This is a genomic window from Rhodocaloribacter sp., assembly GCF_056451265.1.
In genome coordinates this window covers 172,421-287,763 of sequence record NZ_JBWOPL010000035.1, presented here as the reverse complement: position 1 = coordinate 287,763, position 115,343 = coordinate 172,421, and the positions used below count along the sequence as shown (strand labels likewise).

The 115,343-nt window shown below is 66.0% G+C and carries 94 protein-coding genes and 2 tRNA genes (2 of these 96 running past the window's edge); 53 read left to right on the top strand and 43 right to left on the bottom strand.

Annotated features, from left to right (window positions below; translation table 11 throughout):
• A protein-coding gene (locus tag AC1HIY_RS06090) for a thiolase family protein (protein ID WP_479575822.1) crosses the window boundary here: on the top strand, positions 1-629 show its 3' portion. 562 nt of this gene lie to the left of the window's left edge; only the last 629 of its 1,191 coding nucleotides appear in the window; the start codon falls outside the window, past its left edge; it ends in the stop codon at positions 627-629.
• Positions 630-714: 85 nt separating this feature from the next.
• Here AC1HIY_RS06090 and AC1HIY_RS06085 read toward each other — a convergent pair whose 3' ends face one another.
• Positions 715-2,220 (bottom strand): helix-turn-helix domain-containing protein, encoded by a 1,506-nt coding sequence (locus AC1HIY_RS06085; RefSeq protein ID WP_479575821.1) that lies wholly within the window; start codon positions 2,218-2,220, stop codon positions 715-717.
• A gap of 209 nt (positions 2,221-2,429) precedes the next feature.
• Here AC1HIY_RS06085 and AC1HIY_RS06080 point away from each other — a divergent pair, with 209 nt between their 5' ends.
• Together AC1HIY_RS06080 and aceA are read left to right on the top strand one after the other, a co-directional pair.
• Entirely contained in the window at positions 2,430-4,172 is a 1,743-nt protein-coding gene (locus AC1HIY_RS06080) for a malate synthase (protein WP_479575820.1), read from the top strand.
• Positions 4,173-4,241: 69 nt separating this feature from the next.
• On the top strand, positions 4,242-5,552 hold the full coding sequence (aceA, locus tag AC1HIY_RS06075) for an isocitrate lyase (protein WP_479575819.1): 1,311 nt from the start codon (positions 4,242-4,244) through the stop codon (positions 5,550-5,552).
• Positions 5,553-5,676: 124 nt separating this feature from the next.
• Here the strand turns inward: aceA and AC1HIY_RS06070 are convergent, their stop codons facing one another.
• Positions 5,677-6,258 carry a peroxiredoxin family protein gene (locus AC1HIY_RS06070; protein ID WP_479575818.1) on the bottom strand — a complete coding sequence of 194 codons (582 nt, stop codon included), beginning with the start codon at positions 6,256-6,258 and terminating at the stop codon, positions 5,677-5,679.
• Positions 6,255-6,677, bottom strand: coding sequence for a bacillithiol system redox-active protein YtxJ (gene ytxJ, locus AC1HIY_RS06065; RefSeq protein ID WP_479575817.1), 423 nt, complete (start codon positions 6,675-6,677; stop codon positions 6,255-6,257). The genes AC1HIY_RS06070 and ytxJ overlap by 4 nt, the downstream gene beginning before the upstream one ends.
• Before the next feature lie 202 nt (positions 6,678-6,879).
• On the opposite strand from ytxJ, the gene AC1HIY_RS06060 reads away from it, so the two are divergent.
• A complete protein-coding gene (locus AC1HIY_RS06060; RefSeq protein ID WP_479575816.1) occupies positions 6,880-8,664 on the top strand; it encodes a M3 family oligoendopeptidase in 1,785 nt (594 codons plus the stop codon).
• 9 nt (positions 8,665-8,673) lie between these two features.
• Here the strand turns inward: AC1HIY_RS06060 and AC1HIY_RS06055 are convergent, their stop codons facing one another.
• The gene (locus tag AC1HIY_RS06055) at positions 8,674-9,897 is read right to left on the bottom strand and encodes a DUF819 family protein (protein WP_479575815.1); all 1,224 of its coding nucleotides are present in this window, start codon (positions 9,895-9,897) and stop codon (positions 8,674-8,676) included.
• Between the two features lie 152 nt (positions 9,898-10,049).
• Between AC1HIY_RS06055 and AC1HIY_RS06050 the strand changes: the two genes are divergently transcribed.
• Positions 10,050-10,832: a hypothetical protein gene (locus tag AC1HIY_RS06050; protein WP_479575814.1), complete on the top strand. Its 783-nt coding sequence runs from the start codon at positions 10,050-10,052 to the stop codon at positions 10,830-10,832.
• Positions 10,833-10,842: 10 nt separating this feature from the next.
• Here AC1HIY_RS06050 and AC1HIY_RS06045 read toward each other — a convergent pair whose 3' ends face one another.
• Entirely contained in the window at positions 10,843-11,973 is a 1,131-nt protein-coding gene (locus AC1HIY_RS06045; RefSeq protein WP_479575813.1) for a M24 family metallopeptidase, read from the bottom strand.
• Positions 11,974-12,195: 222 nt separating this feature from the next.
• On the opposite strand from AC1HIY_RS06045, the gene AC1HIY_RS06040 reads away from it, so the two are divergent.
• On the top strand, positions 12,196-13,284 hold the full coding sequence (locus tag AC1HIY_RS06040; RefSeq protein WP_479575812.1) for a glycosylasparaginase: 1,089 nt from the start codon (positions 12,196-12,198) through the stop codon (positions 13,282-13,284).
• Here the strand turns inward: AC1HIY_RS06040 and AC1HIY_RS06035 are convergent, their stop codons facing one another.
• On the bottom strand, positions 13,285-15,054 hold the full coding sequence (locus AC1HIY_RS06035; protein ID WP_479575811.1) for a hypothetical protein: 1,770 nt from the start codon (positions 15,052-15,054) through the stop codon (positions 13,285-13,287).
• A gap of 13 nt (positions 15,055-15,067) precedes the next feature.
• On the opposite strand from AC1HIY_RS06035, the gene AC1HIY_RS06030 reads away from it, so the two are divergent.
• Both AC1HIY_RS06030 and AC1HIY_RS06025 read left to right on the top strand, forming a co-directional pair.
• Positions 15,068-16,393 carry a glycerate kinase type-2 family protein gene (locus AC1HIY_RS06030; RefSeq protein ID WP_479575810.1) on the top strand — a complete coding sequence of 442 codons (1,326 nt, stop codon included), beginning with the start codon at positions 15,068-15,070 and terminating at the stop codon, positions 16,391-16,393.
• A 100-nt stretch (positions 16,394-16,493) separates the two neighbouring features.
• Positions 16,494-19,067: a M14 family zinc carboxypeptidase gene (locus tag AC1HIY_RS06025; RefSeq protein ID WP_479575809.1), complete on the top strand. Its 2,574-nt coding sequence runs from the start codon at positions 16,494-16,496 to the stop codon at positions 19,065-19,067.
• A 29-nt stretch (positions 19,068-19,096) separates the two neighbouring features.
• On the opposite strand, the gene AC1HIY_RS06020 is transcribed toward AC1HIY_RS06025, so the two are convergent.
• Entirely contained in the window at positions 19,097-20,029 is a 933-nt protein-coding gene (locus AC1HIY_RS06020; RefSeq protein ID WP_479575808.1) for a hypothetical protein, read from the bottom strand.
• A gap of 120 nt (positions 20,030-20,149) precedes the next feature.
• Positions 20,150-21,055 (bottom strand): PIG-L family deacetylase, encoded by a 906-nt coding sequence (locus AC1HIY_RS06015; protein ID WP_479575807.1) that lies wholly within the window; start codon positions 21,053-21,055, stop codon positions 20,150-20,152.
• A 371-nt stretch (positions 21,056-21,426) separates the two neighbouring features.
• On the opposite strand from AC1HIY_RS06015, the gene AC1HIY_RS06010 reads away from it, so the two are divergent.
• The 4 genes from AC1HIY_RS06010 (at position 21,427) to AC1HIY_RS05995 (ending at position 28,943) form a co-directional block, all read left to right on the top strand.
• The gene (locus AC1HIY_RS06010) at positions 21,427-22,563 is read left to right on the top strand and encodes a helix-turn-helix domain-containing protein (protein ID WP_479575806.1); all 1,137 of its coding nucleotides are present in this window, start codon (positions 21,427-21,429) and stop codon (positions 22,561-22,563) included.
• Positions 22,560-24,668, top strand: coding sequence for an NAD-dependent DNA ligase LigA (gene ligA / locus AC1HIY_RS06005; protein ID WP_479575805.1), 2,109 nt, complete (start codon positions 22,560-22,562; stop codon positions 24,666-24,668). The genes AC1HIY_RS06010 and ligA overlap by 4 nt, the downstream gene beginning before the upstream one ends.
• Positions 24,669-24,744: 76 nt before the next feature.
• Positions 24,745-26,289, top strand: a complete 1,545-nt coding sequence (locus AC1HIY_RS06000; RefSeq protein WP_479575804.1) for a sodium:solute symporter — start codon at positions 24,745-24,747, stop codon at positions 26,287-26,289.
• An 80-nt stretch (positions 26,290-26,369) separates the two neighbouring features.
• The gene (locus tag AC1HIY_RS05995) at positions 26,370-28,943 is read left to right on the top strand and encodes an HD family phosphohydrolase (RefSeq protein ID WP_479575803.1); all 2,574 of its coding nucleotides are present in this window, start codon (positions 26,370-26,372) and stop codon (positions 28,941-28,943) included.
• Here the strand turns inward: AC1HIY_RS05995 and AC1HIY_RS05990 are convergent.
• The 5 genes from AC1HIY_RS05990 to pruA all read right to left on the bottom strand — a co-directional run bounded on the left by AC1HIY_RS05990 (position 28,938) and on the right by pruA (position 33,222).
• Complete coding sequence (locus tag AC1HIY_RS05990; RefSeq protein WP_479575802.1) at positions 28,938-29,858, bottom strand: GntR family transcriptional regulator; 921 nt, start codon at positions 29,856-29,858, stop codon at positions 28,938-28,940. The two genes, AC1HIY_RS05995 and AC1HIY_RS05990, sit on opposite strands and share 6 nt — an antisense overlap.
• Positions 29,859-29,870: 12 nt before the next feature.
• Positions 29,871-30,080 carry a hypothetical protein gene (locus AC1HIY_RS05985; RefSeq protein ID WP_479575801.1) on the bottom strand — a complete coding sequence of 70 codons (210 nt, stop codon included), beginning with the start codon at positions 30,078-30,080 and terminating at the stop codon, positions 29,871-29,873.
• A gap of 11 nt (positions 30,081-30,091) precedes the next feature.
• Positions 30,092-30,559 (bottom strand): hypothetical protein, encoded by a 468-nt coding sequence (locus AC1HIY_RS05980; protein WP_479575800.1) that lies wholly within the window; start codon positions 30,557-30,559, stop codon positions 30,092-30,094.
• Positions 30,560-30,619: 60 nt separating this feature from the next.
• Entirely contained in the window at positions 30,620-31,471 is an 852-nt protein-coding gene (locus tag AC1HIY_RS05975; RefSeq protein WP_479575799.1) for a transglutaminase family protein, read from the bottom strand.
• 86 nt (positions 31,472-31,557) lie between these two features.
• Entirely contained in the window at positions 31,558-33,222 is a 1,665-nt protein-coding gene (gene pruA, locus AC1HIY_RS05970) for an L-glutamate gamma-semialdehyde dehydrogenase (RefSeq protein WP_479575798.1), read from the bottom strand.
• 555 nt (positions 33,223-33,777) lie between these two features.
• Here pruA and AC1HIY_RS05965 point away from each other — a divergent pair.
• The 8 genes from AC1HIY_RS05965 to AC1HIY_RS05930 all read left to right on the top strand — a co-directional run bounded on the left by AC1HIY_RS05965 (position 33,778) and on the right by AC1HIY_RS05930 (position 43,837).
• Complete coding sequence (locus tag AC1HIY_RS05965) at positions 33,778-36,837, top strand: GvpL/GvpF family gas vesicle protein (protein WP_479575797.1); 3,060 nt, start codon at positions 33,778-33,780, stop codon at positions 36,835-36,837.
• A gap of 203 nt (positions 36,838-37,040) precedes the next feature.
• Positions 37,041-38,285: an ABC transporter permease gene (locus AC1HIY_RS05960; protein ID WP_479575796.1), complete on the top strand. Its 1,245-nt coding sequence runs from the start codon at positions 37,041-37,043 to the stop codon at positions 38,283-38,285.
• Between the two features lie 139 nt (positions 38,286-38,424).
• The gene (locus AC1HIY_RS05955) at positions 38,425-38,898 is read left to right on the top strand and encodes a redoxin domain-containing protein (RefSeq protein WP_479575795.1); all 474 of its coding nucleotides are present in this window, start codon (positions 38,425-38,427) and stop codon (positions 38,896-38,898) included.
• A 2-nt stretch (positions 38,899-38,900) separates the two neighbouring features.
• Complete coding sequence (gene moaD / locus AC1HIY_RS05950) at positions 38,901-39,173, top strand: molybdopterin converting factor subunit 1 (protein ID WP_479575794.1); 273 nt, start codon at positions 38,901-38,903, stop codon at positions 39,171-39,173.
• Between the two features lie 15 nt (positions 39,174-39,188).
• Positions 39,189-39,674 (top strand): molybdenum cofactor biosynthesis protein MoaE, encoded by a 486-nt coding sequence (locus AC1HIY_RS05945; RefSeq protein WP_479575793.1) that lies wholly within the window; start codon positions 39,189-39,191, stop codon positions 39,672-39,674.
• 59 nt (positions 39,675-39,733) lie between these two features.
• Positions 39,734-40,360 (top strand): glycoside hydrolase family 19 protein, encoded by a 627-nt coding sequence (locus AC1HIY_RS05940; RefSeq protein ID WP_479575792.1) that lies wholly within the window; start codon positions 39,734-39,736, stop codon positions 40,358-40,360.
• Between the two features lie 124 nt (positions 40,361-40,484).
• On the top strand, positions 40,485-41,360 hold the full coding sequence (locus AC1HIY_RS05935; RefSeq protein WP_479575791.1) for a phosphohydrolase: 876 nt from the start codon (positions 40,485-40,487) through the stop codon (positions 41,358-41,360).
• Positions 41,361-41,458: 98 nt separating this feature from the next.
• Positions 41,459-43,837 carry a DUF5686 and carboxypeptidase-like regulatory domain-containing protein gene (locus AC1HIY_RS05930; protein WP_479575790.1) on the top strand — a complete coding sequence of 793 codons (2,379 nt, stop codon included), beginning with the start codon at positions 41,459-41,461 and terminating at the stop codon, positions 43,835-43,837.
• Between the two features lie 5 nt (positions 43,838-43,842).
• Here AC1HIY_RS05930 and AC1HIY_RS05925 read toward each other — a convergent pair whose 3' ends face one another.
• Positions 43,843-44,694: a sulfurtransferase gene (locus AC1HIY_RS05925; RefSeq protein ID WP_479575789.1), complete on the bottom strand. Its 852-nt coding sequence runs from the start codon at positions 44,692-44,694 to the stop codon at positions 43,843-43,845.
• A gap of 126 nt (positions 44,695-44,820) precedes the next feature.
• Here AC1HIY_RS05925 and AC1HIY_RS05920 point away from each other — a divergent pair, with 126 nt between their 5' ends.
• From AC1HIY_RS05920 to mutS, 3 genes are all read left to right on the top strand, one after another.
• Positions 44,821-47,229, top strand: a complete 2,409-nt coding sequence (locus tag AC1HIY_RS05920) for a DUF5686 and carboxypeptidase-like regulatory domain-containing protein (protein ID WP_479575788.1) — start codon at positions 44,821-44,823, stop codon at positions 47,227-47,229.
• Positions 47,230-47,360: 131 nt separating this feature from the next.
• Positions 47,361-48,884 carry a bifunctional metallophosphatase/5'-nucleotidase gene (locus AC1HIY_RS05915; protein WP_479575787.1) on the top strand — a complete coding sequence of 508 codons (1,524 nt, stop codon included), beginning with the start codon at positions 47,361-47,363 and terminating at the stop codon, positions 48,882-48,884.
• A gap of 103 nt (positions 48,885-48,987) precedes the next feature.
• Positions 48,988-51,681 (top strand): DNA mismatch repair protein MutS, encoded by a 2,694-nt coding sequence (gene mutS, locus AC1HIY_RS05910; protein ID WP_479575786.1) that lies wholly within the window; start codon positions 48,988-48,990, stop codon positions 51,679-51,681.
• Between the two features lie 18 nt (positions 51,682-51,699).
• On the opposite strand, the gene AC1HIY_RS05905 is transcribed toward mutS, so the two are convergent.
• A complete protein-coding gene (locus tag AC1HIY_RS05905; protein WP_479575785.1) occupies positions 51,700-52,911 on the bottom strand; it encodes a hypothetical protein in 1,212 nt (403 codons plus the stop codon).
• 150 nt (positions 52,912-53,061) lie between these two features.
• Between AC1HIY_RS05905 and AC1HIY_RS05900 the strand changes: the two genes are divergently transcribed.
• From AC1HIY_RS05900 to AC1HIY_RS05885, 4 genes are all read left to right on the top strand, one after another.
• Positions 53,062-53,598 (top strand): gamma carbonic anhydrase family protein, encoded by a 537-nt coding sequence (locus tag AC1HIY_RS05900; protein WP_479575784.1) that lies wholly within the window; start codon positions 53,062-53,064, stop codon positions 53,596-53,598.
• 111 nt (positions 53,599-53,709) lie between these two features.
• Complete coding sequence (purD, locus tag AC1HIY_RS05895; protein WP_479575783.1) at positions 53,710-55,014, top strand: phosphoribosylamine--glycine ligase; 1,305 nt, start codon at positions 53,710-53,712, stop codon at positions 55,012-55,014.
• A gap of 86 nt (positions 55,015-55,100) precedes the next feature.
• Positions 55,101-56,012 carry an NHL repeat-containing protein gene (locus AC1HIY_RS05890; RefSeq protein WP_479575782.1) on the top strand — a complete coding sequence of 304 codons (912 nt, stop codon included), beginning with the start codon at positions 55,101-55,103 and terminating at the stop codon, positions 56,010-56,012.
• 25 nt (positions 56,013-56,037) lie between these two features.
• Positions 56,038-56,520: a hypothetical protein gene (locus tag AC1HIY_RS05885; protein ID WP_479575781.1), complete on the top strand. Its 483-nt coding sequence runs from the start codon at positions 56,038-56,040 to the stop codon at positions 56,518-56,520.
• Between the two features lie 4 nt (positions 56,521-56,524).
• Here the strand turns inward: AC1HIY_RS05885 and recQ are convergent, their stop codons facing one another.
• A complete protein-coding gene (gene recQ / locus AC1HIY_RS05880) occupies positions 56,525-58,390 on the bottom strand; it encodes a DNA helicase RecQ (protein ID WP_479575780.1) in 1,866 nt (621 codons plus the stop codon).
• Between the two features lie 62 nt (positions 58,391-58,452).
• The gene (locus AC1HIY_RS05875) at positions 58,453-59,514 is read right to left on the bottom strand and encodes an AI-2E family transporter (protein ID WP_479575779.1); all 1,062 of its coding nucleotides are present in this window, start codon (positions 59,512-59,514) and stop codon (positions 58,453-58,455) included.
• 208 nt (positions 59,515-59,722) lie between these two features.
• Between AC1HIY_RS05875 and AC1HIY_RS05870 the strand changes: the two genes are divergently transcribed.
• From AC1HIY_RS05870 to AC1HIY_RS05860, 3 genes are all read left to right on the top strand, one after another.
• Positions 59,723-61,474 carry a M23 family metallopeptidase gene (locus AC1HIY_RS05870; RefSeq protein WP_479575778.1) on the top strand — a complete coding sequence of 584 codons (1,752 nt, stop codon included), beginning with the start codon at positions 59,723-59,725 and terminating at the stop codon, positions 61,472-61,474.
• A gap of 198 nt (positions 61,475-61,672) precedes the next feature.
• Positions 61,673-63,652, top strand: coding sequence for a RecQ family ATP-dependent DNA helicase (locus tag AC1HIY_RS05865; protein WP_479575777.1), 1,980 nt, complete (start codon positions 61,673-61,675; stop codon positions 63,650-63,652).
• 140 nt (positions 63,653-63,792) lie between these two features.
• Positions 63,793-64,206, top strand: coding sequence for a hypothetical protein (locus AC1HIY_RS05860; protein WP_479575776.1), 414 nt, complete (start codon positions 63,793-63,795; stop codon positions 64,204-64,206).
• A gap of 15 nt (positions 64,207-64,221) precedes the next feature.
• Here AC1HIY_RS05860 and AC1HIY_RS05855 read toward each other — a convergent pair whose 3' ends face one another.
• The 14 genes from AC1HIY_RS05855 to AC1HIY_RS05790 all read right to left on the bottom strand — a co-directional run bounded on the left by AC1HIY_RS05855 (position 64,222) and on the right by AC1HIY_RS05790 (position 78,547).
• Positions 64,222-64,575: a DUF4296 domain-containing protein gene (locus AC1HIY_RS05855; protein WP_479575775.1), complete on the bottom strand. Its 354-nt coding sequence runs from the start codon at positions 64,573-64,575 to the stop codon at positions 64,222-64,224.
• A 2-nt stretch (positions 64,576-64,577) separates the two neighbouring features.
• On the bottom strand, positions 64,578-65,723 hold the full coding sequence (locus tag AC1HIY_RS05850; protein WP_479575774.1) for a DUF4837 family protein: 1,146 nt from the start codon (positions 65,721-65,723) through the stop codon (positions 64,578-64,580).
• A 148-nt stretch (positions 65,724-65,871) separates the two neighbouring features.
• Positions 65,872-66,708, bottom strand: coding sequence for a tryptophan synthase subunit alpha (trpA, locus tag AC1HIY_RS05845; RefSeq protein ID WP_479575773.1), 837 nt, complete (start codon positions 66,706-66,708; stop codon positions 65,872-65,874).
• Positions 66,696-67,952 (bottom strand): tryptophan synthase subunit beta, encoded by a 1,257-nt coding sequence (trpB, locus tag AC1HIY_RS05840; protein ID WP_479575772.1) that lies wholly within the window; start codon positions 67,950-67,952, stop codon positions 66,696-66,698. Before trpB ends, trpA begins: the two co-directional genes overlap by 13 nt.
• Before the next feature lie 20 nt (positions 67,953-67,972).
• Positions 67,973-68,623 carry a phosphoribosylanthranilate isomerase gene (locus AC1HIY_RS05835; RefSeq protein ID WP_479575771.1) on the bottom strand — a complete coding sequence of 217 codons (651 nt, stop codon included), beginning with the start codon at positions 68,621-68,623 and terminating at the stop codon, positions 67,973-67,975.
• 80 nt (positions 68,624-68,703) lie between these two features.
• The gene (gene trpC, locus AC1HIY_RS05830; RefSeq protein WP_479575770.1) at positions 68,704-69,531 is read right to left on the bottom strand and encodes an indole-3-glycerol phosphate synthase TrpC; all 828 of its coding nucleotides are present in this window, start codon (positions 69,529-69,531) and stop codon (positions 68,704-68,706) included.
• 202 nt (positions 69,532-69,733) lie between these two features.
• A complete protein-coding gene (gene trpD / locus AC1HIY_RS05825; RefSeq protein ID WP_479575769.1) occupies positions 69,734-70,774 on the bottom strand; it encodes an anthranilate phosphoribosyltransferase in 1,041 nt (346 codons plus the stop codon).
• Positions 70,775-70,819: 45 nt separating this feature from the next.
• Positions 70,820-71,413 (bottom strand): anthranilate synthase component II, encoded by a 594-nt coding sequence (locus AC1HIY_RS05820; protein WP_479575768.1) that lies wholly within the window; start codon positions 71,411-71,413, stop codon positions 70,820-70,822.
• A gap of 31 nt (positions 71,414-71,444) precedes the next feature.
• The gene (trpS, locus tag AC1HIY_RS05815) at positions 71,445-72,503 is read right to left on the bottom strand and encodes a tryptophan--tRNA ligase (RefSeq protein ID WP_479575767.1); all 1,059 of its coding nucleotides are present in this window, start codon (positions 72,501-72,503) and stop codon (positions 71,445-71,447) included.
• Positions 72,500-72,997 carry a hypothetical protein gene (locus tag AC1HIY_RS05810; RefSeq protein WP_479575766.1) on the bottom strand — a complete coding sequence of 166 codons (498 nt, stop codon included), beginning with the start codon at positions 72,995-72,997 and terminating at the stop codon, positions 72,500-72,502. The genes trpS and AC1HIY_RS05810 overlap by 4 nt, the downstream gene beginning before the upstream one ends.
• Before the next feature lie 104 nt (positions 72,998-73,101).
• A complete protein-coding gene (gene trpE / locus AC1HIY_RS05805; protein WP_479575830.1) occupies positions 73,102-74,586 on the bottom strand; it encodes an anthranilate synthase component I in 1,485 nt (494 codons plus the stop codon).
• Positions 74,587-74,827: 241 nt separating this feature from the next.
• Positions 74,828-75,736: a mechanosensitive ion channel family protein gene (locus AC1HIY_RS05800; RefSeq protein WP_479575765.1), complete on the bottom strand. Its 909-nt coding sequence runs from the start codon at positions 75,734-75,736 to the stop codon at positions 74,828-74,830.
• Positions 75,737-75,767: 31 nt separating this feature from the next.
• Entirely contained in the window at positions 75,768-77,645 is a 1,878-nt protein-coding gene (locus AC1HIY_RS05795) for a chloride channel protein (RefSeq protein ID WP_479575764.1), read from the bottom strand.
• Positions 77,646-77,866: 221 nt separating this feature from the next.
• The gene (locus AC1HIY_RS05790; RefSeq protein ID WP_479575763.1) at positions 77,867-78,547 is read right to left on the bottom strand and encodes a class I SAM-dependent methyltransferase; all 681 of its coding nucleotides are present in this window, start codon (positions 78,545-78,547) and stop codon (positions 77,867-77,869) included.
• A 166-nt stretch (positions 78,548-78,713) separates the two neighbouring features.
• On the opposite strand from AC1HIY_RS05790, the gene AC1HIY_RS05785 reads away from it, so the two are divergent.
• From AC1HIY_RS05785 to AC1HIY_RS05735, 11 genes are all read left to right on the top strand, one after another.
• Complete coding sequence (locus tag AC1HIY_RS05785; RefSeq protein WP_479575762.1) at positions 78,714-80,003, top strand: thioredoxin domain-containing protein; 1,290 nt, start codon at positions 78,714-78,716, stop codon at positions 80,001-80,003.
• Between the two features lie 165 nt (positions 80,004-80,168).
• A complete protein-coding gene (tkt, locus tag AC1HIY_RS05780) occupies positions 80,169-82,196 on the top strand; it encodes a transketolase (protein WP_479575761.1) in 2,028 nt (675 codons plus the stop codon).
• A 185-nt stretch (positions 82,197-82,381) separates the two neighbouring features.
• The gene (locus tag AC1HIY_RS05775; protein ID WP_479575760.1) at positions 82,382-82,822 is read left to right on the top strand and encodes a methyltransferase family protein; all 441 of its coding nucleotides are present in this window, start codon (positions 82,382-82,384) and stop codon (positions 82,820-82,822) included.
• A gap of 37 nt (positions 82,823-82,859) precedes the next feature.
• Positions 82,860-84,227, top strand: coding sequence for a 16S rRNA (cytosine(967)-C(5))-methyltransferase RsmB (rsmB, locus tag AC1HIY_RS05770; protein ID WP_479575759.1), 1,368 nt, complete (start codon positions 82,860-82,862; stop codon positions 84,225-84,227).
• A gap of 301 nt (positions 84,228-84,528) precedes the next feature.
• Positions 84,529-85,653, top strand: coding sequence for a PorV/PorQ family protein (locus AC1HIY_RS05765; RefSeq protein WP_479575758.1), 1,125 nt, complete (start codon positions 84,529-84,531; stop codon positions 85,651-85,653).
• Positions 85,654-85,788: 135 nt separating this feature from the next.
• Positions 85,789-86,028 carry a hypothetical protein gene (locus AC1HIY_RS05760; RefSeq protein WP_479575757.1) on the top strand — a complete coding sequence of 80 codons (240 nt, stop codon included), beginning with the start codon at positions 85,789-85,791 and terminating at the stop codon, positions 86,026-86,028.
• On the top strand, positions 86,025-86,231 hold the full coding sequence (locus AC1HIY_RS05755) for a DUF2283 domain-containing protein (RefSeq protein ID WP_479575756.1): 207 nt from the start codon (positions 86,025-86,027) through the stop codon (positions 86,229-86,231). Before AC1HIY_RS05760 ends, AC1HIY_RS05755 begins: the two co-directional genes overlap by 4 nt.
• A gap of 143 nt (positions 86,232-86,374) precedes the next feature.
• Positions 86,375-86,734: an antibiotic biosynthesis monooxygenase family protein gene (locus AC1HIY_RS05750; protein WP_479575755.1), complete on the top strand. Its 360-nt coding sequence runs from the start codon at positions 86,375-86,377 to the stop codon at positions 86,732-86,734.
• A 92-nt stretch (positions 86,735-86,826) separates the two neighbouring features.
• A complete protein-coding gene (locus AC1HIY_RS05745; RefSeq protein WP_479575754.1) occupies positions 86,827-87,843 on the top strand; it encodes a glycosyltransferase family 2 protein in 1,017 nt (338 codons plus the stop codon).
• A gap of 69 nt (positions 87,844-87,912) precedes the next feature.
• Positions 87,913-88,971 (top strand): S-methyl-5-thioribose-1-phosphate isomerase, encoded by a 1,059-nt coding sequence (gene mtnA / locus AC1HIY_RS05740; RefSeq protein WP_479575829.1) that lies wholly within the window; start codon positions 87,913-87,915, stop codon positions 88,969-88,971.
• 220 nt (positions 88,972-89,191) lie between these two features.
• A complete protein-coding gene (locus AC1HIY_RS05735; RefSeq protein ID WP_479575753.1) occupies positions 89,192-89,965 on the top strand; it encodes an energy transducer TonB family protein in 774 nt (257 codons plus the stop codon).
• Here the strand turns inward: AC1HIY_RS05735 and AC1HIY_RS05730 are convergent.
• From AC1HIY_RS05730 to AC1HIY_RS05715, 4 genes are read right to left on the bottom strand one after another with little or no spacing between them, the layout of a single operon-like run.
• The gene (locus tag AC1HIY_RS05730) at positions 89,940-91,391 is read right to left on the bottom strand and encodes an RsmB/NOP family class I SAM-dependent RNA methyltransferase (RefSeq protein ID WP_479575752.1); all 1,452 of its coding nucleotides are present in this window, start codon (positions 91,389-91,391) and stop codon (positions 89,940-89,942) included. The two genes, AC1HIY_RS05735 and AC1HIY_RS05730, sit on opposite strands and share 26 nt — an antisense overlap.
• A 35-nt stretch (positions 91,392-91,426) precedes the next feature.
• A complete protein-coding gene (locus tag AC1HIY_RS05725) occupies positions 91,427-93,394 on the bottom strand; it encodes a TonB-dependent receptor (protein ID WP_479575751.1) in 1,968 nt (655 codons plus the stop codon).
• Positions 93,391-93,996: a hypothetical protein gene (locus tag AC1HIY_RS05720; protein ID WP_479575750.1), complete on the bottom strand. Its 606-nt coding sequence runs from the start codon at positions 93,994-93,996 to the stop codon at positions 93,391-93,393. The genes AC1HIY_RS05725 and AC1HIY_RS05720 overlap by 4 nt, the downstream gene beginning before the upstream one ends.
• On the bottom strand, positions 93,996-95,549 hold the full coding sequence (locus AC1HIY_RS05715) for a hypothetical protein (RefSeq protein ID WP_479575749.1): 1,554 nt from the start codon (positions 95,547-95,549) through the stop codon (positions 93,996-93,998). Before AC1HIY_RS05715 ends, AC1HIY_RS05720 begins: the two co-directional genes overlap by 1 nt.
• A 220-nt stretch (positions 95,550-95,769) precedes the next feature.
• On the opposite strand from AC1HIY_RS05715, the gene AC1HIY_RS05710 reads away from it, so the two are divergent.
• The 3 genes from AC1HIY_RS05710 to AC1HIY_RS05700 all read left to right on the top strand — a co-directional run bounded on the left by AC1HIY_RS05710 (position 95,770) and on the right by AC1HIY_RS05700 (position 100,122).
• Complete coding sequence (locus AC1HIY_RS05710; RefSeq protein ID WP_479575748.1) at positions 95,770-97,239, top strand: sugar transferase; 1,470 nt, start codon at positions 95,770-95,772, stop codon at positions 97,237-97,239.
• Positions 97,240-97,335: 96 nt separating this feature from the next.
• Positions 97,336-99,318: an alpha-ketoacid dehydrogenase subunit alpha/beta gene (locus AC1HIY_RS05705; protein WP_479575747.1), complete on the top strand. Its 1,983-nt coding sequence runs from the start codon at positions 97,336-97,338 to the stop codon at positions 99,316-99,318.
• 69 nt (positions 99,319-99,387) lie between these two features.
• Entirely contained in the window at positions 99,388-100,122 is a 735-nt protein-coding gene (locus AC1HIY_RS05700; protein ID WP_479575746.1) for a DUF547 domain-containing protein, read from the top strand.
• A gap of 39 nt (positions 100,123-100,161) precedes the next feature.
• Here the strand turns inward: AC1HIY_RS05700 and AC1HIY_RS05695 are convergent, their stop codons facing one another.
• Positions 100,162-100,587, bottom strand: a complete 426-nt coding sequence (locus tag AC1HIY_RS05695; protein WP_479575745.1) for a cupredoxin domain-containing protein — start codon at positions 100,585-100,587, stop codon at positions 100,162-100,164.
• Positions 100,584-101,456, bottom strand: coding sequence for a hypothetical protein (locus AC1HIY_RS05690; RefSeq protein ID WP_479575744.1), 873 nt, complete (start codon positions 101,454-101,456; stop codon positions 100,584-100,586). The genes AC1HIY_RS05695 and AC1HIY_RS05690 overlap by 4 nt, the downstream gene beginning before the upstream one ends.
• Positions 101,457-101,746: 290 nt before the next feature.
• Between AC1HIY_RS05690 and bcp the strand changes: the two genes are divergently transcribed.
• The 5 genes from bcp to AC1HIY_RS05665 all read left to right on the top strand — a co-directional run bounded on the left by bcp (position 101,747) and on the right by AC1HIY_RS05665 (position 106,493).
• Positions 101,747-102,235, top strand: a complete 489-nt coding sequence (gene bcp / locus AC1HIY_RS05685) for a thioredoxin-dependent thiol peroxidase (RefSeq protein ID WP_479575743.1) — start codon at positions 101,747-101,749, stop codon at positions 102,233-102,235.
• Between the two features lie 32 nt (positions 102,236-102,267).
• On the top strand, positions 102,268-103,746 hold the full coding sequence (gene gatB / locus AC1HIY_RS05680) for an Asp-tRNA(Asn)/Glu-tRNA(Gln) amidotransferase subunit GatB (RefSeq protein WP_479575742.1): 1,479 nt from the start codon (positions 102,268-102,270) through the stop codon (positions 103,744-103,746).
• A gap of 84 nt (positions 103,747-103,830) precedes the next feature.
• The gene (locus AC1HIY_RS05675) at positions 103,831-105,225 is read left to right on the top strand and encodes a peroxiredoxin family protein (protein ID WP_479575741.1); all 1,395 of its coding nucleotides are present in this window, start codon (positions 103,831-103,833) and stop codon (positions 105,223-105,225) included.
• Between the two features lie 40 nt (positions 105,226-105,265).
• Positions 105,266-106,021 carry a triose-phosphate isomerase gene (gene tpiA / locus AC1HIY_RS05670; RefSeq protein WP_479575740.1) on the top strand — a complete coding sequence of 252 codons (756 nt, stop codon included), beginning with the start codon at positions 105,266-105,268 and terminating at the stop codon, positions 106,019-106,021.
• Between the two features lie 58 nt (positions 106,022-106,079).
• Complete coding sequence (locus AC1HIY_RS05665) at positions 106,080-106,493, top strand: hypothetical protein (protein ID WP_479575739.1); 414 nt, start codon at positions 106,080-106,082, stop codon at positions 106,491-106,493.
• Positions 106,494-106,527: 34 nt separating this feature from the next.
• Here the strand turns inward: AC1HIY_RS05665 and AC1HIY_RS05660 are convergent, their stop codons facing one another.
• On the bottom strand, positions 106,528-107,085 hold the full coding sequence (locus AC1HIY_RS05660; RefSeq protein ID WP_479575738.1) for a hypothetical protein: 558 nt from the start codon (positions 107,083-107,085) through the stop codon (positions 106,528-106,530).
• A 254-nt stretch (positions 107,086-107,339) separates the two neighbouring features.
• Here AC1HIY_RS05660 and AC1HIY_RS05655 point away from each other — a divergent pair, with 254 nt between their 5' ends.
• Positions 107,340-108,713 carry an amidohydrolase family protein gene (locus tag AC1HIY_RS05655; RefSeq protein ID WP_479575737.1) on the top strand — a complete coding sequence of 458 codons (1,374 nt, stop codon included), beginning with the start codon at positions 107,340-107,342 and terminating at the stop codon, positions 108,711-108,713.
• A gap of 17 nt (positions 108,714-108,730) precedes the next feature.
• Here AC1HIY_RS05655 and AC1HIY_RS05650 read toward each other — a convergent pair whose 3' ends face one another.
• The 5 genes from AC1HIY_RS05650 to AC1HIY_RS05630 all read right to left on the bottom strand — a co-directional run bounded on the left by AC1HIY_RS05650 (position 108,731) and on the right by AC1HIY_RS05630 (position 111,275).
• Entirely contained in the window at positions 108,731-109,027 is a 297-nt protein-coding gene (locus AC1HIY_RS05650) for a hypothetical protein (protein WP_479575736.1), read from the bottom strand.
• 188 nt (positions 109,028-109,215) lie between these two features.
• A complete protein-coding gene (locus AC1HIY_RS05645; protein WP_479575735.1) occupies positions 109,216-109,956 on the bottom strand; it encodes an NAD(P)H-hydrate epimerase in 741 nt (246 codons plus the stop codon).
• Positions 109,957-110,039: 83 nt separating this feature from the next.
• Positions 110,040-110,117 (bottom strand) — tRNA-Asp (locus tag AC1HIY_RS05640).
• 101 nt (positions 110,118-110,218) lie between these two features.
• Positions 110,219-110,291 (bottom strand) — tRNA-Phe (locus tag AC1HIY_RS05635).
• 105 nt (positions 110,292-110,396) lie between these two features.
• Complete coding sequence (locus AC1HIY_RS05630; RefSeq protein WP_479575734.1) at positions 110,397-111,275, bottom strand: NAD(+)/NADH kinase; 879 nt, start codon at positions 111,273-111,275, stop codon at positions 110,397-110,399.
• Positions 111,276-111,522: 247 nt separating this feature from the next.
• On the opposite strand from AC1HIY_RS05630, the gene AC1HIY_RS05625 reads away from it, so the two are divergent.
• From AC1HIY_RS05625 to AC1HIY_RS05615, 3 genes are all read left to right on the top strand, one after another.
• On the top strand, positions 111,523-112,854 hold the full coding sequence (locus AC1HIY_RS05625; protein ID WP_479575733.1) for an NAD(P)/FAD-dependent oxidoreductase: 1,332 nt from the start codon (positions 111,523-111,525) through the stop codon (positions 112,852-112,854).
• A 12-nt stretch (positions 112,855-112,866) separates the two neighbouring features.
• Positions 112,867-114,435 (top strand): 4Fe-4S binding protein, encoded by a 1,569-nt coding sequence (locus AC1HIY_RS05620; protein ID WP_479575732.1) that lies wholly within the window; start codon positions 112,867-112,869, stop codon positions 114,433-114,435.
• A gap of 191 nt (positions 114,436-114,626) precedes the next feature.
• Positions 114,627-115,343, top strand: partial view of a YifB family Mg chelatase-like AAA ATPase gene (locus AC1HIY_RS05615; RefSeq protein ID WP_479575731.1) — the start only. Its footprint extends 828 nt past the window's final position; only the first 717 of its 1,545 coding nucleotides appear in the window; the start codon lies at positions 114,627-114,629; the stop codon falls past the right edge of the window.

Sequence of the window (115,343 nt, the reverse complement as noted above, 5' to 3'; positions counted from 1 at the left end):
GCCGCGCCGCCGAGGCGACCGAGCAGGGTCGGTTTGCGGAGGAGATCGTGCCCATCGCGTACCGGGAGCGGCGTAAAACGAAGACGCTTGCCGCCGATGAGGGCATACGGGCGGAGACGACCATGGAATCGCTGGCGGGACTCAGGCCCGCGTTTCGGAAAGACGGCGTGCTCACGGCCGGAAACAGCAGCCAGATCAGCGACGGAGCGGCGGCGCTCCTCGTGGCGAGCGGCGAGGCCGTGGAACGCTACGGGCTGAAGCCGCTGGCGCGGTTCGTGGGCGGCGCATGGGCGGCCGGAGAACCGTGGCGGTTCCCCGAAGCGCCGATCCCCGCCGTGCGCAAACTCCTCGATAAGTCCGGCACGTCCCTCGAAGACTACGACCTCTTCGAAAACAACGAGGCCTTCGCGATCAACAGCATCCTCTTCCACGAGATGCTCGGCGTCCCGTACGAGAAACTCAACGTGCACGGCGGGGCCATCGCCCTCGGCCACCCGATCGGCTGCACCGGCGCGCGCATCACGACGACGCTCGTGCACGCGCTCCACACGCACGACCGGGCGCGCGGCCTCGCGGCGATCTGTCACGGCACCGGCGGCGGCACGGCCCTCGCCGTCGAGAGGGTCTGACACCCGTCGCGAAGCGATACGCGACGCGGACCGGATGGACGCATGTGAAGGGCGGGAGCGGAGATGCTTCCCGCCCTTCGTTCTTTCACGCGCGGCGCATCTTCCGAATCAACTCCTGAAGGGCGCGGTCCTGCTCCTCATGCTCCTTCTGGTCGAGAAAAATGGTGGGCTCGGCGGCGCGGTCGGGACAGTCGAGAAACCCGCACCGCTGGCACGTCAGGTTCACCTCCGCGTTCGGAATCGAAGGGTCCTTCCAGAACTTCACCGTCTTTTTGAAGGGGGCGTTCACGAGGAAGCCGAGTGAGACGCACGAGTTTTTTCCCGGCTGGAGGGCGAGCGGACGGGCGATGGAGATGACGAAGTAGTCTGCGTCGGCGTCCATGAAATGCGAGCGCTGCGCGGCGGCGACGGGTCCGTCGCCGAGGCCCTCCCGTTGTCGTTCCGCAAGGCGTTCGAGCAGGGGCATGTCGGGCCATCGACGGCAATAGTGCTCGTTGAGCCATATTCCATGCGGCACCGCCACCCGCGACATGTTCAGCACTTTGGTCAGCCGGAAGCGGTCGTCTCCGGGACTGTGGTTGAAACGAACGAAAAAGATGTCCTGAAGCCCGAAAAGGCGGGGGAGCAGCTCCGTCAGCCGATAGAAAAACATTTCCGGCGTCGCGTTGAAGCGATTCATGATGTCGAGGAGCGCCCGTTCGTCCCAGGTCTTTCGGGCGAAGAAAGCCTTCATTTCGCGGAAGAGCGCCTCTTGATCGATGAGCAGCGCCCCGGCAAAGTACGAGGCCTTGAAATTATTGAAGACCTGATCGAAGGACTCCACCTTGAGCCAGGAGGACGTCACGGCGCGGGGTTTCAGGTCGAGAAAGCGGTAGCCGATCTCGCGGGCGAAGATGAACGCTTTCTGGGCAGGCAACATGCGCCCGTTGACGAGGAGCCGTCGCCGGTTCCCGTCGAGGAAGACGGAGCGGAATCGGTGGAGCACCGGGTGTGTCGAGAGGGTGTCCTCGTCGATGACATACCCGTATTCGTCGACCAGAACGGCTCGCAAGGCCGCCTCGTCGATGGGCGCGTCGGCGGACAGTCCCCGGGTCTCGCGATAGGTCGCCGCCACCCCTTCGAGGTCCTCGAAATAGTTCGCGTTCATCTGCTGGTACGATCGGAGCGCCGCGAAGAGGAAATGCTCCACGCGCACGTCGTACATGTGCCCGATCTCGAGAAAGGTCCGGATGAGCGCGCCCGCCTTTTCCGGCTCGTTCTTGATGATGCCGAAGAGGTCTTCGAGCGCCAGACCGAACAACTCGAACGGAAATTCCTGGAGGAAGGCCGAGTTGAAGATGGATTTGAGCGGGGAGAGCTCCTCGTCCACCTTGAGCGAGACGAGTTCGTCGAAGGACACTTCAAGGGCCGAAGCCAGCGCGAGAATTTTCTGCGGCTTCGGATACTTCTTCCCCTTCTCGATTTCACTGATATAGGAGATCGAAAGCCCGGACCGTTCCGACAGGGTCTTCAGGGAATACCCTTGGACGAGGCGGAGTCGTTTGAGCTTCAGGCCGAGGATGAAGCGCAGATTTTCCGCATTCATGGTCATGGGCGGCGCCTCTCAGGTGGGTCTTGGGTTCGCTGTCCGCGAAAAGATACGATCCCGAAAAGGAAAAAGAGATGCGGGAAGAGAAAAAATGTAAATTTCTAATTAGCGAAATTACGCTTTTGGAAAAATTATTCGTAAAATGGATTATTCGCGGTTGGGAATCGAAGGAAGGCCGCTTGTAATCTCTTGAAAAAAATCAGTTTGTGATGATGAGTGCAAGAAAGGGTGAGGTGTCGGTGGAGCCTCGGGAAGGTCACGTGCAGTGGCTCACATGCGCCGACGGCGTGGACGTCAACGCGATGGCATGGACGAAGCAGGCGCAGCGGGTGCTCTCCCCGGCAGCGGTCGGTTTCGTCGCCGGACTGCACCGGGCGCTCGAACCGGAGCGACGGCGGCTGCTCGCGGCGCGGCGAGCGCGGCAGGCCGCCTTCGACCGGGGGGAGACGCCGGGATACCTCACGGGCGAGGAGGGCCGCGCGGCCCGGGAGACGCCGTGGCGCGTGGCGCCTCTGCCGGACGACCTGCTCTGCCGGCGCGTCGAAATCACGGGGCCGATCAGCGACGCGAAAATGGTCATCAACATGCTCAGCCGCACCGCCGACGGTCACCGCGCCGACGCGGCGATGCTCGACTTCGAGGACTCGATGAAGCCCTCGTGGCACAACGTTATGCAGGGCGTCGAGAACCTGATCGGCGCGGTGGACGGAACGCTTACGCACCGCAAACCCGCCCGGGGCCGTCAGCCCGAAAAGGTGTACCGCCTCGATATGGACGACATGCCGCTGCTCATGGTCCGCGTGCGGGGCCTCCACCTCGATGAAGTCAACCTTCGCATCGACGGCGCGCCGGTATCGGGCGGGCTGATGGATTTCGCCCTGAGCACGTTCCATACGGCCCGCAAGCTCATCGCGCAGGGCAAGACGCCGAAATATTACGTCCCCAAATGCGAGCATTACCTCGAAGCCCGGTGGTGGAACCGGCTCTTCGACCTCGTGGAGGAAGGGCTCGGCCTTCGGCCCGGCGCCATCAAGGCAACGTTTCTGATCGAGACGCTCCCGGCGGCTTTTCAGATGGAGGAGATCCTGTATGAATTTCGGAGCCATGCGGCCGGTCTCAACGGTGGAAGATGGGACAAGATCTTCTCCGACATCAAGGTGCTCAAGGAGCATCCCGACCGTGTGCTTGCCGACCGGGGCTCGATCTCGATGAACCGCCCGTGGATGAAGAACTACGTGCTCCAGCTCATCCGTGTGTGTCACAAGCACGGGGCGTTCGGGATGGGGGGCATGGCGGCCTTCACGCCGGGGCGCACCCCCGAGCGTCGCGCCGAACAGACGCGCAAGGTCGTCGAGGACAAGACGTTCGAGGCGTCCATCGGGCATGACGGGTGCTGGGTGTCGCACCCCTATTTCATCGGCCCGGCGATGAAGCCTTTCACCCGAAAGAACCAGCTCGACGTGATCCCGGACCTGCCGGAACACCCGGACCTCCTTCCGAAGTCGACGCCGCCGTGGACCATGGACGGCCTTCGGAAGAACGTGCGGGTGGGGATGGCCTACGTGAAAGGGTGGCATCAGGACATCGGCTGTGTGGCGTGGGACGACCTCATGGAAGACCTCGCCACGCTCGAAATCTCACGCGCTCAGACGTGGCAATGGCTCCGTCACGGCATCACGCTCGATGGCGGCGAGCAGGTGACGCGCGCGCTCGTGCTTCGCGTATTCGAGGAGGAGTTCGAAAAGATCGTTGCGGAGGTCAGGGAGGCGATGGAGGGACTTCCGGAGGCGTCTGTGGCGAAAGAGATCGAGCGTTTCGAGCACGCGCGGGAAGACGCCGCGCACATCTTCACCGAAGAATTCTTCCGCCCGTTTCTCGCCTGTGCGACGGATCCGGCGGGACTCCTGCTGTCCGAGAGACGCGCGCGTTTGCGCCGGGGCGCCTGCGCCCCCTGACCGGGACGCAGTCGCAACCATATCCGAGGGAATCTTCAATCCATCCTATAACTATTCCGGAGTGATCTCATGGAAATGAAAGAAAACGGTTACCTGTACCCGAAAAACCTTGTGAGCGAAGCCCTGTTGCTTGAAAAGTCCTGGTCGGAGGATCCGAGGTGGGAGGGTATCCATCGCCCGTACACGGCTATGGACGTGCTCAAGCTGCGCGGCACGTTGCGCATCCGGCATACGCTGGCCGAGCATGGCGCGGACCGGCTGTGGAAGCTGTTGCACGAGGAGGACTACGTGCGCGCGCTCGGCGCGCTCACCGGCAATCAGGCCATGCAGATGGTGAAGGCGGGGCTCAAGGCCATCTATCTGAGCGGCTGGCAGGTGGCCGCCGACGCCAACCTGGCCGGGCAGATGTACCCCGATCAGAGCCTCTATCCGGCGAACAGTGTCCCGCACGTCGTTCGTCGCATCAACCAGACACTCATGCGCGCGGACCAGATCCACCACGCCGAGGGCGACGCGAGCACGTACTGGATGGCCCCGATCGTGGCGGACGCCGAGGCCGGCTTCGGCGGGCATCTCAATGCGTTCGAGTTGATGAAGGCGATGATCGAGGCCGGGGCCGCCGGGGTCCACTTCGAAGACCAGCTCGCCTCCGAAAAGAAGTGCGGCCATCTCGGCGGCAAGGTGCTCGTGCCGACGAACCAGTTCATCAACACGCTCGTTTCGGCGCGGCTGGCTGCGGACCTCCTGGGGGTGCCGACGCTCCTCATCGCCCGCACCGACGCCAATGCTGCGAACCTCATGACGAGCGACATCGACGAGTACGACCGCCCGTTCGTCACCGGAGAGCGGACGCCCGAGGGCTTCTACCGCGTCCGCAACGGCATCGAGGCGGCCATCGCGCGCGGGCTTGCCTACGCGCCGTACGCCGACCTCATCTGGTGCGAGACGTCGCATCCGGACCTCGACGAAGCCCGCCGTTTTGCCGAAGCGATCCACGATCAGTTCCCCGGAAAGATGCTCGCCTATAACTGTTCCCCTTCGTTCAACTGGCAGGAACACCTCGACGAGGAGACCATCGCCAACTTCCAGGATGAACTCGGCAGGATGGGCTACAAATTCCAGTTCATCACGCTGGCGGGCTTTCACTCCCTCAATTACGGCATGTTCGATCTCGCGCACAAGTACCACCGGGAAGGGATGCCGGCGTACGTTCGGCTCCAGGGCTACGAGTTCGAAGCCGTCGAGAAGGGCTATACGGCCACGATGCACCAGCGTGAAGTGGGCACGGGCTACTTCGACCTCGTCCGAAACGTCGTGACGCGCGGACAGTCGAGCACCTCCGCGATGAACGGCTCGACCGAGGAAGAGCAGTTCCATTGAACACCCGTCGGGCGCCGGCCTTCGCACTCCGGAACGAAAAAAGCGGGACGGCCTTTTCGGCGGTCCCGCTTTCTTTTGAAGGGAAGTCGTGCGCATACCGGAGGACGCACAAAGACGGACGCCCTCATCCGGAGGTCGTTTCCGTAAAGGGCTCTTCCAGCATCTCCTCGATCACCGGACGCATCTCTCGGGTGGGAAAGATGCCGATGAAGCGCTGCTGGATTTTTCCGTTTTTGTCCAGCACGTACGTCGTCGGCAGGCCGAAGACGCCGCCGAACTCTTCCGCCACGGTTCCATCGTCGACGACGAGCGGATAGGACACCTTATATTCCCGGGCAAACGGCTCGACGACCTCGAAGCCTTCCTCGTCGAGTGAGATGCCGACGACCATGAAGCCTTTGTCGTGAAGCTCATCGTACATCTTCACGAGTTCCGGCGTCTCGATGACGCATGGTCCACACCACGTCGCCCAGAAATTGATCAGCACCACGTTCCCCCGGTGATCGGACAGACGGAAGTCCTTGCCGTCGAGGGTCTTGAGCACGAAGTCGGGCGCGGCTTTCCCGAGGTAAGCGGGCGAGGCCGTCTCGACCGTTTCGCCGCCGGCGGCATCGGGCGTCTCGGCATTCTTTGCGCCGCAACCGGCTATGAAGAGGCCGGCCACGAAAAGGACGGCGAGGGAGCGGGAGGTTTGCATGGTCGTCATGAGTCTGTTGTAGGCTGAGTCTTCCGCGCCTCCCGGAGCACCCTTCGGAGCCGATCCGTAGTGATGTTTCCGTGCGACGTGTTGAAAACGGGACGCTCCCGGTAGAGGACGATCGCCTGGGGCGACTGATGCCGGATGCCGAACAGCTCGGCAATGCGATTGGAGAGCGGGCGCGACTGCTGAACGACGAGTTCGTATATCGCGGGTTCGTCTTCTTCAGACAGGTGCACCATCTGTCGCCGCGCCATGAAACTGACGCCGCAGATGGCGCTGTGCTTGAAAAGTACGACCGGCTCGTCTCGTGATTGCGCGAGGGCTTCCTGAAGGGCTTCCTCCGTCGCGAGGCTTTTGAAGGGGGAGGGGGTCTTCCTATTTTTGAAGACGCTCGTCATCGTTTTTCGTAGGAAGGCGATAGGCATAGGCAGACCGTAATACCGGAATGAGAAATGAAGGTTCGGAAAGGGGGCAAGAAAAGGGGTCAAGAAAATATGTAATCGGACGGGCGGCGACAACAAATGCCGCGACGGTTGGTTTCAGTACCGACGTTTTCGTTTCACCCGTGTGAGCGGGGGCGCCATTACCTGAAAAAGAACGGATCATGGAAGGACAATGGAAGCGACTATGACTGGGGCCGAGACGGTTCATTGGGACCTGACGGATCTGTATGCCGATCACGAAGCGCTGGAGCGCGACCTGACGCTGGCCGCCGAGCGGGCCGATGATTTCGAAGCGACCTATCGGGGGAAAGTGGCCTCGCTCGACGCGATGGGGTTGGCGCTCGCCCTCGAAGCCTATGAGGAAATCCACGACCGGCTCGGGCGGGCCTTCACGTATGTTTACCTCTGGTGGTCCACCGATACGGGCGACCCCCGGAGGGGCGCTCTGCTCCAGAAGGTGCGGGAGACGTATACCGAGATCTCGCAGAAGCTCATCTTCTTCCGCCTCGAATGGACCGCGCTCGAGGACGACCGCGCGTCGGCGTTGCTCGAAGACCCGGCCCTCGCTCGCTACCGGCATTACCTCGAGCTCGAACGACTGCACAAGCCGCACCTCCTCAGTGAGCCGGAGGAGAAGATCATGGCCGAGAAGAGCGTCACCGGACGAAGCGCGTGGAACCGGTACTTCGATGAGACGCTCGGTGCGATGCGCTTCATGCTCGACGGCGAGTCGATGACCCAGCAGCAGATCCTCGCGAAGCTCTACGAGCCGGACCGCGACCTTCGCCGCCGCGCCGCGCTCGCCTTCACCGAGGGCCTCGAAGCCCAACTCCGCACGCTCACCTTTGTCTTCAACACCATCCTCGCCGACAAGGCGACCGACGACCGGCTGCGCGGCTATCCGCACTGGCTGGCAAGTCGAAACCTCGAAAACGAGGTCGACGACGAGACCGTGGAGGCGCTCATCGGGGCGGTCACCTCGCGCTTCGACCTCGTGGAGCGGTTCTATACGCTCAAGCGCCTCCTGCTCGGTCTGGACGAAATGTACGATTACGACCGGTATGCGCCCGTGGGCGAAGCCGACACCCGCTATGCCTGGGACGATGCGCGGGAGCTCGTGACGGAGGCGTACCGCGATTTCCACCCGCGCCTCGGCGAGATCGTGCGCGACTTCTTCGAGCGGCGGTGGATCGACGCCGCGCTCGCTCCGAACAAACGGGGCGGAGCCTTCAGCCACGGCGCGGTGCCCAGTGCGCACCCGTACATCCTGTTGAACTATACCGGCAAGATCCGCGACGTGCAGACCCTGGCGCACGAACTCGGACACGGCGTGCATCAGTACCTCTCCCGTCGCCAGGGCGTCCTGCAGGCGGACACGCCGCTCACCACCGCCGAGACCGCCTCGGTCTTCGGCGAGATGCTGGTCTTTCAGCGTCTCATGAAAGCCGAGACGGACCCGAAAAACCGGCTCGCCATGCTTGTGAGCAAGATCGACGACACCATCGCGACGGTCTTCCGGCAGGTGGCGATGAACCGCTTCGAGGATCGCATCCACCACGCGCGACGGAGCGTGGGCGAACTGACGGCGGACGATTTCGGCGAAGCATGGATCGAGACTCAGAGCGCCATGTTCCGGGGCAGCGTCACGCTCGGCGATCATTATCAACGATGGTGGAGCTACATCCCGCATTTCCTCCACACGCCGGGCTATGTGTACGCCTATGCCTTCGGGGAACTGCTCGTGCTCGCGCTCTATGCCCGCTATCGGGAAGAAGGGGAGGCGTTCGCCGAAAAATACATCGGCCTGCTCGAAGCCGGCGGCTCGGACTGGCCGCACAGGCTCGTCGAAAAGCTGGGGGTGGACCTGACGGACCTCGGTTTCTGGCATCAGGGGCTCACGGCCATCGAGTCGCTGATCCTCGAAGCGGAGAACCTGGCCGCCTCGGTCGCGAACGGCCGGTCCTCGTGATACGAGGCGTCAGAGCGTGCTGAGGAACCGGAGGATCTCGGCGCACCCGAGCGCGGCATAGATGCCGAGGATGTAGCCCGCCACGGCCATGAGCAGCCCCACCGGCGCCATCGCCGGAAGGTAGACTTCCGCCACGATGGGCGCGCTGGCCGCACCGCCGACGTTGGCCATGCTGCCGGTCGCCACGAAGAACATGGGCGCGCGGAGGAGCTTGGCGGCCAGGATCAGGATGGCAATGTGGATCGAGATCCAGACCACCCCCGTGAGCAGATACAACGGCGCATCGACGACGGCTCCGAGGTTCGCGCGGGCTCCGATGGAAGCGAGCAACAGGTACAGGGCATAATAGCCGATGCGCGAGGCGCCGGGCGCTTCGAGCTTGCGAAGCCGGGTGAACGAGAGGAGCAGTCCGAGCGTGACCACGATGAGGATGGCCCACGTGGTGCCGCTGATGAGCGACGGCGCTTCGGCCGAGAGGCGGATGGCCGGGACGGCGGCTCCGGCGAGGCGGCTGAGCACCGTCGCCGCCATGCCGAGACCGACGATCACCGCGAGGTCGTTGATGCCGAGCGGGGTGCGCGTGGTGTCGAGCGCCTGGAGTTTCCGGTGCAGTTCGTCCACGAATCGGGTGTCCGCGCCGACCCAGCGGTTGAATCGGTCCCGGAACGCGCTCAGAAAAATGAGCACCCCCATCCATCCGTAGCCGACCACGGTGTCCACCACGATGATCGGCCCGAGATCGACGGTGGTCGGGACGAGCGAGGTCGACTCGACGTGTTGTTGAATGGCGACCATGTTCGCCGTGCCGCCGATCCAGCTCCCCGAGAGCGCCGCCAGCCCTTCCCATGCGTTTTCGGGCAAAAACCCTTTGAATATAAAGTACGCCACCGGTCCGCCAATGACGATGCCCAGCGTGCCGGCCAGCATCATCAGGAGCGCCGTTTTGCCCAGCCGAAGGATCGCTTGCAGGTCCACGGTCATCATCAGCAGAAAAAGGGAGAACGGCAGCAGATACCGGGACATCCACGTGTAGACCGGGTTGGCATCGGGCAAAATACCGAAGGTCGTGGCGAACATCGGGAGGAAATACGCCCAGATGACGGGCGGGAGGTAGTTGAAGAACTTCTGGAGAGCCGGGAGGGTGCTGAGCCGGAAGATGAGCCCGATGAGTGCGGCGAGAAAAGCGAAGAGCGCCGTCGGGTCGGTGACAGGAAAGAGGGCGGCGAAAACCATAGGGCGGGACGGTGGAGAGGTGAAAGGCGCGCGATCCGGGGGAAAATGCGGTGTGGAAGGTTAGGTCGCAAGGGCCACCGGGGCGATTTCCCTGTCGGCGTCGTATCTTCCCGGCTTCATCTTCCCCTGCACCGACGCGCCGAGACGCCGCCATGCCGACCGAACCCCATCTGCTCCATCTCCTTCCCCTGCTCGTGCTTGCGCCGCTGCTCGCGCGATGCGGCGGTCCTCCCTCGCTCACGGAACACCACCGGTCGGTGAGGCTCGGAGCGGATTCGGTGGCCGTGGTGACGCACCGGGCGGAACGTGCCGGTCCGACGTACATCAACGTCCACGACGACGAGAACACGTCCGTGCAGGCAGGCCTCGACGTCATCCGGCGGCGCGGCGGGCGCGTCATCGAACTCCAGCACGCCGATCGCCGAAACATCATCTTTACCCTCGACGGGACGACGTACGAGTTCGACCCGAACCGGATGTTCACCGACGCGGGGGCGGAGGCGTCGCTCCGGCGGTACGGCCCTTACAGCGAGGCGGCGTTCGCCGTGGTTCGCCGCTTCGCCGATGATCTCATCGAGGATTATGATCTCGCCGCGCTCTCCGTCGTGGTGACGCTGCACAACAATACCGAGGGGGACTATTCGGCGAAGAGCTATGCGGAGGGGGGCGCGTATGAGGCGGACGCCGCCGACGTGTTCATCGTCGAGGGAAGCGACCCGGACGACTTCTTCTTCGTGACGGACCGCACCTTCTTCGAAAAGCTGAAAAAGGGCGGTTTCAACGTGGTGCTTCAGGACAACGCCCGCGCCACGGACGACGGCTCGCTCTCGGTCTTTTGCGGAAAACACGGGATCCCATACGTCAACGTGGAGGCCCAGCGCGGCCATCTCGAAGCGCAGATCCGCATGCTCGACTTCCTGGCGGGACTGCTCTGACCGGCGCGCTTCAGCCGAGCGGAAGGAGGCCGCGCGGGAGGTCGCTCAGACGCTCGGCCCCGTCCGCGGTGATCACCACGTCATCCTCGATGCGGACGCCGCCGCGTCCCGGAAGGTAGATGCCGGGCTCGATGGTGAACGTCATCCCGACGTCGAGGAGCCGCTCGTTGTCGCCCCGGATGTACGGTTCCTCGTGGACCTCCATGCCAAGCCCGTGACCCGTGCGGTGGACGAAGTATTCGCCGTATCCGGCATCTTCGATCACTTTCCGCGCGACGTCGTCCACGACGCCGGCCGGTACGCCGGGCCCTGCGGCTTCGAAGCCGGCCTGGTTTGCTCGCCGCACGATTTCCGCGATCTTCGCCAGTTCCGGATCGACGCCGCCCATGCGGAACGTGCGCGTCAGGTCGGAGAAATAGCCGCGCTCGTTCGCGCCCCAGTCGAAGAGCACGAGGTCGCCCATCTGGAGGGCGTAGTCGGTCGGGACGGCGTGCGGGTTGGCGCTGTTGGCCCCGAAGGCGATGATCGGTTGGAAGGGCAACTCGCCGTCGCTGCCTTCCCGGAGCATGTGGAGGATCAACTCGGCGGCGATCTCGCGCTCGGTCACGCCCGGCCTGACGGCGGGGAGGGTGGCTTCGAGGGCTTTCTGTGCGATGACGACGGCCTTTCGCATGAGCGCGAGTTCCGCTTCGTCCTTCCGCATGCGGAGCGCGGCCACGGCGTCTTCCCCGGAGACGAACGCGGCCTTCGGAGCGGCCCCTTCGAGCAACCGCAGTTCGAGCACCCGAAGGCTGCGCGGCTCCACACCCACTTTTTTCCCCTCGATGCCGGCGGCTTCGGCGGCCTCCCGGAATGCCGGGCCCCACGTCGAGAGGTCCTCCGAATACGTGAAGGCTTTCGCCCGGAACGGCGCCCCTTCGAGCTTCTGTGCTTCGAGTTCGGGCAGCACGAGCGCCGGCGCCTTGCCGGGGGTGAAGATGCCGACCACCGGCCGCTCGCTGAGGTGAAAGTGAAGCCCGGTCAGATAGGTGAGGCTCGGGCTCGGATTGAGGACGAGCGCGTCGAGACCGGCCTCGGCGAGGGCGCCGGCGAGACGTTCGTGACGGGCCGTGAGCGGGGAAGCGGTTGCGGTATCGGACATGAGGGTCTCCGGCGAATGAGCAGAGTGGACGGGACAAGATAACGTCCGCGAGCGAGCATTTCGAGGGAAGCCACGGAGAATATTGGCGGCAGTGAGTCGTCAGCGCGGCGCGGGCCTTTTGCATTCCTCCGCCTCATGCCCGTACCTTGCGTGTCGGCGCTTTCGCGGAGGGGCGTCCTCACGTTTCCGTCAACCCATATGAGCGACCGAGGAGGTGGCGAAATGACCCCGAACCAATCTTCATCCCGACGTGATTTTCTAAAAAAAGGAGCGCTCGCCGGTGTGGCGGCCGCCTTCGTGCCCGGCGCCCGCGTGGTGGGGGAAGCGGCGGCCCGCGCCCCACGGAAAGTCTTCGCCGGGCCGATAGCCATCTCGAGCCGAAACGGGACGCGCGCGGTGGAAAAGGCCGTCGAGGTGTTGCGTTCGGGCGCCGACGCGCTCGACGCGGTCATCGCCGGGGTGAACATCGTGGAAGGCGACCCGGAGGACGTGACGGTCGGCTATGGCGGGCTGCCGAACGAGAACGGCGTCGTTCAGCTCGACTCCGCCGTCATGCACGGGCCGACGGGCCGCGCCGGAGCCGTCGGCGCGCTCGAAGGGGTGAAATATCCTTCGAAGGTGGCGCGCATGGTGCTCGAACGCACCGACCACGTGCTCCTCGTCGGTAAAGGCGCACAGGACTTCGCCCGCATGCACGGTTTCCCCATCGAGAACCTCCTCACCGACAAGGCGCGGGAGATGTGGGTCCGGTGGAAAGAGACGCTCTCGAACAGGGACGATTACCTCCCGCCGCACAAGCCGACGGACCGGGACATCGGCGCGAACCTCGAAGAAATCGAGCGGCACTGGGGGACGATCCACTGCTCGGCCATCGACCTCTCGGGCAACATCAGTTGCGTCACCACCACGAGCGGGCTCTCGTTCAAGATCCCCGGGCGCGTGGGCGACTCGCCGATCATTGGCGCGGGGCTGTACGTGGACAACGAAGTCGGCGCGGCGGGCTCGACGGGTCGCGGCGAAGCGAACCTGGAAAACCTGTGCAGCTTCCTCATCGTCGAGCGGATGCGCATGGGCGACAGCCCCGAGCAAGCCTGCCTGTATACGTGTCAACGCATCGTCGATCACACGCGGCTCGCCTACCTGCTCGACGACCAGGGACGCCCGAAATTCAACGTGAAATTTTACGCGCTCAACAAGGCGGGCGAGGTCGGCGGCGCGGAGATCTGGGGCGGCGACAACACGTTCGCCGTCGCCGACGCGGAGGGCAGCCGCCTGGCGCCGCTGGCTTATCTGTACAAGCGCGAAAGGTAGTCACCGGAGGGTTTTGCGGGCGAGGCGGGAGACGATGCGCCCGCCGTCTCGGGCGAAGAGCAACGCGCCGGGAGAGAACCGGAGGAGCCCGTCGAGCACGAGCGTGCCTTCGACCACGACGCGCGCGCCCGCCTTGAGGTCGAGCAGGCCGCCGGGGGTAATGGTCACGCGCGCATTCGGGGAGACGACGACCGTCGCGCCGGGCTCGACGCGGAGCGCGCGCGCGAAGGCCAGCCGCGTGCCGAGCGTGAGCATGCTCCGGTTCGTGACGCGCATCGGACGGGTGAAGGTGAAGCCTTTCGTCTCGTCGCCGATCCATGAGTCGGCGCGTATGACGGGGCGCTCCCGGAAGTCCTCGACGAGGTCGAAAGCCATCTCGCCGCCGGGTGCGCCGGTGTACCGAACGTCGTCGAGGGCGCGCCAGTCGGGGCGAAAGCCGGGAGGGTAGCGGGTGAAGCCGCTCGTGTTCGGGCGGGTCCACGGGGTGAGTTGCCGCTTCGTGCCGGGGCCGAAGAGGTCGCCCTCATAGTCTGCATCGAAGATGGAGAGGTCGAGCGTGTCGTCGGCGGGGAGCACGTCGAAGCGCACGCCTTCTGCCATCGTCACGAGGAGGCCGGTGGTGCGGAGGAGCCCGAAGTCGTATTGCCCGGACGCGCCCCCGCGCCGGCGCCGGTCGAAGGGGCCGAGGCGCTGCCGGTTCGTGAGAAAGAGCGTCCGCCCGCGCGCGTCGTTCGTGAGGGGGATCTTGACGCACGCCGAGGTCGCGTAGAGGTCCGTCAGGCGGAGGCCGTCGCGCCCTTCGGTAGCCGTTTCACAGTCGATCCACCCGAGGAGGTCGCGTTCGAAGGCCGAGATCGTCTGATCGCCCCGGCAGTCGCGCCCGCCGCCCGCGCCGGCCATGAGCGCGTATCCGAGGGCGTCCGTGCCGCGCGGCGAGCGGTTGCTTCGGAGCGGCACGTCGTTCGAGACGATTGCCGGGACGTGGACGAAGAACCCCGCCCACAGGTCGTGCCCGATCTCATGGGCCATCATGCGGATGAGATAGTGGAACGGGAGCACGTTGCCCGGCGTCCGGTGGAGGACGTACGATCCGGACGTGTTCCAGTCCACTTCGACGCCGTCATAGACGGGCCGCTCGCGGGGTGGGCCATGCGGAGGACCGGGGCCGCATCGGGCATCGAGGCACGAGACGCCCGTCCATGCGAAGGTCTTGTCGTCGCGCTTCGAGTCGCCTCTCAGGATGACGAAGAGGTGGTCGAGACGCCCGTCGGCGTTGTGGTCGTACGGGGCGAAGTCGAAGCCTGCGCGGTCGAGACGGTCGAGGATCTCCCGCGTGAGATCGCCATAGCCGCCGTTCGGGCGGTGATAATGTGCTTCCGGATGGCGGCTGACCATGACCGAGTCGAGGACGTCGCCGAAGAGGAGGAAGCGACCGTTCGACTGGGTGAAAAAGTATGCGGTGAGCGAGCTGTCGGGGAAGGGGGGCTCGGGTGATCGGGCCAGGAGGCGGCGGGCGAAGGCGGGCAGTCGTTCGGGGGCGCCGGTGACGGGCCAATCGCGGGCGTTGAGCGAGGGGTCGCCGGGGAAACGGTCGTCGCGGAAGCGGGCGAAGACGACGAGCGCGCGGAGCGTGTCGGTGTACGCCGAACGGGCAGGCCGGGCGCGCAGCGGCGCGGGGCGGAGGACGACCAGGAGCAGGAGGAGGCCGCACGCAGTGGCTGTCCTCGTCGGTGCGAAAGGCTTATTTTCCGTGCGTCCCCCTTTTCTCATCTCGGAAACCCTCATGATGACCACCGTGCACGACGTCCGTGCCCTATACCACGCCGCGCTTCGCGGGGTTCGCCCCGGCGCGCTTCTCGACCGGCTCGACTTCGAGCGGATGCTCGGTCCCCCCGGCGCGTTCCGGCGGATCGTGGTGGTGGGGGCGGGCAAGGCGGCGATGGCGATGGCGGGCGCGATTGAAGCCAGGCTCGGCGACGCGCTCACGGAAGGGCTCGTCGTCGTCCCGCACGGTTATCCGGAGACGTTTCCCCGGGGCCTTCCGCGCCCCCGGCGGATCGAGGTGGCGGAGGGCGGCCACCCGCTTCCCGACGCTTCGGGGGTGGCCGCGACGCGGCGGACGCTCGCGCTCGCCGAAGGCTGCGGTCCCGACGACGCGCTCATCGCTCTGCTCTCCGGCGGCGGCTCGGCGTTGTGGTCCGCTTTCGCCGAAGGGATCCCCCTCGGCGACGCCCGGGCGCTCTACCGGCTTCTCCTCCGGAGCGGCGCGGACATCGGCCGGATGAACACCGTGCGCAAGCACCTCTCCCGCATCGCGGGGGGACGCCTGGCGGAGGCGGCCTATCCGGCGACCGTGTTCGCTCCCGCGCTCTCGGACGTCGTCGGGGACGACCTCTCCGTCATTGCGAGCGGCCCCACCGTCCCCGACCGAACGACGTTCCGCGACGCCGTGCTCGTCCTTCAACAGTTCGACCTGTGGGAGAAGGCGTCGGCCTCGGTGCGCAGGCATCTGCGTCGGGGACGCGAAGATCCGTCGATGGAGACGCCGAAGCCCGGCCGGCCCGCCTTCGAGCGGGCGCTGACCGTTTTGATCGGGAGCAACCGGGACGCGCTTCGGGCGGCGGCGGCCGAAGCCGGGCGCCGCGGGTATACCGTCCGCATCGTCTCGGATCGCGTCACCGGCGAGGCGCGCGAGGTGGGGCGGCGGCAGGCCGAGTCGGCGCTTGCCGTGCGCGACGCGCCTCCGGTGTGTCTGCTCTGGGGCGGGGAGACTACCGTCACCGTGCGGGGGCAGGGGAAGGGGGGGCGCAATCAGGAGCTGGCGCTCGCGGCGGCCCTCGCGCTCGAAGGCGCGTCGCGTCCCGTCGCCTTCCTCAGCGGCGGCACCGACGGCCGCGACGGCCCGACCGACGCCGCGGGCGCGTGGGTGACGAACGACACCGCGTCCGCCGCCCGCAGGCGCGGCCTCGACCCCGAAGCGTTCCTCGAAAACAACGACGCCCATACCTTCTTCGAGCGCATGGGCGCCCTGCTCAAGCCCGGCCCGACCCACACGAACGTGATGGACGTGCAGGTCGCGCTCGTCGGCGGAGTGTGGGAAGCGGGCTGATCTCGTCTGCCGCGCCGAGAAAATTTCCGGGTGTGGTGATCCGTCGCCGTCGCTTTTGTATACTTCCGCGAGTTTCTTTTCACCCGCTATGTGCCGATCTATGCGTTCTCCCCTGAGCTTGTGCGCCGTCCTTTTCGTCGCCGGACTGCTTTTTGCCGCCCCGCCCGCGCTTCATGCGCAGATGTTGCCGTTCCCGTTGCCCGCGCCCACGCCGGGTGTGACGGGCTACGACCCCGCGATCCCGAAGCCGGAGGACGTGATCGGGCACCGGATCGGGACGAAGCACACCGAGCCGCATCAGGTGATCGCATACTTTCGGGCGGTGGCGGCGGTGAGCGACCGGGTGACGCTCGAAGAGCATGCCCGTACGTATGAGGGGCGTCCGCTCATCCACGCGTTCGTCACCTCCCCGGCCAATCAGGAACGACTCGAAGACCTCCGCCGGGCCAACCTGCGGCTCTCCGAAGCGCCGGAGTCGGTCCGCGACGACGACCTCCGGGAGATGCCGGCGGTGATCTATCAGGGGTACAGCATCCACGGCAACGAGGCGAGCGGGACCGAGGCCGCCGTGCTCTATCTGTATCACCTCGCCGCCGGGCGAGGCCCCGCCGTCGAGGACGCCCTCGACCACGTCGTGGTCATCCTCGACCCGATGTTCAACCCCGACGGGCGCAACCGCTTCACGACGTGGGTCAATCAGAATCGGGGCGCGGTGGCGACGGCCGACCCGCAGGACCGGGAGCACAACGAACCCTGGCCCGGCGGGCGCACGAACCACTACTGGTTCGATCTCAACCGTGACTGGCTCCCGGCGCAGCATCCGGAATCGCAGGGGCGGCTGGCCGTGTTCCATCACTGGCGGCCGCAGGTCCTGACCGATCATCACGAGATGGGCGGCAACGCCACGTACTTCTTCCAGCCCGGCATTCCGAGCCGAACCAATCCGAACACGCCTGCCCGGAATCAGGAACTCACCGCCGAGATCGCCCGCTATCACGGGGAAGCGCTCGACCGGATCGGCTCGCTGTATTATTCCGAGGAGTCCTTCGACGACTTCTATTACGGCAAAGGCTCCACCTACCCGGACGTGAACGGCGCCATCGGCATCCTCTTCGAACAGGCGTCTTCACGGGCGCTCAAGCGCGAGGTCGTGGACGGCGTGCTCGACTATGCCTTCACCATCCGGAACCAGTTCATGACCTCGCTCTCGACGCTCAAGGCGGCGGTGAACATGCGCGAGCAACTGCTCCGGCATCAACGCGAATTTTATCGCGAAGCCCCGGAGGTAGCCAGGGGCAATCTGGTGAAGGCGTACGTCGTGAGCCGGTCGCCGGCCCGGACGCGGGCGGATGCCCTGGCGAAACTCCTGCTCCGGCATCGCATCCGGCTGTACGAGCTGGCGCGGGACGTGGAAGCCGAAGGCCGCACGTATCGGGCGGGCGAAGCGTACATCATCCCGATGGATCAGCCGCAGACCCGGCTCGTCAAGGCCGTCATGGAGCGCGTCCGGACGTTCGAGGACTCGCTCTTCTATGACGTCTCGGCCTGGACGCTTCCGCTCGCCTTCGACGTGGACTATGCCGAGGTCCGTCGCAAGCCGGGCAACCTGCTGGGCGTTCCGATCACCGAGGTCGAAGCCGGCGGCGGTCGGCTCGTCGGCGACACCTCGAACGTGGCGTATGTGATGCGGTGGAACCGGTACTATGCGCCGCGCGCGCTATATCGCTTCGAGGCGGCGGGCGCACACCCGCGCGTGATGACGGACGCCTTCACGGCGATGGTGGACGGTCAGCCGCAATCCTTCCCTGCCGGCTCCGTCATCATCCCGGCGGTGGAGCGAAGCGGGGCCGTCGCCGGGCTGCACGAGATCGTCGAGCGGGCCGTGGCCGAGGATGCCGTCGAGATCTTCGCCGTCGACGGCGGGTTGACGCCCGTGGGACCGGACCTCGGCGGGCCGGGCGGGCGCGTGCTCGATGCTCCGGACATCGCGCTCATCACCGGAACGGGCGCCTCCTCATACAATGCGGGCGAGGCCTGGCACCTGCTCACCGAGCGCTTTCGCATTCCCATCACCCTGCTCGACGCCGACCGCGTGGGCAGCTCCGACCTCGGGCGATACGACACGATTATCCTCGCGGGGGGTGCGTACGGGCCGCTTCCGGCGGAGAAGATCAAAGAGTGGGTGCGCGGCGGCGGGCGTCTGATCGCCCTCGCGAGCGCCGTAGACTGGGCCGTCCGCAACGACTTCGCCCGGCTTGAAAAGAAGCCCTTCGACCTCGACTCGCTCGTTCGCGACCTCCCGTACGACCAACTCTCCGACGCGCGCGGCGCGCAGGTCATCGGGGGGGCCATCTTCGAGGTGGCGTTCGACGTCACGCATCCGCTGGCATACGGGCTCGGCGAGACGCTGCCGGTCTTCCGCAGGGGCAACACGTTCTACGAGCCGTCCGAGGAGCCGGGCGCGAACGTGGGGGTCTATTCCTTCCGGGCCATCCTGAGCGGGTATATCTCCCGAGAGAAACTGGCCGCCGCGCCGGGCAGCGCCGCCGTGGTGGCCCGGCGCTTCGGACAAGGACGGGTGATCCTGCTCATGGACGACCCGAACTTCAGGGCCTTCTGGTACGGGAGCAACCGCCTCTTCCTCAACGCGATCTTCTTCGGCGGGGCGTTCTGAGCGTCACCCCTCGCCGTTTCGGGCGACGTCTACGGGTTCCACCGTTTCGGGTCGATGGGGTTGCCCACTCCCGGCGTGGGGGGCGGCGCGCCCGTCTGCTGCTTCTCGGCCTCCCGTTTGGCCGTGTCGGGGTTGGAGCGGAAGAATCGCGCGGCCAGTTCGGTGCGGAGCGTCGTCATCTCCTCGCGCATGCCGGCGATCACCTGCCGGGCCTGCAGATACCGGTGCGCGAGCGCCAGCGCCGCCGCCGCCGGCACGATGAGCCACAGCAGGAAAAGCCAGTAGGGCAGCAGGATGCCCGAGCCGTCGCCCTCCTCGACCGCAGCCTCCGGGGAGGGCTCCTCCGTGTTCGTCTGCTGAGTGTTCACCTGGTCCGCGGCATCGTCCTCCATGCGCCCGCGTGTGTTCGAGGGCATCCGCGCCGCGCGCGTCTCTTCGCTCGACGGGACCTCGCCGACGGTGTCCGCGGGTGATGCTTCGGCCGCGGGAGTCCCGCTGAAAAACAGCTGTTTGATGTCGCTCCTCGCCACCACGCCGGAGACGGGAGCAATCGACATGACCCCTTTCTCCACGACGTCGTACTTGAGGGCATCGCGGAGGGCGCTATAGCTCCAGTACAGGGTCCCGTCCGGCGTGAGGGCATAGAGGAAATAGCGCATCCGTGCGTCCGAAGATTTCGGGATGCTCAGCCGGGAGAATCCCGAATCCGCGAGGGTGTCGCGAAGGATGATGGTCGCGCCGCCACGCGGGTAGGTGATCTCTGAGAAGAACCGGGGCTGGATCACGGAATCCTGCGGGACGTCGACGGGCTGGCCAAGGACGACGATGGCGGTGCCTTCCGGAAGAAACTGACCCTGATATGCCAGCCGCAGGCGCACCTGGTTTTGCGCGAGGGCCGCCGGTGCAAGGAGAAGAAAGAACAGAGCGGGGAGATGCCGCGCGTGAAAAAAACGAGGGTGCATTACGCTGTGGGGATGGTAGACGGTGTCGGAAGGGATGGAAGGGGGAAAACGCACAAAGAATATCGGGGGCGGGTGCGGGCAAGGGCAAGGTAAGGATCGACGGTTAAGAAGCAAGCCCGTTCACCGGGACAGAGGTGTTCCGGGGTGGGGCGCCGCGCCAAGCTTCTCGAAAAGCGCGCGCGTACGGGCAACGGCATCCGGGGCGTCGAGGGCGAAGATCCAGAAATTTTCGAGGTCGCCCCGGTTCATCAACAACTGCATCGTCCCCTGCGATTTGTGTGCGGCGATGAGCCAGTTGACGATGATCTTGTAGTTGAGCCGACCGTTCGCTCCGAAAGAGGTGGTTCGGTCGAACGTGAAGGGCGGCGTGTCGGTGCGGATGCGCGTGAGGGGATGCCCCGGCAGCTCGGTGAAGGCGAGTGCGGACGTGTCCGTTTTGCTTGAAATGAAGCTCCCGAGCACGACCGGTCGTTCGGCGGGGGCCATCCCGGCGACGGCTTCGAGGGCCATGATCGTTGCGCCTTTGTGGTGGCCGTGGGTCTGCGGGATCGGCAGGTGGGTGATGACGAAATCATAGGAGCCTTGCTCGAGGATCTTGCTGAGACGTCGTTGCACGGCGTCCGTGTCCCAGACGTAGGCGAGCACGCTGTCCACGTTGAGCGTATACCGGTGGTCGAGCTCGTCGAGGAAGAAATAGTTGCGGATCCCGATGAGGCGCCCGCCTTCCATGAGCTCGCGCTTCCGGATCGCCGGGAGCGCCTTCCGCGCGACGGCCTCGTCGGTAAGCTCGAGGTGATAGATCGGCTCGGCGAGCGTGGCGTAGCGATAGCCGCCCGAGCCGTCGGTGACGAGCGCCAGGTCGACCGCCCCGCCGAGGGCGTGGGTGATCCGGTAGATCGAGGCGGCGAACATCGCCTCGTCGTCCGGATGGGCCGTGACGATGAGCGCGCGGACGGGGGCTTCAGGCTGGGCGGCGGCACGACCGGCACAGGCGAAAAGCGCGAGGAGCGCGGTCGAGAGAAGCATGGGAAAACGCATGGGAGAACAGGCGGTCAGGTCAGGGGTGCGGCTTTCGGGCGCATGGCCGCAATAAGATACGGGCAGAACGGTAATCGGAAAGGAATTTTTGGTACGAAAGCCGACCGTGCGGGTGCGGGAAGACAGGGGCACGGTCGGCGCATCGGAAGAAAATATGGAGAGCGGGGAAGGGGGATCATGGGTTCCGAGGCAGGGAGAGGGGCGTCGCCGGCGCCTGTTCCGTTTCGGTGGCCATGCCGCCGAAGCTCGGCTTTATCTCCGCAAGCTTTACGGAAATATTTTGTGGAACGAAGGTGTAGGATGTAACTTCCGCGCAGCCGCTGGTCCCACGTTCGATCACCCACCACCAGAAAAGGCGTATGAGTTTGGATGAGGCAAGCCTGGCCCCGGGAAGGCGTTTCGGCGCAGACCTCCGGAAAATCCGTGAGGAGAAGGGGGTCTCGGTCGAGGTCGTTCGGGAGTCTACGAAAGCGCCGAAGGGGCTGATCGAGCAGTTTGAGCAGACCGCTTTGCTCGACCACGAGATGTTCAACCGGGTCTATCTCCGGTCGTTCGTGCGGAGCTATGCGGAGGCGCTCGGCTTGCCCGTGGACGACGTGCTGGCCGCGCTGGAGGAGGTGTTCGAGGGGTCGTATGCGGGGCGGCTTGCGGCGACGTATCTCCGGGAAGAGGCTCCGGCGTCCCGCGAAGAAGAAGAACCTCCGGAAGCCGCCGCGTCCGAGCTCAAAAGCTCCGGGCCCGAAGGTCTGTCCGAGCCGGAAGCTTCCCTGTCCGAAGATATTTCCGAGCCGGAAGGCTCCGTGCCCGAAGAGGATGCCGCCCGCGAGGCGGTCGATGGGAAAACGGTGAGTCCGGAAGCAAAAGCGGTGTCCGGTGGGGAGGGGCCGGGGAGGGCGTCTTCTGAAGAAAAGCGGGCCGTGGAGGGTTCGCTTCGCCGGAGCGGTGCGGCGCGCGCGGTGCGCACGGGCCGGGGGCCGTATGCCCGGCGGGCCGGGGCGCTCAGGGGCGGGGCCGCGTTGGGCGGGGGAACGCCGTGGCGCATCGTCGTGGGGGCGGGGGTGATCCTCGTCGTCGTCATCGCCGTGCTCTGGTTCACCACCCGGCCTGCGCCCGCGCCGGTCGAAACGCCGCCGCCTGCGCCCGACACCACCGCCGTCGAGGCGCCGCCCGCACCCGCGCCCCTCGTCCTCGGCGACACGATGACGGTTTACGTCGTGGCCGAGCGCGGACCGCTCCTGCGCCTGCGGGTCAAGGTCGACGACGACCTCCGCCGTCCGTACTGGATTGAAGAGGGCGACTCGATGCGGTTCCGCCCGGTGGAACGGATCATCTTCCAGAACCCCCGCGCCGTGCGTCGCGCCCGCATCACCCTCGAAGGCTTCCCGTATCCCGTCTCGCCTCAGGATACGCTCGTCGTCATCACCCGCGCGGACGCCCGGGCTTTCCTCGACAGTCTCAGCCGGACCCTTCCGGCCTCCACCGAACCCCGTTTATGAATCTCATCCAGGCCACCCGGGAAGCGCTCGCCCGGATCGACGCTCTCTTCTTCGATCAGATGTCGAAGGAAGAAGCGGCGGCGTTTGCCCGGGAACTGCGCCGTCTGATCGAAGCGCACGATTACCGGTATTACGTGCTCGATGACCCGGTGATCTCGGACGTGGAGTTCGACCGGCTCTACCAGGCACTCGAGCGGATCGAGGCGCGTTTTCCTGAACTGGTCACCCCGGATTCACCGACGCAGCGGGTGGGCGGTGCGCCGCTCGACCGTTTCAAAAAGGTGCGGCACCCCATCCCGCTTCTCTCGCTCTCGAAGGCGTTTTCGTATGACGAGGTGCGGGCGTGGTACGAGCGGTGCCGACGCGGGCTGCAGGCGCACTACGGCAAGGACGTCAAGCCCGCGATCACGGCAGAGCTCAAGATCGACGGGTTGGCCGTGGCGCTCACGTACGAGGGCGGCGCGCTCGCCGTCGGAGCCACGCGCGGCGACGGGTTCGTGGGCGAGGACGTCACGGCGAACGTGCGGACGGTGCGCGCCATCCCGCTCCACATCCCCGTCCTCCCGGACGCCGTGAAGGAGACGCCGGAGCGCCTCGAGGTGCGCGGCGAGGTGTACATCAAAAAGAGCGACTTCGAAAAGCTCAACGACCGGCTTGCGAAGGCGGGAGAGAAAACGTTCGCCAACCCGAGGAACGCAGCCGCGGGAAGCCTCCGGCAACTCGATCCGCGCATTACGGCTTCGCGACCGCTGAGCTTCTTTGCCTACGGCGTAGGTCCGGTGACGGGCGAGACGCCCGGCGGTCAGTTCGAATTGCTCGAATGGCTCAAGAAATTCGGCTTTCCCGTCAACCCGAACGCCCGGCTGCTCCGCGACGTCGACGAGGCGATCGCGTTTTGCCGGCGGTGGACCGAGGAGCGGAACGCGCTCGATTACGAGATCGACGGCATCGCCCTCAAGATCGACAGCTTCGCGTATCAGGAGGTGCTCGGCTCGATTGCGAACGCGCCGCGATGGGCCGTCGCGTACAAGTTTCCCGCGCAGGAAGCCACGACCACGTTGCTCGACATCGTCGTCTCGGTCGGCCGTACGGGCGTCGTCAAGCCCGAGGCGGTGCTCGAGCCCGTCGAGATCGGCGGCGTGACGGTCTCTCGCGCGACGCTCCACAACGAGGACTACGTGCTCAGCCGCGACATCCGCATCGGCGACACGGTGGTGGTCAAGCGCGCCGGCGACGTGATCCCGCAAGTCGTCAAGCCGATCCCGGAGGCGCGTACGGGCAAGGAACGGAAGTGGCATATGCCGAAGCATTGTCCCTCGTGCGGCAATCCGCTCGAACGGCTCCCCGGCGAGGCCGACTATTACTGCGTCGCCTCCGACTGCCCCGCGCAGTTCATTCGTCTCGTGGAGCACTATGCGAGCCGCGACGCGATGGACATCGAAGGGCTCGGCTCGAAGCTCGCCGTCGCGCTCGTCGAAAAAGACAAGATTCACACGCTGGCCGACCTGTACACGCTCACGCTCCAGGATCTGCTCGGGCTTGATGGCTTTGCCGAGAAGCGGGCGCAGAACCTGCTCGCGGCCATCGAGGCGTCGAAGCATCGCACGCTCAGCCGCCTCCTCTTCGGGCTGGGCATCCGGCACGTCGGCAAGACGACCGCCGAGTTGCTCGTCGCCCATTTCGATTCGCTCGAAGCGCTCGCCGCCGCCGATCGAGAGACGCTCGAGACGATCGAAGGCATCGGGGAAAAGACGGCGCAGAGCGTGGTGGACTGGTTCAAGATCGAGGACAATCGCACCCTCGTCGAGCGATTGCGGGCCTCCGGGGTAAACACGAAGCGCCTGCCCGAGGAGCGGCCGCCGGAGCCCGAGGCGAGTCCGGTGGCGGGCAAGACGTTCGTCCTCACGGGCACGTTGCCCCACCTGACGCGCGAGGAGGCGCGCGAGCGCATCGTGCACGCAGGCGGGAAGGTGTCGAGCAGCGTGAGCAAAAAGACCGACTACGTGGTGGCGGGCGAAAACCCCGGCTCGAAGTACGCGAAAGCACGTGAACTCGGCATCGAGATCATCGACGAGAAACGGCTGCTCGAAATGCTCGAAGCCTGACGGAACGCTCCCCCGAGGCGCGGCCCGCCCGCGATGCGGCCCTGCCGTAAACACTTACACGAAACCGAAGACCTCCATGCTCACCGGGCTCGATTACGCCGTCCTCGTCATCTATCTCCTCGGCGTTGCCACGCTCGGCGTCAAAGCGGCGGGGCGGCAGACCAGCACGGCGGACTACTTCCTCGGGAGCCGGGAACTGCCGTGGTGGGCCGTGTGCTTCTCGGTCGTTGCCACGGAGACGAGCACGCTCACGGTCATCGGCATTCCGGCGGTGGCCTATGCGGGGTCTTTTACCTTCTTTCAACTCACGTTCGGCTATCTCCTGGGCCGAATCATCGTCAGCTTCGTCTTCCTCCCTCACTATTTTCGGGGCGAACTCACGACGGCATATGCGTTCCTCGGCCGGCGGTACGGCGACGGCATGCGCGCGGCGGCCTCGGTCACGTTCCTCGTCACGCGCCTTCTCGCCGACGGCGTGCGCCTCTTCGCCACAGCGATCCCGCTCAAGGTCATCGCGCAGATGGCCGGGCTCTCGGTGAGCTATTTCGAGATCATCGTGGTCATCGGCCTCGTCACAATGGTCTATACGTTCATCGGAGGCATCAAAGCGGTCGTGTGGATGGATGTGGTCCAGATGTTCCTCTACGTCGGCGGGGCCGTCGCGGCGATCTTCATCCTCCTGGGCGATGTGCCGGGCGACTGGTGGGCGGCGGCCGCGGCCGCGGGGAAAACGCGGATCTTCGACTTCGGTTGGGGCAAGGGCCTCAACTACATGCTGACCTCACCGTACGCCTTTCCGACGGCGGTCTTCGGCGGGGCGGTCTTCTCGATGGCCTCCCACGGAACGGATCAACTCATCGTGCAGCGCCTGTTGGCCTGCCGCGATCTGGGGGACAGCCGGAAGGCGCTCATCGGGAGCGCCGTCGTGGTGATGATGCAGTTCGCCATCTTCCTGCTCGTGGGTCTGCTCCTGTGGAGCTTCTACGGCGGCGTCCCGCCCTCTGAACTGGGCCTCACGCGCGGCGACGAAATCTTTCCCATGTTCATCATTCAGGGGATGCCCTCGGGCGTCTCCGGGCTCTTGCTGGCGGGCATCATCGCGGCGGCCATGAGCACGCTCTCCTCCTCGCTGAACGCGCTCGCCTCCTCGTCGATGATGGACCTTTACGAACGGTTTTTCAAACGGGAGTTGCCGCCGGACCGTGCGCTTCGCATCTCGCGATGGATGACCCTTTTCTGGGGCATCGTTTTCATCGGCTTTGCGAACCTCTTCCGGGATCAGCAGAATCCGGTGGTCGAACTGGGGCTGGCCATCGCGTCGTTCACCTACGGCGGGTTGCTCGGCGTCTTTTTGCTCGGGCTGGTCAACCGGCGTACGAGGCAGGCCGATGCGCTCATCGCCTTCGTCGTCTCCATCGCTGCGATGGTATTCATCATCTTCGGCGTCTGGCACAGCCCGAGCGACGGCTGGGTTTTCGCACTCAACCCGACGGATGACTACGTCGCGGCGGCGCAGTTGCGGTCCATCGGTTGGCCGTGGTACACGCTTATCGGCACGGTGATCACGCTCGTGGTCGGATCCTTGACCGCGCTCCGGCATACTCACAGCGACCGAACGTAGACGGGGGGCGGCTCTTTGCGCCTTTCGTGTGCAGGGAGCGGCCCGCCGTTCCGTCGTCTCAACGCACCACGTTGAAACCTATGGGACTGCTTGAAAAATTTGGGCTGAGGCGGCGGAAAGTGCGCCCGGTCGGGCAAAACCTCGAGAAGGGTCGCGACGACCGGCGAAAGCGGAAGCGGAAAGACGCCGCGATCAAAGCGAGCATCTTCGTCGGGTTGCTGGCGATCACGCTGCTGGCCTTTCCACGCGGGGAGGTGTATCGGTACGCCGTGCAGGTGGGCGACGAGTGGCAGGGCGAGCCGCTGGTGGCTCCGTTCGACTTTGCCATCCTCAAAGACGCCGGCGCCATCGCCGAAGAACGGCGGGAGGTGCGCCTGACGACTCCGCCGATCTTCGAACGCATTCCCGGCGCGATGGAGAAGATGCGCGCCAACCGGGACACGGTGCAGGCGCAGCTCGAACGCATCTTCGAAGCCTATGCCGGTTTTCTCGAAAAAAAATCCAGGGGCCGCCTGGTGGAGGCCATCGATGACTCGCTCCGGTACCTGTCGCTCCGGCGCAACGCGCGGCTGAAGCTGACCGAGTCGCAGTGGCAACGGCTCGTCGATGCGTACGTCGAGCGGGTGCCCGGCCTCTCGACGGCCTCCCGCACCCCGCCGCGTGGTCCCCGCCTCGATCAGGCGCTGCTCGACGAGGCGTACTCGTTCGGTCGGCAGATGCTCTCGCTCGGCGTGCTCGACGTGCCCATCGACAGCATCCTCACGGATGAGATCATCGTGCGCGACCTCCGGCAGCGCACGAGCCAGCGCAAAGACAAACAGAGCGTCTTCGGGTTGAACGAAGCGCACACTTCGGCCAGGGAGTTCTTCGAACGGAACCACCCGGACGACATGGAGCTCGCCCGGCTCGCCGACGCTTTCTTCCGCGCCATCTTTCAACCCTCGCTCCGCTACATGCGCGCCGAAACGCTTCAGGAGTGGCAGCGCAAGGAGGCCAACATCTCGCCCACGCGCGGCATCGTCCGGCAGGGCGAGGTCATCGTGGACTCGGGCGAGCGCGTCACGCCGGAGATCCGGCGCAAGATTCTCTCGCTCGAACGCGCGCAGGATGAGCGGGGCGGCGGCACGGTGGGGTGGAAGATCACGCTCGGCCAACTCATGCTCACGTTCGCCACGTACGGCCTGTTCTTCCTCTATCTGTTCATCCTGCGTCGGAAGATTTTCGAGGACAATCGCCACGTCTTCCTCATTGCGCTGCTCTTCGCGGGCATGATCGGGCTCTATGCGATCGCGCTCCGGCTGCCGGTGATCGTCATGTATGCCGTGCCCGTGATCATCGTCTCGCTCGTGCTGACGATCCTCTTCGACTCGCGCGTGAGCTTCTTTGCGACGCTCGCGCTCGCGTTCATCGGAAGCCACCTGCTCCGATACGACTTCGAGTTCACCTTCGCCACCATGATCGCCGGCGCGCTCGGCATCTTTAGCGTCCGGGACATCAAGAACCGGGGACAGTTTTTCCTGAGCGCCGGGGTGGTCTTTCTCGGCTATCTCTGGGTGCTCGGCGCTTCGTGGCTGCTCTCGCGCACATCCTTCGATCGCTTCATGTGGGACACGCTCATGGTGGGCGTCAACTCGTTCCTGCTCATCATGGCGCTGCCGCTGCTCTGGGTGTTCGAGCGCGCCTTCAAGATCACCACCGACCTGACGCTGCTCGAACTCTCGGACACGAACCGACCCTTGCTCAAGGAACTGAGCGTGCGCGCACCGGGCACCTTCAATCACTCGCTTCAGGTGGCGAACCTCGCCGAAGCCGCCGCCGACGCCATCGGCGCGAATGCCCTGCTCACGCGCGTCGGGGCGCTCTATCACGACATCGGGAAGATGCTCAAACCCGAGTATTTCGTCGAAAACCAGCGGCCGGGTGAAAATCCACACGACGGACTCAAACCCAGGATGAGCGCGCTGATCATCGCCAGCCATGTGAAGGAGGGGCTGGAGATCGGGCGGCAGTACAAACTCCCGCAGGTCGTGCTGGACTTCATCCCGATGCATCACGGGACCACGCGCATCGAGTATTTTTACCGGAGAGCGCTCGAACAGGCGAAAGAGGGCGACCCGCCGGTTCAGGAGTCGGAGTTCCGCTATCCCGGCCCGCGCCCGAACACGAAGGAAACGACCATCCTCATGCTGGCCGACTCGGTGGAGGCGGCCAGCCGCTCGCTCTCCAACCCGACGCACAAACGCCTGGAGTCGCTCATCGACATGATCATCTCGGCCCGTCGCGAAGACGGACAGTTCGAAGACTCCAACCTCACCTTCCGCGATCTGACGAAGATCAAGGAGACGTTCCTGGCGATGCTCCTGGCCATCTATCACGTACGGGTAAAGTACCCCGGCCAGGAAGAGGAGAAAGAGGAGAAGGAAGAGCCCGTGAAAGGGCTCGAAGCCCCACCCGTGACGGGCGGCGGCGTGGGACTCCTGCCGCCGTTGCCGAAGACCGGGGAAGGCGAGGCGAAAGAAGGCATGGCCGCGGACGGAACGGACGAACGTTCACCCGTCATCTTCGATCCCGAGTCGGCGGGGGCAACGCCTCCGAAGGAGAAAGGCGGGATGCGGACGAGCGCCTCGCCGGATGGCGAGACGGGAAGCTCATGAGGGCACGGCCTGCCGGACGGCGTCGATCGACTCGGGGCTGATGCGGAACGAAAGCTCGGCATACGGACGTTCCTCGTCGAGGTAGGGGAGCAGCCGGCGACGGCCGGCGGGGGTGAAGAGGACCAGGTCCGTCAGGGGGAGGAGCTGGTCGAGGTGCCGCGCGCCCTCGTCGATGGAGGCGGCCATGATCTGACCCTTGAAGCCGGTCTGTGTCCGGATCTCCGCCGTGAGCGGGCCGATGGCGTCCGGATGCCGCGTGACGAGGCCGAGCGTCTCATGCTCGAGGAGCAGCGACGCCCGGCGGAGCGCCTGCGGCGAGAGATAGACGTACACCCCGATGGCGTCGGCGCGCGAGGCCCCTTCGAGCACACTGCGCAACTCGCGCAGCCGCGCAAAAATAAGGTCGGCGTCCTGATGCCGGCTCACCTCGGGCATCGTCACCGGCTCCACGGGCTGTTGCACGATCATCGAGATCTGACGGGCGCACTGCGCGGCCATCTCACGGAACGGTCCGGCAAAGACGAGCTTGAGGCGTTCCCGTTCGCTTTCGAGGAGGCTCAGTTGTTCCTGGAAGAGATACTCGATCTCGCTTTCCTGCAGTCCGAGCCCGATCAGCCGCTGGAGCGCTTCCTGGATCACCGAGGCCCCGCGTTCCATACGCTCGGCCTTGCTCAGCGGCGCGCGCTCCTTGATGGTGTATCCGCTCCCCACCCGCGAGTCGAGGAGCCCTTCCTTTTCGAGCTCCTGATAGGCTTTCCGCACCGTGTGAAACGAGAGGCCGACCTGTTCGGCCAGCACGCGCGTCGAAGGGAGCCGCTCGCCGACCTTGAAGTGGCCCGTCGCGATGAGGTAGCGAATCTGCTCCACCAGCTGTTCGTGGACGGGCGTGTTCGATGTGCGGTCAATCGTGATCATGGGCGGGCGCGGTCAGTCGAAGTCGGAGCAGGACATGAAGTAGTGGCATCGGGGGCAGCGGTATTTGCAGCCGGCGTTGTGGAGCCGCGCCCCGCAGTTGGGGCAGTGATCCCAGTAGGCTCCGGCGTACGTCTCCGTCTCGTGCCCGGCCTCGGGAGGCGCAGCGGGCGGATGGAAGAGGTCGCCCTGGGAGGGTGTGGGGGCTGGTGAACGTGCGGACATCGGGGCGGGGGTCAGGAGAGCAGGTAGACGTCGCGGGCCTGGCGGAGCGCCTCGAGGAGGGCTTCGTGCTCCGGCCACCGCGCCGTTCGGAGGACGTACGTCCCTCGTCCGACGGTCGCCTCGATGGCCGACCGGTTCGTTCGAAGGTCGAGGACGCGCATCCACCGGAGAGGCTCCTCGCGGGCGCATTCCCAGACCGTTCGCAGGGCCGCGGCGTCCGGGCGCACCCGGATCTCGGCGAGGGTGGTGCGTAGCCGGTAGTGCGTCCACAGCATCGCCACGGCGATCGCGCCCGGGAAGCCGACGAGAAGATACGAAAGGGCGGGATAGCCCTGAAGCGCCGCCACGAGCGCTCCGATCATCACGGGCAACAGGCATACGCCAATGGGCGTGACGAGGGCCCGCCCGTAGACCAGCGCCGGAGAAGCCGAGCCCGGATGCTCCACACTGCGGAAAATCTGTACGGCGTCGTCGGACATGGGCGGACAGCGTGGGGCTTGCGGGGCGGGTGGACCGTGGGGGGATCCGTACGAGAAGGGCTACCCCTCCTGTTCCAGCCCGATCTCCAGAAGACGCGAGAAATCCCCGGCCGCCTCTGCGTCGTTTTGTCTGCGGGCAAGGAAAAGGAGGTTGCGGACCATCCGCAGGAGGATCGTGCGGGCGTCGGCGCGGGCGAAATGCTCCGCCGTGATCGGGACCTTCGCTTCCTTGAGGAAGCGCCGCACGTCGGCGCGGTTGAGCGGCGTGCCGCCGTGGAAAAGGTCGAGAAAAAGCTCGGTGTGCGCGTCTTCGTATTTCACGAGGAAATGCATGGGCAGATTGGCTCCGTAGACCGGCACCCCGAGGCGTTCGCCGAGGAGCAAGAAGACGACCGACAGCGAGATCGGGATGCCGAGTCGGTGGTCGATCACCCAGTTCAGATAACTGTTTCGGTAGTCGTAATAGTTTTTGTGGTTGCCGGTGAAGCCGAGTTGATCGCAGAAAAACGCGCTGAGGATCAGGGCGCGGGCGCTTCCGGAGGCGGCCGCCACGCGCGGGCGGATTCGCTCGGCGAACCCGTCGATGCGCCGGCGGTAGGCCTCCTCGTCGAGGTTGGGACTGGCGTATCGGGCGAGGAGGAAAGCCCCGGCTTCGAGGTCGGGGTCCCGGATCAGGAGCCGCCAGCGCGCCGTGAGGTCGTCCACGTGAAACGTGTGAAGCATCGCCGTGAGGGGCTCGGCGCGCGCTCTCGGGAGGCTCGCGAGAAGCCCGGCGAGGGCGGCGTGCGCCGACGGCCAGGCCTCGCGGAGCCGCGCCCGCACGTGCTCCTTCACCACCGGCGAGGGATCGTCGAGCAAGGCGACGAGGGCGGCCAGTTCGGACGAAGTCGGCGGTGGGGGTTGGGCTTGCATGGGAGCGCCGGGCGGGACGGTCGGAAAGCGAAGGGCGGGGCCTTCGCCGCACGCCGCCCCGCCCGAAAGATACGAGCGACGTGCGATCACAGCCCTTCGGCGGTCACGCTTTCCTCGGCCTCGTCGGGCTGGTGGAACGGGTAAGCGTAGTGCTTCGGCGGGTCGAAGGTCTCCTTGATCGAGCGGGCCGAGACCCACCGGATGAGGTTGAGGGAGGATCCGGCCTTGTCATTCGTGCCGGAGGCCCGTGCCCCTCCGAACGGCTGCTGCCCGACCACGGCGCCGGTCGGCTTGTCGTTGATGTAGAAATTGCCGGCGTTGTCGGTCAGGCGGTCCGTAGCCTCGGCGATGACGCGTCGGTCCCGGGCGAAAACCGCTCCGGTGAGCGCGTACGGAGACGTCTCGTCGAGGAGCGTGAGCGTCTCGTCCCATTTGTGGTCCGGATAGACGTAAATCGTCACGACAGGGCCGAAGATCTCCTCGCACATCGTCCGGTACGTCGGATCTTCGACGCGCAGGATCGTCGGCTCGATGAAGTAGCCCACCTCGTCGGAGTAACCGCCGCCGTGGATGATCGTGACGCCCTCGGCTTTGCGCGCCTCGTCGATGTAGGAGGTGATGCTTTCGAAGGCCGCCCGGTCGATGACGGCGTTGATGAAGTTGGTGAAGTCCTCCGGCGGTCCCATCTTCAGTTCGTCCATCTGCGTCATCAACTCGGCCTCGATCTCCGGCCAGCGCGACTGCGGAAGGTAGATGCGCGAGGCGGCGGAGCATTTCTGCCCCTGATACTCGAAGCCGCCCCGCACGATGGCCGTCGCCACGGCTTTCGAGTCCGCCGTGGGATGCGCGAGGATGAAGTCCTTGCCGCCCGTCTCGCCGACGATGCGCGGGTACGAGCGATACCCGGCGATGTTCGAACCGATGGTGCGCCACATGTGCTGGAACGTGTTCGTAGAGCCGGTGAAGTGCAATCCGCTGAAGTGCTTCGAGGCGAACACGTGGCGGCCCACCTGCGATCCCCGGCCGGGGATCATGTTCAACACCCCCGGCGGCAACCCGGCCTCTTCGAGCAGCTTGTACGTGAAATAGGCGGTGTAGAGGGTGGACGAGGCGGGCTTCCATACCACCGTATTGCCCATGAGCGCCGGCGCCGTCGGGAGGTTGCCCTGGATGGAGACGAAGTTGAACGGCGTCACGGCGAAGACGAACCCTTCGAGCGGGCGATACTGCATGCGGTTCCACGTGCCCTTCGAAGAGAGGGGTTGATCCCGGTAGATCTGCTCCATGAAATGCACGTTGAACCGGAAGAAGTCGATCAACTCGCAAGCGGCGTCGATCTCGGCCTGAAAGACGTTTTTGCTGTGGGCGAGCATGGAGGCGGCATTGAGTGTGTCCCGCCAGGGACCGGCGAGCAGGTCGGCGGCCTTGAGAAAGATCGCGGCGCGGTCCATCCAGTGCATGCGCATCCAGTCGTGTCGGGCTTCGACGGCTGCGGCAATGGCGTCTTTGATCTCCTGCTCCCCGCAATGATGCGCGATGCCGAGCGAGTGGCGGTGCTCGTGCGGGAGGGTCATCTGCGTCGTGGCGCCCGTGCGGATCTCCTTGCCTCCGATGAAGGCCGGGACCTCGATCTCCTGATTCCGCAGTTCCCACAGGCGTTTGCGAAGCGAGGCCCGCTCCGGCGAGCCGGGCGCATACGAGCGGACGGGTTCGTTCGCGGGCGGGGGCGTATGACCGATGAGGTTGTTCATGGCGTTTCCGGATTGAGGTGAAGCGCGGTTCGTCACAGGAACGCGGGCGCGCAGAGCGTCGAAAGGCACACGATCAAAGATATAAAAAAGCAGCCCTCGGAAGCATCCCGCCGAAGATTGATTGTTCATAAAATCGCTCCGCGCGCCCGTGCGGGCACAGCGCTCGGGCATCCTGGAAAAGGCTCCCGGTGCGGCGAGAGAACAAAGGTATTTTTTTCCACGAATGGCGCATCTTTCCTGTTCACAGAGGGCCGACGCTTCCCGGGCCCGTCGCTCCCGGCAGACGTATTGCGGGATGGTATGGACGCTTTTTCAGCGAAAAACAGCCTGTTTGAGGGAGTAGGCCGGGGTGTGAGGGGAAAGGCGGGGGAGCATCCCGGTCGGCCTCCTTTCGAGGCGAGAATGGCGCGGCATTGGCATGAGCCCGGGGCGCATAGGCCGCGTGCTCCTCCTTTCCGTAGTTCCCCGTTCCGGGAATCGTCGCGGACACGCCCCGAGATGTTTGCACCCCATCTTGAGAATGAGCTTAAAAATCTGACAGAACGCACCATGACGATGGAACCGACCCCCGACGCGCAGGCCAGGACCGGAAAGAAAGGAGACAAGGTCTCCAGGCTTCTTCAGGGAGACAACAACCCGAAGCTGGCGGGCGCAAAAGAGGCGCTCAAGAAAAAGCTGCTCAAATCAGTGATGCAACAGGCCCTTGCCGAACTGGGCAGTCCCGAGGCCATGGCCGAGGCAATCATGGCGAGCGTCGGTCCGGACCACACGCTGGTCAACCGCGCGAGCTCGCGCCTTCGGGAGCAGATGTTCGAGACCATCACGAAACGGGCGCTCGGTGAAATCGGGGACGAGCAGGCGGCGGCGGAAAAGGCCCTGGCGACCCTCGGGGACGGGAACCCCGTCGTCATCGGCGCGAGCAGTGTGCTGCGCGAGTTGATGATTCAGGACATCATCAGGCGTTCGATCTCGAGCCTGGACGATGCCGGGGCGGTGGCTCGTCAGGCGCGCAACCGGATGGAGCCGGACCACGAGGCCGTCGTCAGGGGCATCGAGGCCCTGCGCGCGTTGATGCTGGACGAGGTGGCCGAGCGTTCGACGGCAGCGATGGACGACGCCGAGGCCGTCGCCGAAGCCGCCCGCGCCCGCGTCGGGACGGATCACGAAGCCATCTCCCGGGCGGCGGAAGCGTTGCGCGGGTTGCTCGTCGACGTGGTCGCCGAACGCTCGGTGGCTTCGCTCGAAGACCCGGCGGCGGTGGCCGAGGAGGCCCGTGCCCGCGTCGACGCCGAGCAGGCCGTCCTCCGCGAAGCCGCAGCGCACCTGCGTGAGCAACTCCTCGGCATCATTGCCGCACGCGCAACCGGCGACCTCGCGGATGCGAAGGCGGCGGCGGACGAAGCCCGACGTCGGGTGGACGAAGATCATCCGGCCCTCGTGGGCGCGATCGAGGCGCTCCGCGATGCGCTCACCCGCGAGATCGCCGAGCGCACCACCGAGGCCGTCGCCGACGTCGAGGAGACGGCCGCCCGTGCAAAGGCCTTCGTCTCCGAGGACGACGCCCGCGTCACGGCCGCCGTCGAGGCGGTGACGCAGCGGCTCTACCGCGACGTTGCCGAGCGCTCGGCAGAGGCGCTCGCCGACGTGGAGGAGACGGCGGAGAAAGCCCGGAGCCTCGTGCCCGAAGACGCCGCCGCGCTCCACGACGCTATCGAAGCCTTGCGCGAGCACCTGCTCGCCGAAGTGGCCGAGCGCGCCACGGAAGCCATCTCCGACGGCGAGTCGACCGCCCGTGAGGCCCGGAAGCACGTACCCGAAGATCACCGGGCGTTCGTCGAGGCCGCCTCCGTACTCCGCGACATGCTCATCGAAGAAATCGCCCGCCGCTCCACGGACGCCCTGGGCGACGCCGGCGAGACCGCGCGTCAGGCGAAGGAGCGCGTGCCCGAAGACGAGGCCGCCCTCACACGGGCCGGCGACGAACTCCGCGTTCTGCTCATCGAGGACATCGTGCGGCACACCACCGAGGCGCTCCGCGACGCCGAAGCCGCCGCCCGCGACGCCATGAACCACGTCGACGACGAAAGCGCCGTGCTCGTCGAGGCCCGTCGCGTGCTCAAGGAACGTATGCTTCAGAGCATGCTCAACGAGGCCATCCGCGAGATCAACGACGCCGTGGACCCGGAACAGGGGGAACACGATTTTTTTTTCAAGGAGGCCGTAGCGGCGGCGAGTAAGGCCGCGCTCTCACGAGAACCGGAATCCTTCACGACGGACGGGGAGGAAACACCGGTGGCGCACGCGAACTCCGAGGGCCTCTTCGAGGAGGCTGCCGCTCCCGAACCCTTCCTCGATACGGAGGGGAGCGGCTTTGAAATGGATGCGGACGTGGAGGAGGAACTCCTCGCGTTCTTCGAGGAGGATCCGGCAGCGGCCGGAGCATCGGAGGAGGCGCCCGCTGAAGCGATGGAAGCCCCCGCGCCCGAAGAAACGGTCGCGGAAGGGCGGGTCGAGGAAGCTGCCGATGCGGACGAAGCCTATATTGATCTCGTCGCCGATGAACGGTTCGTCTCCGGGGTGAGCGAAAACGGGGCGGCTTCCCCGGAGATCGAAGGGGACCTTGTCCGGGACGAAGAGCCGCAGGCCGTTGGAGACGAGAAGGCATGGACGACGACGGCCATCTGGTCCGAGGAGGAATATGTCGGCGGCGACGGAGCGGCGTTCCCGGACGATGAGCCCGTCGGATTATCCACGGCGGCGGACGGGGAGTTTGAAGCATCTTCCGCCCCGGAGGAAGTCTTTTACGTGTACGGCGTCATGAGCTCCTCCGACGCCGAAGCCATCGACGCCATGCCGGAGGCGGGGATCGATCCCGCGCACGGGGTGGCCTTGCTGCCGTTCCGGGATCTTCAGATCATCTACAGCCCCGTCTCGGCCGAGGCGTTCGGGCCGGACGTCCTTGCGGAAAACATGAAAGACGCCGAATGGGTGCAGCAGCGCGTCCGCGCGCATGCCCAGGTCATGGAGCAGTTCCGGACGGGAAGCACGCTGATCCCGCTCCGCTTCGGCACCGTCTGTGCGTCCGAGGAAGAGATCGTGGCGATGGTCGACGAGCGATATGCGTACTTCAGCGACGCCCTCGATCGGCTGCAGGACAAACAGGAATGGGGCGTGAGGATGTACAGCGACGTGGAGACGCTGCGCATGCGGATCTCGGAAGGCGAGCAGAAGGTGGAGGAGTCCCTCGAGGTGATCTCGAAAGGGGTCGCTCGCTTCATCAAAGACGAGATGGAGAAGATGGAGAGCCTCGACGAGGAAGAACTGATCCGGCTCATCACCGAGCACTCCATCGGGCGCACCCACGAGTCGCTCCTCGAAGTGGCCGAGAGCGGGCTGTTCAAGCCGCTCATGGGGGGGGAGGATTCCGAAAAGGGCAGGCTGATCTCGAATGCCGCCTACCTCGTGTCTCAGGACAAGGAAGAGGCGTTTCAGGCGTTGATCGAGGAACTGGCTTCCGAGAGTATGTCTCTGGGCTTGCGTTTTGAACTGACCGGGCCGTGGCCGCCGTACCACTTCGTCGATGCCGGCGAGAGCGGGTCGGGCGCAGCGGTCTGAACCGAAAAGACACGTACGGGCAGAGAGCCCCGGTCGGTCGCGGCCGGGGTTTTTTGTGTGTGGCCGATGCCCGGTCGTCCCTTTAAGGACCCCGCTTCACGTGGGAGGCCGTGGCCGCCGGGAGGAGGGAAACGGTGGGTTGCCGGATCAAAGCGAGAGGAAGCTCGTCCTTCCCTTTTCCATCGAATCACACGGATGTCCACGTGGCTGCACGTTTCGAACAATTCGTCGCGCTCCGGTATCTCCGAGGGGCGCAGGGCCGGGAGGAGGGGCGGCGGTTTCTGCGCTTTGTGACGTACGTAGCGGTCGGCGGCGTGGCCGTCGGGGTAGCGGCCCTGCTTCTGGCGCTGTCGGTCGTGCGGGGGTTCAGCCGGGAGATCGAGCAGAAAATCATCGGCTTCGGCGCGCACGTGCAGGTGGAGAGCATCGCCGACGCGCCGATCCGGGGGACGACGGCGCTGCGAGAGGCGATTGCCGAGATGCCCGAAGTTGCGCATGTGGCGCCGGTGGCGCTCGAGTTCGCCCTGTTGCGGCGCTCGGAGACGAACATCGACGGCGTGGGCCTCTGGGGTGCGGAAGCCCTCCCGCCGTACCTCGCCGAGCACCTCGTCGCCGGCGAGGTCTCCTTTGCGCCGGATGCGCAGCGACGGCCCGGGCTCGTCATCGGACGAGAGCTCGCCGGAATCTTCGGCGTCACGGTGGGAGACCATGTGACGGCCTTTTCCATGCGCAACGCAAGCGACCGGGGCGCGCGTTCGCGTTTCCCGAACGTCAAACAGTTTTACGTGAGCGGCATCTACGAGACGTCCTTCGCGAACTTCGACGAACTCTACGTCTTCACCGACCTCGAAACGGCCCGTCGCCTCTTCGACTACGCGCCGGACGAGGTCACGCGCCTCGACCTGACCGTGCGCGACCTCTCGGAGGTGGATGCCGTCGCCGAACGGATCAATGAGCGGTGGGGGTATCCGATCATGGCGCGGACAATCTACGAGGTGTACCACAGCTATTTCGCGTGGGTCAACCTTCAGGAGAGCATCATCCCGCTCGTGATCGGCGTCATCATTATCGTGGCGGCCTTCAACATCGTGGCGACGCTCCTCATGCTGATTCTCGAAAAGACGCGCGAGGTGGGCGTGCTCATCAGCCTGGGCGCATCGGGGGCGGCGCTCCGGCGCATGTTCCTCTGGCTCGGGCTGATGATCGGGGGCGCCGGGCTGGTGCTCGGGGAAGCGCTGGCGCTCGGGCTGGCGTTGCTTCAGATGCGATACGGCATCATTCCGCTGCCGCAGGAGGCCTATTACATGAAAACCGCCCCCATCGCCCTCAACGGGTTCGACTTTCTGTTGGTGGGCGCCCTCGCGCTCGCGCTCTGTGCGGCGGCGGCGTACATTCCCGCGCGGGTGGCTTCTCGCATCGAGCCGATCCAGGCCATCCGCTTCCGGTGACGCGGGATGCGCCGGATGCTTCACGCGTCCCTCACGCAAGCTCCGGAACCCGCGGCCGAAAGGGAAGCTTCAAGGACCTGAGGCGCGCGGGAGCTCCCCGTGGCCATACGCACGTTCCACCGCAACCTTTCGAGACCTCATGAGCATTACCATCGGACAACCGGCCCCCGACTTCACGCTTTACGACGACGAGAAGCAGCCCTTCACGCTGAGCGATCTTCGAGGGAAGAAAAACGTCGTGCTCCTCTTTTTCCCGGGCGCCTTCACGAGCGTGTGCACCACGGAGCTGAACACCGTGAACAACGACCTCGACGCCTATGGGAGCGATACGCAGGTGATCGGCATCTCGACCGATTCGCCGTTCGCGCTGGCCGAGTTCAAAAAGGTTCATGGCTTCCGCTTTCCGCTCTTGAGCGATCACGACGCCGAGGTGTGTGCAGCGTACGGCGCGAAGTACGATCATGACTTCACCCCCATGAAGCTCGACCGTGTGGCGAAGCGCTCGGCCTTCGTGATCGACCGGGACGGCGTGGTGCGGTATGCCGAGGTGCTCGAGCATGCGGGTGACGTCCCCGACTTCGACGCCGTGAAGAAGGTCCTCTCGGAGCTGTAGACATGAACGATGAGACCACGAACGGAGCCCTCCGCCTCCGGGTGCTCTTTTTTAGCATCCTCCGCGAGAAGATGGGCTGCGACGCGCTGACCGTCGCGCTCGACGCTCCGGCGACGGGTTCGGATCTGCTCGACCGGCTGGAACGCGACCACCCGGCGCTCCGGGCGTTTCGTCCCGTGGTGCGTCTGGCGGTGAACCAGACGTATGTGCCGGAGACGACGGCCCTCGCCGAGGGCGACGAAGTGGCCCTCATCACGCCCGTGAGTGGAGGTTAGACGATGACCCGACCGATGACGACCGACGACGCGCGCGTGGAGACGGGGCGGCTCTCGATACGGCTCGTGCATGAGCCGATCGATGTGGCGGAGGCCGCCGCCTTCCTCGCCGATCCGCGCGCGGGCGGCCTCGACCTCTTCATCGGGACCACGCGCCGGTGGACGGGGGACGCCGAGACCCTGGAACTGTCGTATGAATGCTATGCGCCCATGGCGGTGAAAGAGATGCGCCGCCTCGCCGAGGAGGCGATGGCGCGGTGGCCGCTCGTGCGGGCCTGTATCCGGCATCGCCTGGGGACGGTGCCGCCGGCGGAGGCGAGCGTCCTCATCGGTGTGGCCGCGCCGCATCGCGCCGAAGCCTTCGAAGCCTGCCGCTTCCTGATCGACCGGCTCAAACGGCAGGCGCCGATATGGAAACGGGAATCGTATGCCGACGGGCGGCTCGAATGGGTGCAGGGGGAGCGCCCGCCCGATCTTCCCGGCCTCGATACGGGATCGTGAGGAGGAGCCGAAAGGCGTGACGAGCGGGGCCGTTCTTCCCACCAACGGGGAACAACGCCATGATCACCCTCACCGCCGACACCCTCGCCGAGATCATCGCTCCGGAGCCGCGCGCGCGGGCTGCGCCGTTCGTCGAGCCGCTCAATGAGACCATGCGCCGGTATGCCGTCGATACCTTCCGGCGACAGGCGCACTTCCTGGCGCAGGTCCTCCACGAGTCCGGCCGGCTTCGATTCCTCGAAGAGCTCTGGGGGCCGACGCCCGCGCAGGAGCGCTATGAGGGCCGCGCCGACCTCGGCAACACCCGTCCCGGCGATGGCTTCCGGTTCCGCGGGCGCGGCTTGATTCAACTGACCGGACGCGCCAACTACGAAGCCTATGGCAACGATACGGGCGTCGACTATGTGGGCGACCCGGATGCGGTGGCCGCCCTGCCCGCCGTCGCCGACGTGGCGGGATGGTTCTGGCGCAAACGCAACCTCAATGCCCTCGCCGACCTGAACGACGTCTACCGCGTCACGCGACGGATCAACGGGGGACTGAACGGCATCGCCGACCGTATCGCCTTGCTCCGGCGCGCCCGGAGCGCGCTGCAACGCGCCCTCCTCCTCGAATCCGCGCCGATCCTGCCGCCCGACCCCCCCGCCTCGCCGCCCGCACCGCCGGACACGCTCGACGAGGGATGACTTCCCCGGGAATTAATCCTTCCGTAACCGGTCCTCGTTATCCTTTGTTACGATCCGAACTTTCCCGGCACGGAAGGATTGGACAGGGACGAGGCGACGATAAGGATCAAAAATTTGAACGCGCATGAACAGGAGAAAGGACCTACGTATGGAAGCCGACACGAACGTCGAAGCGAGGCGGTATCCGGTATGGACCGAGGTGAGCCCGAAGGAGGAGGAGTTGAACCGGGCGCTGCTCGACCGGACGACGGGCAAGGTGCACACCCTGCTCGAAGGGCTGCTGGTCGATCCGGAGATTCATCAGTATCACAGCTATGCGAACGCCGTCTCGGTGCGACGGCTCGGGTACAACGATCACGGCCCCGTGCATGCCCGGATCACCACGTACAACGCGCTCAAGATCCTCCGCTTGCTTCACGAGAGCGGCATCCACACCTCGATTGAGCGGGAAGAGGTGGGCACGTTCGAGGATGCACAGGTGGGCGTGGCCATTGGCTGTTTTTTGCACGACATCGGCATGGGCGTCACGCGGGAGGCCCACGAGTGGCATTCGATCAACCTGGGAGACGCCCTCATCCTGCGGTATCTGCGCGCCCTCTATCCCGAGGGCGACCCCATGCCGGTGGTGCTTCGCGGCCTGGCGCATGAAGTCATCGTCGGGCACATGGCGCATTCCCGCATTCACTCCGTCGAGGCGGGCGCGGTCCTCGTGGCCGACGGCACGGACATGGCGCGCGGGCGCTCGCGCATCCCGCAAAACATGGAGCGCGATCCCGTCGTGGGCGACATCCACCGGTATTCGGCAAGCGCCATCCGGCGCGTCGAGCTCTCCCACGGCGACACGAAGCCCGTGCGCATCGCCATCTCTATGGACAACAAGACCGGGCTTTTTCAGGTCGAAGAGGTGCTCATGACCAAGGTGAAAGCTTCGCCCATCATGCCGTACCTCGAAGTGTGCGCGCTCGTCGCGGACGACCCGCCCCGCTTTTACCTCCGTTGAGCACCCTCGCCCCGTTCCCGGCCCGTTACTTTTCTCCGGATGCACGCGTCCCGGAATCGTCTCCACAGGCCTTCTTTTACGCACCTACCGGCAGGCGTATGGGACGTCGGCTCCTGATCCTTACCCTCTTCCTTTTCGCCTGCGCTCCGGCATACGGGCAAAAGCTGGTGCGCGGCGTGGTCGCGGATGCCCAAACGGGCGAGCCGCTCCCGGCGGCTAATCTTCAGATCGAAGGCACGTACCGGGGCACGATCACGAACGACGACGGCGCCTTCGAACTCTTCCTGGACGCGCTCCCCGCCGTCCTCATCGTGCGGTTCATCGGGTACGAGACGGCGCGCGTCCCGGTGGACGCCCGCACCCCCGACCGCATCGAGGTGCGGTTGAAGCCCACGACGTACACGCTCGACGAGGTGGTGGTCACGGGCGAGGATCCGGCGGTGAACATCATGCGCAAGGTCATCGCGCGCAAACGGCAGTGGCGCGCCACGCTTCGGACGTACGAAGCCGAAGCGTACACCCGGTTCACCCTCGAAAACGACACCGGCATCGTGTCGATCATCGAGAGCCTGACGAAGACGTTCTGGGATCGAGAAAAGGGCGGACGAGAGGTGGTGCTCTCCCGTCGAAAAACGTCCAACCTCGACTTCGAAGCGTATCTACCGGCGGCCGAATTCGTCGAAAACCTGTACGACGACGACATCGAGATTGCCGGGTACCACATGATCGGCGTGACGCACCCGGATGCGCTCAGCCATTACCGGTTCACGCTCGAGGGCACACGAAGCCTCGACGGGCAAACCGTCTACGACATCGCCGTGACGCCGAAGAGCAAGCTCTCGAGCGCTTTCGTGGGCCGCGTCTCCGTGCTCGACGAAGCCTATGCGCTCCTCGCGGTGGAACTGCGGCCCGGCGAGGCGTTCCTTTTCCCGCCTCCCGTCAAACGATACGACGTCACGTATCGACAGCAGTTTTCGAACTTCGGGAAAGCATACTGGCTCCCCGTGGATTTTCGGTCGGATGCGGAACTGGAAATCGATTTTCAGGGATTGCTCACCTTTCCCGTCATCCGCCTCCGGCAGGTCTCCCGACTGACGAACTACGAGGTCAACGTCCCTCTTCCGGCTTCTTTGTACGAACGAAAGGACTACCTCACCGTCGATTCGGTGGCGGTGGCGGCGGATACGCTCCTCGACCGAGCAGGCAAAGCCGTGCCGCTGACGGTGCGTGAAGCGTCGGCGTATGAGGGCATCGACAGCACGATGACGCTGGACAAGGCGTACGAGCCGCGCGGGCCGCTCTCGGTCTTCGTCAGAACGCGGGCCGGAGATTCGGACGGAGGCTCGGCGGAGGCTTCGGCGGGACGCCTCCCCGGCAGCCTCGACTTCGCGCCCGAGCTCTGGTATGACCGCGTCGACGGGGGGCACGCGGCGCTCGGCGTGACGGCGCCGGTGGGCCGGAGGCTTCGGCTGAGCGCCCTCATAGGGTACAAGACGGGGCCGGAGTGGTGGACGTACGGCGGCGGGGCCGAGCTTCGATGGGGCCCTCTCCGGCGCGGCGTCCTCGGCGTGAACTACCGGGTCGGCATCGACCTCCGCTTTCGTTCCGAAGTGCGGGGAAGGTTCTTCAACAGCCTGAGCGTCCTGCTCGGCGACCCGGACTATTTCGACTATTTCGGGAACGAAAAGCTGGTCTTCCGGGCCGGATACGGGCTGCCCTGGCAGGACACGCGCTTCGAGGTCCGGTATCGCGTCGAACGCCATTTCTCCGTCGAAAAGACGACCGACTTCGACCTGCTCGGCGAGCGCGAGCCGTTGCGCCCCAATCCCGCGATCGTGCCGGGACGGCTGCGCGCACTCGAACTTCGTCTCGCGATCCACGACGAGGACCTGCCGCTCCCTATCACGGGGCAACGCCGCCTCGTGCTCCACGTCGAACGGAGCGCCCCCGCACTCGGAGGCGACTTCGACTTCACGCGCGTGCACCTCCTGCTCGACTGGCGTTTCGAGACGTTTTTCCGTCGCCGCCTCCTCCCGAACGCGCTCGACGTCCGTCTCGTGGCCGCGATCACCTCGGGCGACGTGCCGCCGCAGCGGTTTTCCATCATCGACGCGGGGGGAGGCCTGTGGAAGACGTACGGCGCCCTGCGCACCTTGAAACATCGACCGTATGAAGGGGAGGACGCCTTCGCGGTGTTCTGGGAACACAATTTCCGCACCGTCCCGTTCGAGCTTATCGGGTTGCGGGGCCTGGCGCGCAGGGGATGGAGTGTGATCGTCTACGGCGCGCACGGGCGCACGTGGCTCTCCGGAGGGAAGCGGGCGACCCTGACGTTCACCCCGCGCGTGCCCGAGGGCTTCCACCACGAACTGGGCGCTTCCTTGAGCGGCATCTTCGGGCTCTTTCGCATCGACTTCACCCGGCGCCTGGATGCCTCCGACTTCACGGTCGGCGTCGGCGTGGCGCGGGTTTTTTGACGGGATCACGGTCCGACGGCCACCGGGCGGGCGGGGTCGGTGATCCATTCGCTCCACGAGCCGGGGTAGAGGCGGGGCAGCCCCAGTCCCGCGTGCGCCATCGCGAGGCGGTTGTGGTTGGCCGTGACGCCGGAGCCGCAATAGCAGATCACGCGTTCGGGCGGCGTGTCGTCGAGGAGCGTAGAGAAGCGGGCGCGGAGGACCTCGGGCGGGAGAAACCGGCCCTCGGCGTCGAGGTTGTCCGTCCACGGCGCGGAGACGGCGCCCGGGATGTGGCCCGCCACGGGGTCGTACGGCTCGGTCTCCCCTCGAAAACGCTCGGCCGCGCGCGCGTCGAGGACCCGAGCGGCGGGATCGCGGACGGCCCGCGCCACGGCCTCGGCGTCGGCGTGAAGGTCGGGATCGGGACGAGGGATGAACCGGCGCGCAGGGCGGTGCTCCTGTCCCGTTCGCTTCGGAAGGCCCGCGCGTTGCCAGGCGGGCCACCCGCCGTCGAGGACGGCTGCGGCCCTATGGCCGAGCCAGTGGAGCATCGCCCACAGGCGACCCGCGATGCCGCCGCCCATGTCGTCGTAGGCGACGACCTGCACGCGCCCGTCGATGCCCCACGCGCCGAGGGTGCGTGCGAACGTTTCGACGTCGGGGAGGGGGTGGCGGCCCGTCCGTCCCGGCATGATCGCGCCGGAGAGGTCTTCATCGAGGTGGGCATAGACCGCGCCGGGGATGTGCGCCGCCCGGTAGGCGCGCCGCCCCGCCTGCGTGTCGGCGAGCGAGAAGCGGCAGTCGACCACGACCCAGTCGGGCGCGTCGAGGCGGGGCATGAGGTCTTTCGGGGCGACGAGCGTCGAAAAGGGCATGACTATGGGAGGAGAAGGTGGACGGGGACGCGGGAAAATAGATAATTATCCTCGAAAAAGGGCGGCAGACCTCGAACCCGAGAGGCTTCGTCCCATAGAAAGAATCCGTCCCAACCCGTGCGTGCCATGTCTCGCAGTATACCGGTCCTCCTCCTTCTGATGTGTGTGGGTAGCGTCCCCGCCGCGCTCGCGCAGAAGTGGGTGCGGGGCGTCGTCACGGATGTGGAGACGGGGACCACGCTCGCGGCGGCAACGATACAGGTCGAGGGAACGACGCGGGGCACGATCACGAATGCCGAGGGGCGCTTCGAACTCTTCGTGCCGGCGCTCCCCGCCGTGCTCGTCGTGCGGCACATCGGATACGAGACCCGGCGCGTTTCGGTGCATGCGGACACGCCGGAGCGCCTCGATGTGGCAATGAAGCCGGTGTCGTACGCGCTCGAAGAGGTGGTCGTCTCCGGTGAGGATCCCGCCGTGGGCATCATGCGGCAGGTGATCGCGAGGAAAAGCGCGTGGCGGGCCACGCTCACGTCGACGTACGCCGAGGTCTACACGCGCTTCATGCTCTATCGCGACCGCGACCTCGTGCAGATGAAGGAGACCATCAACGCGGCGTACTGGCGCCCCGAAGGCGGGCCGCGCGAGGTCGTCCGCGCGCGACGGACCCGCCCGGAGGGGAGCGGCGTCTTCCGCTTCGCCGCCCCGACGCACGTGCCTGATTTTTACGACGACGACATCGAGGTCCTCGGCACACGGCTCATCGGCCCGACGCACCCGGACGCGCTCGAGGCGTACACGTTCACGCTCGCGGGAAAGCGCCGGCAGGATGACCAGGTCATCTACGACATCTATTTCTCTTCCCGAAAAGCCCTTCAGCCCGCCTTCGTCGGACGCCTGGCGGTGCTCGACTCCGTCTTCGCCGTTCTCGAAGCCGGGATGCGCCCCGATCCGAACCTCACCTTTCCTCCGCCGATCATCGACGCGGACGTGTACTACGAGCAACAGTTCGCCGAATTCGACGGGTACTGGCTGCCGCTCGACCTGCGGGTGCGCGGCAACGTGCGCTTCGGTCGGGCGGGCGTGAGCTATCCCCGCGCGCACTTCGAACAGGTCTCGCGCCTCACGTTGCACGCCGTCAACGTCCCGACGCCGGATTCGCTCTTCGAGGGGGCGCGCCGCCTGTTCGTCCATCCCCTGGCGGACCGGCAGGATTACCTGTTCCGGTGGAACCCCGGCCTCATCCCCTTGACGCCCCGTGAGATCGAGGGCGTCGTCCGACTCGACCGGCGCATGTCGCTCAGCCGCGCCTTTCGTCCCTCCGGGATGCTTCGAGGCTACCTGGCGCTCGACGTGGTGGAGCCGGAGCCGGGGCGTGAGGCGTCGCCTCGACGCCGCAGCCTCGTCGAAGAAATGCTGGCGAACGCATGGGTATGGTACAACCGCGTGGACGGCTGGCACGTGGGCCTCAAGCCGGTGTGGCGGCTCGGCCCCTCACGCCGCCTGACGAGCGGGCTCGCGTACGACTTCGACCGGAAAAGGGTCGCCGCAGAGGTCGCGCTCCGGCAGGAGTGGGGAAGCCGGGACCCGTCGTCGGCGCTCCCGCGCCGGGGCTTCTTCGAGGCGGGGGCGTCGAGCGGGACGGCAACGCGCTTCCCCTCGCTCGCCTACACCCGCGCCGTGGCGGGGCCGGCAACGTATACGGGGTTCGACGACTATTTCGATTATTACCGGCGCGACCGCCTCTTCGCCCGCGTCGGCGTGCATCTCGATCGGCTGAAGACGACCCTCTCGGTGGGGGTGAACGTGGAGGAGCACCGCTCGGTGAGCCGGAGCACGGACTGGAAAGGCTGGCTCTTCGGAGACGGGCAACGGGACAATCCGGCGATCGACGAAGGGGCGCTCCGGTCGCTCTCTCTCCGCCTCGCCGTCGGCGAAGAACGGGGCGGGCCGCTCGCGCCCGTGCTCCCGGCTTTCTCCGTCGAAGTGGAGCACGCCCCCGCCGGGTTTCCCGGCACCGACTTCGACTTCACGACCGTGCGATCCGTGCTTGACGTGCGATTCTTGTCGTTTTTGCGTCGCCGGGCGTGGCCGAACGCGCTCCGGGTCCGGGTGGTCGCGGGCATGTTTCGGGGCAATCTCCCGCTTCAGAGATATGGCGCGCTCGACGTCGCCATCGGTCCGTATGCAGGGTTCGGAGCATTCCGCACGCGTCGGGATCGTCCGTATGAGGGGACTTCGTATGCGGGCGTTTTCTGGGAGCACGACTTCGCCTCGGCCCCGTTCGAGATCCTCGGGATGCGGGGACCGGCGGAGCATGGCCTCGGCCTGGCCCTCTTCGGAGCACACGGGCGCACGTGGATCGGCGCGGACCGACTGCTCCGACGGCCGTTCGAGCCTGCCTGTGCGGGCCGCCTTCACCATGAACTCGGCCTCTCGCTGACGAACCTCTTCCGCCTGCCCCTTCGCCTCGACCTCTCGCACCCCATCGGTCGCCCCGGCTTCTTCTTCACCGTCGGCCTCTTCGAGCGCGAGTGACCTCCGGTAAATTTCTGACAAGGACGTCCGTTTCGACCGTCCGCCCCGGCTCCCGTCATGGTGATTGCGTATCTTCCGCCGTCTCGTCCCTGAAGAAGAACCCCGCTTCGGAACATGCCATGCTTCGATCGATGACCCCTCCGTTCCGCCTCCTCCCGCTCGTCCTCGCGCTTTTCCTCCTCGCCGGATGCGGCGGGGCGAAGCAGGCCCTCGCGCCGGGAGCGGAGGCTACGCCGGAGCCGGTCGTCACGGCTACGATCCTTCAGTTGAACGACGTGTACGAGATCACGCCGATCGAGGCGGGGCGGCGGGGCGGACTCGCGCGCGTGGCGACGATCCGGAAGCGGCTCCTCGAAAAGAACCCGAACACGCTCACCGTTCTCGCGGGCGACTTCTTCAGCCCCTCGGCGATGGGAACGGCGAAGGTGGACGGCGAACGCCTGGCAGGGCGGCAGATGGTGGCCGTGCTCCATACGCTCGGCCTCGACCTCGCCACCTTCGGCAACCACGAGTTCGACCTCAAGGCGTCCGACTTTTTCCGACGTCTCGACGAATCCCGTTTTGCGTGGACCTCCGCGAACGTCACCGACACCCTCGGACGTCCTTTCCCCGGCGTCCGGCCCGAGTATGTGTGGTCGGTGACCGGGCCCGACGGACGCACGGTGCGGATCGGCTTCGTGAGTGTGACGCTGCCGGCCAATCGGAAGCCGTACGTGCGGTATACCGATCCGGTCGCGTCGATGCAGGCGGCGGCGGAACGGCTCGCCCCGCGCGTCGACGCGCTCGTGGGGCTGACCCACGTCGCCCTCGGAACCGACGCCGTGCTCGCCGAGACGGTCCCGCCGCTCGACCTCATCCTCGGCGGGCACGAGCACGAAAACTACCACCTCATGCGCGGGAGCGACGACACGCCTATCCTCAAGGCCGACGCGAACGCTCGCTCGGTGTACGTCCACGAACTGCACGTGAACACGATCACGGGCGCGGTCACGGTCGATTCGCGGTTCGTGCCCGTCACCGACGCGATCCCGGAGGACCCGGAGACCGCCGCCGAGGTGAAGAAGTGGGTGGATCGCGCGTACGCGGGCTTCCGGGCGGAGGGTTTCGAGCCGGAGGCCGTCGTCGCGACCGCGCCGTATCCGCTCGACGGCCGTGAGGCGAGCGTGCGCAACCGCTCGACGAAGCTGACGGAGCTTATCGCCGGGGCGATGCTTCACGCGGCCAAGGGCGCCGAACTCGCCGTGTACAACGGCGGCTCCATCCGCATCGACGACGTGTTGCCCCCGGGGCCGATCACGCAATACGACGTGATCCGCGTGCTTCCCTTCGGCGGCAACGTCGTCACCGTGGCCGTGCGCGGCGACGTGCTCGCGCGCGCGCTCGATCAGGGCCTGAAGAACCGGGGGACGGGCGGCTTCCTTCAAACGGCGAACGTGAGGCGGGACGACGAGACCGGGCGGTGGCGCATCGGCGGCGAACCGCTGCGGCCCGACCGCACGTATGTCGTCGCCACGAGCGATTTCCTCGTCTCCGGCCGCGAGACGGGCCTCGATTTCTTTAGTCTCGACAACCCGGACATCGGCTTTCTCGCCTCGAACGGGGACGTGCGGGCGGCGGTGATCGTGGAACTCAAACGTCGATTCGGCGGATCGTGAGGGCAACGGCTTCGGCACGACGCGCGCGCCCGTCGTGCGGCCGAGACAGGGCGAATGCGTATCTTGGGCAAACGAAGGGTGAACGGAGAAGGATCAGGGCTCGATGGCACGGAAGAAGAAGGATAAGAAAGAGACGCCGCTCATGCGGCAATATCACAAGATCAAGGAGCGGCATCCGAACGCGATCCTGCTCTTTCGCATGGGCGATTTCTACGAGACGTTCGACGAAGACGCGCACACCGTCAGCCGCATCCTCGGCATCACGCTGACGAAGCGGGCCAACGGTCAGGCCGCCGACGTGCCGCTCGCGGGTTTTCCGCATCATGCCCTCGACAATTACCTCCCGAAGCTCGTGCAGGCGGGCCATCGCGTCGCGATCTGTGAACAGCTCGAAGACCCGAAGTATGCCCGGAAGATCGTCAAACGCGGGGTGGTCGAGGTGGTCACGCCCGGCGTCTCTTTTCACGATCAACTGCTCGACCCGAAGCGCTCGCACTATCTGGCCGCCGTCCACTGGGGCAAGCGCGGCAGCCGCGACGTCGCCGGCTTCGCGTTTCTCGACGCGACCACGGGCGAGTTCAACGTGACCGAGGTTCCGGCGCATCGGCTCGAAGAGCTCCTGCTGACCGTGGCTCCGGCGGAGATCCTCGTCGAGAAAAGGCACAGGGATCGTCTTCGGGCCTCCGGCGAACGGCGCTTCGCCGTCACGCCGCAGGAAGACTGGGTTTTCGGGTACGATTTCGCGTATGAAACCCTGCTCCGGCATTTCAAGACGCATTCGCTCAAAGGGTTCGGCGTCGAAGATCTCGACGCGGGCATCGTGGCGGCGGGCGCGGCGCTGTATTATCTCGGCGAGACGCAGAAGGGCCGCGTGCCGCACGTGCGCCGCCTGGCCCGGTACACCGGCGACGACTACATGGCGCTCGACGCGCAGACGAAGCGCAACCTCGAACTCGTCACGTCGATGCAGGACGGGAGCCGGGAGGGCACGCTCGTGCACATCCTCGACCGGACGCTCACGGCGATGGGCGGGCGGCTCCTCCGGAAATGGCTCGTGCGCCCGCTTCGGAGCGTGGACAACATTCGGAAACGTCTCGATGCGGTGGAGGCCCTCTTCCGTGCGCCGCGCCTCCGGGAAGGCCTCCGAGAAGAGCTCCGGCAGGTGGGCGATCTCGAGCGGCTGGCCGCGAAAGCGTGCACGGGCCGCGCCACGCCGCGCGAGGTCTACCACCTGAAGCTGACCCTGCAGCAGATCCCGGCGATCAAGACGCTCCTCGCCGGTGAACGGTGCGAGACGCTCCATAAACTCGGCGAAGCCCTCTCGCTCTGCCCCGACGTCGTCGCCCGCATCGACGCGGCGCTCGTCGACGACCCGCCGGCCTCGACGAAAGACGGCGGCATGATCCGGCCCGGGTACCACGAAGAACTCGATCAGCTTCGCGTCATCGCCTCCTCGGGAAAGGACTGGGTGGCGCGTATGCAAAAGGAGGAGGCCGAACGGACCGGCATTCCGTCGCTCAAAGTGGGCTTCAATCGGGTGTTCGGGTATTACCTCGAGATCACCAACGCCCACAAGGACAAGGTCCCGGACGATTACATTCGGAAACAAACGCTCGTCAATGCGGAGCGGTACATCACCCCGGCGCTGAAGGAGTATGAGGAGAAGATTCTCACGGCGGAGGAGAAGATCACCAACCTGGAGGCGGAGCTTTTCCACGCGCTGCGCCTGGCCGTGGCCGAGGAGACGGCGGCGCTCCAGACGAACGCCTCGCTGCTGGCCATGCTCGACTGTTTTTGCTCGCTTGCCGAGGTGGCGGCCCGCAACGAGTACACCCGCCCCGACGTGCACGAGGGCCGGACGCTCGAACTCGAGGAGGCGCGCCATCCGGTCGTCGAGCAAACCCTCCCGCCCGGCGAGCCGTTCATCCCGAACAGCGTCCACCTCGACCCCGATCACGAGCAGATCATGATCATCACGGGGCCGAACATGGCGGGGAAGAGCGTCGTGCTCCGACAGGTGGGGCTCATCACGCTCCTGGCGCACGTGGGCTCCTTCGTGCCCGCGAAGAAGGCGCGCGTCGGCATCGTGGATCGCATCTTCACACGTGTGGGCGCCTCGGACAACCTCGCGGCGGGGGAGAGCACCTTCCTCGTGGAGATGAACGAGACGGCGAACATCCTGAACAACGCCACGCCCCGCTCGCTCATCCTCCTCGATGAGGTCGGGCGCGGCACCTCCACGTTCGACGGCCTCTCCATCGCATGGGCACTCGTCGAATATCTGCACGAACACCCGAACGTGGCGGCGCGGACGCTCTTTGCCACGCATTATCACGAGCTGAACGAACTGGCGAGCCGGTACGAACGGGTCCGCAATTTCCGGATTCAGGTCCGGGAGCACGAGGGCAAGGTGATCTTCCTCCGGAAACTCGTCCCGGGCGGGGCCGACCATTCGTACGGCATCGAGGTGGCGCGCATGGCGGGGTTGCCGGAGCCGATCATCGTGCGAGCGCGGGAGATCCTCCATCACCTCGAAAGTCAGCACCTGGTCATCGAGGGGGCCGGGGAGGGAGAGGGCGCCCGCGGCGACGGAGTGCCCGCCCCGGCCGCGCGGCCCGCCACGGTGACGGGCCTCGACACCGCTTCGGCCTTCCAGATGTCGCTCTTCGGCGGGGAGGTCGATCCGAAACTGCTCGAACTCCGGGATCGTCTCCTCGCCCTGGACCCGAACCGCATGACGCCCGTCGAAGCCTTGCTTCATCTGGCGGAACTGCGGCGGATGGCGGAGGACGAGTGACGGGAGCCTCCCGCAGGCTCAGGGCTTGTCGAAGACGACCCGGTCGAAGTCGCGCCACTCGATGACGACCACGTCGCCGTTTCGAAGCTCGACGACGATGCCGTCGTTGTCGTCGTTGACGTCGTTCGAGCCGCGAAGCTCGAAGGTCCGTCCGTCGCGGAGGGTGACGCGGGCGGCGCGGGACGAGACCCGTTCGATCTCCCGGATGAAGCCGAACTCGATGGCGAAGCCGGCGTCGTCGCGTTCGCCGTTGAGCATCTCCCACGAAGCCGCCTCATCGTCGTCCCACCGGATGCGCCCGGCATATTTGTCGCCGTCGCGGGTGTAGACGACGCCCCTGAGCGGCCCGCTTCCGTCAAAGTCGCGGTAGGTGACGGGCCGTTCGGGCGCTTCGAAGCGAAGTTCGTCGAAGGCTTCCCACGGGACGCGGATCTGGCCGAGGGCGGGGTCGAGGATGAGGATGCCCCGGTTGTCGTCGTTGACGTCGTTCGTGCCGTGGAGGACGATCTCGTCGCCATCGCGGAGCACGACGCGGGTGCGATTCCGTCGTTCGCGGATGAGCGCATCGATCTCAGCGAAGGGGATTTTCCGGCGTGCGCCGTCCTCGTCACGCCCGTCGAGGACGTCGGCGTCGAGCGCTTCATCCACGTCCCAGCAGACATAGCCCGAAAACACGTCGCCCTCGCGGGTGGTGAGCGTGCCATAGAGCCGCTCGCCGTAGATCGACGAGATGTGGCGCGGCGTCGGCAGGAACTCGACGCGGTCGAAGTCGCGCCAGTCGAAGGTGATCTCACCCTCGCGCTTGTCTTCGACGACGATGCCGCGAATCTCATGGCCGAGGTCCGTGGAGCCGCCCCGAAACTCGATCTCCTCGCCCGAGCGGAGGGTGAGCAACGCGCGGTCGCGCCCGGTCTTCTCGATCGAGCGGAGATGGCCGAAGCGGATGCCGGACTTCCGCGTCCGCACGCCGTCGTCGAACGTGCCGAGGTCGATGCCGAAGACGCGGATGCGCTTCCCTCGGGCGTCACGGTCGTCGTCTTCGATGCGCTTCGAGCCGTCGAGCAGATCCACCCATCCGACCTCGTTCTTGTCCCATCGGAGGAGCCCTTCGTACACGTCGCCCCCGCTTGTGATGAGGCGGCCGTAGAGACGATCCTGAACGTGTTGAGCGAACACGGACGCCGGCATCGCGGCAAGAAGGAGCAAGAGCAGCAGGCGGAAGCTTTTCATGGCGGTCGTTCGGAGAAGGTGAGGGAGTATGTCGGTAAAACGTTGGGATCGAGCGAATGGTTACAACGTATCAACCCCCGACTTCCCGGCGGGCGGCGTATGCTGTGGAAGCCACGTGTTTTCCCCTCCCATCCTTCGTTGCCTACCCTCATGATTCGACCGTTTCTGCAAGCCATTCCCGTCGCCGACGCTTCCAACTTCATCGCGCCTTCCGCCGAGGTCATCGGCGACGTGACGCTCGGGAAAGGGGCGAGCGTGTGGTTCAATGCCACCGTGCGCGGGGACGTGAACCGCATCCGCATCGGCGCGGAGACGAACATCCAGGATAATGCCGTCGTGCACGTCACCAAAGGCACGGCCCCGACCGTCATCGGCGCGGGCGTGACCATCGGGCACGGCGCCATCGTGCACGGGTGCACCGTCGAGGACAACGTGCTTGTCGGCATGGGGGCCGTCCTGCTCGATCACTGCGTCATCGGGCGGGACAGCATCGTAGGCGCGCGCGCCCTCGTGACGCAGGGGACGAAGGTCCCGCCGCGCTCGCTCGTGCTGGGCACGCCCGCCCGGGTCGTGCGCGAACTGACCGACGAGGAGGTCGCGCGCATCGGCGAATATGCGAAGAACTACCTCGAATACAGCGCCATCTATCGCGCCGAGGTTCAGCCCGATCGCAACCCGTTTTATTGAACCGAATGCGCCAATGCTTCACTCCGGCGGCTCCCGAACCCCGTACGGCTGCGGTATTTTAGACCGGAGCGGCGAGCATCGACGAACCGAAAAACCTGAAGGTAAAGAACCATGCGTATTCTGATCGTCGGCGGCGGCGGGCGGGAGCATGCCCTGGCATGGGCGCTCGCCCGGAGTCCCCGTCGGCCCGAACTGTTCATCGCGCCGGGGAACGCCGGGACCGAAGCGCTCGGCGAGAACGTCGCGCTCGCGCCGGACGACGTGCCGGGCCTGCTGGCGTTCGCCCGCGCGCGCGGCGTCGACCTGACGGTGGTGGGGCCGGAGCAGCCGCTCGTCGCCGGCATCGTCGATGCGTTCACGGAGGCGGGTCTCCCTATCGTGGGTCCGACGGCGGCGGCGGCGCGGCTCGAAGGCAGCAAAGCCTTCGCCAAGGCGTTCATGGCCCGGCACGACATCCCTACGGCGGCGCACCGCACCTTCACGGCCGACGCCTACGCGGAAGCCCTCGCCTACCTCGAAGTGCAGGGCGCGCCCGTCGTCGTGAAGGCGAGCGGGTTGGCCGGCGGGAAAGGCGCGGTGGTGTGCGAGACGCTCGACGCGGCGCGGGCGGCCCTCGACGCCATGATGCGCGACCAGCGCTTCGGCGCAGCGGGCGAAGAGGTGGTCATCGAAGCGTTCATGGCGGGAGAGGAGCTGAGTCTCTTTGCGCTCACCGACGGCGAGGCGTACGTGCTTCTGGCGCCTGCACAGGACCACAAGCGCATCGGCGAGGGCGACACGGGGCCGAACACGGGCGGGATGGGGGCCTATGCGCCCGCGCCCGTGGCGACCGAGGCGGTGCTCCGGCAGGCGCGCGCCGAGATCATCGAGCCGACGCTGCGGGGCATGGCCGGGGAAGGGCATCCGTATCGGGGCATCCTCTACGTCGGGCTCATGATCACGGACGAGGGGCCGAAGGTGGTCGAATACAATTGCCGTTTCGGTGATCCGGAAGCGCAGGCGGTGGTTCCGTTATTGCAAAGCGACCTCCTCGAACTGTTCCTCGCCCTCACCGAAGGAAGGCTCGAAACGGCGTCGCCGGTCTTTCACCCCGGCGCTTCGGCGTGCGTCGTGCTGGCGTCGAAAGGGTATCCGGGCCCCTATGAGAAGGGGTTCGTGATCGAGGGGATCGAGGCGGCGGAGGCGATGCCGGACGTGGTGGTGATGCACGCGGGGACGCGACGTAACGAGGCCGGCGAGATCGTCACGGCGGGCGGGCGCGTGCTCGCGGTCTCGGCCCTCGGCGCGGACCTCGCCGAGGCCCTCGAAAAGGCGTATCGCGCGGTGGATGTCCTCCACTTCGAAGGGATGCAGTACCGGCGGGACATCGGACGGAAGGGGCTGGAACGCCTCTCGGCGCGCGGGATCGCGCCCTGAGCCGGCGCTCTTTTCGGGGAAGGCAGAAACGACCGGGGCGGATCGGGGGTACACGGGGCGTCCCCCGCACCTGTTTGCCTCTCCGTATGGCTATCCGGCTTCACATCTTTCTGGCACTGACATTCGCCCCCGTTCTCGTCGCGGGCGCGCAGCCGGCGGACACCGTCCTCACCTCTTTCATGGAAGTGGCGCGCTTCGAGGATGCGCGGGCGATGGCGTCGGACCCGGCGGGCAACCTGTTCGTGGCCGACGCCGGGCGCGACGTCGTGGTGAAGCTCGATGCAGGCGGGCGGCTCCTCGCCACCCTCGGCGGGAGCGGCACGGCGGAAGGGCTGTTCGATGAGCCCTCGGACGTGGACGCCACCAACGGGCTCGCGATCCTCGTGGCCGACGCGGGGAACGGGCGCATCCAGCGGTTTTCGAGACAGTTCCACTTCATCGAGGCGCTTCCCGTGGGCGACGAGTATGAGCCGGGCGGCGGACAGCCGACGTATCTCTCGCGGGAGAGCGACGTGCGGACGCCTTCCCGTGGAAGGCCCGTTGCCGTCATCTCCTCGAATACGGATGAAACGTACGCCGTCGACGCCGCGCGCAACGTGGTCGTGAAGTGGGACCGGACGCGCCGCTTCGCCCGGATCATCGGCGGGCCGGACGATGGGCCGGGCACGCTCGTGACGCCGGCGGCGCTCGCCGTGGATGAGGAACGCCTGTACGTGGCCGACGCCGGGCGCGCCGGCGTGGCCGTGTTCGACCTCTTCGGTGGGTTCATCCGCATGCTCGCCGAGGGACGGGCCACAGACGTACGTTCGGTCGCTTTTGCCGGGGGACGGCTGTGGATCGTCTTGCCCGGGCGATTGCTCGTATACGAGTCCGGCGCGCGGCTCGAACGCGCGATCGACGTCGCGCTCGATGCGCCGCTCGTCGACGTTGCCCTCGCCGGCGATGCGCTTTATCTGCTCACCCCGACCCGACTGTTCCGCGCCGAATTGTCGTTTTGACCGTGCACATCCATACGGGTGATCCATGCAGATTCATTTCAAGAAAGGAAGCGACGGCCCGGACGTGCTCCACTGCAGGCGCGACGACGGCACGCAGACGTGGGCGCCGCTCCAGCCGACCTTCGGCCCCATGCACGACCTCGGACACTTCGTCGTCGAGACGGCGCTCGGCCTGCGCGGCGGCTTCTACGGCCTCCTCGCGCGGGGATTCGACCTGTCGTCCTTCGAGGAAAGAGAGGCGCGAAGCTGGATTGAAGAAGAGGGCTTGCTCGCCGAAACCCTCGTGATGGCGCTTCAATACGAGCGTGCCGGGTTCGTGGAGCCGGAGGCGTACCTGGCGAGCGTCGCCGCGGCGTGCCGGGGGCTGAGCATCGCCGCGCCGGAGCCGGCGCCCGGGGTGGTTGAGGACATGCGGGACCGGTTCCGGGAGCTGTGGGCGCAGTGGCAGGCGCTGCCGCCCGGTGGACGCCTCACGCTCGTGTTCGAGCCGGAGCGCCGCCCGGACTGAGGTCTCAGGGGGCTCCGTTCTTTGCGAGGAAAGAGGCAATGCGGTCCATGAAGAGCGTCCCGAAGTCGGCCAGCTTCTTCTCGCCGATACCGTGGACGGCGAGGAACGCGTCGGGGGTGCGGGGTTGTCGCCGGGCCATGTCCCGGAGCGTCGCGTCGTTGAAGATGAGGTATGGCGGGACGCCGCGCTCGCGAGCCAGCTCCGTGCGGAGGCGCGCCAGATGCTCGAACAGGTTGCGGTCCACCCCTTCCCACGAGGCGGCCTCTCGCGCCGTCCGTTTGACCGTCTTTCGGCGGATGGGGAGCATCCGCACGGTCCGCTTCCCACGCAGGACCTCCCACGAGGCATCGTTCAGGCGGAGCACGGGATACTCGCTCTGCGTGCGGGCGAGCAGTCCCTGGTCGATGAGCTGATAGAGCATGTTCGTGAGCGTCTTCTTCGGCGTCTCCTTCATCAGGCCGAACGTCGAGAGCGCGTCGTGCCCGAGCGAGCGGATGCGTTCGGTATCGGCCCCGCGAAGCACGTCCACCACGTGACCGGCGCCGAAGCGTTCCCCTGTGCGGGCGACGCACGAGAGGATCATCTGCGCTTCCTTCGTTCCGTCTTCGAGCTGTTCGACCTCGTCGAGGCAGATGTCGCACGCGCCGCAGTTTTCCGAGGCGAAGGGTTGCCCGAAGTATTCCGAGAGCGACTTGTGGCGGCATTGCACGGGCGAGGCGAACTGCCGCATGTGGCCGAGCAGTTCGAGTGCGTGGCGCTGGGACGGCGTCAGCCGCCCGGTCGCCTCGCTGCGCTTCTCGATGAGGGATTGCCACCGGAGCGTGTCGGCGGGGGAATAGAAGAGGATGCACTCGGCTTCGAGGCCGTCGCGCCCGGCGCGCCCGGTCTCCTGCTGATAGTGCTCCACCGACTGCGGCATCCCCGCGTGGATCACACACCGAACGTCGCTCCGGTCGATGCCCATGCCAAAGGCGACCGTGGCCACGATGACGTCGCGATCTTCGTTCGTGAACGCCTCCTGCGCCGCCCGGCGTTCTTCACCGGGCATGCCCGCGTGATAATGCCCGGCGCGAAAGCCCTCGGACGTGAGAAAGGTGGCCAGCCGTTCGGTCTCGTCGCGGGTGATGCAATAGATGATGACGGCTTCACGCCGGTGGCGGTCGAGCACTTCGAGGATCTGGTTCCGGAGTTCGAGCCGGGGGAAGATGCGATAGATGAGGTTGGGTCGGTCGAAGCGGCCGACGAGGATCTCCGGGTCGGAGAGGCCCAGCTGTGCGATAATGTCGCGCCGGACGCGCTCGGTGGCGGTGGCCGTGTACGCGTGAAGGCTGACGCCGGGGAAACGCTCCTTGAGCTGCGCCAGGCGTCGGTATTCGGGGCGGAAGTCGTGTCCCCAGTGGCTGATGCAGTGGGCCTCGTCGATGGCGAACGAGCGGACGTCGAGGCGTTCGGCCATGCGGGTGAAGGCGGGCGTCAGGACCCGTTCGGGCGAGACGAAGAGCAGGCGGCACGCGCCCGAGGCAACCTGGTCCTCAGCCTCGCGCCGCTGTCGGGCCGAGAGGGCGCTATGGAGCGTGGCCGCCGGGTAGCCGTTGGCGCGGAGACCGTCCACCTGATCCTTCATCAGCGAGATCAGCGGTGAGATCACCACGTCGGTGCCTCCGGCGAGCAGCGGCGGCGTCTGATAGCACAGCGACTTTCCGCCGCCCGTAGGCAGCACCACGAGCGAATCCCGGCGGTCGAGGACGGCGCGGATGGCCTCTTCCTGAAGCGGGCGGAGCCGGTCGTATCCCCAGTATTTCCGCACCACGCGGAGGATGGCGTCGAGCGCGTGGGGGGAGGGGACCGCACGGGCGGGAGCGGAGGGCATCGGCGGTGCAGGTGTGCGTGCGTGGGTAAGGACCCCGGGGGCGTCTCCGCAGGGGAGAGGCGCTACTTCGAGGGGTTGCTCAGAAGCTTCGAGGTGCCGCTCATAAGAACGGAGAGCGGGCTGAGCGGTTCGACGTTTTCGAAGAAAATCTTGATCGTTGCGGTCAGCGGAACGGCGAGAATCATGCCCCAGATGCCCCAGAGCCACCCCCAGAAAATGAGGGAGACGAGCACCAGCAGCGGGCTGAGGTTGAGCCGGAAAGCCATGATCCGGGGCTCGATCATGTTGCCCATCGTCACCTGCACGGCGCCGAGGAGCGCGAGCACGAGGATCGGGTGCGTGGGGTCGTCGAACTGAAGAAGCGACCAGACGAACGGGAAGATGACGGCGATGATGGAACCGATGTTTGGAATGAAGTTGAGCAGGAAGGCAATGAAGCCCCAGATGAGCGCAAAGTCGACGTCGAGGATGAAAAGCACGATCCAGGTGAGCGTGCCGGTGGCCAGGCTGATGAGCGACTTCGTGATGAGGTATTGCCGCACCTGAAGGTCAATGTTCTCGATGACGTCGGCAATGCGATGCGCGTAATGCTCGGGGAAAGCGAGGGTGACCTTGGTGCTCAGGCCGCCCGTATCGGCAAGGATGAAGAGCATGAAAAGCAGCACGAGGACGGTGTTGCTCACGAAACTGATGAACGTGCCGAGCCCCGCCGTCATGGCCGAAGAGACGGAGGACAGATCGACGATGCTCTGCCAGTCGAGCTCTTCGGGCGGGATGTTGATGCGAACGAGCAGGGCCTCGATCCCATGTGAAAAGCCCGAAAACAGCTGCTCGAAACGGACCTGGTAGCGCGGCAGGGCCTCGACGAAAGGGCCGATGGAGGAGTAGAGCGCCAGCCCCAGCAGAAAGGTGAACGCCGCGAAGGTGAGCAACACGACGATCAGACCGACGGCGGAAGGGAGTTTCTTGCGTTTGAAGAAGACGATGATGGGCTTGAAGATGATCGACAGCAGCAGCGCGATCATGAAGGGGAGAAGCACGACCCGAAGCTCATGCATGACGACGCCGATGAAGAAGACGACGATGATGCCGAGCATCAGCACGATGAGGTTGTCGTTGCGCATGGACCCTCTCTTGTCATGAAAATAATGCCGGAAGATAGTAAACCTCCGGTGGGAGATGATAGTATGATTTTCCTCTGCATCGTATTCTTCCGAAAAGGGAGATCAAACGTGGAGAGGCGAAGGTTTTTTTCCCGGCCGCGCTCCGCCGCCTGCGTTCTCCCCGCTACCTCCGGCTCTGCGAACTGATTCATCCGTCCGCTTCTTCCCTATGAAACGAATCTTTGGCCCGTTGCTCGCCGCACTCGCATTACTCCTCTCGTTCGGCGGGCACAAAGATCCTTTCCCGAAGGACGTGTTTCGAAGCCCGCTCGACGTTCCGCTCACGCTCGCCGGCAACTTCGCGGAGATGCGGTCGAATCATTTTCACGCAGGGCTCGACCTGAAGACGGGCAACCGGATCGGCCTTCCGGTGCACGCCGCCGCCGACGGGTGGGTCTCCCGCATCAAGGTCTCGCCGACGGGCTACGGCCTGGCGCTGTACGTGGATCATCCCGAGGGCTACACGACCGTCTACGGCCACCTCAGCCGTTTCGCCGACTCCCTCGGGGCGTACGTCAAACGGCTTCAGTACCGGGAACGGAGCTTCGCCATCGACACCTATCCGCCCCGTGGACGCTTTCCCGTGAAACAGGGCGAGGTGATCGCTTTCTCAGGCAACACGGGCAGTTCGGGCGGCCCTCACCTGCACTTCGAGATCCGGGACGCCGCCACGGAGGAGCCGTTGAACCCGCTGCTTTTCGGGTTGCCGGTAAAAGACACCCGGCCCCCGAAGATCTTCCGGCTGAAGATCTATGCGGCGAAAGACGGAAGTTTCGCCCGGATCGAGCGGCAAAGCGGCCCGCCGATCCTCGTGCGTCCCGGCGCTCCGGCGACGCTCCGGGTGACGCGGGAAAACGGCGCCTACCGCCTCCGCGACGTGCGTCGCATCCAGGCACACGGGCGCATCGGCTTCGGCCTCCAGACGCACGACTATCACGACGGCTCAAACAACCGGCTCGGCGTTTTCCGCATCCGGCTCGACGCCGACGACGAGACGCTCTTCCGCTCGGAGATCGACCGCTTCAGCTTTGCACAGACCCGATACATCAACGCGCACGTCGATTACGCCGAACACGAACGTTCCCGCCGGTGGGTTCAGCGAAGCTTCCTTCTTCCGGGAAACCGGCTTCCCTTTTATCGGACCGAGAACCGGGGTTTTCTGAACGTCTCGGAGGGGATGCGCCGTCGGCTGACGTATACCGTCGAGGATGCGGCGGGCAACCGCGCGCGACTGGCCTTCGCGGTCGAAGGGACGACGGCGCGCCCGGTATCGGTCGGCGATGCGTCGGGGTATGCGGCGGTCATCCCGAGGGCGCGGTCCGCCGTCTTCCAGCGCGAGGGGCTGCGGGTGTCCTTCCCGGCGTATGCGCTGTACGAGGACCTCGAGCTTCGCTATCAGGCCCTCCCCCCGAAGGAAGGCGCGTTCTCACCGCTTCACGCCCTCCACGATGCGTTCACGCCCGTCCACAAAAGCCTCACGCTCGACCTCCGCGCGGATGCTCTCCCGAAAGCCCTCCGGCGTCGCGCCCTGATCGCGCGCGTGGATCCGAAGGGGAACGTGAGCTCGGTGGGTGGGGCCTTTCGGAACGGCTTCCTCGAGACCCGCGTGCGTTCGTTCGGGACCTTCTTCGTGACGGTCGATACCCTCGCGCCCGACATCCGCCCGCTCAACATACGGGCGGGAAAGTCGATGCGCGGGCTGACGAGCATCCGGCTCCGGATCAAAGACGACCTGGCGGGGATCGCCTCGTATGTGGGATACGTCGATGGTGAATGGACGCTCTTTGCCTACGACGCGAAGACGGGAACGCTCGTCCACACCTTCGACGGGCGCATAGCCCCCGGTCCGCACACGCTCTCGATGATCGTGACCGACCGGGTGGGCAACGTGGCGCGGTACGAAGCCGCCTTCACGCGATGACCTTCGCGCCTGCGCCGGAAAAACAGAAAGCCGGCGCAATCCCCACCTGTCGCGCCGGCTTTCCTGAGAAGAGCTGATCTAGATGTGTATGCTATAAACACAGGAAGCGCTATTTTATAACCCCGGTGATTGCAAGGAAATTGTAACGATGTGGAGAAAGCGCACGCGGGACGAACGACGAGACGGGCGGGCGCGCATATGACGAAGGAAAAACAAGACGTGCGGGAGCAGGCGCGGGCAGCGCTCCGGAAGCACTGGGGCCATGACGACTTTCGCCCGGGACAAGGGGAAGCCATCGATGCCGTGCTTGCCGGCCGGGACGTCTTTGCCGTGTTGCCCACCGGCGGAGGGAAGTCGCTGTGCTATCAGATTCCGGCGCTCCTTCGGGAGGGGCTGACCCTCGTCGTCTCGCCACTGATCGCGCTCATGCAGGACCAGGTGGCGGGGCTTCGCGCGCGCGGCATCTCGGCGGCGTTCATCAACAGCACGCTCTCGGCGCGGGAGATCGATCAGCGGTGGACGGACGCCGAGTTCGGAAAATATCGCTTGCTCTACGTCGCTCCGGAGCGCTTCGACACGGAGATGTTCCAGGCGCGGGGGGAGCGGCTGAACGTGAGCCTCCTGGCCGTCGACGAGGCCCATTGTGTGAGCGAGTGGGGCCATAACTTCCGTCCCGCCTATCTCCGGCTCCCGGACGTGCGCGCGTTTCTCGACGACCCGCCGATCCTCGCCGTCACGGCCACGGCTACGCCGCCGGTGCGCCGGGACATCCTCAGGCTGCTCGGCCTCCGCGATCCGGCTGTGGTGATCCGGGGTTTCGACCGTCCCAACCTCGTGTGGTCGCTTTTCCGGACGGAGAACAAGCGGGAGAAGGTCCTTGACGTGATCAGGAACGTGCCCGGAAGCGGCATTCTGTACGGGGCCACCCGGCGCTCGGTCGAGACCTGGGCGGCATGGCTGCAGGCCCGGGGCGCGACGGTGGGTCGCTACCACGGCGGTCTGCCGCAGGCGGAGCGGGCGCGCACGCAGCAGGCATGGCTCGAAGGCGCGCTTCGCGTCATGGTGACGACGAACGCCTTCGGCATGGGCATCGACAAACCGGACGTGCGCTTCGTGGTCCACGTCGATGCGCCGTCGAGTCTGGAGGGATACTATCAGGAGGCGGGGCGCGCGGGACGGGACGGCGCGCGCGCCTATGCCGTGCTGCTCTTTCACGAGCGCGACGTGGCGACGCAGCGCGCCCTCATCGACAACGCGCATCCCACGGCGAAGGAAGTGCGCGCCGTCTATGACGCGGTGTGCAATCTCAACCAGGTCGCCGTGGCCGCATTGCCCGAGGCGCCGCTCACGCTCGCGTTCGAAGCCGTGCAACGACTGTCGGGGCTCGGACGCGCAAAGATCGCCACGGCCGTCGAACTGCTCGAACGGCAGCAGACATGGACGGTGCTGCCCCTTCGAAAAGGGCAGGGCATGATCCGTTTCCTCCAGCCCGCCGACGCGATCCGCCGCTATGCCGGTGCGCAGAAGCAACGGGCGCTCGCAGCCTTCGTGGACGAACTGTTGCGCTCGGTGAACGCGCAGGCCTTCACCGAATGGCGTCCGATCGACGTGCGTCTGCTCGAAAAGCGCACCGGCCTCGAACGGGAACGCTTGATGAAGGGGCTCGCTTTCCTCCAGGAGCGCGGCCTGCTCGGGTGGCGTCCACCGGGGACCGCCCTGCTCCTTCAACTCAACGAACACCGGGCGCAACGTTTGCCCATCGACGATGCCGCGGTGCGTCGCGCGCGACGGCAGGCCGAGACCCGGCTCGCGGACATGCTCCGGTATGCCCGTTCCATCACGTGCCGCCGGCATTTCCTCCTCTCGTACTTCGGAGAGCCGAGCCCCGAGCATTGCGGAACATGCGACGTCTGTCTGGGCAGGCATCGCCCGAAGGTGATTCTGCCCGAGGATGAACCGGCCCTTCGACACCTCCTCGGCGCGGTGCGCGAAGGGCAGCCCCGCGCCCAATGGCTCGAACGCGCGCCCGTTCCGGATCACCGCCTCGACGGTCTGCTCGATTGGCTGGTCCGGGAAGGCTACCTCCAGGCGCCGGATCCCCTCGAAGAACGCTTCCTCCTGACCGAGAAAGGCGAGGCTTACCTGACCCGCTCGGAGCCCCGCACCCCCGACGCCTGATCATGAACGAGAAGACTTTTCCATCGTAAAACAGCTGTTGAGGGGTCCGGGAGCGTCTTCCGGTCGGCGGGCCGGGTAAGCGATGGGACGCGCGTAGATGGCGCTGAATCGATCGAGAAAAGAGCAAAGGAGGAACGATGATGGGACACCACATACGATGCGCTGATTATTTCTATACGACCGTCAGGGATGAGCCGGGAGAGGCGTACAAACTGCTTGCCTCGCTGGCGTCTCTCGGCGTCAACCTGCTCGCATTTTCCGCGGTGCCGGTCGGGCCGATGCACACGCAACTCGCAATATTTCCCGAGGATACGGCCAAGCTTCGCACGGAGGCAGCGAAGGCCCACATCCAGTTAGACGGTCCTCACCCCGCGCTTCTCGTGCAGGGAGACGATCACCTCGGCGCGCTCGCCGAAGTTCATGAAAAGCTTTATCAGGCGGGCGTAAACGTCTATGCTTCCAGCGGTGTGGCGGACGGGAAAGGAAGTTACGGATACATCATTTACGTTCGACCCGACGAGTATAAACGCGCCGCCGAAGCGCTGGGTATCTGAGCGTCCCGGGAGCGATCATTCCCCCTGACGTTCCTCGTTGATGCGATCGAGGACGTTCGTATAGATCTCGACGAAGGCCTCCGGATGCTCGGAATAATAGCGCATCGCCGCTTCGAAGTCGGCCTCGGTGAGGCCGTGGCGAACGAGCACGGAGTCCCGCGTGCCGGGAGGGACGTCGCGGTACAGGTCGGAGCGGGCCGAGACGAGCTGGAGGTCGACGAGCACTTCGACCAGGGTGCTGTCGGCCACGGGCGGCTCGGGCGTGGAGAAGGACGAGCACGCCGGAAGCATGGTCGCGAGGAGGACGGCGACGAGCGTCCGGCGGGTGCATCCGGGAAGGCTCGGCGGGAAGAGCGACGTCTTGGCCATGCTCAGTCGGTGGGAACGGGTTCGGCCTGCGCTTCGGCTTCCTGGCGGGTTCGGAACGTATAGGCAATCACTTCGAGTTGTCGTAAAAACTCGCGTTTTTCATAGCCGGGCGCGAAAACCATCCCGTCGATGAGGTAGGTGCGCCCGGAGTCCTGGTCATAGAAGGCGTACGTGAGGAACGGCCCGCCCATGCCGAACTCATACGTTTCCCCGTTCTCATCTTCTCCGAGCATGTGCCAGAGCCCGCGTGTCTCGTAGGCGAAACGATCGAGGAAGTTGATGTTCTCGGTCTCGAGCGGGCGGCGGTAGTCAATGGCTACGAAACCATCGAGTGTGCCCCGGACGTGCTGCCTCGTGAGGCTGTCCCGGGTGGCATAGACCCATTCCGGGGTGAGCTCCGAGGGATCGGCGTTCTCTTCATAATAGACGAAGAGGCTCCGCCACGAATCGCTGGAGACGACGCGCCGGAGCCAGATGAAGTTGGTCGTGTCGAGGGCGATGAAGTAGTCGTGCTGGACGTTGACGGCAAAGCCGTGCCGGTCCATGATCTGCTGTTCGAGATCCTGCTGGCGGCCTTTCTCGAACATGGAGAGGGTCATGCGCTCCCGCGTGATGGTGTTGAAGACGTAGCGGAGATCCTCTCCGCGCTCGTGGATCGCCTGGGCGACGGCCTCCGGCGTGGCGGCGGTGACGTAGACGACCTGCTGATATCGCCGCCACAGATCGCGGCGGGGGACGACGGCGCTCTGACCGGCAAGGATCGCGGCCCGGGCGCCCTCGTCGAGACGGCTCTCGATGAACTTCGCCTCGTTCGTCGAGTCGCTCAGGGGGGCGACGAAAACGACGTTTTTTTGCTTTTGGACGACGTCGAGCACGCGGGGAGAGACGAGGCTCAGGTGCACGAGGTCGAACATGCGCTCGGGCGCCGGAAGGGTGCCGATCCACATGCCGAGTTCTTCGCGAATGGCCTCTCCGATCTCGCCTTCCCATCGCGTAGAGTCGATCACGATGGTGATCTCGCCTTCTCTGCCGATGGCGTTCGGAGTGTTCTCGAGGGCTTCACACCCGAAGAGGCCGCCGGTGAGCAGAAGCAGTCCCGCTGCGAAGAGCAGGGGATGAGGTGGGCGCGTGCGGGGAAGTCGTCTCATGAGGTTTATCGGCTGTCGCCGCGACATGCGGCAGTGGGTGGTCAAGGGTGGAGGTATCCTACGGAGGACGGTGGAGGATTTCAAGCCGCCGCGTTCCCGGGACGCCGTTCCTTAGACACCGGGGGCGCGAAGGAGTTGCTTCCGGCCTTCAGGCGTCGGTCGAGGCGCGTTCGGCGCGGGAGCCGCGCTTGAGCGCTTCGGCGAAGCGGCGGACGGAGGCGAGCTTCTCCGTTTCCGGGACCGACGCGTCGTCCCACAGCCGCTCGACGTGTTCGATGAGCGCCGAGCCGACGATGAAGCCGTCGGTATGGCGGGTCAGGCGGAGGGCGTCGGCATGGGAGCGAATGCCGAAGCCGACGAGAAGCGGGTTGTGCGCGACGAGCCGCCGCGCGCGTTCGAGGTAGGCCGCCACGGCCTCGTGCGCGCCGAGGCCGCTCCCCGTCAGGCCCGTGATGGAGACGGCGTACACGAAGCCGCTCGTCGCCTCGTCGATGGCGCGGACGCGGGCCTCCGGCGTGTTCGGGGCGATGAGGGAGACGAGGTCGAGACCCGCCGCGCGAGCTTCGCCGGCGAGGAGCCCGCGTTCTTCGAGCGGGAGGTCGGGGAGGATGAGGCCGTCCACGCCGGAGGCAACGGCCCGGCGGCAAAACGCGCGAACACCGAAGCGAAGGATGGGATTGACGTAGCCCATGAGGAGCACCGGCGTCCCGCTTCGTTCCCGAAAGCGCTCGACCGTGAGGAAGGCATCTTCCATCGAGACGCCCTGCCGAAGGGCGCGCGCGCTCGAACGCTGGATGGGCAGCCCCTCGGCCAGCGGGTCGCTGAACGGCATGCCGAGCTCGATGAAGTCGGCGCCGCCGGCATCGACGGCCTGGAGGATGGGGAGCGTGCTCGCGGGGTCGGGGAAGCCGTTCGTGAGGAACAGGCCGAGCGCTTTCTCGCCGCGCGCGCGCAGGGTGTCGAACGTGTCGCTCAGTCGGGACATCCGGGGATCGAGGGGTTGGCTTCGGGGAAAGGGCGGCGCGGGATTCCGTCGTCGAGGTGCTCGGTGATCGTGCCCATGTCCTTGTCGCCGCGCCCGGAGCAGTTGACCACGACGACGGCGCCGGCGGGGAGTTCGCGGGCGAGCTTCGGCAGGAGGGCCAGGGCGTGCGCCGTCTCGAGGGCGGGGATGATGCCTTCCGTTCGCGCGAGGAGCTTCACGGCTTCGAGGGCCTCGTCGTCGGTCGCGGAGCGGTACGTCACGCGGCCCGTGTCCTTGAGGTAGGCGTGCTCCGGCCCGACGCCCGGATAGTCGAGCCCGGCGGAGATCGAGTGGGCCAGTTCGACCTGGCCCTCGTCCGTCTGAAGGAGATAGCTCATCGCGCCGTGGAGCACGCCCGGCGCGCCGCGGGTGAGCGTGGCGGCATGGCGCCCGTCGAGACCCTCGCCGGCGGCTTCCACCCCAAAGAGGGGCACGTCGTCGTCGAGGAAAGGGTGGAAAAGTCCCATCGCGTTCGAGCCGCCGCCCACGCAGGCCACGAGCGCATCGGGCGTTTCCCGGCCCTCACGTTCGAGCAGCTGCCGCCGCGTCTCCTCCCCGATGACGCGGTGAAAATCGCGCACCATCATCGGATAGGGATGCGGGCCGACGACGGAGCCGATGATGTAGAACGTGTCGCGCACGTTCGTCACCCAGTCCCGGATGGCCTCGTTCGTGGCATCCTTGAGCGTCCGGCTCCCGCTTCTGACGGGCCGCACCTCCGCGCCGAGCAGCTCCATCCGTCGCACGTTCAGCCGTTGCCGTTCGACGTCCTCCTCGCCCATGTACACCACACAGTCCACGCCGAAGAGGGCGCAGACCGTCGCCGTGGCGACGCCGTGCTGCCCCGCGCCGGTCTCGGCGATGATGCGCCGCTTGCCCATGCGCCGCGCCAGGAGGATCTGCCCGATGGTGTTGTTGATCTTGTGCGCCCCGGTGTGGCACAGGTCCTCGCGCTTGAGATAAATACGCGGCCCTCCGAGGGTTTCCGTGAGGCGTTCGGCGAAGGTGAGCGGCGTCGGCCGCCCCACGTAGTCCCGGAGCAAGGTGTGGAAGGCCCGGTGAAACGCAGGGTCGCGGTGCGCCTCCGCGTACGCAAGCTTGAGCTCTTCGAGGGCGGGCACGAGGATCTCGGGCACGAACGTCCCGCCGTACGGACCGAAGTGACCGGCGGCGTCGGGGGCGGCGTAGGGCGCGGAGGGGGACATGGGCAGACGCGGGAAAGGGCTCAGCCTTCGAGCGCTTCGGCACGGAGCGCATCAAAAGCGGTGAAAAAAGCCGAGAGCCGGTCGAAATCCTTTCGTCCCGGCTCGTATTCGAGGCTGCTCGAAAGATCGACGGCATACGGACGGACGGTGCGGACGGCCTCGGCAACGTTTTCGGCGTCGAGACCGCCGGCGAGGAAGAGGCGGTGCTCGCCGGCGAGCGCGCGCGCGATGCTCCAGTCGAAACGCTCGCCCGTGCCGCCCCACGCGTCGTCGCGCTTCGTGTCGAGGAGGAAGGCTTCGACGTGCGGCGCATAACGGTCCATGAGCCGGCGGAGATCGTCGACCCGCGTCGCGGGCGAGACGTGGAGGGCCTTGACGACGGGCCGCTCGAGGGCGGCACATACCTCCGGCGGCTCGACCCCGTGAAGCTGCACGAGGTCGAACCCGGCTTCCTCCGCCGTCCGGTTCACCTCTTCGACGGAAGCGTTCACGTAGACGCCGACGGCCTTCGGGCCGTACATCCACGCGATGATCTCCGACGCGTCGCCGGGGGCGATGTGCCGGGGGCTGCCTTCGTACTGAACGAAGCCGAGATAGTCCGCGCCCGCCGCCGCACAGAACCGCGCGTCGGCCAGGTTGGTGATGCCGCAAACCTTGAGTTTGATATCCATGACGTGGGCCTTGATCGGAAGAACAGAGGCACAGAGAACCCGTTTTCCGGAGGGGTGTTTCGCGGAAGGTCCGGGGAGCGTCAGACGACCTTCCGGAGCGGGACCTTCGTCCGCGCCAGCTTTGCCGCGACCTCACGTTGCATCGCGCGGAGCTTCTCGCCGGGCGCTGCCGCCCGCATGAAGGTCTCGCCGATGAGGACCGCGTCCACCCCGCGCGCGCGGAGGTAGGCCAGCTCGTCGGCGCTCCGAAGGCCGCTCTCCGCCACGCGCACGATCCCTTCGGGGACTCGGGTGAACACCCGAAGCGCGTGATCCACGTCTACCTCGAACGTCCGGAGGTTGCGATTGTTGACGCCGAGGATCTTCACCTGATCGAAGTCGATGCGGTCGAGCTCCTCGGCCTCGTGCACTTCGACGAGGCATGAGAGTCCGAGTGCGTCGGCGGCCTGGTGGAGGTCGCGGAGGTGCGTCCGGTCGAGCACGGCGGCGATGAGGAGCACGGCGTCCGCGCCGTAGGCCCTCGCTTCGACGAGCTGATACGGGTCGATGATGAAATCCTTCCGGAGCAGCGGGAGGTCCACCGTGCACCGGACGCGGGCGAGATAGTCGAGCGAGCCCTGAAAATGTGCGGGTTCGGTGAGGACGGAGACCGCGTCGGCCCCGGCGGACTTGTACTGCCGGGCGAGGTCCGTCACGTCGAAGTCGGGGCGAATGACGCCTTTCGAGGGAGAAGCTTTCTTGATCTCGGCGATGACGGCGAGGCGGTCGCGGCGGAGGGCTTTGGCGAGCGGAAGGGTTGGCCCGTGGAAGAAGGGTTTCTCTTCGAGCCTCTGGAGCGGGACGTGAGCCTTTCGGCGGGAGACGAGTTCGCGGGTGTCGTGTATGATCTGATCGAGGATGGTCTTCATAATCGGCTTTCCTGAGGTCGAGGTCTTCGGGGAACGGAGGAGGGGCGTGCGCACGGTGCGAAGCGCCAATATCGCGTCGGAAAGCCCGTAAATCGTTCGTTGAAGTGGTTTCTGAAGTCACGCATCGGGGTGTCCTCCGTGGTTAGTTATGGTTATGGTCTGGGATGGCGCAGGGGATAAGAGGGGGCGAGCCGGGGCGCGCTCATGTGGGGTGAGGCGCCTGGTTCGAGACGTCGATGAGGGCGTCGAGGCGGGCCTGGGCCGCGCCCGTGTCGATGCTTGCGCGCGCGGCCTCGAAGCAGGCGTCGAGGTCCTCGAAGCGGCCGCTCGCGAGGAGGCCGTACGCCGCGTTCAGGAGCACGACGTCGCGGCGCGGACCGGGACGACCGGCGAGCACGTCGCGGATGAGGGCGGCGTTCTCGCGGGCGTCGCCGCCGGCGAGGGTGGCGAGGGGCGCGCGCGTCAAGCCGTGCGCCTCGGGCGTGACGCTCCGCCGGGTGATTCCGGCGGCCTCGCCCGCCTCCGGCGCGCGGTGCTCGAAGAGGGTCGTCGGCGCGGCGATCGAAAGTTCGTCGAGGCCGTCCTCCGCATGCACGGTCAGGGCGTGCTTCGCGCCGAGCCGCCCGAGGATGCCCGCCATCATGCGGGCCACGTCCTCGTGGAACGCGCCCACGAGATAGCGGCGCACTCCGGCGGGATTGCACAGCGGGCCGAGGATGTTGAAGAACGTTCGGACGCCGAGCGCGCGCCGCACGGGCATCACGTGACGCAGGGCGGGGTGGAAATACGGGGCGAAGAGGAACGCGAGACCCGCTTCCCGAAGGCAATATTCGACGCCCTCCTTGCCGAGTTCGGCGCGCACGCCGAGTTCGGCGAGCACGTCGGCCGAGCCGCACTTCGACGACACCGAGCGGTTGCCGTGCTTGGCGACGGTCACACCCGCGCCCGCGCACACGAAAGCGGCCGCCGTCGAGATGTTGAACGTCCCGCTGCCGTCGCCTCCGGTGCCGACGATGTCGAGCGCGTCGGGATCGTCCACGGCGACGGGCACGGCGTAGGCGCGCATGACGCGGGTGAAGCCGGTGAGTTCGTCGAGCGTCTCGCCGCGTGCGCGCAGGCCCATGAGCAGTCCCGCCGTCTCTTCCGGCGAGGCGTCGCCGCGCATCATCGCGTGCATGGCTTCTTCGGCCTGCGCCTGCGTGAGCGACTGCCGGGCTGCGATGATCTTGAGGAAGGCTTTCATCGGAAGGCAAACGGGGTGGGGGAAAGACGACGGCGCGCCGGAGGCTTATCCGGGCACGTTCTCGTGAAAGGCCGCGACGCGGGCGAGCCAGTTCGCGATCAACTTCGGTCCTTCTCGGGTGAGGACGCTCTCCGGATGAAACTGTATGCCTTCGACGGGGAGGCTGCGGTGCCGAAGGCCCATGATGACGCCGTCGCCGGTCTCGGCGGAGACTTCGAGCGGCTCCGGGAGCGAGGCCCGGTCGATGACGAGCGAGTGGTACCGCGTGGCGATGAAGTCCTGCGCGACGCCTTCGAAGATGGTGCGTCCGTCGTGGCGGACGGGGCTCGTCTTGCCGTGCATGAGCGTCGGCGCATGCGTCACCGCACCGCCGAAGACCTCTCCGATGGCCTGATGCCCGAGGCACACGCCGAGGATGGGCACGTGCGGGGCGAGCGCGCGGATGAGTGCTTCCATGATGCCCGCTTCCGAGGGGCGTCCGGGGCCGGGCGAGAGGAGGATGCCCTCGGGCGCCATCGCCCGCACGTCGTCGACGGTCACTTCATCGTTGCGGACCACCTCGACGCCCGTCGCCCCGCGCGCGAGCAGATGCACGAGGTTGTATGTGAAGGAGTCGTAATTGTCGAGAACGAGGATCATCGGTGGAGAGGGTGCTACGGTGAAAAATACTTCAGAGGGTGCGGAGGAGGCCCACACATTCGCGCGCGCGCTCCATGTACGCTTCCGCCTTCTCACGGCCCTTGCGTCCGCCCTCGCGGAGGACGTCCATGACGTAATCCGGGTGGCTTTCGAGTTCGCGTCGTCGTTCCCGCGCCTCGGCAAAGTAGTCGGAGATCAGACGAAAAAGTTCCTTTTTGGCATGTCCGTACCCATAGCCGCCCGCCCGGTAGGCCGCCGCGATGCGCGCGCGCGTCTCGTCGTCGGCGAAGAGTTTGATGAGGGCAAAGACGGTGCACTTCTCCGGGTCTTTCGGCGCTTCGAGCGGCGTCGAGTCGGTGACGATGCTCATCACCTTTTTTTTGAGCGTCTTGCCTTCGTCGAAGATGCCGATGGTGTTGCCGTAGCTCTTCGACATTTTCCGCCCGTCGAGGCCGGGCACGACGGCCACGTCTTCGAGGATGTACGGTTCGGGGATGGGGAAGAGGGGGGCGTCGGGGCAATAGGTCAGGTTGAAGCGCTGGGCGAGGTCCCGTGTGATCTCGATGTGCTGTTTCTGATCCGCCCCGACGGGCACGAGCGTCCCGCCGTAGATGAGGATGTCGGCCGCCTGCAGGACGGGGTAGTTGAACAGCCCCGCGTTGGCCGGGAGCCCCTGCGCCACCTTGTCCTTGTACGAGACGGCCTTCTCGAGCTGCGACACGGGGGTGATGTTATAGAAGAGCCACGCGAGTTCGGTGACCTGCGGGACGTCGCTCTGAAGGAAGAGGTTGGCCCGCGTCGGATCGAAGCCGAGCGCGAGGTAGTCGAGGGCCACGTCGAGGGTGTACTTTCGGAGGGCCTCGGCGTCCTTGAGCGAGGTCAGCGCGTGGTAGTTGACGATGAAGTAGTAGGCCTCGTATCGCTTGTGGAGGGCGATGTGCTGCCGGAGCGCGCCGAAATAGTTGCCGAGGTGGAGCGTCCCCGACGGCTGTATGCCGGAGACGACGACGGTCCGTTGCGGCTGATCGGCACTGGTTTTCGGCGCCACGGCAGACTCGGGGAGCGGCGGGGTGGAGGCGGGCGTTTTCATGAGGCGTTCGTCGTTCCGGTCTTCGCTGTACGGCGGCGACGGCTCGTATGCGTGCGGAGCAGCTCGAGGCGGTCGCGACTGTTTTGTTTTACGACGCCGAGGATCGCGCGCGTGCGCATCTGATGCTCGACTTCTTGCTCGGCCTCGACCCGCTCGTGAAACGCCTCTTCGGCATCGAGCAGGTTGAACAGTATCTCGTCGTCGTTCGAGCCGGGAGCGAATGCGGCGGGATCGAGATCGACTCCGCTGTAGGCGATGCCGCCGTTGCTGAGCACCGTCTCGCTCAGCTTCCCGATGTCGGCGCGGAGCGTCTTCATCGTCGCGTCCAGTTCGGCGGCGATGGCGCGGTCGGCGAGGTGATCGACGGCGTGCCGGTAGGCGTACATGAGCACGGTCAACTGCCGGATGAGCGGATTGAGCCGTTCGACGGTCTCCTCCCGGCTGATCGTGCGCCCGGCCCAGCCTTTTTTGAGCAATGCTTCCTTCAGTCCCATGTTCGTGTTGGTTGGGTTTCGAGATCGTTTCTGGTAAGGTATGAAAGCGAAGCGGTATCGGTGTATGGATGTATGCCGAAAACGGTGTGCGGTTCGGCGGCGCGTCAGAGCAGCCCCTCCGCGGCCACGTGCATCGCGCGGTAGAGCGCCCGCGCCTTGTTCACGGTCTCCTCGAACTCGAAGGCCGGATCGCTGTCGGCCACGATGCCCGCCCCCGCCTGAATGTAGATGGTCCGGTCCCTGACGAGCATGGTCCGTATGGTGATGCACGTGTCCAGATTGCCGGAGAAGTCCACGTAGCCCACGGCGCCGGCGTAGATGCCGCGCCGCGTGGGTTCGAGGGTGTCGATGAGCTCCATGGCGCGGACCTTCGGCGCGCCGCTGACCGTTCCGGCGGGGAAGCACGCCGCCAGCACCTCCATCGCCCCCCGGCGCTCGGCCAGCAGGCCGGAAACGGAGGAGACGATGTGCATCACGTGCGAATACCGCTCGACGTAGGCATACCGGTCGACGGAGACCGATCCGTACCGGCAGACGCGCCCGAGGTCGTTCCGGCCGAGGTCCACGAGCATGAGGTGCTCGGCACGCTCCTTCGGGTCGGCGAGGAGCTCGGCTTCGAGGCGGGCGTCCTCGTCCGGGGTCTCGCCGCGCTTGCGGGTCCCGGCGATGGGGAGCACCTCGGCGCGTTCGTCCTCCACACGCACGAGCACCTCCGGCGACGAACCGATGAGCGAGAACCCGTCGAAGTCGAGGTAAAAGAGGTACGGCGAGGGATTGACTTGCCGGAGGGCGCGGTACAGGTTGAACCGGTCGCCGGTGAAGGTCATCGAGAAGCGCTGGGAGAGGACCACCTGAAAGATGTCGCCCTCATAAATATGCCGGCGCGCCCGTTCGACGGCCGCCTCGAAGTCTTCCCGGGCGAAGTTCGAGCGCACGTTTTCGCTCGTGAGCGTGACGGGCTCCGGGCTCTCGAACGACGCTCCGAGTTCGGCTTCGAGGCGGGAGAGACGCGCCCGCGCGTCGGCATACGCTGCGTCCAGATCCGTCTCGGGTTCGACGAATGCGCTCGCCATGAGGACGAGTTGGTGCTTGACGTGGTCGAAGGCGACGAGGGTGTCGTAGAAGCACCACACCGCATCGGGCAGGTCCTGGTCGTCGGGCGGGGGATGGGGAAGCCGTTCGATCAGCCGGACGACGTCGTAGCCGAGGTAGCCCACCGCCCCGCACGTCAGGCGCGGCAGGCCGGGCACCTTGAGCTCCGTATACCGGTCGAGCATTCTTTGGAGCACCGAGAAGATGTCGCCCGCTTCGGGGGTCTCCCGCCCGTCCGTCTCCACGGTCACGGCTGCGCCGCGCGCGCGCACGATGCGGTAGGGATCCTTGCCGAGGAACGAGTAGCGCGCCAGCTTCTCCCCGCCCTCGACGCTCTCGAGGAGAAAGCCGTGCCGGCCCGAGCGCCGCAGCGCCAGGAACGCCGAGACCGGCGTCAGCAGATCGGCGCTGAGGCGCTTGTGGACCGGGACGACGAAGCGCGGGACGCCCTCGGCCCGATGGGCCTCCGCCAGCGTGCGGAACTCGTCGCGTGTCATCATGGCTTCGGAAAGACGTTGGCCTGCATAAAAAAACCCACTGCCGTTCGAGCAGTGGGCCGTCAACGCTGGAAGGAACCGCCGGCTCAGGCGCGCGCCGTCGCGCGACCCACTGCAAGATGTGCGGGCCGCCACCAAAAGCGATGGGGAAACGTTGCGGATGCCGGTGCGCGGTTCATGGCGGGAAAATACGACGGCGGTTCCTGAGAATCAAACGCTCGCGCGCTTCTCTGAGGGCGGCTCATGAGGAGGTCTCCGGTCGGGGCACGGGGCCGAACTGCGGCGTGTCCGGCATCGAGACGCCGACCATCGGATACGCCAGCTCGATGCCGCCGTGTTTCTTGAACTCGTCGAGGATCGAGAGCGTCAGCGCGTGCTCGGTCCCCCGGCGCTTGCGGGCCTCGCAGAGGTATCGGAGCGTCAGCCGCACCCCGTTCTCGGCGATGCGAACGTAGACGAACGGCGAGAGGATGCTGAAGTGCACGAGGTATTCGCTCGTCATCTCGCGGATCTCCCGGGCCGCCTGCTGTTCGACGATCTCGGCGGAGATGGCGGCGAGTTGAAGCATGATGTCGTGCGCCGCCTGCCAGTCGCTACGGAAGGTGACGGTCACCGGAAGTTCGTTCCAGATGAACCGGAACCCGCGCGTATAATTGAAGGCGGCGTGCATGAACACCCAGCTGTTGGGCACGTGCACGATGCGCCCCGTGCTCTGGTCGGCGTCGACCCAGTTGCCGATCTCCATGAGCGTCGTCCGCAGCACACGGATGTCGATAACGTCTCCCCGGATGCCGTTGATCTCGATGCGGTCTCCGATCTTGTACGGTGCGATGAGCCCGATCCGGATCCACCCGACGAAGCTCAGGAGCGCCTCCCGCAGCGCAATGGCAAGCCCGGCGCCGATGAGCGTGAGCACCGTCAGCAGCCCGCGCACGTCCGGCGAGAGCAGCACGAAAATCGCCGTGATCGCCAGCGCCCCCCCGATGCGACGGATGATCTTGACGGCGTTGTACAGGCGGACGGGATCGGTGAAAAACCGCCTGGCCAGCCGCTGCGCCAGCCGTACGAACACGTAGAGGACGATCAGCGTGGCGGCAATGTAGAAGAGCCTCGACAGAATCTCGTTCTCGATCTGGAAAGAGAAATTCACAATGTCCTTGAAGCGGCTCATAGGGCATGTGTCAAGCGGCCTGATCTTCCCGCTTCATGCGGAGGAAGGCCCGATAATATTCGCTGATCAGATCTCCCTGGCGGATGAATCCGACGATCTCTCCCTCCGGATTCACGACCGGCAATTCGGGATACCCCGTGCGCTCGAAGGTATCCATCACCGTCTCCAGGGTGTCGTCGAGCCGGACCGAGGCGAAGGGCTGCTCGATGTCCTCGGCGATGACGAGCTTACGGAGCAGGTCCTCGGATTGCAAGAGCGACTGCACGTCGTCGAGCAGCACCAGCCCCGAGTACTTGCGTCCCTCTTCGGGTTTAGAGGCGAGCACCGGAAGCACCACCTCCTGCGTGCGCGTGAAGACGCTCAGGATCTCGTCGAGCGTATTCGAGGGTTCGAGCACGTGGAAGTGCACGGGATACTTGATGACGTTCCGGACCAGGATGCCGCTGAGCAGGTCGGGCAGCAGCGCATCCCGGTGGGCGGGCGAGTCGGTGTACGACTTGACCTGCTGCGTGTAGAGGCTCCATCGCTGGATCATCAGGTGGATCAGTGTGCCGCCGAAGATGAGCGGGACCAGCAGGTTGTAGCTCCCGGTCATCTCCGAGATCATGATGGTGGTGGTGATCGGCACGTTGGCCACGCCGGCGAAGAACGTCGCCATGCCGATCATGACGTAGGCTTCGGGTTGATGGATGAAGGTGGGAAAGAGCGCGTGCAGCCCTTCGCCGAAGAGCCCGCCGAGCATGCCGCCGATGACGAGCGAGGGGGCAAAGACGCCGCCCGAACCACCGGAGCCGATGGTGAATGAAGTGGCGAAGATCTTCGTAAAGGCGAGCAAGGCCATGAACAGGAGCGGGAGGTTGCCATACATCGCCTGTTGCAGCCACCCGTAACTCGAGCCGAGCACGGCGGGGAACCAGAAGGCGATGACGCCGACGAAAAGGCCGCCGATGGCCGGTTTCACGTGCGGCGGCAGCTTGATGCGGTCGAAGAACGCGCTTTTCGAACCGTAGAAAATATCGACGTACAGGATGCCGATGGCGGCGCAGAGCATCGCAAAGAGGATGACCGGGAGCAGTTCGAGCGGGTTCACGAAGTGAAACTCCGGGACGGTGAAGACCGTGCCCGACCCCTCGACGGTGCTGAAAATGGAATATCCGGTGATCCCCGCGATGACGGCGGGCATGAGCCCCTCGCTCTCCAGGTCTTGCCGGTACAGCACCTCCACCGCGAAGAAGGCGCCGCCCAGGGGCGAGCGGAAGATGCTCCCGACGCCCGCCGCGATGCCGGCGATGAGCAGGATCCGGCGCTCCTGTTCGGAGAGGCCGAGCTTCTGCGCCATGACCGACGCCAGCGACGCGCCGATCTGCGCGATGGGACCCTCCCGACCCGCACTGCCGCCGGTGCCGAGCGTGACGGCGGAGGCAAGGGTTTTGATCAGCGGTACACGCGGGGCGATGATGCCTTTTTCATGATGGAAGGCGCGGATCACGGCGTCCGTGCCGTGTCCCTCGGCCTCGGGCGCGAACGTGAAGACGAGCCAGCCGGAGACCAGACCGCCGAGGGTGGGGACGAAGAAGAGCAGCCAGCGCCGCGCGGGATGAAGCGCCAGGCCGAGGTCGAACGGCTCACTTCCGGCGCCCTCACCCCCGGGCAACGGCGCGTGATACCCCACCAGGTCGACCAGAAAGAAGCCGGTCATGTGCTCGACGAGATAGGCGAAAACCAGCGCGCCGACCGCTCCGATGATCCCGACGAGCGAGGAGTAGATCATCCACCGGCCGGTGATCCGCCACTCGAAGTGAAGCTCGAAAAGGTGCCGGGTGTGTGGATACAACCCTTTCGCAAAATCAAACGTGCGTTTCGGGTTAAACCTATCCTTTAAGCCCATGGCTGTCGGCTCGGTTCACTGCGGAGGGGAGGTCGTGGGGGACGGACGCATGCGCCCGCCGCTTCGCAAGCGCTCACGCGTGGAAACAAACAAGGTAGGCATCCCGGAAGAAAAAACGAGGTCTCGCTTTCCCATGCCCCCTCATCTTGACGGAAGATTCCATAAACGGAAGGTCTACCGTTCCTCCGGCGCAAGGAGACGGCCCTTTTGGGGGGCGTTGTTCATACCGCCTTTCGGCCCGAGACGACCTCCGAGGGGAAGCCGCACTGGCTCACGAACGAGCGGCTCACCTCCACGAACCCGGCCTCCTCTGCGTAGGAGGAGAGATGGATGCTCCGGCACCCGCCCAGAAAGATGGGGTGAAGCCGGTACAGGCGCTCCCAGAGACGCTGTCGCCGGTTCCGCCCGGCGGTCATGTGGAACGAGACCAGACGTCCGCCCGGGCGCAGGACCCGGTGAAACTCGCGCAGCACACGCGTGAAATCCGGACGGGGGAGAAGGTCGATCATGTATCCCGTGAGAACAAGGTCGAACGCACCGTCGGGGAAGTCGAGTGCGTATGCGTCCCCGAGGCGCAGGTCGCAGCAGGGGTGAGCGGCGCGGGCGGCGCGTCGCCGGGCGCGGCGGAGCATGGCGGGGGTGAGATCCACGCCGGCGAGGCGTCCGTCCGGGTTCAGGCGGAGGAGCTCGCGGAACGAGAGGCCCGTGCCGACTCCCACTTCGAGGACCGCTTCACCGCTGCGCACGCGGGCGACGTCGAGGGCGCGGCGGCGGGCGCGCGAGGCGACGAGGGCGGCCAGGAGGTCGTGCCCCGGAGCAATCCACGTATACAGACGGGGAACCTCCGCCTTCGCGAGGAGCGCGGGGGCACAGGGCGCGGACGGGGCGAGAGCAACGGACATGGCGTCTGTGGGTTGCGGCGTCAACGGAGCGTCAGGGGACGGGAAACATCGCTTTCGGCCGGGGATTTGTTTCTTTATCTTAACGAACTCACACGAATTCAACCGGGCGTCCGACCGATCCCGCCCCGGAGGGACGACGGAACGCCTGCACCAGCCCCGAAACCCCATGGTCGCAAAAAAGAAAGACACCGCTTCCCCGGACGCCTTCGGCAGCCGGCCGTTCGCGGATCGGTTCGTCGCGTACCAGCCCGCGCTCGACCGCCTGCTCTTCGTGCTCGGGCTGCTCGGCATCCTCGTCGTCGTGCACCTCTGGCTTCAGACGGGACGTGGCTTCGACCGGGGGTGCCTGGGCTTTTCGGAGCCCTCGCCCACCTTCGATTGCGAAGCCGTGGTCGGGAGTGAGGCCGGAAAACTCTTCGGGGTCTCGAACATCGTGTGGGGATTGCTCTATTACCTGTTCGTCGCGTGGATGGGAGCTGCCGTCCTGCTCGTCGAAGATGCGCTTCGGGTCAAGATCAAACAGGCCCGGGCGGTGCTCATCACGTTCGGCTTCCTCTATTCCGCCTATCTCTTTTTCGTGCAATACGTGCAGATTGGTGAGTTTTGTCTCCTTTGCATGATCTCGGCGCTGATTGCCGCCACGCTCTTCGGCGTGCAGGTTTTCGCCCTCGTGAAGCGTCCGCCCGGTCTCACCGGCGACGTGCGCGCCCGGCTGAAGGGAGAGTCCCGGCTGTATTCCGGTCTCGCGATGGCGTTCGTGCTCCTGATCGTCGCCGACGTGGCGTATTTCAAGAGCCTGCCGCCGCCTGCAACGGCGAGCGCCGCACCCGTGGCGGCGGTGGAGACCCCCGGCGTTCGGGCGACCACGGAGACGCCCGCGCCGGGTGCGTGCCGGTACAAGCCGGACGCGCCCGTCGTGGAGGATTATGAACGCTTCATCAGTATCGCCGACCCCTTTCAGGGCCGGAGGGATGCGCCGGTCACGGTCATCGAGTTCTTCGATCCGAGTTGCCCGCATTGCAAGGCGTTGCACCCGATCATGAAGCGGGTCGTCGAGGAGAACAAGGATCGGGCGAAGTTCTATTTCGTGCCGTATCTCGTCTTTCCCTATTCGATGCTTCAGGTCGAGGGGTTGTACGTGGCGGCGCAGGAGGGGAAGTATTTCGAGATGATCGACGCGCAGTTCGCCCGTCAGCGCAAGGGCGGGCTTGACATGCGGGCGCTTCGCGAGATTGCCGCCGAACTCGGGCTCGACCCGGACCGTTTTCAGGCGAGCGTCGAGCAAGGGGCGCACCTCGACCAGGTACGGAGCATCCGCGAGGACCTCCGCGCCCTCGGCATTCGCGGCGTGCCCACGGTGCTGATCAACGGACGCGTGGTTGACGCCGCTTCACGATCGGAGCGTTGCCTCTCTGAACTGATCCGCGAAGCCGCCGAAGCCGACGCCGGCCCGTGAGAACGGTGTGCCGCGTGCGGTCGTGCCCCCGGAGGGCGAGCCTCTTTTCCCAAAAATTTATCACCCGCCGCCGGGCAACCCTCGCGCCGTCGTTTGTATGTTGGGCGTCGTCATGCCGGCGCACGGTATGGCCCGAGAGTCTCCTTCCCGACAGCCCGATTTGCCATGTCCTCCGACGTTTCCACTGTTCCCGAAGCTTCAACGACTAATCTCGACCAACGCTGCATCAACACCATTCGTTTTCTCGCCGTCGATGCGGTGGAGAAGGCTCACAGCGGGCACCCCGGCATGCCGATGGGGGCTGCGCCGATGGCATACGTGCTCTGGGATCGCTTCCTCAAGCACAATCCCCACGATCCCGGATGGCCGGACCGGGACCGCTTCGTCCTCTCGGCCGGGCACGGCTCGATGCTCCTCTACGCGCTGCTGCACCTGACGGGCTACGACCTGCCGATGGAGGAACTCATGCGCTTTCGTCAGTGGGGATCGAGGACGCCCGGCCATCCGGAATACGGGCATACGCCCGGCGTGGAGACGACCACCGGGCCGCTCGGGCAGGGCTTCGCCAACGGCGTCGGGATGGCCATCGCCGAACGATACCTCGCCGCGCATTTCAACCGTGACGGCTTCCCGGTCGTCGATCATCATACGTACGGCATCGTGTCCGACGGCGACCTCATGGAGGGCCTCTCGCACGAAGCCGCCTCGCTCGCCGGACACCTCGGCCTCGGCAAGCTGATCTATCTGTACGACGACAACCACATCTCCATCGACGGAGACACGTCGCTCGCCTTTTCCGAGGATGTGCCGGGGCGCTTCGAGGCATACGGCTGGCACGTGCTGACGGTGGCCGACGGCAACGATCTCGAGGCGATCACGGCGGCGCTCGAAGCGGCGCGGGCAGAGACGGAGCGGCCCTCGCTCATCGCGGTGCGGACGCACATCGGCTACGGCAGTCCGCACAAACAGGACACCGCTGCCGCGCACGGCGCTCCGCTCGGCGAAGAGGAGGTCCGCCTCACGAAGCGGCGGCTCGGGTGGCCCGAAGACCAGACGTTCTATGTGCCCGAAGACGTCCACATCCACATGCGGCGGGCCGTCGTGCGAGGCGGGGACGCGCAGGCGCAGTGGGAGGTGATGATGGAACGGTACGAAGCGGCGCACCCCGACCTGGCGAAACGGTTCAACGACTGGCTTGAAGGGACGCTTCCCGAAGGATGGGACGCCGACTTCCCCGTGTTTCTCCCCGGCGAGGAAGTGGCGACCCGGAAGGCGAGCGGGGCGGTGCTCAACGCCATCGGGCGGAAGATGGAGAACCTCGTCGGCGGCTCGGCGGACCTGACCCCCTCGAACAATACGTTTATCGAGGGGCGGGTCTCGCAGTCGCGCGTACGGCCCGGCGGTGGGTACTTCCACTTCGGCGTGCGCGAACACGCGATGGCGGCGATCTGCAACGGCATGACCCTTCACGGAGGGCTTCGCACGTATTGCGCCACGTTCCTCGTCTTCAGCGACTACATGCGCCCCGCCGTTCGGCTGAGCGCGCTCATGGGGCTGCCGGTGATCTACGTCTATACGCACGACTCCATCGGCCTCGGCGAGGACGGGCCGACGCATCAGCCCGTCGAGCATTACCTCGCGCTCCGGGCCATTCCGAAGATGACGTTCATCCGTCCCGCCGACGCCGCCGAAACCGCCGAAGCGTGGCGCGCGGCGATGCTCCGCACGGACGGTCCGACGGCCCTCGCGCTCACGCGGCAGAAGGCGCCCGTGCTCGATCGCTCGCAGCTCGCGCCCGCCGCCGGCCTCCACCGAGGCGCATACGTGCTCTCGGACGACGACGGCGTCCCCGACGCCATCCTCATGGCCACCGGAAGCGAGGTGTCTCTGGCGCTCGGTGCGGCGGAACGTCTGCGCCCGCTCGGGAAGAAGATCCGCGTCGTGAGCATGCCGTCGTGGGAACTGTTCGAACGCGAGCCTCGCGATTACCGGGAGGCGATCTTTCCGCCCGAAGTGGAAGCGCGCGTGGCCGTGGAGGCGGGCGTCACGCTCGGATGGGACCGGTACGTCGGGCCGAAGGGGCGTGTCATCGGGGTGAACCGCTTCGGGGCTTCCGCGCCTTACAGAGAGATTTTCGAGCACTACGGGCTCACTGTGGAACGGGTGGTGGAGGAGACCCTCGAACTGCTTTAGAGGGCCGGAAAAGCACTGCTCGACCGCACCCTTGCGAGCGCCGACGTCGGTGGAGCGGGGGTCCACCGGATGGAAGCTTCGGCCATGGGCGTGAGGGCGCCGGGCGGCACGTGTTTGTTACCCGTATACGCTTCGGAAACGAGTCATCCCCGACTCCGGTCGGAGATCCATTGACGGGCATTGTGATGAACCATCAAATCAAATCGTACGGGTTTGTGGTGGTGCAGTTCGGGTGCATCCTTTTCCTTCTGGCGACGGGGCGGGTCTGGCCGGACGCGTGGGGGCCGCGTCTGGCGCTCGTCGTCGGGGTGGCGCTCGGGCTGTACGCCGTCGCGGTCATGCGCCTCGGGCGCTTCAACGTGCGCCCGGACGTGCGCCCGGACGCCGAGCTTCGCGTGAGCGGGCCGTATCGCTGGGTCCGACATCCCATGTATACCTCTGTGCTTCTGACCACGCTCGCTCTCGTGTGGGGCGACTTCTCTTTCGTCCGTCTTGGCGTCTGGGCGCTCCTGGCGCTCGACCTTATCCTCAAGGTGCGGTACGAGGAACATCTGTTGTCCGAGCAGTTTGAGGCATATGCCGCGTATCGCCGCCGGACGAAGCGCCTGATCCCGTGGGTTTACTGAATCCGTTTCCCGCCACGCCGCCTGTCTCCGAAGCCCCTTGAACGCAAGATCTCGAACGCCGGAACCGCCCGCAAGCGCACGCGCCCTCGCCGTGCGTCAACTCGACCGCATCGAGGTGGGAGGGGCGTATGTGGGGGTGTCGGGCGTCGTCGATGCCGGGAGCGATCCCCGCACCGAGCGGCAGGCTACCGAGTACGTCTTCGGCGTGACGCGGTGGCGACGATGGCTCGACTTCCTCATCGCGCATTTCTACCGGGGGGATTATGAGAAGATGGAGCCTACCCTTCGGCAAATCCTCCGCATCGCCGCCTACGACCTCCTTTTTCTCCATACGCCGCCCCATGCGTCTCTGAACGAGGCGGTCGAACTGGCGAAAAGGATGGTGCGTCCGGGGGCGGGGCGGCTGGTCAACGGCATCCTCCGTGCGATGGTGCGGCGCATGGATCGGCTGCCCGAGCCGGAGACCGGCGATCCCGTCGAGGACCTCGCCCTCCGGCATTCGCACCCGACGTGGATGGTCCGCCGGTGGGTGGCCCGATACGGAGAGACGGAGACCGTCGCGCTCCTGACGTGGAACAACGCGCGGCCCCTCTTCGGCCTGCGGATCACCGCGCGGGCCGACCGTTCGGCGGTGCTTGCCGAGCTCGATGCGCGCGGGGTGGCGTGGGAGCCCTCCCCGTACCTCGACGATTTCGTGCGGGTGCGCGCTCTTCAGCCCGTGCTCCGCGCGGGTCTCCTCGCCGACGGGCGTGTGGCGGTGCAGGACGAGAGCGCCGGGCTCGTCGTCCGTCTTCTCGACCCGCATCCCGGCGAGACGGTGCTCGACGTGTGCGCCGCGCCGGGCGGAAAGGCGCGATATGCCGCCGAGCGGATGGCGGGGATGGGTCGGGTGCTGGCCTTCGACGTGAACGAGGCCCGGCTTCGGTTGCTCTCCGACGCCGCCCGAGAGGCCGGTCCGGCGATCCTTCACACCGAAGTGGCCGACCTCCGCACGCTGGCCGCCCGCGCCGACGCGCCCACCGGCCACCGCATCCTCCTCGACGCGCCGTGCTCCGGCCTCGGCGTCCTCGCCAAGCGCGCCGACCTCCGCTGGCGAAGAACCCCCGAAGAGATCGCCGAACTGACGGCCCTTCAGGATGAACTCCTCGACGCTGCCGCTCGTCTCGTGCGCCGCGGAGGGCTGCTCGTCTATGGCACGTGCACCATCGAGCCGGAGGAGAACGAGGACCGCATCACCGCGTTTCTTGCCCGCCGTCCCGATTTCGCCCTCGAATCCGCGCAGGGCTATGTGCCGGACGAGATGGTGACCCCCGAAGGGTTTTTCGCCACATTCCCCCCGCGTCACGGCATCGACGGCGCCTTCGGGGCGCGCCTGCGGAGAAAGAGCCGGCAGCGGGAGGGGTGACGCCGGCGGCGCGGGTAGGAACATGTGCTTCCGAAGGTCATATGGTTTCGCTCCACGGCGCGAGGCGCTGCCGAAAGGCATTGCCCTTTTCCGGGCTATCTCCGATAATGCGGATGCCTCATGGGTTGCCGGGCCCCGCGCGGTGTACTATCATCATCCCCGCTCGCCTTTCCCTTCACCCGAATGTTTTGCCCTTGACCCGAACCGGTACGAACCGATACGTAAATTAACGGATCACGCAAACCCGTCCGGGGCTGTCCGGAGGGGTTCGCGCGTCAAGCTGAAACCAGGGGCAATGGCCATGAACGCCGATCAACCTCGTCGCATTTCGGGAAGAACCGTGTGCATGGCGCTCGCGGGGGCGCTTTTCCTCTCCACATTCGCGATCTCCGGAGCCCACGGGCAGAAGGTGGCCAAATACGGTGCGGACTTCCTCGCGGGCGGCGTCGGCGCGCGCGCGCTCGGCATGGGCGGGGCTTACGTGGCCGTGGCGAACGACGTCACGGCGGGTTACTGGAACCCGGCGGGGCTGAGCCGGATGCTCGCGCCCGAGATCGCGTACATGCACGCCGAGCGCTTCGCGGGCGTCGTCTCGTTCGATTACGGAAGCGCCGCCTTTCCCATCAACGCGCGCTCGACCATCGGCTTCTCGTTCTTCCGCAGCGGCGTCAACGACATCAAGAATACGCTCGACGCCTGGGATCCGGAGCGCAACCAGCCGCGCCCCAACCCCGATCAGTTCTTCCGCACCTTTTCCGCCGCCGACTTCGCGTTCTACATGAGCTATGCGCGGGCCCTGAACGAGCGCTTCTCGTTCGGCGTCACCGGCAAGGTGATCCGGAGAAACATCGGCGACTTCGCGAACGCCTGGGGCTACAGCTTCGACGTCGGCGTGCAGTATCGCGGCGATCACGTCGTGCTCGGGCTCAACGTGCAGGACGTCTCGACGATGCTTCAGAGCTGGAGCATCAATGCGGGGGAATTGAGCAACATCGAGGAGGTCTTCGGCGATGCGCTGCCCGAAGGGGGAACCGAGCTCGTGCTCCCCGTGGCGCGCTTCGGCTCGGGGCTCATCCTCCCCGTGGGCCTCGACAATACGCTCACGCTCGGCTTCGACGTGGACCTCGCCTTCGACGGGCAGAACGCCTTCGTCCTCAATGCCGGCGACGTCTCGTTTCACCCGCGCTTCGGGGCGGAGTTCAGTTATAAGGGCGTGCTCGCGTTCCGGGGCGGGGTCAACCGCGTCCTCTCGAACAACGGAATCAGCCTCACCCCGTCGGTGGGCACGGGACTGAACCTGAAGCAACTCAGCATCGACTACGGCTTCGGGGACTTCGCCGGGCTGAGCTCCGACCTCGGCTTCTCGCACCGTATCTCCCTCCGCCTCCGCCTCGAACGCCCGGATTCCGGGGAAGCGTCGGAGTGATTTTTTGTATCTTGTTGGGTGCGGGGCTTGAGATAGGCGCCCGGGGTATCTGTCACCCACCCTGGGCTAAGACAGGTTTCAAGGGGTTGGTCGCACCCACGAGCGAATGTAACTGTCTGGGCGTATCTTTCTCGCATGAAGCAGACGGAATACTTCAAGCGGCGTGTGCTCTCGGGGCGTCCTTACATTCGGCTTGATTGGTGCGAACAGACGGTCCAGGAGCCGGAGGCGACCGAAGTGCAGCCGGATGGCCGTATCCGTTACTGGCGCTTCTTCCCCGAACACGGCAAGCACTTACGCGTCGTAACCCTGTCCGACGGTGAGACGCTGCACAATGCCTTCCCGGATCGATCATTCAAACCGGAAGAGTCATGACGTTTGAGTATTTCCCCGATACAGATACCCTCTACATTGCGCTTCGCCCGGGTCCGAGCGTGGATGCCGCGGAAGTGGCGCCCGACGTTGTTTTTGACTTCGACGCCGAAGGCCATGTGATCGGCATGACCATCGAACGCGCGAGCGAACGAGCGGACCTGAGTTCATTTTCGGTGACGAAGATTCCTGCTCTGGCGGCATAAGTTGGGATCAAACGTGCGAATCGGCTTCTCGCACCGTATCTCCCTCCGCCTCCGCCTCGAACGCCCGGATTCCGGGGAAGCTTCCGAATAATGCCCGCACCGGATGACCCGGCGCCGGGAAGGTATCTCAGGCGCAGGGCCGTGTGCTCTTCGACACATACCGCATCTCAGATAAAAGGATGGAAGACCCTGTGAAATTTGGTATGCAAGCGGTTCTAACTTCTGTGCCGGGGAAAGGAGCCGAGTTGGCTGACCTCATGTTGCAGGCGTCTCACATCGTCGCATCGATGAAAGGGTGTGAACTATACCTGGTTCAGCAGTCCCTTTCCGATGAACACGAGATCCTGATCACGGAACTCTGGACCCGTAAGGAAGACCACCAGGCATCTCTGGCCCATACGGCGGTAAGAGCTCTTATCAACAGGGCGAGGCCGATAATTGCAAGCATGGACGGGAAACCGGCCCGGCTGATCGGCGGGCATGGGGTCGCCGGGGATGCCTGACAGGTATTTCCGACGCCGCCTTTCTCGCGCCGCGATGGTATATTGTCTGGCCGTCCACCGAACACCGTCGCGGAAACCAACGCACGAGCGCCATGCGACCCGAGGAAACGAAACAGAAGCGGGAGGCGGTCGCTTTCGTCATCCCGCTCTACAATGAGGAGGAAGTTTTCCCGATGCTCTTTCGGGAGATCGAGGCGTTCCGGCGGACGCACCCGGAAGTCACGGAGGTGGTCTTCATCGACGACGGGAGCACGGACGGCACGGCGGAGCGCGTCCGGGCGCTGACCGAGGGGCGGCCCGGCTATCTCTTGCTTCGCTTCTCGCGCAACTTCGGGCATCAACTCGCGATCACGGCGGGGATGAACTTCGTCACCGCGGACGCCGCCGTGATCCTCGACGGCGACCTTCAGGACCCCCTCTCGGTGGTCGAGGAGATGATCGCGCGATGGCGCGAGGGGTACGACGTGGTGTACGGCGTCCGCCGCGAACGGGAAGGCGACGACTTCCTCAAACGCACCACGGCGCGCCTCTTCTACCGCTTCTTTCAGCGCATCACGGACATCGACGCGCCCCTCGACGCGGGCGACTTCCGGCTCGTCTCACGCCCGGTGCTCGACGCTTATCGGCAGATGGAAGAACAACAGCCGTACGTGCGGGGCCTCATTGCGTGGCTCGGCTTCAACCAGATCGGGGTCGAATACGTCCGGCCCGCGCGCGCGGCGGGAACGAGCAAGTATCCCATCCGAAAGGCCATGCAACTCGCACTCGACGGCATCGCCTCCTTCTCGAGCCGCCCGCTCCGCTATGCCGTCCGGATCGGCGTCGGCGTGGCGATGCTCTCGGTCGTGGGCCTGGTATGGGTGCTCCTGGCAAAGTACGTTTTTCACAACACCATCCCCGGCTGGACCTCGATCATCTTCGTGGCCTTCTTCTTCGGGGGGCTTCAGCTTTTTTTCCTCGGCGTGGTGGGTTCGTACCTGGCCCGCGTTTATGACGAGGTGAAGGCGCGCCCCCGGTACGTCATCCGGGAGCGATGGACCTCGAACGCTCCAGGCCCCGGACGGGAACGCGAAGCCGACTCGACCGTCGTGAGGATCCGGGAACGCTAGCCTCTCCCGGCGGCGCGATGGCCCGATGCCCCACCAACGATCTCCACCAGCAGCCCTCAACGCCCCATGATGATTCCCCCGCTCCACTGGAACGACGACGCCGGACGCGTCGATCTCCTCGACCAGACGCTTTTGCCCGTCGAGGAGGTCTGGCTCCCCATCGAGACGCCGCAGGCGATGGCCGAGGCGATTCGGATGCTGCGGGTGCGGGGGGCGCCGGCCATCGGGGTGGCCGCGGCGTACGGGGTCGTGCTCGCGCTCTGTGAAGGCGACTATGCGCCGCCGCATCCGGTGGCGCTCGAGGCCGCCGACTTGCTGGCCGGGACGCGGCCCACGGCGGTGAACCTGTTCTGGGCGCTCGACCGGATGCGGGCCGTCGTGGCGGATGCGCCGAAGGCGTCGCAGGCGGAGCTGCGGGCGCGGCTGCTCGAAGAGGCGCGCGCCATCGAGCGGGAGGATCGCGAGGCCGGGCGGAAGCTCGGCGCCTACGGGCTCTCGCTCTTCGAAGACGGGATGACGGTGCTCACCCATTGCCACGCCGGAGGGGTGGCCACGTCCGGCTATGGGACGGCGCTCGCGCCGCTGCTCCTCGCGCGAGAGCATGGACGGCGGCTGCGCGCCTACGTGGACGAGACGAGGCCGCTCTTGCAGGGAAGCCGCATCACCGCGTGGGAGCTGATGCGCGCCGGCGTGCCCGCCACCGTCATCACCGACTCCATGGCCGGGCACGTCATGCGCGAGGGCCGGGTGGACGCCGTGATCGTCGGGGCCGACCGTATCGCCGCCAACGGCGATGTGGCGAACAAGATCGGGACGTACGCGCTCGCCGTCCTCGCCCGGGCCCACGGACTTCCGTTCTACGTCTCCGCGCCCCTCTCGACCATCGACCGCCGGACCCCCTCGGGCGCGGACATCGTGATCGAGGAGCGCGACCCCCGAGAGGTCACCCATGGCTTCGGACGACAGACCGCTCCGTCAGGCGTCGCCGTCTACAATCCCGCCTTCGACGTCACGCCCGCGGAGCTCGTCACAGCCATCGTGACCGAGCGCGGCGTCCTCCGCCCCCCCTATGAGGAGAGCATCTCGGCAGCGTTCCGGTCGGCACGGACGGCGCTTTCTGAGGGTTGACGAGGGAGGCGGGAGGATTCGAAACAGGGCCGCGGCTTCCCGGCGAAGGACGCCCGCGTTTCGGATCTGAAAAGCGACGGTTGCGGAGGGCAATGGGAGCAAACGCGCGGGAGACGGGTATGCCCCCGGAGAGATTCTTGCAGGTTTTCCGGAGGAAGGCGATTCCTTCTTTTATCCCACGTAAGGGAGACTGCGACGGCATTCGGGAGCGAGACGGCTCATGAAGTCAAAATCGGCCATGAAGAAGAACGACTGGGTAGCGCTGGGGGTCAGCCTCGGCGTGCACGCGCTTCTCGTGCTGGCCTTATCGGTCATCACGGTGGCGGCAGCCGACGAACAACCGATCGGTTTCATCGAAGTGGACTTCGGTCCGCTCGCGCAGGGGCGTCCGGTCGAGCGCGCCGTAGAGACGCGCCCGGCGCCGGCGGAGGAGCCGGAAGCGCCGGAGCCGGAGGCCGAAGAGCCGCCCGCCGCCGCTCCCCCCGAGGACGTCAAGCCGGTGGATCTCCCGGATCAGCCGGAGCCCATCGTCGATGAGGAGGTCGTGGACACCCCCGAGGCGGAGACCATCGCGCCCGAGGCGCAGAACAACCCGGAGGAGGTCGCCGAGCCGGAGCCCGAGCCGGAGCCCGAGCCGGTGAAGCCCCTGGGCGGAGGCGCCGAGGACGGCTCGACGGGTGCGGAGGACGGCGACCCGGGTGAGGCGGCCGACGAGACGAAGACCGCGCCGTTTCAGATCGAAGGGCTGAACCGCGTCCCGGTGAGCACGGCGCTCCCGGTGTACGCCGAACAGCGGAACGCCGTCATCAGCGTGCGCATCACCGTGGATCCGCAGGGGCGCATCGTGCGGCGGATCCCGCTCCTCAAGGGCAGCCCCGCGCTCGAACGCGCCGTCATGGACGCACTCCTCCGCTGGCGCTTCAACCCGCTCCCGCCGAACGCGCCTCAGGAGCCTCAGACGGGCGTCATCACGTTCCGCTTCCGCCTCCAGTAGCCGGTCCCGGCTTTCGGTGCACGCCCGCCCACGTCTTCGGGAAGAGGCTCTCCATACGCCCGCCCGCACCCTCGGGACGAAACAGCCCGACGCCGTACGTGTGGCCGCGATGCCGGACGAGCACGTATCCGAACCCTTCGCACCGCGCCGCTTCCGTGGCCGTGAGCCGCACCTCCCGCCGGTCGAGATAGGCCCCGAGTTGCTCCGCGCCGAGCATGACGACGTTTCGTGTGGCGGCGTGGCCGAAATGCATCGCCGCCTGCGTGGTCAGCTTCGGATGCCGGAGCGCCGTCTTGAGGAAATACATCCCCGTCATGTCCGGCGAAGGTTTTGCGGGGGGGCGGTGAGCCCGCGCGACGACGGAAATGTATTTGTCGTTGGGGCGGAAGAAGGCGCACTCCTCGAAGACCGCGCGGGGAAAGCCGAAACGCGCTTCGAGCGAGGCGAGGACTTCGCCGGGAGCGATCGCGCCGGGGAGCGTAGGCGGCGGGTCGGGAGCCGGGACGTCGGCGTCGGGAGCTTTTTCGAGGACGGCCACGAAAAAGCCCCCGGTGTCGTTGTGATGCGGCCAGATGCGAAGGGCGTGGCGGAGGTCGTCGGGGAACGTCTCGCCTTCCCATGCGGTGAGGCCCGGCGTGGTGTGAAAGCCGGGAACGGAGGCGGGGAGCAGCCGGACGGCGTCGCCGAAGGTCCGGAGCGTCTCGGTGACGACGCGCTCGTTCTCCTCCGGGGCGAAGGTGCACGTGGCATACACGAGGCGTCCGCCGGGGCGGCACCGCCGGAGGGCGCGGGCGAGCATCCGCGTCTGTATCCGGCTCATACGGAGGCTGTTCGCCCGGCTCGACTGCGCGACGACGCGGGGATGTTTGCGCGCCGTCCCCTCGCACGAGCACGGAGCGTCGAGGAGCACCCGGTCGAAGCCGCCGCTTGCCTCGGGGAAGGCGGCGGCGTCGTGACGCGTGACGCTGACGTTGAGCAACCCGAGACGGTCGACCGTCGTGCGAAGGACGTTCAGGCGGCCCCGGCTCAGGTCATTCGCGACGACGGTTCCCGCATTCCGCATCGCCACGGCGAGTTCGGCGGTCTTGTTTCCGGGCGCGGCGCACAGGTCGAGCACGCGCGCGCCGGGACGCGGGGCGAGGAGCATCGCCGGGAGCATGGAGACCTCTTCCTGGATGTGGAAAAGTCCGGCAAGGTACGATGGGAGATGGGCCGCTGTCGCTCCCTGCTGAAGGCGGAATGCGCCGGGATGCCATGCGATCGGCTCGGGGACGCATCCCGCGGCCCGCAGCATCTCGACCAGCGTCCCGGGGGTCGTCCGGAGCGTGTTCGTCCATACGCATACCGGCAACGGACGGGCGAGCGCTTCCGTGAAAGCCTCCCAGTCGTCGATGATCGGGCGGTACCGCTCGAAGGGTTCAAACATGTCTGAGGGTTGGGTCTTTCGTCATCACGCCCCGGTCATCTCCCCCCGAATCGCGCTTCGAGGTGGAAATACACGGTCAGGTTCGTGACGGCTCCGGCGGGATGGGGACGATACGCGCCGTTCGTGAGATTGTGGAACGAGAGGGCGGCGCGGAGGTGATCGCGCCAGAGGCGTTTTTGCACGGAGAGGTCGATCATCAGGTAGGCGGGCCGCTCGGAAGGGAAGCGCCCGCCGCTCTCGAAGTCGGCAGGGCGAAAGCCGGGCCACAGGGTCTCCGACTCGAAGCGGACGCGCGCGTACAGGCTCAGTCGGGCCACAGGCTCGAAGCGGACCGTATAGCTCGCCCGATGTCTCGGGACGCCGGCCCAGGCCTCCCGGAACGCCGCGTCAGCGCCGGAGACGGGACGGAGGAAGGCATAGGAGAATCGCTGGTCGAAAGGGGCCCACGGGCGCCATCGCACGCGGGCGGCGGCTCCGAGAACCTGACCGGCGACACCGATGTGGACGACGGTGCGCGGGGCAAATCCGGGACCGTCCGGATCGAGGTGGAAGGCGGTCGTGGCAAGCGTCAGCCCGCGAAAGAGGCGGTATGCGCCCGTGACATGCACTTCGAGCGCGGGGGAGCGGCGCCATCGCCAGGAGAGATCGCCGGTAAGCGTTCGGCTCGAAAGGAGGAAAGGGGGGAGGCCGAGATCGGCTCCGCTTCGCTCGAAGAAACGGAAGCCTCGAAGGGTCCACAACCACGGCGTGTCCTCCTCGTTGGGCGTCCGGACGGCATAGGCCAGGGTGAAGGTGAACGTGTGTGCGGGCGCGGGGCGGAGGACGCTCGTGGCGAGGCCCTCGAAACCGAGGCGGCCCGAAGCGAAGGCGTCGCGCGGGGCGCGGGTGAGGTGGAGGGCGACTCGGTGCGTCCAGGCGGGGGCGGGACGAACGGCGAGACGAACGAAGACGCCGGGGAGCGTGATCGAGCGCCGCGTCAGACGGTCGGTCGTCAGGACCCGCCGCGCATCGAGCGAAGCGCCGAGGGCGAGGCGCGCGCGGCCCGGAGCGAAGCGCATCTCGACGTTCCCGCGCAGGCGGTCCTGCCGCCAGTCCAACACGAAGCCCCGTTGATTGGGGCGCGGGTCGTGGTCCGTCGAGGAGAACCGGAGGCGGTACCGGAGTCCGGACGCTTTGCCCGGGGAGAAGTCGCCGTAGAGACCGGCGAAGCGGAAATGCTCATCCGTCGGGACTTCGATGCCGAGGGGGTCGAAAAAGCGGAGGTCCTGAAACCGGGTTGTCCCGGCGAAGAGCCGGTGGCTTCCGCGGCGACCGTTCAGCCCGAGCATGATCGACGGGGCAAAGACGAACAGGCGCGCTTTCTTGAGGCCGACGTACACCGACCGAACCCTCGGGTCGATGACCGCATCGGTGGCGTGGTGTTCGTCCGCCTTCCATCCGGCGCGCGCGAACCAGCCTTCCCCGGCATACGAAACCTCCGCGAGGTACGTCGGCCCGATCCGGTCGATGTTCGGGGAGGCGAAGGCGGTGTATCGGAACGGTCCGGGGTCGCCGACTTCGTTTCCGGCGGAGACGTGCCCGCGCACGGACCATCCCTGCTCCGGCTGTCGCGTGTGCAGCAGAAGCGCGCCCGCCGGCGCAAACGTCCCGGCGATCTCGACCGGGCGGCTGATCACCGTGACGCTGTCGATCTGAAGGGCGTGGAGCGGCAGCGTGTTCAGGTTCTTCGCCCCGAACGAGGACAGGTCCACGGGCAGTCCGTCGACGAAGAGCGTCCATGCGGGGGACCGGCGCGGGGCGAGGCCGAAGGCCGAGGCCGCCGTGGCATAGCCGTCGACGGAGACGGCGCTCCACGTGTCGATCATGGAGAAGAGATCGCTCAGGCGCGTCGCCCCCGAGGCTTCGATCTCGGCGGCGTGGATCACGAAGGCGTCCGTCTGCGCGCGGGCGGGCGTCGCGGCGAAGACGAGCGCCGCGATGAAGAAGGCGCACCGGCGTTTCATCGCAAAAACTCCCGCAGCCACTCCGGCGTGCGCATCCGATACGTCACGCCCGCCGAGACGTGGAAAAGCTTGAGGCGAATGAACGTGAAGACTTTCGTATAACTCCCCGAGACACGCACGGCCATTCGCCCGGAGAGGCGCAGGCTCAGACTCGAATGGAGCGCGAGGGCCAACTCGCTCTCGTTCCGCACGCCGGCGAACGTGTCGTCGTCGAACATCATCCGGTAGTTGCCGACGCGGAAGCCGTTCTGCCAGGTGAGGCGCGGGGCGAGTCTGAGCCGAAGCCCCCATCCCGCATAAACGAGGAGCGCATCGAAGCGAGGCACGGCGCCGGTTTGAACTCCGTATCGGTGGAGAAGACCGCCTGCCTCGGCGAAGCCGAGGTAAAAAGGCGTCGTCACATTGAGGCCCCCGCCGGGTTCGGCGCGCCAGAATTCGTGAAGGAAATTGCGGTTCACGTTCACCGTGCCCGTCACGGAGAGTTCGAGGGTCTCGAAGGGTTGCGCCTGAAGCGGGAGCGCGCATGCGCAGAGACAGAGCGCCGCCGCCGCATGGAGCGCGCGCAGGGGGGGCCTCGGAGCGATGAAGGACGGGTGCGGCATCAAAAGCGGAGCCTGAAGTTCTGGTCGAACGTGAGGCGGACGCCGAAAGCGGCCAGCCCCACGAAGCGCGTCTCGTCCGCCCCCTCCACCGCTCCCTTGTTCTTCGTCACGTTGACCCCGAGGTCGAGGCGGATCCACCATCGGGGGTCGCGCTGAAAGAAGAGCCGCGCGCTCGTCCGGACGGTCCGCTCGACGACGCCGTCGAGGATCGTCGGGACGTCGGAGTCTTTGGCGGGGAACGGCTGCCGGATGTCGCGTTCCCCCTGTGCAAGCACGTCGAGGCGGGGGGTGAGCATGAGGCCGGGGACGAGGTACAGATCGGCGAAGGCGTGCGCGTGGACGTAGTCGCTGAACTGGGTGGCGAGGCCGCGAAGGAGGTAGAGGAAGCGGCCTTCGGGCTGGATCGTGTTGTACGTCCGCGCGGCGACGACGTCGAGGCCGCCGCCGAGGTCCAGGTTTTCTCGGGCGGCATAGACGAGCCGCCCGGTCATCGCGAAAGAGGCCGGCTCCTGCCCGTTGAGCACGTCGAAGTCGTCGAACATGAGCTGTCCGTGGAGGGTGAGCCGTCCCGCGTGCAGCCAGATCAGCCCGGCTACGGCGCCGTTGTTTTCGTCGTTCTTCGGGCGGTTGTCCACGACGAAAAAGAAGGGGTTGGCGGGGTTTAGATATTTGAGCGAGACCCCCGAGTTGCCGCCCGAATAGATCGCCGACTCCATGAGGCTGAGGACGAGGTTCGGGGTGGGCCGCCAGTCGAAGCGGTGGGCGGCGAAGAACCGCCGCTCGCTCGCGCGCACCGAGTCGTCCCCGGCGATGCCGGTGTATCGCCCGTCGGCGGTGATGCTGTCGAGTTCGCCGAGGAGGCTGCGCAGGGAGAGGCGGGGGCCGCCGAGCCGGAGGTTGAGTTGGTCGTACGAGCGGGGGTTGTCGCTCAGGACGACGCCGGGGCCGCCCGGCAGTCCCCAGTGGTTGGCGAAGCGTCCGAGGTAGAGGGAGGCGAAGGGCGTGTGTGCGCCGGCATAGCTCTCCTCGCTCCGTGCCGTGAGCCGCCGGACCGCGTCGAGCCCGTCGGGGTCGCGGTCGTAGTACAGGTCGTGACGCGCCCCGAGCTGGGCGACGAACGGCCCTTTCTCGACGAAAACCTGTGCGAAGACGTTCTCGAAGGCATGCGCCTCTTTGCCGAGGGGACGGAGGCCGTCGAGGCGCCGGGTGTTGGCCGCCGAGCCGCCGCCGCCGAGCTGAACGCCGAGCACGGCCTCGTCGGGCGAGAGCGGGCGCTCGCGGAAGCGCGCGTCGAGCTGCGCCACCCACGCCGCCTCGACCGACGAGAGGGCGCGGCGGTCCACGGAGCGAAGCGCTGCCGCCACCTCGCCGTAGCGGTACGGGAGCGCCGTCGGGTGAAGATCGAGCAGCCGTCCGCGTCGCTGCAGCCGCTCGATGTATCGATACGCGGGGTCGTCGAGCGGGATGAGTCGGTTCGATTGCGCCCGCGCTGCGCCGGAGAGGGCGAAGGCGGCCATCAAGAGCAGGAGGAGGGCGCGGGAGCGACGGAGCATGGCAAGCGTTTCGGAACGTGAGCGCGCAAATTAGGGGCGAGGCGCGCGGAAATCAAAAGCGGGTTGGGTGAATAAAGGGGCCTCCTTGTATCGCAGAGGATGAATAAATATGTTGGTCCCGAAGCCGGAGTACGGCCCGTCCGAAGAAACCTCCACACGCGCTCGTCATATAGGCGATGCCGTTCCCTTCCTCCATCGCTCGCGCCAGGGGAAACCGACCGTGTCGCGCAAGATCGAACTCACAGCATTGCTCCTCTCGGACGCGCTCGCCTTCACGGCGGCCGACGTGTTTTATTATCTCGCCCGGTTTCGGTGGATGTGGTTCGGTGAGCCGGAGATCTTCCCGGATACGCAACCGCTCTTTTTTGTTCTCTGGAACGTCGTCCTCGCGGGTTTCTGGATCCTGCTCTTCTTCTTCTTCGGGATGTACCGCGAGCGATATGCGGCGAGCCGTTTCGACGAGCTCGTCTCGCTCATCAAGGTCGTCACGGTGGGGGTGCTCGTGCTCATCTTCGCCGTATACATCGATGCCCTGCAACCGGGGGCGAGCCGTCAGGCGATCTTTTTCTACTGGTTCGCAGCCGTCACGCTCGTCTCGCTCGGGCGCATCGGCGTGCGGTCCGTCGAGAAAGCCCTGATTTTACGGGGATACGGCACGCACAAAGCGCTCATCGTCGGGTGGAGCGATCAGGTGGAGAAGCTCTACGACGAGGTGGCGCGGTATCCCGAGGCCGGTCTCGTGGTCGTGGGCGCGATCCGGCTCCGGCGTGACGCGTCCGAGCCCGAGCCGCTTCCCGCCGCCGGCGAACGGTACCACTCGGCGGGCGACGGCGCGGGCGCACAGGCGGTGGCCGCCGTCGCCGCCGAAGGATCGAGCATCGAAGCGCTGCCGGACCTCATCGACGCGCTCGAAGTGCAGGACGTGCTCATCGCGCTCGGCTCGGACGATCACGAGCCGCTCATGAAGGTGCTTCACCTCTGCGACGGCAAGCCGGTGACGATCAAACTCGTGCCCGATTTTTACACCATCATCGGCGGCATGGCGCGGACGGAGCACATGTACGGCCTCCCGCTCATCGAGGTGCTCCCGGAGCCGATCCAGGCGTGGGAACAGAGCACGAAACGCCTGATCGACATCTTCGTCTCGCTCGTCGTCCTCACCGTCGGGATGCCGCTGTGGATCGTGCTCGGCGCACTCATCCGGCTGACGTCGCCCGGCCCGGCCATCTACCGGCAAAAGCGTGTGGGCCGGCACGGACGCGTCTTCACGATGTACAAGTTTCGCACGATGCGGCAGGACGCCGAAGCCGAGACCGGCCCGGTGTGGGCCCGGGAGAATGATCCCCGCTATACGCCCATCGGCCGGTGGCTCCGGAAGACCCGCCTCGACGAAGCGCCGCAGTTCTGGAACGTGCTCAAAGGGGACATGAGCCTCGTCGGCCCCCGGCCGGAACGTCCGTATTTCGTGGAGAAACTCGCGCGGGAAATCCCGCTCTATCGACGGCGGCATCGCGTCAAGCCCGGCATCACGGGATGGGCTCAGGTGAAGTGGAAATACGACCAGAGTCTCGACGACGTGCGGCAGAAAGTGAAATACGACCTTTTCTATATCGAGAACATGAGCCTCCGCATGGATTTCAAGATTCTCTTCCGGACCCTCCGCACGGCGATGCTCGGCAAGGGGCAGTGACCCCGTGTGAAATCTCTGTGCTCTTCCCGTGGCCGCGCCTTTGCTTCATGGGCGCGGTGTAATTTCCCCTTTTAGAATTCATCCCGAAGCCCTCGTATGTCGAAGACCGAAGCCGCGGCGGAAGTCGATCTCAAGGCGCTCTTTCGCGCCCTCCTTCTGCCGCGTACGATCGAAGAGAAAAAGCTCCGGCTCATTCGTCAGGGGCGGCTCTCGAAGTGGTTCAGCGGATATGGACAGGAAGCCATTGCCGTGGGTTGTGCCTGGGCGCTCGAACCGAACGACTACGTGCTCCCGATGCACCGCAACCTCGGGGTCTGGACGACGCGCGGCGTGCCGCTCCGCCCCCTCTTCTGCCAGCTCATGGGGAAGGAGGGCGGCTTCACGAAAGGGCGCGACCGGACGTTCCACTTCGGCCTGCCCGAGAAACGCATCGTCGGCATGATCTCGCATCTGGCGGCCATGCTCCCGGTCGCCTGCGGGCTCGGGCTCTCGGAACGGCTCAAGCAGGAGAAGAGCGTCGCGCTCGCTTTCGTCGGAGACGGCGCCACGCGCGAGGGCGACTTCCACGAGGCGCTCAGCCTCGCCGCCGTCTGGAAGCTCCCGGTGCTTTTCGTGGTCGAGAACAACGGGTACGGGCTTTCCACCCCGACGTCGGAGGCCGTTCCGGTGGAGGATATCGCGGATGCGGCCGTGGGCTACGGCATGCCCGGCGTGGTGGTGGACGGCAACGACGTGCTCGCCGTGATCGAGGCGGTGCGGAAAGCCGCCGACCGGGCGCGGGCCGGAGAAGGGCCGACGCTGCTCGAAATGAAGACCTTCCGCATGCGCGGCCACGAGGAGGCCTCCGGCACGAAGTACGTCCCCGGCCACCTCTTCGCCGCCTGGGCCGACCGCGATCCCCTCGAGAGGTTCGCCGAAAAGCTCGTGAGCGACGGCGTGATGACGGCCGGGGAGATCGAGGCGCTCCGGGCCGAACTGACGAAAGAGATCGACGAGATCGCCGAGTGGGCGCTCACGCAGCCGCCCGTGCACAGCACCCCCGAAGCCGAGCGCGCGGACGTCTTCGCGCCCTCCGATGCCGCTCTCATCCCGCCCACGGGACCCCGGAGCGAGCGCCGCTTCATCGATGCGATCTCGGACGGGCTCCGGCAGGCGATGGCGCGCGACGAACGCATCGTGCTCATGGGGCAGGACATCGCCGAGTACGGCGGCGTCTTCAAGGTCACCGCCGGCTTTCTCGAGCAGTTCGGGCGTGAACGCGTGCGGAATACGCCGATCATCGAGAGCGGGGCCGTCGGTGCGGCGATGGGGCTGGCGCTCGGCGGCTTCAAGCCGGTGCTCGAAATGCAGTACGCCGACTTCATCACGTGCGGCTTCAACCAGATCGTGAACAACCTCGGGACGACGCATTATCGGTGGGGCGCCCCGGTCAACGTGACCATCCGCGCGCCCTACGGCGGATACATCGGCGCGGGGCCGTTCCACTCACAGGCGATGGAAGCATGGTTCGCGCACGCGCCGGGTCTCAAGGTGGTCATCCCGTCCACGCCGGAAGATGCGAAGGGGCTGCTCATGACGGCCATCGAGGACCCGAACCCGGTGCTCTTTTTCGAGCACAAGCATCTCTACCGTTCGCTCCGGGGCGACGTGACGGAGGCGCCGTTCCATCTGCCCTTCGGACAGGCGCGCCTCGCCCGAGAGGGGACGGACGCGACGGTGGTGACGTACGGCCTGGGGGTGCACTGGGCGCTCGAGGAGGCCGAGCATCAGGCCGGACGGGGCTTCTCCATCGAGGTCGTCGACCTGCGGACGCTCGTCCCGTGGGACGTCGAAACGGTGCTCCGTTCCCTGGCGAAGACGAACCGTCTCCTCGTGCTTCACGAGGCTCCGATGACGGCGGGCTTCGGCGCGGAGGTGGCGGCCCGAATCACCGAGGCCGGCTTCGAATACCTCGACGCTCCACCCGTGCGCGTGGCCGCCGAAGATCTGCCGATCCCTTTCTCTCCGACGCTCGAAAAGGAGATCTATGCCGCGAAAGTCCGCCTCCGCCCGGCGCTCGAACGGCTGCTCGCCTATTGAGACGTAACGCCTCGGGCGTTCGGGCAAACGTACGGGGAGCCTGCTCGCCACCTCCGCGCCCGACCCCTCATGAACACCCTCCGGGAATCCGCCGCCTTCGACCACCGTCGCTTCGATGCGGCGCTCGACGCCTTCGTCGACGCGCGCGGGCAGGTCGATTATGCGGGGCTGAAGCGGAGCGGCGCGCTCGAGCCGTACCTCGCCTCGCTCGACGCCGCCACGCCCGAGGCCATGCCCCCCCCCGCGCGGCTCGCCTTCTGGATCAACGTCTATAACGCCTGGACCCTGCGTCTCATTCTCGACCATTATCCCGTCCGGAGCATCAAACACATCACGCCGGTGCGGCTGCCGGGCCTCAGCCTGTACGTGCCGAAGCTGAACAGCCCGTGGGAGTATCGGATCGTGCGCGTCGGCGGGCGAAGGCTCACGCTCAACGAGGTCGAGCACGGGATCCTCCGGAAGGCGTTCGACGAACCGCGCATCCACTTCGCGCTCGTGTGCGCCGCCCGAAGCTGTCCGAAGCTCCGCCGCGAAGCCTACCTCGGTCCCCGCCTCGACGTTCAACTCGACGATCAGGCCCGCGACTTCCTCCACGATCCCGACAAGAACCGCATCCCCGATGCGTCCGGCCTCCTCCGGCTCTCGCCCATCTTTCGGTGGTTTCGCCGCGACTTCGCCCGCGATGAACGGGGGCTTCAGGCCTTTCTCGCCCCGTATTTTGAGGGAGACGTCCGGGATCGGCTTCTGCGCGGAACCTACCGGGTGCGATACCTCCGGTACGACTGGCGGCTGAACGAAGGGTGATCGCCCGGCCGCCGGACGCACCGGCATCGGGTGACCGCGTCACTGCTTCGGCGTGACGAGGACCACGCCCTTCATCTTCGCCCCTTCGTGTGGAATGCAGAAGTAGCCGTAGCTGCCGGGCACGGTAAACGTGTGGCGGAACACGGCTTCCGGCTCCAGATTCCCGGAGTCGAAAGGCTCGGCCCCTCTGGGGAGCCGGGCGCTTCCTTCGAGGGTGGCTTTCGCCGGGTCGGCCGTGACGGTGTGTACGAGGAGCGACGTGTTTCGCCACTCCACCGTGCCGCCCACGGGCACCCGCACCGTGTCCGGTTCGAAACGCAGCGTGTTCGTCATGCGCACGACGGCGTCGGCCTTGTCCTCGGAGTGGTCTTTCGCGGGCGGCGTCTGTGCCGACGAGCAGGACGCTCCGTAAACGGAGAGTGCGAACAGGCCCGCGAGCAAGAACGTGATTCGGAACGTCATCATTGGCCACGCTCCGCCCTGGTTTCAAGGTTCTCAAACATGACGTGCCAGAAGGGGAGCTCCATGCCGTTGGGCAGGGTCAATCCCGTCTTTACGGGTTTGGGCGTGAACGAGAGGTTCTCCGGATCCGGCATGAACGGCGGGATCATCAGATGGAACTGCATCCGGGTGGGCGTCACTTCATCGTCAAAGGCGAGTTTGTAGCCCTCACCTCGCACATATTCGGTGAGCATCCCATGGATCAGGCGCGGCTTGTCGAGCACCTTGCCGTTCTTGCGCACTTCACCCATGCCCCAGAAGGCCACATAGACGAACTCCGTCGGCATGAGAGCCGTGCCGAGCCGGGTGACGCCGTGGAGAATGTGGTTGGTTACGACGCCGCCAAAGGTGGGGAACTCCATGCCGTGGGCGGCCAGCATACCGCAACACCGCACCTCATACGTGTTGCCCTTTTTGTCTTTCCAGGAGGCTTTGAAGCGGACCTGATCTTCCGTCGTGGCGCCGTCCACGGCCGTCGCATCGACGGCGTGCAGCTCCATGTTCCCGTCCGCCATCACCAGGTACTTGTCGCCGAAGGGGGAGGGCATCTTCATGCGGGTGTAGTGGTCGTCTTCGGCCTCTCGCGCCGGCGGAGGGACGCCGTTGATGCCGGGCGTCCCCGCAAAAGCACGCGGCATCGAGGGCGTGCCGAAAACGTACGTGTCGAGGCGGCGACGGTCCGGAAGGGCCACGAAAACGCCGCCGCTCGACTGCGTGACGGTGACCGAAAGCGGACCGCCAAAGAGCTTCGGCGGGTTCTTTACGTCTTTGTGCGCGATGACGTAGCCGCGCGCCGGGGCGAGGGCTTTGAGTTTCTGGAGCTGTTTCGCCATGGGCTGCCCGAAGGCAGAAGACGCAGCGAGGGTTGAAACGAAAAACAACAGCGCCGCAGCGGCGAGTGAACGTAGAGGCGTGCGCGCCGTCGGTGACGACAGGGTAACGTGCAGGCAAATCATAAGGCTTCCTTGATTCGGTGAAAAAGATGGTCACTCGTGCGTTCATTCTCTGTTGGGGGCGTTACAAGACTTCCGTAAAGACATCGTGAAGGGCCTGTTCGGGCGAGACGCGCGGGCAGGCATTGTGTATCTTCCATGGCTGATCGTGAACGAACCCTCTGCGCGCCATGTCAAAAACAACAGCATCCTCCATGCCCGAAGTGGGAACGCCCGCCCCGGATTTCGAAGGAGTGACGCAGACCGGGGAGACGGTCCGCCTGTCCGATTTCCGAGGCCGGAAGGTCGCGCTGTATTTTTATCCGAAGGACGACACTCCCGGATGCACGAAGCAGGCCTGCAACCTCCGGGATCATCTCCAGGTCCTTCGGGACGCCGGGATCGTGGTGCTCGGCGTCTCCGGGGACGACGTGGACTCACATAAAAAATTCGCCGGGAAATACGGCCTCTCCTTTCCCCTGATCGCCGACCCGGAGCATGCGATTCTCGAGAAATACGGGGTGTGGGGCGAGCGGAACCTCTACGGAAGGAAGTTCATGGGCATCAAACGCACCACTTTTCTGATCGATGAAGACGGGCTCATACGGCACGTGTTCAAACGCCCGAAAGTCTCGGAACACGCCGAGGAGATCCTCGAAAAATTTGGCCTTTCCGGCTGACGGGAAACACGGCCACACGGACGGACAGGGGCATGTCGGAAGCAGCATACGAGGCGGTGATCGGGCTGGAGGTGCATTGCCAGCTCTCGACCGCGACGAAGGCGTTCAGTCCGGAGCCCGCCGCATACGGGGCGGAGCCGAACGCGCACGTCGATCCGATCAGCCTCGGTCATCCCGGGACGCTTCCCGTACTCAACGAACGCATGGTGGAATATGCGCTGCGGATGGGGCTCGTCACGCACAGCCGCATTGCGCCGCGTTCGGTCTTCGCCCGGAAACACTATTTCTATCCGGACCTCCCGAAGGGGTATCAGATCTCGCAGTTCGAGACGCCCCTCTGCGAGGGCGGCTTCATCGAGGTCGAAGGCGAGGACGGGGCGCCCGGACGGAAGATTCGGCTCACGCGCATTCACATGGAGGAGGACGCGGGGAAGTCGATCCACGATCAGGACCCGTACGGCACGCTCCTCGACCACAACCGGTGCGGGGTCCCGCTCATCGAGATCGTGTCCGAGCCGGACATCCGCACGCCCGGCGAAGCCGCGCGCTACGTTCAGCGCATCCGGCAGATCGTCCGCTATCTCGGCATCTGCGACGGCAACATGGAGGAAGGGTCGCTCCGGTGCGATGCCAACGTCTCCATCCGCCGATGCGGGGAGACGACCCTCGGGACGAAGACCGAGGTCAAGAACATGAACTCGTTCCGGCACATCGAGCGGGCGCTTGCCTACGAGATCCGGCGGCAGATCGAGCTCGTGGCGCGGGGCGGGACGGTGACGCAGGAGACGCGTCTCTGGGACGCCGACCGTATGGAAACCCGACCGATGCGCTCGAAGGAAGAGGCTCACGACTACCGCTATTTCCCCGACCCGGACCTCGTGCCGGTGGTGGTGACCGAGGCGTGGCTCGACGCGATCCGCGCGACGCTGCCGGAGATGCCCGAGGCCCGGCGTCGTCGGTACGTGGAGGCGCTCGGGTTGCCGCCCTACGACGCGGCCTTGCTCTCCGAAGAGCGCGCCGTCGCCGACTACTTCGAGGCGACCGTGGCGGCCCTCGCCGCGCGCGCCCTCGCCGAGCCGTCCGCCGTCGCCAAGGCCGTCTCGAACGTGATCATGACCGACGTGCTCCGCGTGCTCAAAGACGAAGGGCTCGAAGCCGGGGCGTTCCCCATCTCTCCCGACCGCCTCGCGGCCCTCATCCACCTCCGTCTCGACGACCGCCTCAGCTCTTCCGCGGCGACGGAGCTCTTCGAACTCATGTTGCACGAGGAGGGACCGCCCGAAGCGCTGGCCCGGGAACGCAACCTCCTTCAGGTCTCCGATACCGGGGCGCTCGCGCCCATCGTCGACGAGGTGCTCGCCCGGCATCCGAAACAGCTCGCGCAGTATCTCGGGGGGAAAGAGGGGCTTATCGGCTTCTTCATCGGTCAGGTGATGCGCGCCTTTCCGGGTTCCCCCGACCCCAAACTCGTGCGAAAGCTTTTGATCGAGCGGATCGAAAAGATGCGTTGAGACGTACATCGACGGCCCTCCGGAAAAGGTTCGTCCGGGCGGCAGGCGTGGGTCCCCCGGCAAGTTTCACACCCCCGAGTCTTCATGCGGAATAAAGCACTGTGCACGGCCATTGCGCCGTTCGTCGTTCTCGTCTTACTCGCCGCGACCGGCTGCGGCCGCGACACCGGCGGCGAGGTGCAGGTTCACGGCCATCTCGAAGGCGTGCTCACGGTGAACCCCGCCGTCGATTCCACCCGGGATTATTCCGGCTTCGAGGTGCTCGTGATCGACAACACGAGCGGGGACGTGGACACGCTCGGCATGGCGGTCACCGACAGCACCGGCGCCTTCGCGCTCGACGTGCGCGCGCCCTATCGCGGCGTCTTCCCGCTCCTGGTCAGCCGGAACGACGTCATGCTCACGCTCAGCGAACTCGTGGTGGCGGACGGCGACAGCGGATTCGTGCGCGCGGAGTTCCCACTGCGCGGGCCGGGGCTCATCGTGCGGGGCTCGCCCGAGAACGGCGCGTGGATGGCCTATCGGAACGCGAAGGATCAGCACAACAAGGTGCTCGTCGACGTCATGAAGAACCGGGATTATGATCAGGAGCTCATCGCCCGGGTCATCCGGCAGACGAGCAACATGATGTGGAGCCTTCGGAAGACGTATCCGAACACGTTCGGCGGCGCCCTCGCAGCGACGGAGGCCGTCGTGATGCTCGACGGCTGGGACGACGCGCTCCTCGTGGCGCGCGCCCGGGAACTTCCGCCCGATCATCCGAACCTCGTCGAGGTGGTGCGTGCGGCGCGGCGTGCAGAAGCGCGGCTCGCCGGACAGGAGGCGGCCCTCGCGCTCGTCCGCGCGTTCCAGGCGAAGGCCCCCGATGAGGAGACCTGGGTGGCGCTGCAGTCCGAGATCGTCCTCGCCCACATCGACAGCCTCGAACAACAGGAGGCGCTGGAGGCGGCGCAGACCCTCGCCGCGCGCGCGCCCGACAGCCGATGGGCCCACTGGAGCGAACGCGCCATCTACGAACTCGAGAACCTGATGCCCGGCATGCCCGCGCCCGGCTTCGCGGCGACCGACGTCGAGGGGCGCACGGTCCGTCTCGACAGTCTGCGCGGACGCGTCGTCCTGCTCGAATTTTATGCGCCGAAGAACCCGATCTTTCAACGCGAACTGGGCCTTCGGAACCAGCTCTTTCGGGCGCTCGAACCGTTTCCCTTCACCGTTCTCTCGATCTCCGTCGAGCCGGACACGCTCGTCAACGAGGCTTTTCTGGAAGGGCGAGACCTCCCCGGCATCCACATTTTTGCGGAGGGAGGGCTTGAAGGACCCCTTCCCCGGCTCTATAATGTAAACCTGCTTCCGACGCGCTTTCTGATCAATCAGAGCGGCCGCATCGTCAGCAAATACGTCGGGAGCGCGATGACGCCGCTCCAGATTCAGATCGCCGAACTGCTGAACCTGAGGCGGACGGCGGGCCCGACCCGTTGACGTCGTTTCCCATTCCTCACACCCGAAAGCCTCCCTCTCTATGTTCGTCGCCGGAAACTGGAAAATGAACACCGACCTGCCCACCGCCACGCGGCTCGCGCGTGAAATCGTGGCGTCCGTAGGAAACGTCGCCGACGTGCAGGTGGCGGTCTGTCCGCCCTTCATCAGCCTCGACGCGGTGTTCAACGTCGTCCATGGCTCGAACGTGCGGCTCGGGGCGCAAAACATGCATTACGCGGACGCGGGTGCTTTCACGGGTGAGATTTCGGCGGGGATGCTTCGCTCGGTCGGCTGTCATTACGTGATCCTCGGGCACTCCGAGCGCCGCCACGTGTTCGGCGAGACCGATGAGGAGGTCAACCGGAAGGTTCGGCAGGCGCGGGCGTACAAACTCGCGCCCATCCTGTGTGTGGGCGAGACGCTGGCGCAACGCGACGCGGGGAAGGAGAACGACGTCGTGCAGGCTCAGGTCGAACGGGGACTGGCCGGCCTCTCGGTGAAAGACGCCGGTGAGATCGTGGTGGCCTACGAGCCGGTGTGGGCCATCGGGACCGGGCGCACGGCTTCGCCGGAGCAGGCGCAGACCATGCATGCGTTCATCCGGGGACTGCTCATCAACTGGTTCGGTGAAGAGATCGGTTTCGGGATCCAGATCCTCTATGGCGGGAGCGTCAAGCCCGGCAACGCGGCAGCGCTCTTCGCCCAGACCGACGTCGACGGCGGGCTGATCGGCGGCGCGAGCCTCAAGGCCGACGACTTCGCCGCCATCGTTCAGGCGGCGCGGGAAGTCGGGTGAGGTCGCGCACGACCTGGTCGCGCACGTCTTAACCCAGCGATTCATCGCGGAGGTCGCCATGAAGCGACATCATGGAAAGCGTCTCGCGCTCGTCGCGGTCGTGACGGCGGCGCTCATGCTCGGCTGCGGACCGCCCCGGAAGATCATCCCGCCCAAGAGCATCGTCCCGGCAAATGCCCGGGAAGTGGACGTTCAGGGCAAGCTCAAGAAACGGCAGATCAGCATCGTCGAAGAACTGCTCATCGGTGAACCCGGCGTATACGTCGACGGGCGCACGGTGCGGATTCGCGGAAGCCGGCGAGGGCCGCTCTGGGTGATCGACGGCTTCTATACGGAAACCCCGGCAGGCCTGAATCCCCGCGACATCGCGCGCATGTGGATCGTGCCCGACGGAAGCGGGTACGGACGACGCGGCGCGAACGGCGTCATCATCATCCAGACAAAGGTCGGGAAGGACGGGCGCGGCGGGTGAGGCGCCCTCACGCCGCCCGCGGGTTGTCCGGTCTTCATCGCCCCACACGGAAAAGCAACCCGCCGGTGAACGCGACGCCCGGACCGTTCTTACGGTCGGCGTCCGGGAAGGCGGCGTGTTCGCCCATCGTATACCGGGCCTGTCCGAACATACGCACGGGGCCTTGCCCGATGACGGCTCCGCCGATGAGGTTGAGCCCGTAGCTCGTCCGCGCCCGGACGAGGAAGCGCCCGATGACGGGAGCATCGACCGTGACGCGAGTGACGCCGAGCCCCGCGCCGAAATACGGAAGGATGCGCGACCGGCGCGGATGACCGAAGGGGATCAGCGCGTTGGCGTCGAACTGCCACGTCTGAAGATTCTTGACGTCGTTGAAGAAGTAGTCGAAGCTCGGGTTGATGATGAGCGGGAGCCCTTCGAGGCCGAAACGGACCTGTCCTCCGAGGAGATAGGCGCCCCGTTCGGGCCCGTCGGAATGAAACGTGTCGGGACTGTATCCCCCTTGAATGCCGATGTGCACCTGCGCATGAGCGGACGCGCCGACCAGGGCGAGGACGAGCAGAAAGGGGAGGGTTCGAAGAAAGGATTTCATGGGGCATACCTCGCGGTTCATTTTACGAACGATGATTCGTGCGTGCCGAACGCCGCTTCCTCGGCCCTGGCGCTCGTGTGCGTTCCGGGAGGATGCGACGGTGCGCAAAGTATTTGGCAAGAAGCGGACCGGGACCGGCGACGGCCGGGGCGGGGCATGACGGGTTCCGCGGAGGTCCGCCTGCGCGCTCATTTTCAAATCGCCGCCTGCAGAGTTATTTTGTGACGCTTCCCATGCACCCATCCCCGAGCGTCATGAAAAATCTCTTCCGGCTGTTCCTCGTCGTCGTCTTCTTTCATTCCCCGATGAACGTTTCGGCACAATCCGGCGTGGTTGCGCTCGTCGGAGGAACCTTGATCGACGGCTACGGGGGCGCGCCGCTTCAGAACAGCGTCATCCTTATCGAAGGCGAACGGATCCGTGCGGTTGGTCAGGTCGGCGCGCTCGAAGTGCCGGAGGGTGCGGAGGTGATCTCCACGGAAGGGATGAGCGTCCTGCCCGGCCTATGGGACATGCATGTGCATCTCATGATCAACGGGCACGCCGACTACGCGCACTGGGATCGGACGTATCCACCGCTCTTTCGGGACGTGATCATGCCCTCGTCCGCACGGCAGCTTCTCATGGCCGGCGTGACGAGCGCCCGCGATCTGGGCGCGCCTCTCGAAGACATCCTCGCGGTTCGGGATGCCGTCAACGCCGGGCAAATCCCCGGCCCGACGCTCTACGTTTCCGGGCCCTTTCTTCAGCACGAACCGTATCCCGGAACGGAGGCCTTTCGGTGGGGCGTCGACGGGGAAGCCGACGCGCGGGCGAAGGTGGGCAGGCTCGCCGAGGCGGGCGTCGACGTCATCAAGCTGATCGACCAGGATCAGATGACGATGGAGGAGGTGCGGGCCGTCGTCGATGAGGCGCATCGGCGCGGGCTGACGGTGGTGGCGCACGCGCATCGCCCCGAGGAGATCCGGCGCGGTCTCGCCGCGGGCGTCGATTGCTTCGAGCACACCGGTCTGGCCACCGCGCCCGCCTACCCCGACGACGTCCTCGCGGCGCTGCGCGAACGGACGGCGAAGATGAATCTCGGCCCGCTTTTCTGGACGCCCACCGTCTCGCCGCTCCAGAACTACGAATACCTCCGGGATCATCCGGAAGGGCTCGACGATCCGAGCTGGCACGAGGGGCTTCCGGACTCGATCGTGGCCGACATCGCTGCGTCCGTCGCCCGTCCCGGTGAACTTCCGTACTATCAACTCACCCCCCTGCGCCGACCCACGCTGAAACGCAAGTTCGAACAACTCCGGGAGGCGGGCGTGACGCTCCTCATCGGCACGGACAGCGGCGTTCCGCTGAACTTCCATAGCCGCTCCACATGGCAGGAGCTCGATCTGTGGGTGCGCGTCTTCGGCGTTCCCCCGATGGAAGCGATCCGGTCGGCGACGTACTGGCCCTCGGTGATGATGGGGGTCTCGGAGGACGTGGGCACGGTCAGCCCGGGCAAGTACGCCGACGTCATCGCCGTCCGGGGCGATGTGCTTCGGTACGTCAACCTCCTTCAAGACGTCGACCTCGTGATGAAGCACGGCGCGGTGTACAAACACCGCCCGATTCGGCCGGAAGCGTCACGATAGGAGCCGGGGAGCGCGCTTCAATCGACGAGGAGGAAGCGCTTCGCGACGCCGATGTATCGGGAGGTGTCTCCGGCGGGCGCGTGATACGTGTAGATGGAAAAGAGCACGTAATCCTCGCGCGCCAGCGAACCTTCCCAGCCGTAGGTGTCGGCGTCCGAGCGCGGCATGTGACCGAAGTACAGCGCAGGGGAGTCTTCCCGCTCGATGCGCTCGGTACGCTCGCGCATGAAGGCATTAAAGTCGTCGGTGGATGGGTTGGAAGACCAGAGCACCGGCGTGACGATGAATGCGAGAATGATGATGGCCGTCTTCACAATTCCGCCCTCTTCCTGGTGAAACAATCGCTCACCTCTCATCGCTCGCCGCGTATGGGTGGTCCGGCGAGGGGCGAGAAGGTGTGGTGGAACTGCTTCCTGGGTGTCTCACAGGTATCGGTTCGGCGAGGGCGGGATAAAATGAAAGGGGGCGAAAAATGCGCGGCGCCGCAGGGTGCGGCGCATCTTTACCACAACCGCAGGATCTCGTCGCGGGAGAACAGGGGCGCGGGGGTATCGGTCAGTCCGAGCGCCGCGTACAGTTCCGGGGGGACGCTGATGTCGGCCAGGTAGCCCTCGCCGGTGAAGGCGCGGGTTTCGGGTGGGCGGAGACCCGTTTTCGGCAGGGCCAGGGTGAGCGTGGCCTCGGCTCGGACGGCAGGTTCGAGCGCCGTTCCGGTGTCGGCGTCGAGGCCGGAGGGGACGTCGAGGCTGAGGATGGGGGCGTCCTGTGCATTGGCGCGGCGGATCATCACGGCGGCGGCGCCGCGCGGCGTGCCGGAGAGGCTGTAGCCGATGACGGCGTCGAGGAGGAGGTCGGCCGCGGGGAGCGTCTGCAGACGGTCTGCCGGGAAGACGGGCACGCCCATGTTTCGAAGGATGGCGAGTTGCCGGGCGGGCACGCCCCGGAAGTCTTCCGCCGGGCGTGTGGTGACGACGGTGACGCGAGCGCCCCGGTTGTGGAGATGGCGCGCGCCGACGAGCCCGCCGCCGCCGTTGCCGCCCGTGCCGCACAGGGCCGTCACCCGCCGGGTGCGCGGGTCGCCGCCGAGGAAGCGCAGCACCGCGAGGCGGGCAAGGCTTCGCCCGGCGTTCTCCATCATCTGAAGGAGCGAGATGCCGTAGTCCGCCTCCATCGCGCGGTCCACCGCGCGCATCTGATCGACGGAGAGATAGGGGATCGGAGAGGAGAGGAGGGGAACGGTCACGGGTGTGCAGGAAGGATCGGAGACGGCATCCCTTATGAGCCATCAAAAAAGGGACAGCGAGGGGTGCACCTCACTGTCCCTTCTGGCGGTCCGGACGGGACTCGAACCCGCGACCTCTGGCGTGACAGGCCAGCGTTCTAACCAAACTGAACTACCGGACCGTGCTTCGCGCACAGTTTTCAAAGATAAAGCCCATGCCCTCGCGCATGCAACCTCAGCTTCTTGAGGATTCCGTGGAGCTTGCCGGGCCGGGCTTCTCTTGTGGTCAGGGAGGGAATTGAACCCCCGACACCAGGATTTTCAGTCCTGTGCTCTACCAACTGAGCTACCTGACCTTGAAGGGCCGCCAATATAGGGTGGCGTCCCCGCACCTGTCAACAAACTCCCGGCAGACCGGACGGTTTCACGGCGAGTTTACAAACGTAGAAGGGAGCGACGGGTCAGGATTTGCGCACGCCCCACATGAGTTTCGAGCGGAGCGTCTGGAAAAAGTGCTGTTCGGGGAGCTTGATGAGGTTGACCGTGTGCCGCGCCCGTCGGATCGTCAGGCGGAGGGGGCGGTTCGTGAGCACGGAGCTCTTGCCGTCGGCGGTGACCACGTAGGGGCGTTCGAAGTTGATCACCCGCGCCTCGATGACGGAACGGTCGGGGAGGACGATGGGGCGCGCGGTGAGCGCGTGGGGCGCGATGGGGGTGAGCACGACGGCCCCGCAGCCGGGCACGAGGATCGGCCCGCCGACGGAAAGGGAATACGCCGTCGAGCCCGTGGGCGTGGCGATGATCAGCCCGTCGGCCCAGTAGACGTTGAGCGGCGCGCCGTCCACCTTCACCTCGATCGAGACCATGCTCGTCTCGCCGCTGCGCATGAGGACGAACTCGTTGAGCGCCCATCGGGCGCGGAGCTCCGCGCCGTTGTCGGCCTGCGCTTCGAGCACCATGCGCGCCTCGATGCGGTAATCGCCCGCCAGGAGCCTTCGCACGGTCTCACGCATGTGGGCCACCTCCACGTCGGCGAGGAAGCCGAGCCGCCCGATGTTGACCCCGAGGATCGGCGTGCCGCGCTCGCCGATCTCGTGTGCGCTGTTGAGAAGCGTCCCGTCGCCGCCGAAGGAGAGGATGACGTCCACGTGCTCGGCCAGATGCGTCACGCCGTGGGAGGCACAGAGCTTCTCGTCGAGCAACCCGCGCGTGATCAGGCCCTCGGCCACGTTGCGATGCAGGCGAAACGCGATGCCTTCACGGACCATCCAGTGGACGAGGTCGGCCACGGGCTGCCAGAGCTGTTCCTTGTGCGTGTTACCGGTGATGCCGAAGATCATGGGCCGTCGGTCTGTGCCGTGAATCGGATCAGCGAAACTAGACGGCCCTCTCGCGAAAAGCAAGCTTCCCCGCACCCGCCGCAGCGAAAGGGAATCCGTGACGGACGTGTAACATCGCGACGACAGGGTAGACTGACGGACGATTGCCCGGTATCAGAATAGAGAAGCCGGATGGAAGGATGCGGACGGGTTTCGTATGTTGACGTCCCGGCCCTCGATGCATCGAACGCCTCACCTTTATACTATCATGCACATCGTCATCGTCGGAAACGGCGTCACGGGCATCACCACGGCCCGTTTCGTACGCAAGATGAGCGACCATAGGATCACGGTGATCTCCGCCGAGTCGGAGCATTTCTATTCACGCCCGGCGCTGATGTACCTCTACATGGGGCACCTCACATACGAGCAGACGAAGCCCTATGCGGATGACTTCTGGGAGAAAAACCGCATCGAGCTCCTTCGGGATTACGTGCGGGAGGTCGACACCGGGGGCAAAAGGCTTTTTCTGAGTTCGGGCGCCGTGCTTTCATACGACCGGCTCGTGCTGGCCACGGGATCGCAGTCGAACAAGTTCGGCTGGCCGGGACAGGACCTCGACGGCGTGCAGGGACTGTACGGCTTGTACGACCTCGAGCGGATGGAGCAGAACACGCAGGGCATCGATCGGGCCGTCGTCGTCGGCGGCGGACTGATCGGCGTGGAGATGGCGGAGATGCTTCACGCGCGCCACATTCCGGTGACGTTCCTCGTGCGCGAGAAAGGCTATATGGATTATCTGCTTCCGCCGGAGGAGGCGGACCTCGTGGGACGGCAGATCCGATCGCACGGCATCGACCTCCGCCTCGGCACGGAACTGAAGGAGATCCTCGGCGACGCGGACGGGCGCGTGCGGGCGGTCGTCACGAGCGAGGGGGAGGAGATCGCGTGCGGGTTCGTCGGGCTGACCGTGGGGGTGCATCCGAACGTCGACCTCGCGCAGGCTTCCGGGATCGAGACGAACCGGGGCGTTCTCGTGAACCGCTTCTTCGAGACGAGCGCGCCGGACGTGTACGCCGCCGGCGACTGTGCGGAGTTCCGGGAGCCCTTGCCGGGACGCAAACCGATCGAGCAGTTGTGGTACACCGGGCGTATGCACGGTCGGACGCTTGCGCAGACGCTCTGTGGACGCCGCACGCCGTACCGCCCGGGCATCTTCTTCAACTCCGCCAAGTTCTTCGACCTCGAATACCAGACGTACGGCGTCGTCCCGACCACACTCGGGCCGGGCGAAGGGACGCTGTACTGGGAGCATCCGAACGCGGATCGGTGCATCCGCATCAACTACCGGGAGGACGACGGCGCCGTGACGGGCTTCAACGTGTTCGGCGTGCGATACCGTCACGCCGTGTGCGCCGCGTGGATCCGGGAGCGGAAACCCATCCGCTACGTGCTCGAGCACCTGGGCGCGGCAAACTTCGACCCGGAGTTCTTCTCCCGCTTCGAGGAGGATGTGGTGGAGAAGTATAACGCCATGCACCCCGAGGCGCCGGTGCGGCTCCGGCGGAAACGCGGGCTCCGAGGCATCCTCACTAAATAACGGGAAGGCGCTATGCCATCGACGAACACGGACTTCGATCAATCGATCGGACTGACGCCCGGCCGGACGTTTCTGACCAGCGGGCAGAAAGTAGGGCAGGTCTTCGTGGGCTTCGGGCTGCTGCTCCTGCTCGTGGCGGCCTTCGGCTCCGAGGCGATCTCGCCCCTGCGCTTCTTCGCAAGCGGGCTCGTTTCGCTCGCCTTCGGACTCGTGATCTATTACGTGCCCGACCTCACCGCGCCGACGACGGCGCTCACCGCCGGCGAGCGCGTGGGCCTCGGCGTCTTCGGCTTCGGCCTGCTCATGGTCCTTGCGGCGGTGGCGGGGCTGGGCAGTCTCGCGCCCGCGCTCTTCTTCTGGCTCGGGACCGGACTCGTGTGCATCGGCGGGCTCGTCTTCATCCGAAACCGATACGCGGGGCGGCCCGGCGGCATCCGGAACGACGGCGTGATGTTCTCGAACACGATGTCTCGCGGAGCCGTCGGCTGGCTGCTCGGGATCGTCTTTACGGGCTTTTACGTGCTGCTGTACTGGTTTCCCGCCTCGCTCGAGGGATTGATCCGGACGATGGATCCGCTGAGTTGGGTGCTCCACGGCAAACCCGCCGATCAGTGGTTCATGTACGGCACGTTCTACACGCTCGCTGTGCTCGTGATGGGCGTGCGCGCCCTCTATAAATACCGGCACAACCGGTACCAGCGCATCCGCACCTTCTCGGTGATGTTCTTCCAGCTCGTCTTCGCCTATCTGATCCCGTCCATCCTCGTGCTCTTCAACCAGCCGGAATTCTATTTCAGCTATTTCTGGCCGCTCAAATACAACTATCTGTGGCCCGATGATGTCCGGTGGCTGATAAGTCATCCGGGAGGTCTCGGGGTGTTCATGGTCTTCTGGGCCGCCGTGCTTTCGTTCATAGCCACACCGATCCTCACGTATTTTTGGGGGAAACGGTGGTATTGCTCATGGGTGTGCGGGTGCGGCGGGCTCGCGGAAACGCTTGGCGATCCGTGGCGGCACCTCTCGGACAAATCGGTGAAGGCATGGCAGATCGAGCGTTGGATGATCCACGCGGTGCTCGTCTTCGTCGTGGTGACGACGGCGGTGCTGTGGATCAACTCGGCGACGGAGGGCGCGGTGCTCGGCGGCCTCTCCGGAGCCTATGCGCGGGTCTACGGCTTCCTCATCGGCTCGGTGTTCGCCGGCGTGATCGGCGTCGGCTTCTATCCGGTGATGGGCTCGCGGATGTGGTGCCGGTTCGGTTGCCCGATGGCGGCGACGCTCGGGATCTTACAGAAATATTTCTCCCGCTTCCGCATCACGACCAACGGCGGCCAATGCATCTCCTGCGGAAACTGTTCGACGTATTGTGAGATGGGGATCGACGTGCGCTGGTATGCTCAGCGGGGACAGAACATCATCCGCGCGTCGTGCGTGGGGTGCGGCGTGTGTTCGGCGGTCTGCCCGCGCGGGGTGCTCAGCCTGGAGAACGGTCCGCGCGAAGGGCGATACAACGGCCCGGCGCTGATCACGGAAGACCTGACGATCCTCACCGACGAGGACGTCGAAGCGCGGCCGACCTGACGGGTCTTCGGGGCGTTGCTCTGCTGCCTTGCGTTCGGTCATGGGCCGGTTCATGCGCCGAGATCCTGTGTCCGGGGTGCAGGGCGGCCCACACGAGGTGCGAAATAGCCGGGACGAGGAGGTTATATTTCGAGGGCGAATGTGTTTTAGGGGACAGAACCGGTTTTTCGTTCCACGAATCCTCCCCCCGCATGCTATCGCACGTCTGGAGCAGCGCCACCATCGGCATCGACGCTCTGCCGATCGAGATCGAGACCAACATCGACGCCGGGATGCCCGCGTACACCGTCGTGGGGCTGCCGGTGGGGGCGGTGCGGGAGTGCCGGGACCGGATCTGGGCGGCGCTCAAGAACACGGGGTTGCCGGTCCCGCGCGGCGTCATCACGATCAACCTTGCCCCGGCGGACGTGCGGAAGGAAGGCGCGGCGTTCGACCTGCCCATTGCCATGGGCCTGATTGCCGCCGGCGGCGACTATTTCGATCCCCGCCACCTCGACCGCTTTTTCATCACCGGTGAACTGGCCCTTGACGGAAAGGTGCGACCCGTGCGAGGCGTCCTTCCGATGACGCTTCGGGCGCGTGACGAGGGCAAGCGGGGCGTGGTGGTGCCGAAGGAGAACGCCGCGGAGGCCGCCGTGGTCGAGGGCATGGAGGTCTTTCCGGTGACGACCATCAAGGATGCGTTCCGGCTCCTCCGGGGCGAGGCTTCCGCACCCGCCCCTTTTCGCCGCGACCTCGACGCGCTCTTCGAGGAAGCCCGGAACGAGCCGGTCGATTTCTCGGACGTGCGGGGGCAGGAAAACGTCAAACGCGCCCTCGAAGTGGCGGCGGCGGGCGGGCACAACGTCATCATGATCGGTCCGCCGGGGTCGGGCAAGACCATGCTCGCCCGACGTCTCCCGACGATC

Bases quoted from the DNA above. Each gene is read 5' to 3' on its own strand.
- AC1HIY_RS06085 (WP_479575821.1), bottom strand. From the start codon at position 2,220: ATGACCATGAATGCGGAAAATCTGCGCTTCATCCTCGGCCTGAAGCTC.
- AC1HIY_RS06080 (WP_479575820.1), top strand. From the start codon at position 2,430: ATGAGTGCAAGAAAGGGTGAGGTGTCGGTGGAGCCTCGGGAAGGTCAC.
- aceA (WP_479575819.1), top strand. From the start codon at position 4,242: ATGGAAATGAAAGAAAACGGTTACCTGTACCCGAAAAACCTTGTGAGC.
- AC1HIY_RS06070 (WP_479575818.1), bottom strand. From the start codon at position 6,258: ATGACGACCATGCAAACCTCCCGCTCCCTCGCCGTCCTTTTCGTGGCC.
- ytxJ (WP_479575817.1), bottom strand. From the start codon at position 6,677: ATGCCTATCGCCTTCCTACGAAAAACGATGACGAGCGTCTTCAAAAAT.
- AC1HIY_RS06060 (WP_479575816.1), top strand. From the start codon at position 6,880: ATGACTGGGGCCGAGACGGTTCATTGGGACCTGACGGATCTGTATGCC.
- AC1HIY_RS06055 (WP_479575815.1), bottom strand. From the start codon at position 9,897: ATGGTTTTCGCCGCCCTCTTTCCTGTCACCGACCCGACGGCGCTCTTC.
- AC1HIY_RS06050 (WP_479575814.1), top strand. From the start codon at position 10,050: ATGCCGACCGAACCCCATCTGCTCCATCTCCTTCCCCTGCTCGTGCTT.
- AC1HIY_RS06045 (WP_479575813.1), bottom strand. From the start codon at position 11,973: ATGTCCGATACCGCAACCGCTTCCCCGCTCACGGCCCGTCACGAACGT.
- AC1HIY_RS06040 (WP_479575812.1), top strand. From the start codon at position 12,196: ATGACCCCGAACCAATCTTCATCCCGACGTGATTTTCTAAAAAAAGGA.
- AC1HIY_RS06035 (WP_479575811.1), bottom strand. From the start codon at position 15,054: ATGAGAAAAGGGGGACGCACGGAAAATAAGCCTTTCGCACCGACGAGG.
- AC1HIY_RS06030 (WP_479575810.1), top strand. From the start codon at position 15,068: ATGATGACCACCGTGCACGACGTCCGTGCCCTATACCACGCCGCGCTT.
- AC1HIY_RS06025 (WP_479575809.1), top strand. From the start codon at position 16,494: ATGCGTTCTCCCCTGAGCTTGTGCGCCGTCCTTTTCGTCGCCGGACTG.
- AC1HIY_RS06020 (WP_479575808.1), bottom strand. From the start codon at position 20,029: ATGCACCCTCGTTTTTTTCACGCGCGGCATCTCCCCGCTCTGTTCTTT.
- AC1HIY_RS06015 (WP_479575807.1), bottom strand. From the start codon at position 21,055: ATGCTTCTCTCGACCGCGCTCCTCGCGCTTTTCGCCTGTGCCGGTCGT.
- AC1HIY_RS06010 (WP_479575806.1), top strand. From the start codon at position 21,427: ATGAGTTTGGATGAGGCAAGCCTGGCCCCGGGAAGGCGTTTCGGCGCA.
- ligA (WP_479575805.1), top strand. From the start codon at position 22,560: ATGAATCTCATCCAGGCCACCCGGGAAGCGCTCGCCCGGATCGACGCT.
- AC1HIY_RS06000 (WP_479575804.1), top strand. From the start codon at position 24,745: ATGCTCACCGGGCTCGATTACGCCGTCCTCGTCATCTATCTCCTCGGC.
- AC1HIY_RS05995 (WP_479575803.1), top strand. From the start codon at position 26,370: ATGGGACTGCTTGAAAAATTTGGGCTGAGGCGGCGGAAAGTGCGCCCG.
- AC1HIY_RS05990 (WP_479575802.1), bottom strand. From the start codon at position 29,858: ATGATCACGATTGACCGCACATCGAACACGCCCGTCCACGAACAGCTG.
- AC1HIY_RS05985 (WP_479575801.1), bottom strand. From the start codon at position 30,080: ATGTCCGCACGTTCACCAGCCCCCACACCCTCCCAGGGCGACCTCTTC.
- AC1HIY_RS05980 (WP_479575800.1), bottom strand. From the start codon at position 30,559: ATGTCCGACGACGCCGTACAGATTTTCCGCAGTGTGGAGCATCCGGGC.
- AC1HIY_RS05975 (WP_479575799.1), bottom strand. From the start codon at position 31,471: ATGCAAGCCCAACCCCCACCGCCGACTTCGTCCGAACTGGCCGCCCTC.
- pruA (WP_479575798.1), bottom strand. From the start codon at position 33,222: ATGAACAACCTCATCGGTCATACGCCCCCGCCCGCGAACGAACCCGTC.
- AC1HIY_RS05965 (WP_479575797.1), top strand. From the start codon at position 33,778: ATGGAACCGACCCCCGACGCGCAGGCCAGGACCGGAAAGAAAGGAGAC.
- AC1HIY_RS05955 (WP_479575795.1), top strand. From the start codon at position 38,425: ATGAGCATTACCATCGGACAACCGGCCCCCGACTTCACGCTTTACGAC.
- moaD (WP_479575794.1), top strand. From the start codon at position 38,901: ATGAACGATGAGACCACGAACGGAGCCCTCCGCCTCCGGGTGCTCTTT.
- AC1HIY_RS05945 (WP_479575793.1), top strand. From the start codon at position 39,189: ATGACGACCGACGACGCGCGCGTGGAGACGGGGCGGCTCTCGATACGG.
- AC1HIY_RS05940 (WP_479575792.1), top strand. From the start codon at position 39,734: ATGATCACCCTCACCGCCGACACCCTCGCCGAGATCATCGCTCCGGAG.
- AC1HIY_RS05935 (WP_479575791.1), top strand. From the start codon at position 40,485: ATGAACAGGAGAAAGGACCTACGTATGGAAGCCGACACGAACGTCGAA.
- AC1HIY_RS05930 (WP_479575790.1), top strand. From the start codon at position 41,459: ATGGGACGTCGGCTCCTGATCCTTACCCTCTTCCTTTTCGCCTGCGCT.
- AC1HIY_RS05925 (WP_479575789.1), bottom strand. From the start codon at position 44,694: ATGCCCTTTTCGACGCTCGTCGCCCCGAAAGACCTCATGCCCCGCCTC.
- AC1HIY_RS05920 (WP_479575788.1), top strand. From the start codon at position 44,821: ATGTCTCGCAGTATACCGGTCCTCCTCCTTCTGATGTGTGTGGGTAGC.
- AC1HIY_RS05915 (WP_479575787.1), top strand. From the start codon at position 47,361: ATGACCCCTCCGTTCCGCCTCCTCCCGCTCGTCCTCGCGCTTTTCCTC.
- mutS (WP_479575786.1), top strand. From the start codon at position 48,988: ATGGCACGGAAGAAGAAGGATAAGAAAGAGACGCCGCTCATGCGGCAA.
- AC1HIY_RS05905 (WP_479575785.1), bottom strand. From the start codon at position 52,911: ATGAAAAGCTTCCGCCTGCTGCTCTTGCTCCTTCTTGCCGCGATGCCG.
- AC1HIY_RS05900 (WP_479575784.1), top strand. From the start codon at position 53,062: ATGATTCGACCGTTTCTGCAAGCCATTCCCGTCGCCGACGCTTCCAAC.
- purD (WP_479575783.1), top strand. From the start codon at position 53,710: ATGCGTATTCTGATCGTCGGCGGCGGCGGGCGGGAGCATGCCCTGGCA.
- AC1HIY_RS05890 (WP_479575782.1), top strand. From the start codon at position 55,101: ATGGCTATCCGGCTTCACATCTTTCTGGCACTGACATTCGCCCCCGTT.
- AC1HIY_RS05885 (WP_479575781.1), top strand. From the start codon at position 56,038: ATGCAGATTCATTTCAAGAAAGGAAGCGACGGCCCGGACGTGCTCCAC.
- recQ (WP_479575780.1), bottom strand. From the start codon at position 58,390: ATGCCCTCCGCTCCCGCCCGTGCGGTCCCCTCCCCCCACGCGCTCGAC.
- AC1HIY_RS05875 (WP_479575779.1), bottom strand. From the start codon at position 59,514: ATGCGCAACGACAACCTCATCGTGCTGATGCTCGGCATCATCGTCGTC.
- AC1HIY_RS05870 (WP_479575778.1), top strand. From the start codon at position 59,723: ATGAAACGAATCTTTGGCCCGTTGCTCGCCGCACTCGCATTACTCCTC.
- AC1HIY_RS05865 (WP_479575777.1), top strand. From the start codon at position 61,673: ATGACGAAGGAAAAACAAGACGTGCGGGAGCAGGCGCGGGCAGCGCTC.
- AC1HIY_RS05860 (WP_479575776.1), top strand. From the start codon at position 63,793: ATGGGACACCACATACGATGCGCTGATTATTTCTATACGACCGTCAGG.
- AC1HIY_RS05855 (WP_479575775.1), bottom strand. From the start codon at position 64,575: ATGGCCAAGACGTCGCTCTTCCCGCCGAGCCTTCCCGGATGCACCCGC.
- AC1HIY_RS05850 (WP_479575774.1), bottom strand. From the start codon at position 65,723: ATGAGACGACTTCCCCGCACGCGCCCACCTCATCCCCTGCTCTTCGCA.
- trpA (WP_479575773.1), bottom strand. From the start codon at position 66,708: ATGTCCCGACTGAGCGACACGTTCGACACCCTGCGCGCGCGCGGCGAG.
- trpB (WP_479575772.1), bottom strand. From the start codon at position 67,952: ATGTCCCCCTCCGCGCCCTACGCCGCCCCCGACGCCGCCGGTCACTTC.
- AC1HIY_RS05835 (WP_479575771.1), bottom strand. From the start codon at position 68,623: ATGGATATCAAACTCAAGGTTTGCGGCATCACCAACCTGGCCGACGCG.
- trpC (WP_479575770.1), bottom strand. From the start codon at position 69,531: ATGAAGACCATCCTCGATCAGATCATACACGACACCCGCGAACTCGTC.
- trpD (WP_479575769.1), bottom strand. From the start codon at position 70,774: ATGAAAGCCTTCCTCAAGATCATCGCAGCCCGGCAGTCGCTCACGCAG.
- AC1HIY_RS05820 (WP_479575768.1), bottom strand. From the start codon at position 71,413: ATGATCCTCGTTCTCGACAATTACGACTCCTTCACATACAACCTCGTG.
- trpS (WP_479575767.1), bottom strand. From the start codon at position 72,503: ATGAAAACGCCCGCCTCCACCCCGCCGCTCCCCGAGTCTGCCGTGGCG.
- AC1HIY_RS05810 (WP_479575766.1), bottom strand. From the start codon at position 72,997: ATGGGACTGAAGGAAGCATTGCTCAAAAAAGGCTGGGCCGGGCGCACG.
- trpE (WP_479575830.1), bottom strand. From the start codon at position 74,586: ATGACACGCGACGAGTTCCGCACGCTGGCGGAGGCCCATCGGGCCGAG.
- AC1HIY_RS05795 (WP_479575764.1), bottom strand. From the start codon at position 77,645: ATGGGCTTAAAGGATAGGTTTAACCCGAAACGCACGTTTGATTTTGCG.
- AC1HIY_RS05790 (WP_479575763.1), bottom strand. From the start codon at position 78,547: ATGTCCGTTGCTCTCGCCCCGTCCGCGCCCTGTGCCCCCGCGCTCCTC.
- AC1HIY_RS05785 (WP_479575762.1), top strand. From the start codon at position 78,714: ATGGTCGCAAAAAAGAAAGACACCGCTTCCCCGGACGCCTTCGGCAGC.
- tkt (WP_479575761.1), top strand. From the start codon at position 80,169: ATGTCCTCCGACGTTTCCACTGTTCCCGAAGCTTCAACGACTAATCTC.
- AC1HIY_RS05775 (WP_479575760.1), top strand. From the start codon at position 82,382: ATGAACCATCAAATCAAATCGTACGGGTTTGTGGTGGTGCAGTTCGGG.
- AC1HIY_RS05765 (WP_479575758.1), top strand. From the start codon at position 84,529: ATGAACGCCGATCAACCTCGTCGCATTTCGGGAAGAACCGTGTGCATG.
- AC1HIY_RS05760 (WP_479575757.1), top strand. From the start codon at position 85,789: ATGAAGCAGACGGAATACTTCAAGCGGCGTGTGCTCTCGGGGCGTCCT.
- AC1HIY_RS05755 (WP_479575756.1), top strand. From the start codon at position 86,025: ATGACGTTTGAGTATTTCCCCGATACAGATACCCTCTACATTGCGCTT.
- AC1HIY_RS05745 (WP_479575754.1), top strand. From the start codon at position 86,827: ATGCGACCCGAGGAAACGAAACAGAAGCGGGAGGCGGTCGCTTTCGTC.
- mtnA (WP_479575829.1), top strand. From the start codon at position 87,913: ATGATTCCCCCGCTCCACTGGAACGACGACGCCGGACGCGTCGATCTC.
- AC1HIY_RS05735 (WP_479575753.1), top strand. From the start codon at position 89,192: ATGAAGTCAAAATCGGCCATGAAGAAGAACGACTGGGTAGCGCTGGGG.
- AC1HIY_RS05730 (WP_479575752.1), bottom strand. From the start codon at position 91,391: ATGTTTGAACCCTTCGAGCGGTACCGCCCGATCATCGACGACTGGGAG.
- AC1HIY_RS05725 (WP_479575751.1), bottom strand. From the start codon at position 93,394: ATGAAACGCCGGTGCGCCTTCTTCATCGCGGCGCTCGTCTTCGCCGCG.
- AC1HIY_RS05720 (WP_479575750.1), bottom strand. From the start codon at position 93,996: ATGCCGCACCCGTCCTTCATCGCTCCGAGGCCCCCCCTGCGCGCGCTC.
- AC1HIY_RS05715 (WP_479575749.1), bottom strand. From the start codon at position 95,549: ATGCTCCGTCGCTCCCGCGCCCTCCTCCTGCTCTTGATGGCCGCCTTC.
- AC1HIY_RS05705 (WP_479575747.1), top strand. From the start codon at position 97,336: ATGTCGAAGACCGAAGCCGCGGCGGAAGTCGATCTCAAGGCGCTCTTT.
- AC1HIY_RS05700 (WP_479575746.1), top strand. From the start codon at position 99,388: ATGAACACCCTCCGGGAATCCGCCGCCTTCGACCACCGTCGCTTCGAT.
- AC1HIY_RS05695 (WP_479575745.1), bottom strand. From the start codon at position 100,587: ATGATGACGTTCCGAATCACGTTCTTGCTCGCGGGCCTGTTCGCACTC.
- AC1HIY_RS05690 (WP_479575744.1), bottom strand. From the start codon at position 101,456: ATGGCGAAACAGCTCCAGAAACTCAAAGCCCTCGCCCCGGCGCGCGGC.
- bcp (WP_479575743.1), top strand. From the start codon at position 101,747: ATGTCAAAAACAACAGCATCCTCCATGCCCGAAGTGGGAACGCCCGCC.
- gatB (WP_479575742.1), top strand. From the start codon at position 102,268: ATGTCGGAAGCAGCATACGAGGCGGTGATCGGGCTGGAGGTGCATTGC.
- AC1HIY_RS05675 (WP_479575741.1), top strand. From the start codon at position 103,831: ATGCGGAATAAAGCACTGTGCACGGCCATTGCGCCGTTCGTCGTTCTC.
- tpiA (WP_479575740.1), top strand. From the start codon at position 105,266: ATGTTCGTCGCCGGAAACTGGAAAATGAACACCGACCTGCCCACCGCC.
- AC1HIY_RS05665 (WP_479575739.1), top strand. From the start codon at position 106,080: ATGAAGCGACATCATGGAAAGCGTCTCGCGCTCGTCGCGGTCGTGACG.
- AC1HIY_RS05660 (WP_479575738.1), bottom strand. From the start codon at position 107,085: ATGAAATCCTTTCTTCGAACCCTCCCCTTTCTGCTCGTCCTCGCCCTG.
- AC1HIY_RS05655 (WP_479575737.1), top strand. From the start codon at position 107,340: ATGAAAAATCTCTTCCGGCTGTTCCTCGTCGTCGTCTTCTTTCATTCC.
- AC1HIY_RS05630 (WP_479575734.1), bottom strand. From the start codon at position 111,275: ATGATCTTCGGCATCACCGGTAACACGCACAAGGAACAGCTCTGGCAG.
- AC1HIY_RS05625 (WP_479575733.1), top strand. From the start codon at position 111,523: ATGCACATCGTCATCGTCGGAAACGGCGTCACGGGCATCACCACGGCC.
- AC1HIY_RS05620 (WP_479575732.1), top strand. From the start codon at position 112,867: ATGCCATCGACGAACACGGACTTCGATCAATCGATCGGACTGACGCCC.